The organism is Stenotrophomonas sp. CS3K5 (assembly GCF_059515225.1).
Genome location: NZ_JCAKRX010000003.1, coordinates 172,125 through 284,835, shown reverse-complemented (window position 1 = coordinate 284,835; position 112,711 = coordinate 172,125). Strand labels below are relative to the sequence as shown.

General features: G+C 66.9%; 102 protein-coding genes and 1 other RNA gene (2 of these 103 only partly in view). 65 read left to right on the top strand and 38 right to left on the bottom strand.

Going from position 1 to position 112,711, the window contains the following annotated elements; translation table 11 throughout:
- The 6 genes from AC5YGJ_RS06335 to AC5YGJ_RS06310 all read left to right on the top strand — a co-directional run.
- Positions 1-164, top strand: partial view of a succinate dehydrogenase iron-sulfur subunit gene (locus tag AC5YGJ_RS06335; RefSeq protein WP_005409079.1) — the final stretch only. 622 nt of this gene lie to the left of the window's left edge; only the last 164 of its 786 coding nucleotides appear in the window; its start codon lies off the left edge, out of view; the stop codon is at positions 162-164.
- 97 nt (positions 165-261) lie between these two features.
- Positions 262-510 carry an FAD assembly factor SdhE gene (locus AC5YGJ_RS06330; RefSeq protein ID WP_249844340.1) on the top strand — a complete coding sequence of 83 codons (249 nt, stop codon included), beginning with the start codon at positions 262-264 and terminating at the stop codon, positions 508-510.
- On the top strand, positions 461-910 hold the full coding sequence (locus AC5YGJ_RS06325; protein ID WP_496186089.1) for a hypothetical protein: 450 nt from the start codon (positions 461-463) through the stop codon (positions 908-910). The genes AC5YGJ_RS06330 and AC5YGJ_RS06325 overlap by 50 nt, the downstream gene beginning before the upstream one ends.
- A gap of 23 nt (positions 911-933) precedes the next feature.
- A complete protein-coding gene (locus AC5YGJ_RS06320) occupies positions 934-2,175 on the top strand; it encodes a lipoprotein-releasing ABC transporter permease subunit (protein WP_496186088.1) in 1,242 nt (413 codons plus the stop codon).
- The gene (gene lolD, locus AC5YGJ_RS06315; RefSeq protein WP_249844337.1) at positions 2,168-2,881 is read left to right on the top strand and encodes a lipoprotein-releasing ABC transporter ATP-binding protein LolD; all 714 of its coding nucleotides are present in this window, start codon (positions 2,168-2,170) and stop codon (positions 2,879-2,881) included. Before AC5YGJ_RS06320 ends, lolD begins: the two co-directional genes overlap by 8 nt.
- Before the next feature lie 188 nt (positions 2,882-3,069).
- The gene (locus AC5YGJ_RS06310) at positions 3,070-3,528 is read left to right on the top strand and encodes a DUF6491 family protein (protein ID WP_249844336.1); all 459 of its coding nucleotides are present in this window, start codon (positions 3,070-3,072) and stop codon (positions 3,526-3,528) included.
- 73 nt (positions 3,529-3,601) lie between these two features.
- Here the strand turns inward: AC5YGJ_RS06310 and AC5YGJ_RS06305 are convergent, their stop codons facing one another.
- The 3 genes from AC5YGJ_RS06305 to ftsY form a co-directional block, all read right to left on the bottom strand.
- A complete protein-coding gene (locus AC5YGJ_RS06305) occupies positions 3,602-3,871 on the bottom strand; it encodes an oxidative damage protection protein (RefSeq protein WP_249844335.1) in 270 nt (89 codons plus the stop codon).
- 5 nt (positions 3,872-3,876) lie between these two features.
- Complete coding sequence (gene mutY / locus AC5YGJ_RS06300; RefSeq protein WP_496186087.1) at positions 3,877-5,001, bottom strand: A/G-specific adenine glycosylase; 1,125 nt, start codon at positions 4,999-5,001, stop codon at positions 3,877-3,879.
- Positions 5,002-5,093: 92 nt separating this feature from the next.
- Positions 5,094-6,392 carry a signal recognition particle-docking protein FtsY gene (ftsY, locus tag AC5YGJ_RS06295; protein WP_496186086.1) on the bottom strand — a complete coding sequence of 433 codons (1,299 nt, stop codon included), beginning with the start codon at positions 6,390-6,392 and terminating at the stop codon, positions 5,094-5,096.
- A 129-nt stretch (positions 6,393-6,521) separates the two neighbouring features.
- Here ftsY and AC5YGJ_RS06290 point away from each other — a divergent pair, with 129 nt between their 5' ends.
- Positions 6,522-6,821, top strand: coding sequence for a hypothetical protein (locus AC5YGJ_RS06290; RefSeq protein ID WP_496186085.1), 300 nt, complete (start codon positions 6,522-6,524; stop codon positions 6,819-6,821).
- Positions 6,822-6,932: 111 nt separating this feature from the next.
- On the opposite strand, the gene htpG is transcribed toward AC5YGJ_RS06290, so the two are convergent.
- Positions 6,933-8,822, bottom strand: coding sequence for a molecular chaperone HtpG (gene htpG / locus AC5YGJ_RS06285; protein ID WP_496186084.1), 1,890 nt, complete (start codon positions 8,820-8,822; stop codon positions 6,933-6,935).
- A 638-nt stretch (positions 8,823-9,460) separates the two neighbouring features.
- Here htpG and rsmD point away from each other — a divergent pair.
- The 6 genes from rsmD to AC5YGJ_RS06255 all read left to right on the top strand — a co-directional run bounded on the left by rsmD (position 9,461) and on the right by AC5YGJ_RS06255 (position 14,270).
- Positions 9,461-10,039 carry a 16S rRNA (guanine(966)-N(2))-methyltransferase RsmD gene (gene rsmD / locus AC5YGJ_RS06280; protein ID WP_496186083.1) on the top strand — a complete coding sequence of 193 codons (579 nt, stop codon included), beginning with the start codon at positions 9,461-9,463 and terminating at the stop codon, positions 10,037-10,039.
- Between the two features lie 26 nt (positions 10,040-10,065).
- Entirely contained in the window at positions 10,066-10,575 is a 510-nt protein-coding gene (gene coaD / locus AC5YGJ_RS06275; RefSeq protein WP_107232765.1) for a pantetheine-phosphate adenylyltransferase, read from the top strand.
- A gap of 59 nt (positions 10,576-10,634) precedes the next feature.
- Positions 10,635-11,126, top strand: a complete 492-nt coding sequence (locus AC5YGJ_RS06270) for a hypothetical protein (RefSeq protein ID WP_107232764.1) — start codon at positions 10,635-10,637, stop codon at positions 11,124-11,126.
- Between the two features lie 131 nt (positions 11,127-11,257).
- On the top strand, positions 11,258-11,539 hold the full coding sequence (locus tag AC5YGJ_RS06265) for a YfhL family 4Fe-4S dicluster ferredoxin (protein ID WP_004153175.1): 282 nt from the start codon (positions 11,258-11,260) through the stop codon (positions 11,537-11,539).
- Positions 11,536-13,266: a gamma-glutamyltransferase gene (ggt, locus tag AC5YGJ_RS06260; protein WP_409461222.1), complete on the top strand. Its 1,731-nt coding sequence runs from the start codon at positions 11,536-11,538 to the stop codon at positions 13,264-13,266. Before AC5YGJ_RS06265 ends, ggt begins: the two co-directional genes overlap by 4 nt.
- A gap of 116 nt (positions 13,267-13,382) precedes the next feature.
- Positions 13,383-14,270 (top strand): MBL fold metallo-hydrolase, encoded by an 888-nt coding sequence (locus AC5YGJ_RS06255; RefSeq protein WP_309334056.1) that lies wholly within the window; start codon positions 13,383-13,385, stop codon positions 14,268-14,270.
- A gap of 271 nt (positions 14,271-14,541) precedes the next feature.
- Here AC5YGJ_RS06255 and AC5YGJ_RS06250 read toward each other — a convergent pair whose 3' ends face one another.
- On the bottom strand, positions 14,542-14,835 hold the full coding sequence (locus AC5YGJ_RS06250; RefSeq protein WP_496186082.1) for a PsiF family protein: 294 nt from the start codon (positions 14,833-14,835) through the stop codon (positions 14,542-14,544).
- A 57-nt stretch (positions 14,836-14,892) separates the two neighbouring features.
- On the opposite strand from AC5YGJ_RS06250, the gene AC5YGJ_RS06245 reads away from it, so the two are divergent.
- Together AC5YGJ_RS06245 and AC5YGJ_RS06240 are read left to right on the top strand one after the other, a co-directional pair.
- Positions 14,893-15,318, top strand: a complete 426-nt coding sequence (locus AC5YGJ_RS06245) for an ArsR/SmtB family transcription factor (protein WP_496186081.1) — start codon at positions 14,893-14,895, stop codon at positions 15,316-15,318.
- Complete coding sequence (locus AC5YGJ_RS06240; RefSeq protein ID WP_496186080.1) at positions 15,299-15,778, top strand: SRPBCC family protein; 480 nt, start codon at positions 15,299-15,301, stop codon at positions 15,776-15,778. Before AC5YGJ_RS06245 ends, AC5YGJ_RS06240 begins: the two co-directional genes overlap by 20 nt.
- A gap of 109 nt (positions 15,779-15,887) precedes the next feature.
- On the opposite strand, the gene upp is transcribed toward AC5YGJ_RS06240, so the two are convergent.
- Complete coding sequence (gene upp, locus AC5YGJ_RS06235; protein ID WP_107232758.1) at positions 15,888-16,520, bottom strand: uracil phosphoribosyltransferase; 633 nt, start codon at positions 16,518-16,520, stop codon at positions 15,888-15,890.
- A gap of 217 nt (positions 16,521-16,737) precedes the next feature.
- Here upp and AC5YGJ_RS06230 point away from each other — a divergent pair, with 217 nt between their 5' ends.
- The 6 genes from AC5YGJ_RS06230 (at position 16,738) to AC5YGJ_RS06205 (ending at position 24,694) form a co-directional block, all read left to right on the top strand.
- Entirely contained in the window at positions 16,738-19,251 is a 2,514-nt protein-coding gene (locus AC5YGJ_RS06230) for a TonB-dependent receptor (RefSeq protein WP_496186163.1), read from the top strand.
- Positions 19,251-20,366: a phytase gene (locus AC5YGJ_RS06225; RefSeq protein ID WP_496186079.1), complete on the top strand. Its 1,116-nt coding sequence runs from the start codon at positions 19,251-19,253 to the stop codon at positions 20,364-20,366. Before AC5YGJ_RS06230 ends, AC5YGJ_RS06225 begins: the two co-directional genes overlap by 1 nt.
- Entirely contained in the window at positions 20,363-21,730 is a 1,368-nt protein-coding gene (locus AC5YGJ_RS06220; RefSeq protein WP_496186078.1) for a purple acid phosphatase family protein, read from the top strand. The genes AC5YGJ_RS06225 and AC5YGJ_RS06220 overlap by 4 nt, the downstream gene beginning before the upstream one ends.
- A 10-nt stretch (positions 21,731-21,740) precedes the next feature.
- Positions 21,741-22,355 (top strand): inorganic diphosphatase, encoded by a 615-nt coding sequence (locus tag AC5YGJ_RS06215; protein WP_496186077.1) that lies wholly within the window; start codon positions 21,741-21,743, stop codon positions 22,353-22,355.
- A gap of 88 nt (positions 22,356-22,443) precedes the next feature.
- Positions 22,444-23,859 carry a cryptochrome/photolyase family protein gene (locus tag AC5YGJ_RS06210; protein ID WP_496186162.1) on the top strand — a complete coding sequence of 472 codons (1,416 nt, stop codon included), beginning with the start codon at positions 22,444-22,446 and terminating at the stop codon, positions 23,857-23,859.
- Positions 23,860-23,998: 139 nt separating this feature from the next.
- Entirely contained in the window at positions 23,999-24,694 is a 696-nt protein-coding gene (locus AC5YGJ_RS06205; protein ID WP_010484399.1) for a YiaD family glycine zipper/OmpA-like lipoprotein, read from the top strand.
- Between the two features lie 435 nt (positions 24,695-25,129).
- On the opposite strand, the gene AC5YGJ_RS06200 is transcribed toward AC5YGJ_RS06205, so the two are convergent.
- Positions 25,130-26,161, bottom strand: coding sequence for a LysR family transcriptional regulator (locus AC5YGJ_RS06200; RefSeq protein ID WP_005416157.1), 1,032 nt, complete (start codon positions 26,159-26,161; stop codon positions 25,130-25,132).
- Positions 26,162-26,309: 148 nt separating this feature from the next.
- Between AC5YGJ_RS06200 and AC5YGJ_RS06195 the strand changes: the two genes are divergently transcribed.
- The 7 genes from AC5YGJ_RS06195 to AC5YGJ_RS06165 all read left to right on the top strand — a co-directional run bounded on the left by AC5YGJ_RS06195 (position 26,310) and on the right by AC5YGJ_RS06165 (position 34,549).
- Positions 26,310-26,537, top strand: coding sequence for a hypothetical protein (locus tag AC5YGJ_RS06195; protein ID WP_496186076.1), 228 nt, complete (start codon positions 26,310-26,312; stop codon positions 26,535-26,537).
- Positions 26,534-27,304: an SDR family NAD(P)-dependent oxidoreductase gene (locus AC5YGJ_RS06190; RefSeq protein WP_249844320.1), complete on the top strand. Its 771-nt coding sequence runs from the start codon at positions 26,534-26,536 to the stop codon at positions 27,302-27,304. Before AC5YGJ_RS06195 ends, AC5YGJ_RS06190 begins: the two co-directional genes overlap by 4 nt.
- Positions 27,305-27,395: 91 nt before the next feature.
- Positions 27,396-28,619 (top strand): efflux RND transporter periplasmic adaptor subunit, encoded by a 1,224-nt coding sequence (locus AC5YGJ_RS06185; RefSeq protein WP_109813848.1) that lies wholly within the window; start codon positions 27,396-27,398, stop codon positions 28,617-28,619.
- Between the two features lie 127 nt (positions 28,620-28,746).
- Entirely contained in the window at positions 28,747-31,917 is a 3,171-nt protein-coding gene (locus AC5YGJ_RS06180; RefSeq protein WP_309334027.1) for an efflux RND transporter permease subunit, read from the top strand.
- Positions 31,918-31,981: 64 nt separating this feature from the next.
- Positions 31,982-32,719: an SDR family oxidoreductase gene (locus tag AC5YGJ_RS06175; protein ID WP_106549383.1), complete on the top strand. Its 738-nt coding sequence runs from the start codon at positions 31,982-31,984 to the stop codon at positions 32,717-32,719.
- Complete coding sequence (locus AC5YGJ_RS06170) at positions 32,713-34,134, top strand: efflux transporter outer membrane subunit (RefSeq protein ID WP_496186075.1); 1,422 nt, start codon at positions 32,713-32,715, stop codon at positions 34,132-34,134. The genes AC5YGJ_RS06175 and AC5YGJ_RS06170 overlap by 7 nt, the downstream gene beginning before the upstream one ends.
- Before the next feature lie 151 nt (positions 34,135-34,285).
- Positions 34,286-34,549: a hypothetical protein gene (locus AC5YGJ_RS06165; protein ID WP_107232747.1), complete on the top strand. Its 264-nt coding sequence runs from the start codon at positions 34,286-34,288 to the stop codon at positions 34,547-34,549.
- Positions 34,550-34,566: 17 nt separating this feature from the next.
- Here the strand turns inward: AC5YGJ_RS06165 and AC5YGJ_RS06160 are convergent, their stop codons facing one another.
- Positions 34,567-35,421 (bottom strand): endonuclease/exonuclease/phosphatase family protein, encoded by an 855-nt coding sequence (locus AC5YGJ_RS06160; RefSeq protein WP_496186074.1) that lies wholly within the window; start codon positions 35,419-35,421, stop codon positions 34,567-34,569.
- A gap of 407 nt (positions 35,422-35,828) precedes the next feature.
- Between AC5YGJ_RS06160 and AC5YGJ_RS06155 the strand changes: the two genes are divergently transcribed.
- Positions 35,829-37,052, top strand: a complete 1,224-nt coding sequence (locus AC5YGJ_RS06155) for a cytochrome P450 (RefSeq protein WP_496186073.1) — start codon at positions 35,829-35,831, stop codon at positions 37,050-37,052.
- A 62-nt stretch (positions 37,053-37,114) separates the two neighbouring features.
- Here AC5YGJ_RS06155 and hchA read toward each other — a convergent pair whose 3' ends face one another.
- Positions 37,115-37,987: a glyoxalase III HchA gene (hchA, locus tag AC5YGJ_RS06150; RefSeq protein WP_249844314.1), complete on the bottom strand. Its 873-nt coding sequence runs from the start codon at positions 37,985-37,987 to the stop codon at positions 37,115-37,117.
- Between the two features lie 384 nt (positions 37,988-38,371).
- On the opposite strand from hchA, the gene AC5YGJ_RS06145 reads away from it, so the two are divergent.
- On the top strand, positions 38,372-39,595 hold the full coding sequence (locus AC5YGJ_RS06145) for a cytochrome P450 (protein ID WP_249844313.1): 1,224 nt from the start codon (positions 38,372-38,374) through the stop codon (positions 39,593-39,595).
- 19 nt (positions 39,596-39,614) lie between these two features.
- Here AC5YGJ_RS06145 and AC5YGJ_RS06140 read toward each other — a convergent pair whose 3' ends face one another.
- Positions 39,615-41,621, bottom strand: a complete 2,007-nt coding sequence (locus tag AC5YGJ_RS06140) for an esterase/lipase family protein (protein ID WP_496186072.1) — start codon at positions 41,619-41,621, stop codon at positions 39,615-39,617.
- Between the two features lie 152 nt (positions 41,622-41,773).
- On the opposite strand from AC5YGJ_RS06140, the gene AC5YGJ_RS06135 reads away from it, so the two are divergent.
- The 4 genes from AC5YGJ_RS06135 to AC5YGJ_RS06120 all read left to right on the top strand — a co-directional run bounded on the left by AC5YGJ_RS06135 (position 41,774) and on the right by AC5YGJ_RS06120 (position 44,316).
- Positions 41,774-42,235, top strand: a complete 462-nt coding sequence (locus AC5YGJ_RS06135; protein ID WP_496186071.1) for a methyltransferase family protein — start codon at positions 41,774-41,776, stop codon at positions 42,233-42,235.
- A gap of 212 nt (positions 42,236-42,447) precedes the next feature.
- Positions 42,448-43,359: a hypothetical protein gene (locus AC5YGJ_RS06130; protein WP_496186070.1), complete on the top strand. Its 912-nt coding sequence runs from the start codon at positions 42,448-42,450 to the stop codon at positions 43,357-43,359.
- The gene (locus tag AC5YGJ_RS06125; RefSeq protein ID WP_496186069.1) at positions 43,356-43,742 is read left to right on the top strand and encodes a hypothetical protein; all 387 of its coding nucleotides are present in this window, start codon (positions 43,356-43,358) and stop codon (positions 43,740-43,742) included. The genes AC5YGJ_RS06130 and AC5YGJ_RS06125 overlap by 4 nt, the downstream gene beginning before the upstream one ends.
- Positions 43,743-43,884: 142 nt before the next feature.
- Positions 43,885-44,316, top strand: a complete 432-nt coding sequence (locus tag AC5YGJ_RS06120; RefSeq protein WP_496186068.1) for a hypothetical protein — start codon at positions 43,885-43,887, stop codon at positions 44,314-44,316.
- 93 nt (positions 44,317-44,409) lie between these two features.
- On the opposite strand, the gene ssrA is transcribed toward AC5YGJ_RS06120, so the two are convergent.
- Positions 44,410-44,763: a transfer-messenger RNA gene (gene ssrA / locus AC5YGJ_RS06115) on the bottom strand.
- A 248-nt stretch (positions 44,764-45,011) separates the two neighbouring features.
- Here ssrA and AC5YGJ_RS06110 point away from each other — a divergent pair.
- Together AC5YGJ_RS06110 and AC5YGJ_RS06105 are read left to right on the top strand one after the other, a co-directional pair.
- Positions 45,012-46,100, top strand: coding sequence for a hypothetical protein (locus tag AC5YGJ_RS06110; RefSeq protein ID WP_496186067.1), 1,089 nt, complete (start codon positions 45,012-45,014; stop codon positions 46,098-46,100).
- Positions 46,101-46,258: 158 nt separating this feature from the next.
- On the top strand, positions 46,259-46,831 hold the full coding sequence (locus AC5YGJ_RS06105) for a hypothetical protein (protein ID WP_249844308.1): 573 nt from the start codon (positions 46,259-46,261) through the stop codon (positions 46,829-46,831).
- A 155-nt stretch (positions 46,832-46,986) separates the two neighbouring features.
- On the opposite strand, the gene smpB is transcribed toward AC5YGJ_RS06105, so the two are convergent.
- A complete protein-coding gene (smpB, locus tag AC5YGJ_RS06100; RefSeq protein WP_249844307.1) occupies positions 46,987-47,490 on the bottom strand; it encodes an SsrA-binding protein SmpB in 504 nt (167 codons plus the stop codon).
- 57 nt (positions 47,491-47,547) lie between these two features.
- Between smpB and AC5YGJ_RS06095 the strand changes: the two genes are divergently transcribed.
- Positions 47,548-47,973 (top strand): type II toxin-antitoxin system RatA family toxin, encoded by a 426-nt coding sequence (locus AC5YGJ_RS06095; RefSeq protein ID WP_107232724.1) that lies wholly within the window; start codon positions 47,548-47,550, stop codon positions 47,971-47,973.
- Positions 47,974-47,976: 3 nt separating this feature from the next.
- A complete protein-coding gene (locus AC5YGJ_RS06090; protein ID WP_496186066.1) occupies positions 47,977-48,234 on the top strand; it encodes an RnfH family protein in 258 nt (85 codons plus the stop codon).
- A gap of 35 nt (positions 48,235-48,269) precedes the next feature.
- Here the strand turns inward: AC5YGJ_RS06090 and AC5YGJ_RS06085 are convergent, their stop codons facing one another.
- Positions 48,270-48,662 (bottom strand): outer membrane protein assembly factor BamE, encoded by a 393-nt coding sequence (locus AC5YGJ_RS06085; RefSeq protein ID WP_249844305.1) that lies wholly within the window; start codon positions 48,660-48,662, stop codon positions 48,270-48,272.
- 103 nt (positions 48,663-48,765) lie between these two features.
- Between AC5YGJ_RS06085 and fur the strand changes: the two genes are divergently transcribed.
- Complete coding sequence (fur, locus tag AC5YGJ_RS06080) at positions 48,766-49,173, top strand: ferric iron uptake transcriptional regulator (protein WP_005409235.1); 408 nt, start codon at positions 48,766-48,768, stop codon at positions 49,171-49,173.
- A 75-nt stretch (positions 49,174-49,248) separates the two neighbouring features.
- On the opposite strand, the gene AC5YGJ_RS06075 is transcribed toward fur, so the two are convergent.
- Positions 49,249-50,502: an SGNH/GDSL hydrolase family protein gene (locus AC5YGJ_RS06075; protein WP_496186065.1), complete on the bottom strand. Its 1,254-nt coding sequence runs from the start codon at positions 50,500-50,502 to the stop codon at positions 49,249-49,251.
- 96 nt (positions 50,503-50,598) lie between these two features.
- Between AC5YGJ_RS06075 and AC5YGJ_RS06070 the strand changes: the two genes are divergently transcribed.
- Positions 50,599-51,516 (top strand): LysR family transcriptional regulator, encoded by a 918-nt coding sequence (locus AC5YGJ_RS06070; protein ID WP_496186064.1) that lies wholly within the window; start codon positions 50,599-50,601, stop codon positions 51,514-51,516.
- A gap of 106 nt (positions 51,517-51,622) precedes the next feature.
- Here the strand turns inward: AC5YGJ_RS06070 and recN are convergent, their stop codons facing one another.
- Positions 51,623-53,284 (bottom strand): DNA repair protein RecN, encoded by a 1,662-nt coding sequence (gene recN / locus AC5YGJ_RS06065; RefSeq protein WP_409461246.1) that lies wholly within the window; start codon positions 53,282-53,284, stop codon positions 51,623-51,625.
- A gap of 115 nt (positions 53,285-53,399) precedes the next feature.
- On the opposite strand from recN, the gene hrcA reads away from it, so the two are divergent.
- The 4 genes from hrcA (at position 53,400) to dnaJ (ending at position 58,427) form a co-directional block, all read left to right on the top strand.
- On the top strand, positions 53,400-54,464 hold the full coding sequence (gene hrcA / locus AC5YGJ_RS06060; RefSeq protein ID WP_496186063.1) for a heat-inducible transcriptional repressor HrcA: 1,065 nt from the start codon (positions 53,400-53,402) through the stop codon (positions 54,462-54,464).
- A 63-nt stretch (positions 54,465-54,527) separates the two neighbouring features.
- The gene (grpE, locus tag AC5YGJ_RS06055) at positions 54,528-55,043 is read left to right on the top strand and encodes a nucleotide exchange factor GrpE (protein WP_496186062.1); all 516 of its coding nucleotides are present in this window, start codon (positions 54,528-54,530) and stop codon (positions 55,041-55,043) included.
- Positions 55,044-55,225: 182 nt separating this feature from the next.
- On the top strand, positions 55,226-57,148 hold the full coding sequence (gene dnaK, locus AC5YGJ_RS06050; RefSeq protein WP_107232718.1) for a molecular chaperone DnaK: 1,923 nt from the start codon (positions 55,226-55,228) through the stop codon (positions 57,146-57,148).
- A 154-nt stretch (positions 57,149-57,302) separates the two neighbouring features.
- On the top strand, positions 57,303-58,427 hold the full coding sequence (gene dnaJ, locus AC5YGJ_RS06045; protein WP_249844299.1) for a molecular chaperone DnaJ: 1,125 nt from the start codon (positions 57,303-57,305) through the stop codon (positions 58,425-58,427).
- A 106-nt stretch (positions 58,428-58,533) separates the two neighbouring features.
- Here the strand turns inward: dnaJ and AC5YGJ_RS06040 are convergent, their stop codons facing one another.
- Positions 58,534-59,331: an AraC family transcriptional regulator gene (locus AC5YGJ_RS06040; RefSeq protein WP_249844298.1), complete on the bottom strand. Its 798-nt coding sequence runs from the start codon at positions 59,329-59,331 to the stop codon at positions 58,534-58,536.
- Positions 59,332-59,403: 72 nt separating this feature from the next.
- Here AC5YGJ_RS06040 and AC5YGJ_RS06035 point away from each other — a divergent pair, with 72 nt between their 5' ends.
- The 3 genes from AC5YGJ_RS06035 to AC5YGJ_RS06025 all read left to right on the top strand — a co-directional run bounded on the left by AC5YGJ_RS06035 (position 59,404) and on the right by AC5YGJ_RS06025 (position 63,177).
- Positions 59,404-60,600 (top strand): MFS transporter, encoded by a 1,197-nt coding sequence (locus tag AC5YGJ_RS06035; RefSeq protein WP_279919659.1) that lies wholly within the window; start codon positions 59,404-59,406, stop codon positions 60,598-60,600.
- Between the two features lie 538 nt (positions 60,601-61,138).
- Positions 61,139-62,047: a pyridoxal kinase gene (pdxY, locus tag AC5YGJ_RS06030; protein WP_496186061.1), complete on the top strand. Its 909-nt coding sequence runs from the start codon at positions 61,139-61,141 to the stop codon at positions 62,045-62,047.
- Positions 62,044-63,177 (top strand): prephenate dehydrogenase, encoded by a 1,134-nt coding sequence (locus AC5YGJ_RS06025; RefSeq protein ID WP_309333948.1) that lies wholly within the window; start codon positions 62,044-62,046, stop codon positions 63,175-63,177. Before pdxY ends, AC5YGJ_RS06025 begins: the two co-directional genes overlap by 4 nt.
- 233 nt (positions 63,178-63,410) lie before the next feature.
- On the opposite strand, the gene AC5YGJ_RS06020 is transcribed toward AC5YGJ_RS06025, so the two are convergent.
- The 5 genes from AC5YGJ_RS06020 to AC5YGJ_RS06000 all read right to left on the bottom strand — a co-directional run bounded on the left by AC5YGJ_RS06020 (position 63,411) and on the right by AC5YGJ_RS06000 (position 67,564).
- The gene (locus tag AC5YGJ_RS06020) at positions 63,411-63,605 is read right to left on the bottom strand and encodes a hypothetical protein (protein ID WP_100441541.1); all 195 of its coding nucleotides are present in this window, start codon (positions 63,603-63,605) and stop codon (positions 63,411-63,413) included.
- 70 nt (positions 63,606-63,675) lie between these two features.
- On the bottom strand, positions 63,676-65,448 hold the full coding sequence (locus AC5YGJ_RS06015; protein ID WP_496186060.1) for an ABC transporter transmembrane domain-containing protein: 1,773 nt from the start codon (positions 65,446-65,448) through the stop codon (positions 63,676-63,678).
- A complete protein-coding gene (locus AC5YGJ_RS06010) occupies positions 65,441-66,037 on the bottom strand; it encodes an IMPACT family protein (protein ID WP_496186059.1) in 597 nt (198 codons plus the stop codon). The genes AC5YGJ_RS06015 and AC5YGJ_RS06010 overlap by 8 nt, the downstream gene beginning before the upstream one ends.
- Before the next feature lie 40 nt (positions 66,038-66,077).
- Positions 66,078-67,049, bottom strand: coding sequence for a hypothetical protein (locus tag AC5YGJ_RS06005; RefSeq protein ID WP_496186058.1), 972 nt, complete (start codon positions 67,047-67,049; stop codon positions 66,078-66,080).
- Entirely contained in the window at positions 67,046-67,564 is a 519-nt protein-coding gene (locus tag AC5YGJ_RS06000; RefSeq protein ID WP_249845006.1) for an RNA polymerase sigma factor, read from the bottom strand. The genes AC5YGJ_RS06005 and AC5YGJ_RS06000 overlap by 4 nt, the downstream gene beginning before the upstream one ends.
- Before the next feature lie 247 nt (positions 67,565-67,811).
- Between AC5YGJ_RS06000 and AC5YGJ_RS05995 the strand changes: the two genes are divergently transcribed.
- The gene (locus AC5YGJ_RS05995; RefSeq protein ID WP_496186057.1) at positions 67,812-70,652 is read left to right on the top strand and encodes a bifunctional diguanylate cyclase/phosphodiesterase; all 2,841 of its coding nucleotides are present in this window, start codon (positions 67,812-67,814) and stop codon (positions 70,650-70,652) included.
- Between the two features lie 19 nt (positions 70,653-70,671).
- On the opposite strand, the gene AC5YGJ_RS05990 is transcribed toward AC5YGJ_RS05995, so the two are convergent.
- A complete protein-coding gene (locus tag AC5YGJ_RS05990) occupies positions 70,672-71,265 on the bottom strand; it encodes an LOG family protein (protein WP_057498086.1) in 594 nt (197 codons plus the stop codon).
- Between the two features lie 182 nt (positions 71,266-71,447).
- A complete protein-coding gene (locus AC5YGJ_RS05985; RefSeq protein ID WP_496186056.1) occupies positions 71,448-72,944 on the bottom strand; it encodes an aminotransferase class III-fold pyridoxal phosphate-dependent enzyme in 1,497 nt (498 codons plus the stop codon).
- Positions 72,945-73,155: 211 nt separating this feature from the next.
- On the opposite strand from AC5YGJ_RS05985, the gene queA reads away from it, so the two are divergent.
- Positions 73,156-74,223: a tRNA preQ1(34) S-adenosylmethionine ribosyltransferase-isomerase QueA gene (queA, locus tag AC5YGJ_RS05980; protein ID WP_496186055.1), complete on the top strand. Its 1,068-nt coding sequence runs from the start codon at positions 73,156-73,158 to the stop codon at positions 74,221-74,223.
- A gap of 13 nt (positions 74,224-74,236) precedes the next feature.
- Here the strand turns inward: queA and AC5YGJ_RS05975 are convergent, their stop codons facing one another.
- On the bottom strand, positions 74,237-75,202 hold the full coding sequence (locus AC5YGJ_RS05975; protein ID WP_496186054.1) for a hypothetical protein: 966 nt from the start codon (positions 75,200-75,202) through the stop codon (positions 74,237-74,239).
- 222 nt (positions 75,203-75,424) lie between these two features.
- Here AC5YGJ_RS05975 and AC5YGJ_RS05970 point away from each other — a divergent pair, with 222 nt between their 5' ends.
- The 6 genes from AC5YGJ_RS05970 to fabV all read left to right on the top strand — a co-directional run bounded on the left by AC5YGJ_RS05970 (position 75,425) and on the right by fabV (position 83,019).
- A complete protein-coding gene (locus tag AC5YGJ_RS05970) occupies positions 75,425-76,522 on the top strand; it encodes an alpha/beta hydrolase (protein WP_496186053.1) in 1,098 nt (365 codons plus the stop codon).
- Positions 76,523-76,601: 79 nt separating this feature from the next.
- Positions 76,602-77,732 (top strand): tRNA guanosine(34) transglycosylase Tgt, encoded by a 1,131-nt coding sequence (gene tgt, locus AC5YGJ_RS05965; protein ID WP_496186052.1) that lies wholly within the window; start codon positions 76,602-76,604, stop codon positions 77,730-77,732.
- 134 nt (positions 77,733-77,866) lie between these two features.
- The gene (gene yajC, locus AC5YGJ_RS05960) at positions 77,867-78,211 is read left to right on the top strand and encodes a preprotein translocase subunit YajC (protein WP_006434333.1); all 345 of its coding nucleotides are present in this window, start codon (positions 77,867-77,869) and stop codon (positions 78,209-78,211) included.
- A 61-nt stretch (positions 78,212-78,272) separates the two neighbouring features.
- On the top strand, positions 78,273-80,129 hold the full coding sequence (secD, locus tag AC5YGJ_RS05955) for a protein translocase subunit SecD (RefSeq protein WP_249844288.1): 1,857 nt from the start codon (positions 78,273-78,275) through the stop codon (positions 80,127-80,129).
- A gap of 16 nt (positions 80,130-80,145) precedes the next feature.
- Positions 80,146-81,126, top strand: a complete 981-nt coding sequence (gene secF, locus AC5YGJ_RS05950; RefSeq protein ID WP_496186051.1) for a protein translocase subunit SecF — start codon at positions 80,146-80,148, stop codon at positions 81,124-81,126.
- Positions 81,127-81,759: 633 nt separating this feature from the next.
- On the top strand, positions 81,760-83,019 hold the full coding sequence (fabV, locus tag AC5YGJ_RS05945; RefSeq protein WP_309333919.1) for an enoyl-ACP reductase FabV: 1,260 nt from the start codon (positions 81,760-81,762) through the stop codon (positions 83,017-83,019).
- A 116-nt stretch (positions 83,020-83,135) separates the two neighbouring features.
- Here fabV and AC5YGJ_RS05940 read toward each other — a convergent pair whose 3' ends face one another.
- The 3 genes from AC5YGJ_RS05940 to AC5YGJ_RS05930 form a co-directional block, all read right to left on the bottom strand.
- Positions 83,136-85,205 carry an EAL domain-containing response regulator gene (locus AC5YGJ_RS05940; protein ID WP_496186050.1) on the bottom strand — a complete coding sequence of 690 codons (2,070 nt, stop codon included), beginning with the start codon at positions 85,203-85,205 and terminating at the stop codon, positions 83,136-83,138.
- A 91-nt stretch (positions 85,206-85,296) separates the two neighbouring features.
- Positions 85,297-86,481, bottom strand: coding sequence for a BaiN/RdsA family NAD(P)/FAD-dependent oxidoreductase (locus AC5YGJ_RS05935; protein ID WP_107232700.1), 1,185 nt, complete (start codon positions 86,479-86,481; stop codon positions 85,297-85,299).
- On the bottom strand, positions 86,478-87,026 hold the full coding sequence (locus tag AC5YGJ_RS05930) for a YaeQ family protein (RefSeq protein ID WP_249844283.1): 549 nt from the start codon (positions 87,024-87,026) through the stop codon (positions 86,478-86,480). The genes AC5YGJ_RS05935 and AC5YGJ_RS05930 overlap by 4 nt, the downstream gene beginning before the upstream one ends.
- Positions 87,027-87,150: 124 nt before the next feature.
- Between AC5YGJ_RS05930 and AC5YGJ_RS05925 the strand changes: the two genes are divergently transcribed.
- Positions 87,151-88,029 (top strand): pseudouridine synthase, encoded by an 879-nt coding sequence (locus AC5YGJ_RS05925; protein ID WP_496186049.1) that lies wholly within the window; start codon positions 87,151-87,153, stop codon positions 88,027-88,029.
- 6 nt (positions 88,030-88,035) lie between these two features.
- On the opposite strand, the gene AC5YGJ_RS05920 is transcribed toward AC5YGJ_RS05925, so the two are convergent.
- On the bottom strand, positions 88,036-88,524 hold the full coding sequence (locus AC5YGJ_RS05920; RefSeq protein ID WP_496186048.1) for a YaiI/YqxD family protein: 489 nt from the start codon (positions 88,522-88,524) through the stop codon (positions 88,036-88,038).
- Positions 88,525-88,826: 302 nt separating this feature from the next.
- On the opposite strand from AC5YGJ_RS05920, the gene AC5YGJ_RS05915 reads away from it, so the two are divergent.
- From AC5YGJ_RS05915 to AC5YGJ_RS05900, 4 genes are all read left to right on the top strand, one after another.
- Positions 88,827-89,036 (top strand): cold-shock protein, encoded by a 210-nt coding sequence (locus AC5YGJ_RS05915; protein ID WP_005416210.1) that lies wholly within the window; start codon positions 88,827-88,829, stop codon positions 89,034-89,036.
- Positions 89,037-89,220: 184 nt separating this feature from the next.
- Complete coding sequence (locus AC5YGJ_RS05910; RefSeq protein ID WP_496186047.1) at positions 89,221-89,910, top strand: glutathione S-transferase family protein; 690 nt, start codon at positions 89,221-89,223, stop codon at positions 89,908-89,910.
- A 31-nt stretch (positions 89,911-89,941) separates the two neighbouring features.
- Positions 89,942-91,507 (top strand): protein adenylyltransferase SelO, encoded by a 1,566-nt coding sequence (locus AC5YGJ_RS05905; protein WP_309333882.1) that lies wholly within the window; start codon positions 89,942-89,944, stop codon positions 91,505-91,507.
- 593 nt (positions 91,508-92,100) lie between these two features.
- Positions 92,101-92,637: an adenine phosphoribosyltransferase gene (locus tag AC5YGJ_RS05900; RefSeq protein ID WP_107232694.1), complete on the top strand. Its 537-nt coding sequence runs from the start codon at positions 92,101-92,103 to the stop codon at positions 92,635-92,637.
- 78 nt (positions 92,638-92,715) lie between these two features.
- Here AC5YGJ_RS05900 and dbpA read toward each other — a convergent pair whose 3' ends face one another.
- Positions 92,716-94,092 carry an ATP-dependent RNA helicase DbpA gene (dbpA, locus tag AC5YGJ_RS05895; RefSeq protein ID WP_496186046.1) on the bottom strand — a complete coding sequence of 459 codons (1,377 nt, stop codon included), beginning with the start codon at positions 94,090-94,092 and terminating at the stop codon, positions 92,716-92,718.
- A gap of 135 nt (positions 94,093-94,227) precedes the next feature.
- Positions 94,228-95,307 carry a YeiH family protein gene (locus AC5YGJ_RS05890; RefSeq protein ID WP_496186045.1) on the bottom strand — a complete coding sequence of 360 codons (1,080 nt, stop codon included), beginning with the start codon at positions 95,305-95,307 and terminating at the stop codon, positions 94,228-94,230.
- A 102-nt stretch (positions 95,308-95,409) separates the two neighbouring features.
- Here AC5YGJ_RS05890 and AC5YGJ_RS05885 point away from each other — a divergent pair, with 102 nt between their 5' ends.
- Positions 95,410-96,285, top strand: coding sequence for a LysR family transcriptional regulator (locus tag AC5YGJ_RS05885; protein ID WP_496186044.1), 876 nt, complete (start codon positions 95,410-95,412; stop codon positions 96,283-96,285).
- 301 nt (positions 96,286-96,586) lie between these two features.
- Positions 96,587-98,470 (top strand): ATP-binding cassette domain-containing protein, encoded by a 1,884-nt coding sequence (locus tag AC5YGJ_RS05880; RefSeq protein ID WP_309340163.1) that lies wholly within the window; start codon positions 96,587-96,589, stop codon positions 98,468-98,470.
- Between the two features lie 235 nt (positions 98,471-98,705).
- Here the strand turns inward: AC5YGJ_RS05880 and AC5YGJ_RS05875 are convergent, their stop codons facing one another.
- Positions 98,706-99,167 (bottom strand): c-type cytochrome, encoded by a 462-nt coding sequence (locus AC5YGJ_RS05875; protein WP_019661289.1) that lies wholly within the window; start codon positions 99,165-99,167, stop codon positions 98,706-98,708.
- A 9-nt stretch (positions 99,168-99,176) separates the two neighbouring features.
- A complete protein-coding gene (locus AC5YGJ_RS05870; protein ID WP_496186043.1) occupies positions 99,177-99,578 on the bottom strand; it encodes a c-type cytochrome in 402 nt (133 codons plus the stop codon).
- 205 nt (positions 99,579-99,783) lie between these two features.
- On the opposite strand from AC5YGJ_RS05870, the gene AC5YGJ_RS05865 reads away from it, so the two are divergent.
- Genes AC5YGJ_RS05865 through AC5YGJ_RS05855 form a run of 3 tightly spaced genes read left to right on the top strand, consistent with a single transcriptional unit; the run spans position 99,784 to position 107,539 of the window.
- Positions 99,784-100,941, top strand: a complete 1,158-nt coding sequence (locus tag AC5YGJ_RS05865) for an efflux RND transporter periplasmic adaptor subunit (RefSeq protein WP_309340167.1) — start codon at positions 99,784-99,786, stop codon at positions 100,939-100,941.
- A 56-nt stretch (positions 100,942-100,997) separates the two neighbouring features.
- Positions 100,998-104,456 (top strand): efflux RND transporter permease subunit, encoded by a 3,459-nt coding sequence (locus AC5YGJ_RS05860; protein WP_496186161.1) that lies wholly within the window; start codon positions 100,998-101,000, stop codon positions 104,454-104,456.
- Positions 104,453-107,539 carry an efflux RND transporter permease subunit gene (locus AC5YGJ_RS05855; RefSeq protein WP_496186042.1) on the top strand — a complete coding sequence of 1,029 codons (3,087 nt, stop codon included), beginning with the start codon at positions 104,453-104,455 and terminating at the stop codon, positions 107,537-107,539. Before AC5YGJ_RS05860 ends, AC5YGJ_RS05855 begins: the two co-directional genes overlap by 4 nt.
- 85 nt (positions 107,540-107,624) lie before the next feature.
- Here the strand turns inward: AC5YGJ_RS05855 and AC5YGJ_RS05850 are convergent, their stop codons facing one another.
- From AC5YGJ_RS05850 to AC5YGJ_RS05825, 6 genes are all read right to left on the bottom strand, one after another.
- Complete coding sequence (locus AC5YGJ_RS05850) at positions 107,625-108,470, bottom strand: phytanoyl-CoA dioxygenase family protein (RefSeq protein ID WP_107232684.1); 846 nt, start codon at positions 108,468-108,470, stop codon at positions 107,625-107,627.
- Positions 108,471-108,558: 88 nt separating this feature from the next.
- The gene (locus tag AC5YGJ_RS05845; protein ID WP_496186041.1) at positions 108,559-109,791 is read right to left on the bottom strand and encodes a TraB/GumN family protein; all 1,233 of its coding nucleotides are present in this window, start codon (positions 109,789-109,791) and stop codon (positions 108,559-108,561) included.
- Complete coding sequence (locus AC5YGJ_RS05840; RefSeq protein ID WP_249844269.1) at positions 109,784-110,314, bottom strand: GNAT family N-acetyltransferase; 531 nt, start codon at positions 110,312-110,314, stop codon at positions 109,784-109,786. Before AC5YGJ_RS05840 ends, AC5YGJ_RS05845 begins: the two co-directional genes overlap by 8 nt.
- Before the next feature lie 14 nt (positions 110,315-110,328).
- Positions 110,329-111,216 (bottom strand): carbon-nitrogen hydrolase, encoded by an 888-nt coding sequence (locus AC5YGJ_RS05835; RefSeq protein ID WP_249844268.1) that lies wholly within the window; start codon positions 111,214-111,216, stop codon positions 110,329-110,331.
- 161 nt (positions 111,217-111,377) lie between these two features.
- Positions 111,378-112,415: an agmatine deiminase family protein gene (locus AC5YGJ_RS05830; RefSeq protein ID WP_409461259.1), complete on the bottom strand. Its 1,038-nt coding sequence runs from the start codon at positions 112,413-112,415 to the stop codon at positions 111,378-111,380.
- A gap of 39 nt (positions 112,416-112,454) precedes the next feature.
- Positions 112,455-112,711, bottom strand: partial view of a hypothetical protein gene (locus AC5YGJ_RS05825; protein WP_249844266.1) — the 3' portion only. 73 nt of this gene lie beyond the right edge of the window; 257 of the gene's 330 nt are visible here — the last part of the coding sequence; its start codon lies off the right edge, out of view — the gene reads right to left on this strand; its stop codon occupies positions 112,455-112,457.

Here is a 112,711-nt window from a genome sequence, read left to right as displayed (position 1 = left end):
CGCGCGATGAGGACACCGGTGCGCGCCTGGATGATCTGGAAGATCCGTTCAAGCTGTACCGCTGCCACACCATCATGAACTGCGCCCGGACCTGCCCGAAGGGCCTGAACCCGGCGTTGGCGATCGCCGAGATCAAGAAGCTGATGATGGAACGCCGCGCCTGATAAGGTCCGGCTGTACCTGGTAGAGCCGCGCCATGCGTGGCTGCACCTCCCAGCAGAGCCACGCCATGCGTGGCTTTGCTGTATCTGGAGAAACACGATGGAAGAAGACGTTCTGCTGAAGAAACTGCGCTGGCGCTGCCGCCGCGGCATGCGCGAACTGGACCAGCTGTTCGGGCGCTACCTGGATAAGGAATGGAGCACTGCGCCGACCGAAGAGCGCGAGGTTTTCCTGTTCCTGCTCGATTGCGAGGACGATAAGTTGTGGCGCTGGTTCATGGGCTATGAGGCCTGCCCGCATGCGCACGCCATCCCCCTCATGCAGAAGATCCTCGCCCTCAAGCCTTGAGTGGCGCCCTTCGCGGCTGCAGGCTGTGGCCCAGCTGTCGGTGTTGCTGGCCACACCTTGGCTGCTGCATGAGTCGGATCTACCGCCGCGGCTGCTGATGCCCGCCGTGCTGCTGGCCTGGGCAATCGGCCTGGCCGAACTGGCCTGGCGCCTGCGCCGACCGCGTGCACGGGTTCTTCTGCCGGCGCTGCCCGATCCGCTGCAGGTGGCGGGGCAGGACATCGATGCCCCCCGCCTGGTGGTGCGCGGCCCCTGGTTGCTGTTGCTGTGGCGTGAGGACCGGCGGCGGCGTCGCCTGTTGTTCTGGCCTGATGTGCTCGATTCCGGGCAGCGACGTGAACTGCGACTGGCCGTGGCCGCACGCAGCGTTTCCCGTCGGCCCCGGTCAATGGCACCATAAGCTGAATTGACCGGCGTGCCTGCATGTTCAAACCCATACCCGTGGCCATCGGCCTGCGCTACCTGCGCGCCAAGCGCCGCAACGGCTTCATCTCCTTCATCTCGATGGCATCGATCCTGGGCATCGCGCTCGGCGTCACGGTGCTTATCACCACCCTGGCAGTGATGAGCGGTTTCCAGAAGGAAATCCGCAGCCGTCTGCTGCAGATGACCGCCCACACCACCATCAGCCGTGACGGCGAGCCCATGCCGGACTGGATGCGCGTGGTCGACATTGCCGGCAAGGACCCGCGCGTGGCCGGTGCCGCTCCGTACATCGAGATCCAGTCGATGATCAGCGGCCCGCGCGTGCAGGGTGCGATCATCCAGGGCATCGATCCGGCGCTGGAGCCGAAGGTCTCGGTGATCGACAAGAAGGTCACCAAGGGCAGTTATGACAGCCTCAAGCCGGGCAGCTTCAACCTGCTGCTGGGCAAGGAACTGGCGATCTGGCTCGGCGTGGACGTCGGTGATCAGGTGCTGGTGACCTTCGCCGAAGTGCAGGGCACGCCTGCCGGAGCGGTGCCGCGAATGAAACGCTTCACCGTCAGCGGCATCTTCGAGGCCGGCTACAACGAGGTCGATCGTGGCGTCGGCTTTGCCAACATGCAGGACCTGGAGCGCGTGCTGCGCAGCGACGGTGCCACCGGCGTGCGCCTGAAGCTGCACGACATGGACCGCTCGCTGGAAGTGGGCGTGGACCTGGCGCAGAGCCTCGGCGGTGCTTACCGGGTCAGTGACTGGACCCAGCAGAACGCCAACCTCTACCACTCGCTGCGCATGGAAAAGGTGGTGATGGGCATCCTGCTGTCGCTGATCATCGCCATGGGCGCCTTCAACCTGGTGTCCTCGCAGGTGATGCTGGTGACTGACAAGCAGGCCGACATCGCCATCCTGCGCACCCTCGGCCTGACCCCGGGCGGGGTGATGCAGGTGTTCATGGTGCAGGGCTCGCTGATCGGCATCTTCGGCACGCTGGCCGGCCTGATCGGTGGCATCACCCTGACCCTCAACCTGGAGCGCATTCTCGGGGCCATCGAGGCCGTGTTCAACGTCAAGCTGATGCCGGAGGACGTGTACTACATCACCGGCCTGCCGACCGACATGCAGACCGGCGACGTGGTGGCGATCACCGTGGTCGCGCTGCTGATGAGCTTCCTGGCCACCCTGTATCCCGCCTGGCGGGCAGCACGCACCCAGCCGGCGGAGGCCCTGCGTTATGAATAAGGTCTTCAATCGCGGCGATGAAGTGATCCGCGCCGAAGCACTGGGCAAGACCTATGCCGAAGGGCGCATGCAGACCCCGGTGTTCGATGGCCTGGACCTGACCGTGACCGCGGGCGAAACCGTGGCGATCATTGGTGCCTCTGGTGCCGGCAAGAGCACGCTGCTGCACCTGCTGGGCGGGTTGGATATTCCGACCGCTGGCGAGGTCTACGTGACCGGCCAGCGCATGTCGGCGCTGTCGGACACCGCGCGCGGCCTGCTGCGCAACCAGGCCCTCGGCTTCGTCTACCAGTTCCATCACCTGCTGCCGGAGTTCACCGCGCTGGAAAACGTGATGATGCCGGTGCTGCTGGCCGGAACCGCCGTGGCCGAAGCGAGCAGCCGGGCCACGGCGCTGCTGGAAGCGGTCGGACTCGGCCATCGCCTGGATCACAAGCCGGGCGAGCTGTCCGGTGGCGAGCGCCAGCGTGCCGCCGTGGCGCGCGCGCTGGTCAACCATCCGGCCTGTGTGCTCGGCGACGAGCCGACCGGCAACCTGGATGACCGCACCGCCGGCACCGTGTTCGACCTGATGCTGGAACTCAATCGCGCCCGCCACACCAGCCTGGTGCTGGTGACCCACGACCGCAGCCTGGCACGTCGCCTGGACCGGGTGCTGGAACTGCGCGAAGGGCGCCTGCACGCGCTGGCCCACGCCGACGTCTAAGGGCAGGGCCCGCTCTGGTGGAGGCTGACCTTGGTCGGCTGATCTTGCAGGACAAGCGCCAACCAAGGTTGGCGTCTACCGTGGTCCGGCCAAGAGCCGCCGACCAGCGGCTGAATGGGGCCGCCGGCCGTCGCGCCGGCGTTGCCCGGTCGGGCGCATGATGGCGACAGTTCCCCGAGGAGATCGCCATGAAGACCCCGCTTCTGCTGGCAGGCCTCTGCCTGGCCCTGGCCGCCTGCGCGACCACCGGCCGCCTCAGCAGCGCCGAAAAGCTCGACCTGTACCGCGCCCATGCTGGCGCACCGCAGAACGACATGCAGTTCTTCGGCAGCCTCAATGGCTGGACCGAGCTGGGTGACAGTGCGCTGGCAGTGTGGACCCGCCCCAGCGAGGCCTACCTTCTGGAATTGAGTGGCCCGTGCCCGGACCTGTCCTACGCCACCGCCATCGGCCTGACCAGCAGCATGGGGCGGGTCTCGTCACGCTTCGACAAGGTGCTGGTGCGCGACCCGACCGGCGGCCCGCGCATGCCGTGCTTCATCAACAGCATCCGCAAGCTGGACGTGAAGGCACTGCGCACCTCCGAACAGGAGCTGCGCCAGGCGCAGGTGCAGGAGCGCGAGGCGGAGACCACCCCAGCCAATTGATCAAAAAGGGGACGGAGGGGATTAAGTCGTTTGTGCCACTAACGACTTAATCCCCTCCGTCCCCTTTTTGCCGTCAGGCTTCCGGAGTGAAGCCGGCGGGCTTTTCGGCGTCCTTTTCGAACAGGAACTTGACCAGTTCGCCTTCAAGGAACGCGCGGTGCTGGGGCGTGCGCGGCGACAGCCGGTTCTCGTTGATCAGCATGGTCTGATGCGCCAGCCATGCCGCCCAGGCCTGCTTGCCGATGTTGTTGAAGATGCGCTGGCCCAGCTCGCCCGGATAGGGCACGAAATCCAGGCCCTCGACATCGCGTTGTTCGTACTGGCAGAAGACGGTTCGGGACATGGCGTTCACTCGTGGTTGCGGGATTTCTTGGACGTTCTTTTCGGCGCCTTGACGCTGGCGCCATCGAGCAGCTTTCGGATCGGCGCCGGCAGGCCCAGCGCCGGCAGCTCGTCGGCGGCGACCCAGCGCAGCGTGGGTTCTTCCACGCGCAGGCCGTGCACCTGCCGCGACAATACCTGCAGGTGCAGCTTGTAGTGGCTGAAGGTGTGCTGCAGCACCGGCAGCTCTTCGGCGTCTTCCAGCGATCCGTCGACATGCGTGTCGAACCAGTCCTGCAGATCGCTGCCGGCCTCGGCCTGCGGCAGCGTCCACAGCTGCGCCCAGATGCCGGTGTCCGGACGCTTCTGCAGCAGCACGCGCTGCCGGGTGTCGCGCAGCAGCAGGGCCACCGCTTCGCGTTCGGGCAGGGTCTTGCCCGGCTTGGGCGTGGGCAGATCGGCGGTGCGGCCTTCGCGGCGTGCCACGCAGTCGTCCTGCAGCGGGCAGATCACGCAGGCCGGCCTGGCGCGGCTGCACACCGTCGCGCCCAGGTCCATCTGCGCCTGGGTGTAATCGGCCATGCGCCCGGCCGGTACGTGCGTCGCGTGCGCCTCGGCGAGAGCCCACAGCTGCTTCTCGATGGTCGGCAGGCCGGGGAAGCCGTCAATGCCGTGGTAGCGGCTGAGCACGCGCTTGACGTTGCCGTCGAGGATCGCGAACGGGTCGTTCCAGGCCTGGCTGAGGATCGCCCCGGCAGTGCTGCGGCCGATGCCGGGCAGGGCATGCAGCGCGTCGAAATCACGCGGCAGATCGCCGCCATGCAGCTCCACGCAGCGCTGGGCCGCCGCGTGCAGATTGCGCGCTCGGGCGTAGTAGCCAAGCCCGGCCCACTGCGCCATCACCGCATCATTGCTGGCGGCGGCGAGGTCGGGCAGGGTCGGGAAGTGCTGCAGGAACCGCTGGAAATACGGGATGACCGTGGCCACCTGGGTCTGCTGCAGCATGATCTCCGACAGCCAGACCCGGTAGGGGCTGCGCGGGTGCTGCCAGGGCAGGTCGTGGCGGCCGTGGCCGTCGAACCAGTGCAGCAGGTGGGCGACGAAGCCGTCGGTCTGCGGGGTTCCGGCGCTGGCGTGCGGCTGGCGGGGCATCTCGTGTTCCAGAGAGGCAGCCACCGGTGGGTTCACCCTGGTAGAGCCACTCCATGGGTGGCTGCACCAGAGTGCGGTGGCTGCACGGTGTATCAGCCGCCCAGTGCTTCAGGCAGCAGGGCGTCGACGAAGGCTTCCGGATCGAACACGCGCAGGTCTTCCGGACGCTCGCCGATACCGGCGAAACGGATCGGAATGCCGAACTCGCGGGCCAGTGCGAACACCACGCCGCCCTTGGCGGTGCCGTCCAGCTTGGTCACCACCAGGCCGGTCACGTTCACCGCGGCATTGAACTGGCGCAGCTGCGACAGCGCGTTCTGGCCGGTGGTGCCGTCGATCACCATCAGCACCTCGTGCGGCGCGGTGGGGTCGATCTTGCCGAGTACACGGCGGATCTTGCCCAGCTCGTTCATCAGGCCGGACTGGGTGTGCAGGCGGCCGGCGGTGTCGGCAATCAGCACCGAGGTGCCACGGGCCTTGCCGGCCTGCAGCGCGTCGAATGCCACCGAGGCGGCATCGGCGTTCTGGCCCTGGGCGACCACGGCCACGCCGTTGCGCTCGCCCCAGGCCTGCAGCTGGGCTACGGCAGCGGCACGGAAGGTATCGCCGGCGGCCAGCATCAGGCTGTGGCCGTCATCCTTGAAGCGCTTGGCCAGCTTGCCGATGGTGGTGGTCTTGCCGACGCCGTTGACGCCGACGGTGAGCACCACGAACGGCTTGGCATTGCGGTCGATCAGCAGCGGCTTGGCCACCGGCTGCAGGATCGCGATCAATTCGGCGCGCAGTGCGGCCAGCAGCGCGTTGGCATCGGCGAACTCGCGCGACTTCATGCGCTTGCGCAGCCCTTCCACCAGATCGGTGGTGGCGCCAACGCCGACGTCGGCGGTGATCAATGCGGTTTCCAGCTCGTCCAGCAGATCGTCGTCGAGCTTGGGATTGCGCGAAAACAGGCCGCCGAAGCTGCGGGCGATGACGCTGTTGCGCAGGCGTTCGCGCCAGCCGGGCTTGCCGGCGGCGGCGGGCGGGGCGTCCACCAGGGTCGGCAGGTCGGTGGCAGGGGCGACCGGCTCCTCGGCCGGAACGACCGGGGCCAGCGGAGCCAGCACAGCGGCCGCGGCGAGCGCTTCGGCCTGCACGTCTTCGGCCGCGATGACCGGCGGCGCAGCCGGCACGGCGGGCGCTTCGGCGACGGGCGCCTGTACGGGGGCCGGTGCAGGCGCAGGTGCAGGTGCAGGTGCTACGGCTTCGGCCACCGATGCGGCGGGCGCGTCCTTGGCGGGCACGGCCGACGGGAACGCCGCCGCCAGCTCTTCAGCCGAGTAGTGCTGGGTCTTGGCTGCCTCCGTGGCGGGGGCATCCTGGGGCTTCTTGCGGCGGAAAAAACTGAGCATTGGCAAAAGGCGCTGAAATCAGGGGGATATGCTACCACTCGGGGCTGTCTGGCCGATGTGGACTCAAGGTCGCGGCCCTTTGGCCGTTAACCGGTCCGGAGGGCTGCGTCGTGCAGCCCGGAGGCCGCCATGAACAACGTGATGGGAACTGCACTGAGCGGGATGCGCGCGGCCCAGCAGGGCGTGCAGGTGGCTGCACACAACGTTGCCAACCTGGCGACCCCCGAAGCCGAGCGCTTGCAGCTGCAGCGCAGTGCGGTGGCTCAGGGCGGGGTGGAGACGGCGGTGGGCACCACCGGCCCCGATCCGGGCGCGCCACTGGGTGATCTGCTGGCGGCCAAGGCCGAAGTCGTGACCTTCGCCGCCAATGCCACGGTGATCCGCCGCCAGGACCAGCTGCTGGGGTCGCTGCTGGATCGGGAAGCCTGAACTGACGGGTTCTGGTAGGTGTCAACCTTGGTTGACACGCCTCTATTGCGCCAACCAAGGTTGGCATCTACCAAGGTGGCGCCGGGCCATGCCCGGCGACCACCGTCTCGTTCAGGCCGACAGCTCCAGCAACAGCTTGTTCAGGCGCGCCACATAGGCACCCGGGTCCTTCAGGCTGTCACCGGCGGCCAGCGCGGCCTGGTCGAACAGCACCCGGCCCAGGTCATCAAAGCGCGCGCCATCGGCCTCGGCATCCAGTTTGGCGATCAGCGGATGGCCCGGGTTGATCTCCAGTACCGGCTTGCTGTCGGGCACCTTCTGCCCGCTGGCTTCCAGGATCTGGCGCATCTGCAGGCCCAGGTCCTGCTCGCCGATGGCCAGCACCGCCGGTGAATCGGTCAGGCGGTGCGACACGCGCACTTCGGCCACGTCGTCGCCCAGCACCGTCTTCAGGCGCTCGACCAGGCCCTGCTTGTCCTTCGCCGCCGCTTCCTGCTCCTGCTTGTCGGCCTCGCTTTCCAGCGCACCCAGGTCGAGGTCGCCACGGGCGATGTCGACGAAGCCCTTGCCGTCGAAATCGGTCAGGTAGCCCATCAGCCACTCGTCGATGCGATCGGTCAGCAGCAGCACTTCCACGCCCTTCTTGCGGAACACTTCCAGGTGCGGGCTGTTGCGCACCTGGCTGTAGCTTTCGCCGGTCAGGTAATAGATCTTGTCCTGGCCTTCGGCCATGCGCGCGAGGTAATCGGCCAGCGACACGCTCTGCGCATCGCCGTCGCCGCGGGTGGAGGCGAAGCGCAGCAGGCCGGCCACCTTCTCGCGGTTGTTGTAGTCCTCGGCCGGGCCTTCCTTCAGTACCTGGCCGAATTCCTTCCAGAACGTGGCGTACTGCTCGGGCTTGTCGGCGGCCAGCTTGTCCAGCATGTCCAGCGAGCGCTTGGTCAGCGCCGCCTTCATCGAATCGATGACCGGGCCGGACTGCAGGATTTCGCGGGACACGTTCAGCGACAGGTCGTTGGAATCGACCACGCCCTTGATGAAACGCAGGTACAGCGGGAGGAACTGCTCGGCCTGGTCCATCACGAACACGCGCTGCACGTACAGCTTCAGGCCTTTGGGCGCGTCGCGGTGGTACAGGTCGAACGGCGCGCGGCCCGGCACATACAGCAGCGAGGTGTATTCCAGCTTGCCTTCGACCTTGTTGTGGCTCCACGCCAGCGGATCGCTGTGATCGTGGGCCACGTGCTTGTAGAACTCGGTGTACTCGGCGTCGCTGATCTCGGTGCGCGGGCGGGTCCACAGCGCGCTGGCGCGATTGACGGTCTCCCACTCGACGGCAGCGCCTTCTTTGCCTTCCTTCGGCATCTGGATCGGCAGGCCGATGTGGTCGGAGTACTTCTTGAGGATGCTGCGCAGGCGCCAGCCATCGGCGAAGTCATGCTCGCCGTCCTTCAGGTGCAGCACGATGCGGGTGCCGCGCTCGGCCTTGTCGACGGTGGCCACTTCGAAGTCACCTTCGCCGCGCGAGGTCCAGCGCACGCCTTCGCCCGCAGCCAGGCCGGCGCGGCGCGAGGTCACTTCCACTTGGTCGGCAACGATGAAGGCGCTGTAGAAGCCGACGCCGAACTGGCCGATCAGCTGCGAATCCTTCTTCTGGTCGCCGGACAACTGGCGCAGGAAATCGCCGGTGCCGGACTTGGCAATCGTGCCGAGGTGGGCGATGGCTTCGGCGCGGCTCATGCCGATGCCGTTGTCTTCGATGGTGATGGTGTGGGCGGCGGGGTCGAAGCTGACGCGCACGCGCAGCTCGCTGTCGCATTCCAGCAGGGCCGGCTGGGTCAGGGCCTCGAAGCGCAGCTTGTCAGCGGCGTCGGCGGCATTGGAGACCAGCTCGCGCAGGAAGATCTCCTTGTTGGAGTACAGCGAGTGGATCATCAGCTGCAGCAGCTGCTTGACTTCGGTCTGGAAGCCAAGGGTTTCGGTCTTGGTGGTCTCGGTCATCGATAAGGCTCCATGTGCAATGCCGCGCCAGCGCGTGCGGCCTCGCCAAGGGGTAGGGGTGATTGTCCCGAAATCAAGGGGTCGGTTGGCAGGGCTTGCAGCCCTGCACCCGCCGAATCAACGTCAAGGTCAAAAGCGAGCTTTCCGTGGGAGGGAGGGGCGGTGTCGGACTGCGGGGACGCCGCAAGTACGTCCCTGTAGGCTTGGCCGCGGCATCCATGCCGCGGACACCCCGCACCCCGACACCGCCCCACCTCTGACAGTTGGTCGGCGGCCAGTAGATCCACGCCATGTGTGGATGAAATCTCTCAGATCTCGAAATCCAAATCAGGGTCAGATCCGTTTTCCTACGGAAAACGGATCTGACTCCAAGAGCCGTTCCGACAGATCGCAGGAAACTGTCGAAGGCGGGGTGGGTCCGGTTGCGGGGGCGTGAGCGCCATGGATGGCGCGACCGAGCCTCCATGGACGGATTCACGGCGTCCCCCGCAACCGGACCCACCCCGCCAACCCACAGGGATCAAGCTTTTGAAGTTGCTTCGGCTGTTGCTTCGGCTTCTGCGGGTTCCGGGCGCCGCCCGGACGACTACAATCCCCTCCATGCTGAAATTCTCGAATACCTCCCGCCGGAGGCGCCGATGAGTGGCCGTGGCGGCAATGAGGGCCAGGTCCGCATCATCGGCGGGCGCTGGCGCAACACCCGCCTGCCGGTGCCGACCCTGCCAGGCCTGCGGCCCAGCAGCGACCGCGTGCGCGAGACCCTGTTCAACTGGCTGATGCCCAAGCTGGGTGGGGCGCGCGTGCTGGATCTGTTCGCCGGCAGCGGCGCGCTGGGCCTGGAAGCGGTCTCGCGCGGCGCCAGCCATGCCACCCTGGTCGAGCGCGATGCACAGCTGGGCCGCAATGTGTCTGCTGCCGTGGCCAAGCTGCAGGCGGCCGACCAGGTGGCCGTGGTCCAGGCCGATGCCCTGCGCTGGCTGCAGAGCGCGCCGGCGCAGCAGGCCGATCTGGTGTTCATCGACCCCCCGTTCGCCGATGGCCTGTGGCAGAACGTGCTGGCCCAGCTGCCACGGCACCTGGCCGCCGATGCCTGGCTGTACCTGGAATCGCCGGCCGGCCACGTGCCGGTACTGCCGCCGGACTGGCTGCTGCACCGCGAGGGCGGCACCCGCGAGGTGCGCTTTGCCCTGTACCGCCGCGCCACTGCTACACTTTGACCTCATCTGAACATCTGCAACCGCCCATGACCGTGGCCAACCGCCGCATCGCCGTCTACCCCGGCACGTTCGATCCGATCACCAATGGTCATATCGACCTGGTCAGCCGGGCCGCACCGCTGTTTGAAAAGGTCGTGGTCGGCGTGGCGCAGAGCCCGTCCAAGGGGCCGGCCCTGCCGCTGGAGCAGCGCGTGCAGCTGGCTCGCGGTGCGCTGGGGCACCACAGCAACGTCGAGGTCATCGGCTTCGATACGCTGCTGGCTCATTTCGTACGTTCGGTCCAGGGCGGGGTGTTGCTGCGCGGCCTGCGCGCGGTGTCCGACTTCGAGTACGAGTTCCAGATGGCGAGCATGAACCGCCACCTGATCCCCGAGGTCGAGACCCTGTTCCTGACCCCGGCCGAACAGCACAGCTTCATTTCGTCCTCGCTGGTCCGCGAGATCGCGCGCCTGGGCGGCGACGTGTCCGGCTTCGTGCCGGCCGCGGTGCTCGAAGCCCTGCGCAAGGTCCGCGAAGCGAAGGCGGCACAGCAGTAAGTCCGCAGTACCTGCACCCCATTACGTACAACACCACGCACCATTCCGGGAGGAAACCCATGAACACCACCATGCGCGCGATGCTGATCGCTTCGTTGGCCCTGGCCTTCACCGCCTGCAAGAAGGAAGAGGCCGCTCCGGTCGACGAAGCCAAGCAGGCCCTGGTCGCTCCGTCCAAGGACGACGATGCAGGCTGGAAGAAGTACCTGCAGGAAGTGGCGATCCAGAACATGGGCAACATCACCAACAGCCCGTTCCTGTACTACCTCTCGCCGGAATCGGACCCGGACTTCCAGGCCAAGTATGAGCGCCAGACCGAGAGCGCGACCCAGGCCGTGGCCCGTGGCGTGCAGCCGGGCAACATGCTGGCCTTCGGTTCGTCGGCCTCGGGCAAGATGGCTGACATGATCCAGGCCGTGTTCAAGGACGTGTCGCCGGATTCGATGAAGGGCGTGCGCGTCGTCTTCATCGGCCAGTCGGCCGACAACGCCCGCGTGCAGGCTGCCGTGCAGCCGACCGGTGCCGAGTACATTTTCGTCGAAGCCAAGTAAGACCGAGCCATGGCGGCCATGCTCCGGCATGGCCCGGGCGGCGCTCCGCAAGGGCGCCGCTGATGACCTGACCGGCCCGCGCGCCCGCGCTGGCCGGTCCTTGTCCCAAGGCGCGGGCGAGGAGTATCGCCATGTCGCTGAAAATCAACGAGCTCTGCGTCAACTGCGACGTATGCGAGCCGGCCTGCCCGAACCAGGCCATTGCGATGGGTGAAACCATCTACGTGATCGACCCTGCGCGCTGCACCGAATGCGTGGGCCATTTCGACGAACCGCAGTGCGTGGTCGTCTGCCCGGTCGAGTGCATCGATCCGGACCCGGAGATCGTGGAAACCGAAGACCAGCTGCTGGCCAAGCTGCGCCAGCTGCAGCACGATCACCCCGAACTCTACGCGGAGCCCCCATCCGAATGAAGACGCTGATCGTCCGTCCCCTGTTGCTGCTCGGCCTGCTGTTGAGCCCGATGGCCTGGGCCGACAGCCCGGCCCGTGCCGAGCGCCCCGATGGCGCGGCCATTGCCAGCGGCCACGCGCTGGCCACCCAGGCCGGCATCGACATCCTGGCGCAGGGCGGCAACGCCTTCGATGCTGCGGTGGCGGTGTCGTCCACGCTGGCGGTGGTCGAGCCGATCAGCTCCGGCCTGGGCGGCGGCGGCTTCTTCCTGCTGCACGACGCGGCCACCGGCAAGGACGTGATGCTGGATGCGCGCGAGACCGCACCGGCGGCGGCCACGCCGCAGGCCTTCCTCGACAAGCAGGGCAACCTGGACCGCGACCGCTCGGTCAACGGTGCCTGGTCGGCCGGCATTCCGGGCCTGCCCGCAGCGCTGGTCGAACTGTCGGCCAAGCACGGCAAGTTGCCGCTGTCGGCGTCGCTGCAACCGGCGATCCGCATCGCCCGCGAAGGCTTCCCGGTCTACGACCGCATGGCCAAGGGCTATGCCTCGCGCCGCGAAGTGATGGAGCGTTATCCCGGCACGCGTGAGGTCTACCTGCGCAACGGCAAGCCGATCGCTACCGGTGACCTGTTCAAGCAGCCGGAACTGGCACAGACGCTGGAGCGCCTGGCGGCCGGTGGCTTCGATGGTTTCTACAAGGGCCAGACCGGCAAGCTGCTGCTGGCCGGCGTGAAGCAGGCCGGTGGCAAATGGACGGCCGAGGAACTGGCCGGCTACCGGGTGAAGCAGCGCGAGCCGATCGTCTTCAACTACAACGGCTGGAAGATCACCACCGCGCCGCCGCCGTCGTCCGGTGGCATCGCGCTGGCAAGCATGCTGCAGATCCTGGAAGGCTGGGACATCAGGCAGATGGATCCGGCGCACCGTACCCATCTGGTGGTGGAGTCGATGCGTCGCGCCTACCGTGACCGCACCTTCTTCCTCGGCGATCCGGATTTCGTGCAGATCCCGCAGAAGGTACTGACCAGCAAGGACTACGCACAGGGCCTGCGCGCCACCATCCACCCGGAGAAGGCCACGCCCAGCGACCTGCTGTCGGGCAACCCGACGCCGCTGGAAGACGACGAGACCACGCACTTCTCGATCATCGACCGCGACGGCAACCGCGTCGGCGCCACCCAGACCGTCAATCTGCTGTACGGCTCGGGTCTGATTCCCAGGGGCACCGGCGTGCTGCTGAACAACGAAATGGACGACTTCGCATTGAAGCCGGGCACGCCCAATGCGTTCGGCGTGATGGGCTACGCGGCCAATGCACCGAAGCCGGGCAAGCGCATGCTCAGCTCGATGACGCCGACCTTCATGGAGAACGACGACAAGGTGATCGTGCTGGGCACCCCGGGTGGCAGTCGCATCATCACCATGGTGCTGCTGGGCATCCTCGGCTACGACGCCGGCCTGGATGCGCAGCAGGTGGCTGCGTTGCCGCGTTACCACCACCAGTGGTTGCCGGACCTGATCGAAGCCGAGGACGATGCGTTCGACGCGGCCACGGTGAAGCAGCTGCAGGCGATGGGCCACAGGATCGACCTGCCGGGCGACACTGCTGCCGGTGGCCGCGGTTCCAGCCACGTCTGGGGTAACCTGCAGACCGTGGAATGGGACCGCAAGGTGAACCGACTGTTCGGTGGCAGCGACCCGCGCAACCCGGTGGGCAGTGCCCAGGTCGTGCCGGCCCGCTGATGCGGCGGTAGCGCCGGGCCATGCCCGGCGGACGCAAACCTGAGAACCCCGCCACGGCGGGGTTTTCTGTTTCCTTTCTAGCGATTATTTAACGGGGTGCCGCCGATAATTGCCCTATGAAACTATGGTCGATTCGTGGAAACTCGCAGCGCCTGGACGGCGGTGCGATGTTCGGCAACGCACCGCGTGCGCTGTGGGAAAAATGGGCGGCACCGGACGAGCTCAATCGTATCGAGCTGGCCTGTCGTGCGTTGCTTGCCAGTCCGCTGGAAGGCAAGACGGTGCTGTTCGAAACCGGCATCGGTGCATTCTTCGATCCGCGCATGCGCGAGCGCTACGGCGTGCAGGAAAGCCAGCATGTGCTGATCGATTCGCTGCGCGAGGCGGGTTTCGAACATGAGGATATCGATGTGGTGGTGCTCAGCCACCTGCACTTCGACCACGCCGGCGGCCTGCTGGCGGCATGGAGCGAAGGGCGTGAACCGGAACTGCTGTTCCCCAACGCGACTTTCGTGGTCGGCGCGCAGCACTGGCAGCGTGCGCTGCAACCGCACCCGCGCGACCGCGCCAGTTTCATCCCCGAGCTGCCCGGCCTGTTGCAGGCCAGTGGTCGCCTGGAAGTGGTGGAAGGCGAGTATTCAAAGGCACTCGGCCGCAGCGTGCGCTTCAGTTACAGCGACGGCCACACGCCGGGCCTGATGCTGGCTGAGATCGTCGGCCATGCGCATGCGGGCGAGGGCGCGCATGGCGGCGTGGTGTTCTGCGCCGACCTGATCCCGGGCCGCTCATGGGTGCATGTACCGATCACCATGGGCTACGACCGCAACGCCGAACTGCTGATCGACGAGAAGCGGCAGTTCCTTGAGGACAAGCTGGCACGCAACGTGCATCTGTTCTTCACCCACGACCCGCAGGTGGCGCTTGCGCAGCTGGGGCGCGATGACAAGGGTCGATTCGTGACCCTGCATGAGCAGGGTGAACTGAAGGCGCGCGCGCTGGGGTGAGGGGTGTTGTCGGCAGGGCTTGCAGCCCTGCAACCTGCTCGACGGCAACGTCAACGTCAAAAGCGGGCTATCCGTGGGGTGGCGGGGCGGTGTCGGATTGCGGGGACGCCGCAGGTACGTCCCTGTAGGCTTGGCAGCCGCATCCATGCGGCTGACACCCCGCAATCCGACACCGCCCCGCCTCTGACAGATGGCTGCGATCTGTCGGGGTCGGATCCCGTTGCTGCGCAACGGGCTCTGCCCCCATTCGATTGAATTGGGCGAGCGATCGCTACGACGCCTTCAGGCAGCTGCTCATGAAGGTCTTGCGCGCATCACCTGCCAGCTTCCTGGCGCCGGCGTCGGCATTGCACTTGCGCATGCGTTCCTGCGGGGTGGTCGCTGCCTTGCTTTCGGCGGCATGGCCACTGAGGCACGCGCTCTGCGCGGTCTTGTAGGCGTCACCCTTCAAGCCCTTGTTCTTGGCCGAGCAGTCGGCCATGCGCTGCTGCTGCGGGGTGGTGGCATTGGCGGCCAGCGGCAGGCCGACCAGCAGGACGGCGGCCAGCAGGAAAGAGGCTTTCATCGGGAGCTCCAGGGGTGGCGGGTGCGCGGAGCATTCGCTTCCGGCCTGCAAGGCCATGTGAAGAATGCGCCCCGGGCCAAGAGCGCTTGCACCGGTGTTCAGATCGGCGTATTACTTAGCCAAATGGGTAAGTATGATCCTGACATCCAGGCGGTCTTCCAGGCGCTGGCCGACCCGACGCGCTGCGCGATCGTCGCCACGCTGGGGCAGGGGCCGCGCACCGTGTCGATGCTGGCCGAGCCGTTCGAGATGGCCTTGCCCTCGCTGATGAAGCATCTGGCCGTGCTGGAACGCAGTGGCGTGGTGCGCAGCCACAAGCATGGGCGCATACGCACCTGCGAACTGGTGCCGGAACGGTTGGGCCAGGCCGAGCAATGGCTGGCCGCGCAGCGCGCCATGTGGGAAGCACGCGCCGAGCGCATGGTCGAATTTGTCGAAACCCTTCACCGACAGGAGCAGGTCCATGGCCGCAGACGCAGGTAACAACCCCGAGACCGATCTGGTCATCAGCCGCGTACTGAACGCACCGCGTGCCGCGCTGTGGCGGGCGTGGACCGACCCGGAGCTGCTGCGCCAGTGGTGGTGCCCGCAGCCGTGGACCACCGAAGTACGCGCGTTCGACCTGCGCCCGGGCGGGGCCTTCCACACCTTCATGCAGGGCCCCGACGGCGGCAGCAGTGACAACCCGGGCAGCTTCCTGGAGATCGTTCCCAAGCAGCGGCTGGTGTTCACCTCGATGCTGGGCGCGGGCTGGCGGCCGCAGTCACCGTGGCTGGGCTTCACCGCCATCATCACGATGGAGGACGAGGACGCGGGCTGTCGATACACGGCGCGGGTAATGCACCCGGACAAGGCGCTGCGTGACCAGCATGAGCAGTTGGGGTTCTTCGACGGTTGGAACACCGCCATCGACCAGCTCGAAGCATTCGCGGCCGGTCTGTAGTACGGCGCCTGGGGTCAGAGCCCTCTCCTGTGGAGACGGATCCGACCCCGCATCTAGTGGGGTCAGATCCCTTTCGGCACGAAAGGGCTCTGCCCCCTGATTCACCGGCTCAACCAACGCGGGTACCGAAGATTCGGTCGCCGGCATCGCCCAGACCCGGCAGGATGTAGCCCTTCTCGTTGAGCTGGGCGTCGATGGCCGCGGTGTAGATCTCCACGTCCGGGTGCACGGCCTTGACCGCCTCGATGCCCTCCGGCGCGGCCACCAGGAAGATGCCCTTGATGCGGCGGGCGCCGGCGCGCTTGAGCATGTCGATGGTGGCGATCAGGGTGCCGCCGGTGGCCAGCATCGGATCCAGGATCAGCGCGTCGCGCTCTTCCAGGCGGCCGGTCAGGCGCTCGAAGTAGGGCACCGGCTGCAGGGTTTCCTCATCGCGCTGCAGGCCGACCACACTGACGCGCGCGGCCGGGATCAGCGACAGCACGCCGCTGAGCATGCCCAGGCCAGCACGCAGGATCGGCACCACGGTGATCTTGGCACCGGCGATGCGCTGCACGGTGACCGGGCCGGCCCAGCCGGGCAGGGTGTGCGGCTCGGTGTCCAGGTCGGCGGTGGCCTCGTAGGCCAGCAGGGTGCCCAGCTCGTTGGCCAGTTCGCGGAAATCCTTGGTGCTGAGCGCAGCGTTGCGCATCAGGCCGATCTTGTGCTGCACCAGCGGGTGGCGCACTTCGACGATCTTCATGGTCGGGAAGGGGAATCAGGAGAGAGGCCACCATTTTGCCGGATTGCCGGGCCCAACCCCAAACCGGGCGCGCCAGCGTCGTACATGAAATGTGCAGACGCATGTCATGGCCATGCAACCTTGCGGACATACCGTGCAGACCCATTCTTAACAGGAATGGGGATTCCCAGTGCATATCAAGACTCCGTTGGCCGTTGCCATCACCCTGACACTGGCGATGGGGGCCGCGGCACCGCTGCAGGCTGCCGGGCAGCAGGCGGTCGCCGCCACCGGTGCGGTGGCCGCTGATGCGGTCGATCTGGACCGCATCGAAGTGCGCGCCCAGCTCGAATCGCAGATCCGCGCGGTCGACCTCAAGCGCAGCAGTGACGCGATCGAAGACGCGGTGTCCTCCGATGCGCTGGGCCAGTACCCGGACAAGAACGTCGCCGAGTCGCTGCAGCGGCTGCCCGGCATCAGCGTGACCCGCGACCAGGGCGAAGGCCGCTTCGTGGTCATCCGTGGCCTGGATGCCAATCTCAACAGCGTCAGCGTGGACGGCATCGCGGTGGGTACGCCGGAGGACTCCAGCCGCGCCGCACCGCTGGACGTCATCCCGTCCGATTCCACCGAACGCCTGCGCGTGGTGAAGTCGCCGACCCCGGACATGCCCGGCGACGCCATCGGCGGCGCGGTGCTGGTCGAGTCGGCCTCGGCGTTCGACCGCGACGGCCGCAGCCTGCGTGGCAAGATCGAAGGCAGCCACCAGCAGCTGTCCGGAGAGACCAGCCCGAAGGCGGCCTTCAACTACAGCGAAGTGTTCAACGACACCTTCGGCGTGGCGCTGGGCGTGAACTACCAGAAGCGGAAGTTCGAGTCGGACAACACTGAAGTGGAGTACGACGGCGAGGATGACGCCGCACCCGGTGACGTCACCGCGATCAACCTGCAGCACCGCAAGTACGAGATCGAGCGCAAGCGCATCGGCGCCAACCTCAACCTCGACTGGCGCCCGGACGAAGACAGCAGGTACTACCTGCGCACGCTGTACAGCCAGTTCGACGATGCCGAAACCCGCCAGCGCGTGATCTTCAACTTCGACGACGCCAAGATGGTCAACACCGGCACCGACCAGTACCGCCTGGACGGCATGCCGAAGGATTCGATCGACAAGCGCATGCGCTACCGCACCAAGAAGGAGAACACCTTCGCGGCCAGCCTGGGCGGCGAGAACAAGCTGAGCAACGCCGTGGTCGATTACCGGGTCGGCTACACCCGTACCGAAGAGCGCGTCAACGACGAGATGGAGGCGCGCTTCAAGCTCAACGGCAAGGCCTTCAATGGCACGCTGGACCAGCGCAGCCGCCTGCCCAGCTACAGTTTCGACAACCCGCAGTGGCTGGACAACGGCAACTACGCCTTCGACCGTTTCGTGCTTTCGCCCAAGCAGGTCAATGACAAGGAGCACAGCGCGCAGGTCAACGTGCGCTTCGACGGTGACAGCGGCAGCATCAAGATGGGCCTGCTGGGCCGCTGGCGCGACCGCGACGTCAATGTCGACGAGAGCGAGCTGCGCGTCGGCCCGAAGGTTGCGCTGTCGAGCTGGAGCACCTCGTCGCCGGAGTACCGCCACGGCACCCTGGGTGACGGCATGGATTCGGCGGCGATGCGCGCGTTCTGGGCGGCCAATGGCAGCCAGTACAGTGCGCGGCCGCAGGACGTTGGTGGCAATGCGATGACCTCGCTGGAAGAAGACTACACGGCCAGCGAGGACATCTTCGCCAGCTATGTGATGGGCACCTGGGACATCGGCGCGCTGCGCATCATCGGCGGCGTGCGCGTGGAGAACACCCAGTTCAAGGCGACGGGCAACCAGGTCGACGTGGCGGCCAACGGCCGCAGCTTCACCGTCACCCCGCGCGTGGCCAACAGCAGCTACACCAACGTGCTGCCGGGCCTGCACCTGCGCTATGACGCCGCCGACGACTGGGTGCTGCGTGCCTCGGCCAACAAGACCGTGGCGCGCCCCTCGTTCGGCGATATCTCGCCGCGCGTGGGCTACAGCCGCGGTGACGAGGAAGTGCGCCTGGGCAATCCGGAGCTGGATCCGTACGAATCGAAGAACATCGACCTGTCGGTGGAGAAGTACATCGGCAGCAGCGGCATCGTCTCGCTGGGCCTGTTCCACAAGTCGATCGACGGCTACATCGTGGAAACCGTGCGTACCAACGACCCGGCCTACGGTGGTTACGACGTGACCCAGCCGATCAACGGCCGCAAGGCCACCGTGCGCGGTGCGGAATTCAACTGGCAGCAGCAGCTGGCGTTCCTGCCGGCCGGCCTGGACGGGCTGCTGGTCGGTGCCAGTGGCACCTGGCTGGACACCGAGTTCGACGCGGGGATCGAGGATCGTGCCGGTGAGGACTTTACCCTGCCGCGCGCGTCCAAGCACGTCTACAGTGCGCACATCGGCTACGAGAAGTATGGTCTGAGCACGCGGTTGGCGGCGGTGTACCGCAGTGAGTACCTCGATAGTATCGGCAAGGGCCGCGCCTTCGACATCTATGTCGCACCCAATACCCAGCTCGACTTCTCGCTGGACTACAAGTTCACCCCGCGCGTGAGCATGTACTTCGAAGCGCAGAACCTGCTGGACAAGCCGCTTGAGCTGTACCAGGGCACGCGCTCGCGCACCCTGCAGATGGAAGAGTATGGCCGTACCTACGCGCTGGGCCTGAAGGTGGCACTGTGATGGCGCGTCGCATCACCCTGCTGGCTTCCGCACTGGCCGCGACCCTGGTGGCGGGCTGCACGCCGGCCATCGGCAACGATCCGTCCGCGGCCACGCCTGAGGCAAAGGCTGCAGCCGAGCGTGCGGTGACCACCATCGCCGAGGCATTCCTTTCGCCGATGACGCCGGCCGACAACATTGATTCCCCAGCCGCCTGGCGCGCACCCGACGGAAAACTGTGGCTGATCGCCACTGCCAAGGCCACCGACAAGCTGGTGGTCTACGACGGCAGCACTGGCCAGCACCTGCGCGACGTCGGCAGCAGCGGCACCGCGCCTGGGCAGTTCGACCGCCCAAACGGCATTGCGGTGACCGACGACCTGCTGTGGATCGTGGAGCGCGACAATCACCGCGTACAGGTGCTGGGCCTGCCGGACTTCACCCCGCTGGCGACGTTCGCTGCGGACGACCTGCGCAAGCCATACGGGCTGTGGGTCGACCGCCGTGCCGATGGCTACAGCGTCTACGTCACCGATTCCTGGGACAACGGCGAGGATGCACAGGGGCGTGACATCCTGCCGCCGCTGGCCGAGCTGGACAAGCGCGTGCGCCAGTACCATGTGAGCCGCGACGGCGCGAAGGTCGAGGCAACGCTCGTCGCCAGCATCGGTGACACCCGCGAAGCCGGTGCGCTGCGCGTGGTCGAATCGATCTGGGGCGACCCGGACAACGACCGCCTGTTGATCGCGGAAGAGGACGAGCGCTACGCCAGCGAGTTCAAGGTCTACACCTTGGCCGGGCGTTTCACCGGCACCACCTTCGGCCGCGATGTGTTCAAGGCGCAGGCCGAGGGCGTGACCCTGCGCACCTGCGGCAAGGATGGTTGGTGGATCACCACCGAACAGGGCAAGCAGCGCAGCGTGTTCCACCTGTTTGATCGCCACACGTTGAAGCCGGTGGGCGCCTTCCAGGGCAATACTGTGGCCAACACCGATGGCATCTGGATGATGCAGCAGCCGAGCGCGCGCTTCCCGCATGGTGCGCTGTACGCGGTGCATGATGACCAGGGCGTGGTGGCGTTCGATTGGGAGAGCATTGCCAAGCAGCTGGCGCTGCCGCTGGAGTGTGGCGCATGAGCGGGCGTCGCCTGATCGGCACCTTCGCCCTGGGCCTGCTGCTGGCACTGCCGTCGCAGGTGTTCGCTGCCGCCGAGCCAAATACCCAGGTGCCGGTGGGCAGTCGCCACTACGCAGCGACAGCGGTGCCGGACCGTATCGTAGCCTCGCCCGCAGCCGATCCCGGTCACGGTTTCGCCGTGGCCTGGCGCACCGATGGCAGTGTGCAGGCGCCGTTGCTGGAAATCGCCCTGGCCGCTGATTCACCGGCCATCGAGGGCATCCGCCAGATCCGCGCGACGACCCGTGCGTTGCAGACCGAGAACGACTCGTCACACCATCATCGTGCCGACGTCAATGGGCTGCAGCCGGATACCCTGTACGTCTACCGCGTGCAGGGCAACGGCAGCTGGAGTGCCTGGAACCAGCTGCGCACGCTGGCCAGCGCCGAGCAGCCGCTGACCCTGCTGTACTTCGGCGACACCCAGAACAAGAACCTCAGCCATGTCAGCCGCGTGGTGCGCGCCGCGCAGAAGGCGGCGCCGGACGCGCGCGTGAGCTTGTTCGCAGGCGATCTGGTCAGTGGCGGCGACAACATGGACGACAGCGAGTGGGGCGAGTGGTTCGCCGCCACCGGCTGGTTGGCGCAGGAAACGCTGGTGGCGCCGGCGATCGGCAACCACGAATACTTCGAGGAGTTCGAGGACACCCCGCAGGAGCGTCGGGTGCTGGGCCGGCACTGGCCGGTGACGTTCGCGCTGCCGGGCAATGGTGCCGCCGCCGCCCAGCAGACCAGCTACTGGTTCGACGCGCAGGCGGCGCGCGTGGTGGTGCTTGACGGTACTTCGGCACTGGATCTGGGCACGGCCAAGGCGCAGGCGCAGTGGCTGGACAAGGTGCTGACGGCAAACCCGCAGCCGTGGACTCTTGTGCTGCTGCACCAGCCGTTCTATTCGCCCCGCGAGGGGCGCGAGAATGCCGCGCTGCGTGATGTGCTGCTGCCGGTGGTGCGTCGCCACAAGGTGGATCTGGTGCTGCAGGGCCACGATCACACCTACGGACGCCGTGGCGAAGGGCAGGCCGCGACGCCGCAGTACGTGGTGACCGTGGCCGGGCCGAAGCAGTACCGCCTTTCCGATGAAGCGCGCAGCACGATGGATCCGGTGGCCGAGGATACCCAGCTGTTCCAGGTGCTGCGCATCGACCCACAGCGCCTGCGCTACGAAGCGCGTACGGTGACGGGACGCCTGTACGACAGCTTTGAACTGCGCCGCGATGCCCAGGGCAGCAAGCAGCGTACCGAGCTGACCGAAGGACGCATCGCACCACGCGACTGCCCGCGTGCGCAGACCGCCAAGGGTCGCGCTGACCGTTGCTGGGAATGAGGAGATCCGGATGAACGCTGCACGCCGTCTTGTCCCCATGGGTGCCATCGGCGGCGCCCTGCTGCTGCTCGCGACAGCGGTGACCGCCGCGGATGCTGTGCTGCACCCGTTGCTGGTGGCGCAGCCGAAGCAGGCGCCGCAGGAGGTGAATCTGGCCGTGGAGATTCCTGCGGGCAGCTTCACCAAGTACGAGATCAAGGAAGACGGCCTGGTGCATGTGGACCGCTTCCAGTCGATGCCGGTGGCCTATCCGGCCAACTACGGCTCGATGCCGCGGACGTTGGCAGGCGACAACGATCCGCTGGACGCGCTGGTGCTGACCCGCGAGCCGCTGCATCCGGGCGTGATCGTGCGCTTCCGCCCGATCGGCTACCTGAAGATGATCGACGGCGGCGAGCACGATGAGAAGATCATCGGCGTGCCCACCGACAAGGTGGATCCGAGCTACGCCGGCATTCGCGATCTGGACGATCTGCCGGAGATCGAGCGGCAACGCATCGAGGCGTTCTTCCGGGTCTACAAGGACCTGCCGGCCGGGCGCAATCCGGTGCAGCTCAACGGCTGGGGCAACGCCGCCGAGGCGCGCGCGCTGATCAGCGAGGCGATGCAGCGCTTCAAGCAGTAGATCCACGCGATGCGTCGATGTTGCGCCCACGCATCGCCTTCACCGCCGCCGGCTATCATGTGCGCCTTCCACAACGAAGGCGGTGTCTGTGTCGGTAGCGTTGCTATGGTTCCGCCGTGATCTGCGGCTGCAGGACAATCCGGCCCTGCAGGCCGCGTTGGATGCCGGTCACGACGTGGTACCGGTCTACCTGCACGCACCGCATGAGGAAGGCGAGTGGGCACCGGGTGCGGCCTCCGATGCGTGGCGCCACCGTTCGCTGGCGGCGCTGGATGCCGACCTGCGCACGCGTGGCTCTTCGCTGGTGCTGCGCAGCGGTGACAGCCTGCCAACGCTGCAGGCGCTGATCGGGCAGACCGGCGCTGAAGCGGTGTACTGGAACCGCAAGTACGAACCGGCCACGCAGCCACGCGATGCCACCATCAAGCGCACGCTGCAAGAGCAGGGTGTCGATGCGCAGAGCTGCAATGGCAGCCTGCTGTTCGAGCCCTGGGACATTGCCACCCAGCAGGGCCAGCCGTACAAGGTGTTCACCCCGTACTGGCGCAATGTACTCAGCCATTGGCGCCTGCCCGCGCTGCAGGACGCGCCGAATGCACTGGCACCGCACACGGTCGACAGCCTCGCGCTGGACGAGTTGCAGCTTGCGCCGACGCTGGACTGGGACACCGGTTTCTGGGAGCACTGGCAGCCGGGCGAGACCGGGGCGCTGGAAGCGCTGTCCGTGTTCGAGGACGGCGCCCTGCGCGGCTACCGGGAGCAGCGTGACCTGCCGGACCGGGTCGGGACCTCGCGGATGTCGCCGCACCTGCATTTCGGTGAGATTGCGCCGTGGCGCATCGCCCACGCGCTGGAGGGGCTGCGCAGCGCCGGTACCGACGCCGACATTGATGGCTACCTGCGCCAGCTGGGTTGGCGTGACTTCGCCTACCACCTGCTGCACCACTTCCCGAAGACGCCCACCGACAACCTCAACCCGCGCTTCGATCGCTTCCCCTGGGCGGACCCCAGCGCCGCGCAGCTGCGGGACTGGCAGCGCGGCCACACCGGCGTGCCGATCGTCGATGCCGGTCTGCGCGAGCTGTGGCACACCGGTTACATGCACAACCGGGTGCGGATGATCGTCGCCAGCTACCTGTGCAAGCACCTTCGCGCGCACTGGCTGCATGGCGCGCGCTGGTTCTGGGATACCCTGGTCGATGCCGACCTGGCCAACAACACGATGGGCTGGCAGTGGGTGGCGGGAACCGGTGCCGATGCCGCGCCGTACTTCCGTGTGTTCAACCCCGTGACCCAGGCCGAGAAGTTCGATCCGCAGGCGCGCTACATCAGCCGCTGGGTGCCCGAACTGGCCACGCTGCCGGTGAAGGCGCGGTTTGCGCCCTGGCAGCATCCATTGCTGCTGGCAGCGCGTGCGCCGGACTATCCGCGTACGCCACTGGTGGACCTGGCCGCAGGCCGCGATGCCGCGTTGGCGGCCTACCGCCAGTCGGGGGCAGGGTAAAGTGCTGGCTGAGCGAGTCAGTCAGTTAGCTGAACGCGCCCCTGTCGAGGGCGTGGATCATCATTCCGGCATCGCATCGGGCTGTTTATTCTCTTTGCGCCCGCAGGCCGCCGGCCGACCGGAAACCAAGGAGAACCTCATGATCCGTAACACCACCCGCAACGTCGCACTGGCCCTGATGAGTGCGGCCGTCCTGTCGGCCTGCGCCACCGGCGGCTCCTACGTACAGAGTGACCAGTACGGCAACCCGACCGAGCAGCAGAACCGCACCGGCCGCAACGCCCTGATCGGTACCGCCATTGGTGTGGCCGCTGGCCTGCTGACCGGCGACAGCGCCACCGAGCGTCGCCAGCATGCGCTGATCGGTGCCGGTATCGGCGCGCTCAGCGGCGCCGCCGTTGGCCAGTACCAGGATCGCCAGGAACGCGCGCTGCGTGAGCGCACTGCCAACACCGGCATCGATGTGCAGCGCCAGGGCGACAACATCATGCTGAACCTGCCGGACGGCATCACCTTCGACTTCGGCAAGTCGACCCTGAAGCCGCAGTTCTATGGTTCGCTCAACGGCGTGGCGGGCACCCTGCGTGATTACAACCAGACCATGATCGAAGTGGTCGGGCATACCGACAGCATCGGCAGCGACGCGGTCAACAACCGCCTGTCGAAGGAACGTGCCGACTCGGTGGCGCAGTACCTGATCGGCCAGGGCGTGCAGAGCGTGCGCATTGAAACGTTGGGTGCTGGCAAATCCTACCCGATTGCCGACAACAGCACCGATGCCGGCCGCGCCAAGAACCGCCGCGTCGAGATCCGCGTGATTCCGCTCAAGCAGTAACGCGCAGCGTTACAGTTCCGGCGTAGCCGGAACGAAAATGCCGCCCTTGCAGGCGGCATTTTTGTAGGTGCCGAGCTTGCTCGGCACGCCGATAGCGCTCCCGTTCGCGGCTTCTCCCAACGGCGCCGACCAAGGTCGGCATCTACCGGAAGCTGGGCGCACGCGGAACGAAAATGCCGCCCTTGCAGGCGGCATTTTTGTAGGTGCCGAGCTTGCTCGGCACGCCGATAGCGCGCCCGTTCGCGGCTTCTCCCAACAGCGCCGACCAAGGTCGGCATCTACCGGAAGCCGGGCGCACGCGGAACGAAAATGCCGCCCTTGCAGGCGGCATTTTTGTAGGTGCCGAGCGTTGCTCGGAACACCGATAGCGCCCGTAGAGTCGAGCTCGACCCTACGGAATGCCGGCAGATCCACGCCATGCGTGGATGCTTCCGGTCATGCCGCCGAAGCGGCCACCTTCTCCAGGATGCGCTTGCCGCTGCTTTCCAGCGCGGCATCTTCCTGCGCCTTCTGCTGCTGTGCCAGCTTCGCGCCGGGGCACTGCGCCAGCATGTAGTTGGCATCGAAGTTGAGCTTCTCGACCAGGAAGTCGACAAACGCACGCACCTTCGGCGAGACCAGGCGGCCACCGGCGAACACCGCGTTGAAATCCACTTCCGGCCCGGTCCAGCCGGCCAGCACGCGGCGCACCATGCCCGACTCGACGAACGGCTTGGCCATCACGTCACCGGTCAACAGCAGGCCTTCGCCACACACCAGCGCACCGTTCAGCGCAGACATGTCGTTGGCGGTCATCAGCGGGGTGACCGGGAAGTCGCGCAGCTCGCCGCCGTTCTCGCCCAGCTGCCAGGTGAAGCGCGGCGAGTTGCCGGTGTGGTAGGGCTTGCGCATCGCCAGGATGCGGTGGAACTGCAGCTCTTCCGGATGCAGCGGCTCGCCGTAGCGTTCGATGTAGGCCGGGCTGGCGAACACCTGCGTGCGCAGGCTGCCCAGCTTGCGCGCCACCAGGTTGGAATCGGGCAGGGCACCCACACGCAGCGCAAGGTCGGCTTCACCTGCAATCAGATCCAGCTTCTCGTTGCCCATATGCATGTCCAGCCGGATCTCCGGGTACTGCGCGTGGAACTGGCCCAGCAGCGGGGCGATCCAGGTGATGCCGATCGAATAGGGCACGGTGAAGCGCAGCCAGCCACGCGGGCCGGACTGCAGCTGGCTGACCGCGCTCTCGGCTTCTTCCAGCTCGCGGGCGATGCGCTGGCAATGTTCGTGGTAGATCGAACCGGCTTCGGTCAGGCCGAGGCGGCGCGTGGTCCGGTGCAGCAGGCGCGCGCCCAGGCGCGTTTCCAGTTCCTGCACTTTGCGGCTGACCGTAGTCTTGGGCAGGCCGAGCGATTTGGCAGCGGCAATGAAGCTGCCTTGCTCAACCACTTTGACGAAGATCAGCGTCTCGTTGAGATCGTGGGACATGGTCGGGGGATCCTGGACGTCGGGGATGGGACAATCGTGACAGAACGATTGGACCGGGAGCGGGATGATTATTCCCCTTAATCAGGACTAATCAAGTAAAGGTTTGAGGTCTATCGTGGCGCCATTCGTTAATTGGAGCCCGTCCGCCATGAGCCTGCGCAACATTCTTGCCCGACTCCGGAACGTCGGCCAGAACACCCTGGACCTGGCGATGACCGTCGAAGCCCGTCCGAGTTCCTTGGTACACAAGGACTTTCGTGAGTTTACCGCGCCTATGCGTCAGCAGCGTGGCGGTGTCATCCGGCTGATCCCCCATGGGAGTGACCGGCTGCGTCGAATTGGGACTATCCCGGATTTGGGAGGAAATGTCCCGTGAATGGGATGCTGACGCCCGAAGTCCTGGTCCTCGGCGGTACCGGCGCCGTCGGCCAGGGCGTGGTCGGTGCGCTGCTGGAAGCGGGCAGCCCAGTGCTGGTGGTGGGCCGCGATCCGGGCCGGCTGGCCGCGCTGCACGAGCAGTTCGCCGATGAGCCGGGGCTGGAGACGGTGCTGGGTTCGCTCAGCGACGACGGCTCGGCGCGCGCGCTGGCCGAGCGCATCGCGCAGCGCCCGCGCCCGCTGGCAGCGGTGATCGCGGCCATGGGCGGCCCGTATCGCCGCGGCCGCGTGATTGATCGCAATGGCGATGAACTGCTCGGCGCGATGCAGGCCGATCTGATGCCGCACGTGCATGCGGTGCGTCACCTGCTGCCGCTGCTGCAGGACAACGTGCACGCGCGCCGCTACGTGATGATCGGCAGCCCGGCGGCGGTCAAGCCGTGGGCGGGCTACGGCGAAAGCTCGATCACCGCGGCGGCGATGCGCATGTACGCGCAGGTGGTGCACCAGGAGGCACAGGCACTGGGCGTACGCGCGCAGATGCTGGAAGTCTGCAGCCCGGTCTGTACCCCGGCCAATGCCGCCAATGCCTGCATCGAGTGGCCCAGCTCGCTGCTGGTCGGCCGTCGCGTGGTTTCGCTGCTGGATGGTTGCCGTGACAACCGCGCGATCGTGCGCTGTGACAGCAGCGACGCCGAACTGCCACGCGGCCTGCTGCACCTGGAGATTCCTCCCTTGTGGCGCGATACCGCCGGCGTCGCTTGACCTCGACCAAGGTTGAGGTCGCAGTATTCGCCGCCGCTTTTTGCAACACGTTTTCCCATAGCTGTACCACCCCTCCGTACGGATGCATGCCATGACTTCCCCCAATACCACCCCACATCGTTTCGGCCATCGCATCGCGATGGTTGGCGTGTCGATCCTCGCCGCAGCCGTGCTGGCAGCGTGCAGCGGCGGCCATGCCGAAGAAGCCGGTGCGCCGCCGCCGCCGCAGGTCAGCGCCGCGCCGGTGCTGGTCAAGCAGGTCAGCCAGTGGGACGAGTTCAGCGGCCGCGTCGAAGCGGTACAGAGCGTTGAACTGCGTCCGCGCGTGTCCGGCTACATCGACAAGGTCAACTATGTCGAAGGCCAGGAAGTGAAGAAGGGCGAAGTGCTCTTCACCATCGACGCGCGCAGCTACCAGGCCGAGTACGATCGCGCCGCCGCCGAACTGGCCCGCGCCCGCACCCAGGCCACGCTGGCCCGCAGCGAATCCGAGCGTGCCAAGCGGCTGTCCGAGCAGCAGGCGATCTCCACCGAGACCGCCGAGCAGCGTCGCGCCGCCGCCGACCAGTCCGGTGCCGCCGTGCAGGCGGCGCAGGCCGCGCTGGATGCGGCCCGCCTCAACCTGGAGTTCACCAAGGTGCGTGCACCGATCGACGGCCGTGCCGGCCGCGCGATGGTCACCGCCGGCAACCTGGTCACCGCCGGCGACAGCGCCAGCGTGCTGACCACGCTGGTCTCGCTGGATACGGTGTTCGTCTACTTCGATGCCGACGAAAGCACCTTCCTGCGCTATGCCCAGATGGCACGCAAGGGCGAGCGCCCGAGCGAGCGTGACAGCGAACTGCCGGTGAAGGTCGGCCTGTCCGGTGAAGAAGGCTACCCGCATGCGGGCAAGGTCGACTTCCTCGACAACCAGGTCGCCCGCAGCACCGGCACCATCCGCGTCCGCGCGCTGCTGGACAACGCCGACCGCCAGTTCACGCCGGGCCTGTTCGCCCGCGTGCAGCTGCTCGGCAGCGGCCAGTTCCAGGCCCTGCTGATCGACGACAAGGCAGTGCTGACCGACCAGGACCGCAAGTACGTCTACGTGGTCGACAAGGATGGCAAGGCGCAGCGCCGTGACATCCAGCTCGGCCGCACCGCCGACGGACTGCGCATTGTCGAGCACGGCCTGGCCGCCGGTGACAAGGTGATCATCGATGGCGTGCAGAAGGTCTTCATGCCGGGCATGCCGGTGCAGGCCAAGGCGGTGGCGATGCAGCCACAGCCGGCGCCGGCACCGGGCCGCGATGCCACCGCCGCCCTGAAGTACTGATCCGCCGTTTCCTGATCCGAGTTTCCGTTTAGCTGCCGGCGCCAGCGGCAGCCTTCCCTGCCTTCGTCATCTCGGCGAGGGGCAGGGTGGCTGTTGCCCGCCGAACGCCTTTCCCAGGAATTCCTCCATGGACTTTTCCCGTTTCTTCATCGACAGGCCGATCTTCGCGGCGGTGCTGTCGATCGTGATCTTCGCCGCAGGCCTGATCACGATTCCGATCCTGCCGATCAGCGAGTACCCGGAAGTGGTGCCGCCGTCGGTGGTCGTGCGCACGGTGTATCCGGGCGCCAACCCCAAGGTCATCGCCGAGACCGTTGCCACGCCACTTGAAGAGGCCATCAACGGCGTCGAAGGTATGATGTACCTGAAGTCGGTGGCCGGTTCCGATGGCGTGCTGCAGATGACCGTGACCTTCCGCCCGGGCACCGACCCGGACGCGGCGGCGGTGAAGGTGCAGAACCGCGTGGCGCAGGCGCAGGCGCGCCTGCCCGAGGATGTGCGCCGGCAGGGCGTGACCACGCAGAAGCAGTCGCCGACCTTCCTGATGGTGGTGCACCTGACCTCGCCGCAAGGCAAGTACGACACCCTGTACCTGCGCAACTACGCGCGACTGCACGTCAAGGATGCGCTGGCGCGTATCCCCGGCGTCGGTGACGCGCAGATCTTCGGTGGTGGCGACTACGCCATGCGCGCCTGGCTGGACCCGGACAAGGTGGCCTCGCGTGGCTTGACCGCCAGCGACGTGGTGCGCGCCATGCGCGAGCAGAACGTGCAGGTGTCGGCCGGCCAGCTCGGCGCCGAACCGTTGCCGAATAGCCAGTTCCTGACCCTGATCAATGCCCAGGGCCGCCTGAAGACCGAAAAGGAATTCGGCGACATCGTGCTCAAGAGCGGCACCGATGGCGAGATCGTGCGCCTGGCCGACGTGGCCCGCCTGGAACTGGGTGCCGGCGACTACACCCTGCGCTCGCAGCTGGACGGCAAGAACGCGGTGGGTATCGGTGTCTTCCAGTCGCCCGGCGCCAACGCGCTGGAAATCCGCGACCAGGTCATCTCGACGATGGACGAGATGCAGAAGACCATGCCGGCCGATGTGAAGTACGAAGCGGTGTATGACACCACCATCTTCGTGCGCGATTCGATCAAGGCCGTGGTCTCCACGCTGCTGGAAGCCATCGCGCTGGTGGTGCTGGTGGTGATCCTGTTCCTGCAGACCTGGCGTGCTTCGATCATCCCGCTCATCGCGGTGCCGGTGTCGGTGGTGGGTACCTTCGCTGCACTGTACCTGCTGGGCTTCTCGATCAACACGCTGAGCCTGTTCGGACTGGTGCTGGCGATCGGCATCGTGGTCGATGACGCGATCGTGGTGGTGGAGAACGTCGAGCGCAACATCGAAGAAGGCCTGTCGCCCACCGCGGCGGCACACCAGGCCATGCGTGAAGTGTCCGGCCCGATCGTGGCGATCGCGCTGGTGCTGTGTGCCGTGTTCGTGCCGATGGCCTTCCTGTCCGGTGTCACCGGCCAGTTCTACAAGCAGTTCGCGGTCACCATTGCCATTTCCACGGTGATCTCGGCGATCAACTCGCTGACTCTGTCGCCGGCCCTGGCCGCGCGCCTGCTGAAGGCCCATGGCGCCCCGAAGGACGGCCCGAGCCGCCTGATCGACCGCCTGTTCGGCTGGGTGTTCCGTCCGTTCAACCGCTTCTTCAAGTCCAGTTCGGAGAAGTACGAGCGTGGCGTGGCTCGCATCCTTGGCCGTCGCGGCGCGGTGTTCGTGGTCTACGCGATCCTGCTGGTCGGTACCGGTGTGATCTTCAAGCTGGTGCCGCCGGGCTTCATCCCGACCCAGGACAAGCTGTACCTGATTGCCGGTGTGAAGCTGCCGGAAGGCTCGTCGATCGCGCGCACCGATGAGATGCTGCGCAAGGTCGCCAAGATCGCCCAGGAAACCGACGGCGTGGCCCACACCATTTCGTTCCCGGGCCTGAACGCGCTGCAGTTCACCAACACGCCCAATACCGGTGTGGCGTTCATTCCGCTCAAGCCGTTCGCCGAGCGTCATGGCCGTACCGCTGCGCAGATCAATGCCGAGATCAACCAGAAGATCGCCGGGCTGCAGGAAGGCTTCGCGTTCGCGATGATGCCGCCTCCGATCCTCGGCCTGGGCAACGGCAACGGCTACCAGATGTTCATCGAGGACCGCGGCAACCTGGGCTACGGCGCGCTCCAGAACGCCGTGCAGGCAATGCAGGGCACCGTCGCGCAGACCCCGGGCATGGCCTTCCCGATTTCCAGCTACCAGGCCAACGTGCCGCAGCTGGATGCCGAGGTGGACCGCGTGAAGGCGAAGGCACAGGGCGTGCAGCTCACCGAGCTGTTCGACACGCTGCAGACCTACCTGGGTTCGGCCTACGTCAACGACTTCAACCAGTTCGGCCGTACCTGGCAGGTGATCGCGCAGGCCGACGGTCCGTTCCGCGAGACGGTCGAGGACATCGGCAAGCTGCGTACCCGCAACGACCGCGGCGAAATGGTGCCGATCGGTTCGATGGTCACCATCAAGCAGACCTTCGGCCCGGACCCGGTGCTGCGCTTCAACGGCTACCCGGCTGCGGATCTGGCCGGTGAAGCCGACCCGCGCCTGCTGTCCTCGGCCGAAGCGATGAACAAGCTGACCGAGATCGCCGGCAAGGTGCTGCCGGTGGGCATGACCACCGAATGGACCGACCTGAGCTACCAGCAGGCCACCCAGGGCAAGGCCGCCTTCATCGTGTTCCCGGTGGCGATCATGCTGGCCTTCCTGGTGCTGGCTGCGCTGTACGAGAGCTGGTCGCTGCCGCTGGCGGTGATCCTGATCGTGCCGATGACCCTGCTGTCCGCGCTGTTCGGTGTGTGGCTGACCGGTGGCGACAACAACGTGTTCGTGCAGGTCGGTCTGGTGGTGCTGATGGGCCTGGCGTGCAAGAACGCGATCCTGATCGTCGAGTTCGCCAGAGAGCTGGAGATGGGCGGCAAGGGCATCGTCGAAGCCGCGCTGGAAGCCTGCCGCCTGCGTCTGCGCCCGATCGTGATGACCTCCATCGCGTTCATCGCCGGCACCGTGCCGCTGGTGCTGTCGCACGGTGCAGGCGCCGAAGTGCGCTCGGTGACCGGTATCACCGTGTTCGCCGGCATGCTGGGCGTGACCCTGTTCGGCTTGTTCCTCACCCCGGTGTTCTACGTGGCCCTGCGCAAGTTCGTCACCCGCAACGGCGGTGGCCAGCTGGTGCAGCACGGCGAGCCGACCATCCACCACTGACATGGAACCCCGTCGCCGCCGGTCACTGGCCGGCGGCGGCCTCCCCCTCACAAGGCATGAATCCATGAATACCCATCAGAACAAGATCGCGCTGGTCACCGGCGCCACCCGCGGTATCGGTGCCGAGACCGTGCGCCAGCTGGCCCAGGCCGGCGTGCACACGCTGCTGGCCGGCCGCAAGCGCGAGACCGCCGTGGAGCAGGCGCTGAAGCTGCAGGCTGAAGGCCTGCCGGTGGAAGCCATCCAGCTGGACGTGACCGATGCGGCCAGCATCGCCGAAGCGGTCGAGCAGGTGCGCCAGCGCCATGGCCGCCTCGACATCCTGGTCAACAACGCCGGCATCATGATCGAGAACCCGGCGCAGGCGCCGTCGGAACAGTCGCTCGATACCTGGAAGCGCACCTTCGACACCAACGTGTATGCGCTGGTGGCAGTCACCCAGGCCTTCCTGCCGCTGGTCAAGCAGGCCAAGTCCGGCCGCATCGTCAACGTCTCGAGCATGCTCGGCTCGCAGACCCTGCATGCCGACCCGGCCTCGGGCATCTACGATTTCAAGGTCCCGGCCTACAACGCCTCCAAGGCGGCGGTGAACAGCTGGACCCTGAGCCTGGCCTACGAACTGCGCAACACCCCGATCAAGGTCAACACCGTGCATCCCGGTTACGTGAAGACCGACATGAACGGTGGCAACGGCGAGATCGAGATCAGCGAAGGCGCACGTTCCAGCGTGGAAATGGCGCTGATCGGTGAATCCGGCGCCAGCGGCAGCTTCACCTACCTGGGCGAGGTGCTGCCATGGTGATCCGCACGTTGGCGATGGCCGTCTCCAGCCTGGTGCTGGCAGGCTGTGTCAGCGTCGGCCCGAACTACAAGGCGCCGGTGCAGGAACCGGTGGTGCTGCAGGGTGCCCAGCAGCCGGTGTTCAGCACCGCTTCGCCGGTGGCCAGCTGGTGGGCGCAGTTCGATGATCCGGTGCTGGAGCAGCTGGTGCACGGTGCGCTGTCGGACAACCTCGACCTGCGCGTGGCCGTGGCCCGCGTCAGCCAGGCCCGTGCGGTGTTCGTCGAAAGCCGTTTCGACCAGGCCCCGCACGTCACCGCAGGCGGCAGCTACGACCGCCGCAAGCAACCCGATCCGCAGCTGGGTGGGCAGCGGGTGTTCAGTGAAAGCTACCAGCTCGGCTTCGACGCCGGCTGGGAGCTGGATCTGTTCGGCCGCAAGCGCCGTGCTGCCGAAGCCGCGCGCGCCGACCTCGACGCCGAGCAAGCCAATCTGGCCGACGCGCAGGTGCTGGTCGCCGCCGAAGTGGCACGCAACTACTTCGAGCTGCGCGGTACGCAGAAGCGCATCGCCGTGGCCCAGCACACCCTGGTCAACCTGCGCGATACGCAGAAGCTGACCGAGGCACGCTGGCAACTGGGTGCCGGCAGCGAACTGGATGTGCAGAGCAGCCGTGCCCGCTTGAAGGCGATCGAGGCCGACATCCCGCTGCTGGAAGTGGCCGAGACGCAGTCGCGCAACCGCCTGGCCGTGCTGCTGGGCCAGCGCCCGGAAGTGCTGGCCGACATGCTGGCACCGCATGAGGTGCCCGCTTTCGCCAAGGCACTGCCGTTGGGTGATACGCGCGAACTGCTGCGCCAGCGTGCCGACGTGCGTGTGGCCGAGCGTCGCCTGGCCGCTGCCACGGCACGCGTAGGTGTGGCCACCGCCGATCTGTTCCCGCGGCTGTCGCTTTCCGGTTTTGTCGGCTTCCTCGGCGGTGATGCCAGCGGCCTGGTCAACGGCAACAACAAGGCGTGGTCGCTGACGCCGTCGCTGAGCTGGGCGGCATTCGATTTCGGCACCGTGCGCGCACGCCTGCGGGCCAGCAAGGCCGAGGCCGAAGGCGTTGCCGCCCAGTACGAGCAGGCGGTGCTGCTGGCCCTGGAAGACACCGAGAATGCACTGACCCGCTATTCCAAGCAGCAGGCGCGGTTGGGCATTGTGGTCGAACAGGCGCAGGCGGCGCGGCGGGCCGAGTCGCTGGCGCAGATCCGCTACCGCGAGGGTTCGGAAGATTTCCTGACCCTGCTGGATGCGCAGCGCACGCAGTTGGCCGCTGACGATGCGTTGGCGGCGGCCGAAGCCGAAGTCAACGTCAGCGTGGTGGGCGTGTACAAGGCGCTGGGCGGCTGGGGGCAGTCGCCGCAGCCGCCCCGCGTGGCGCAGGCGCAGTAAGCCGGAAGGGGCGATGGCCCAGGCCGTCGCCCCTTCCGTGCCCGACCCGATGCCTCAGGTCGTGGTGCAGTTCACAGTCATGTCGCTTCTGACTCTGCCGTAACGCCGCCGCCCCGTGTAACTAGTGGGGTGGCCCTTGGGAGGAACGGCAATGACAGACGAAAAGCGAGACACCCAGCGCATGTTGTTCGGCGATCCCGGGCTACCCGGCGCCGGGCTGTCGGTGGCGGTCGTGGCGTTGATGGTGCTGGCGACGTTGGCCGCAGCAGTCGGTTTCCTGCGGCTGGTCGATTCGATGCTGGGCCTGGGGCTGATCGGGATCGCGGTGTTCCTGGCCATCGGCGCCCGGATCTGCCAGGCACGCGACCAGCACCAGGCACTGTACCGGCTGTTGTCGCGGCGGGCATCGCTGTAGCCGCCGCGACAGCTGGTTCAACGCTTCGGCCAGTCCAGTTCCACCACCAGCGGGAAGTGGTCCGAAGGCAGCACGCCCTTGATGCGGCGATCATCGGTGAGGAAGCTGCGTGCGTGGAATCCGCGCACCAGTACCCAGTCAAGCTGCACGGTGGGTGTGCCGGTGAAATCATGGAAGGTCAGGCGCGGACCCTGTGGCGCTGCCACCTGGGTTCGCGTGTCCTGCAGCACGCGGGTAAACGCCTTGTAGGTCTCACCTCCCGGTTCGCTGTTGAAGTCGCCGGTCAGTACCACCGGCAGATCGGGCGGCAGCGTCGCCAGACGCGTGGCGATCAGCTCGGCCCCCTTCACCCGGCGGGGCTCGTCCTCGTCGCGGTAGGGCAGGTGGGTATTCATGAAGTAGAAGCGGCGACCGTCGTCAAGGCGACGGAACACCGCCCAGGTGACCATGCGCGGATACAGGTTGCCCCAGGTGATGCTGCCGGCAACCTCGGGTGTATCGGACAGCCAGAAATTGCCTGACGATTCCACGCTCAGGCGCGTGCTGTCGTAGAACACGCCCATGTGTTCATCGCCATTGCCGCCGCGGCGACCTTCGCCGAACCAGCGATAGCCCGGCAGATGCTGGACAAGGTAGTCGGCCTGTTCCTGCACCAGTTCCTGGGTACCGATCACTGCAGGATGGGCATCGAGAATGACCTTGACCATCGCATCGCGGCGGTCCGGCCAGCGCTTGCCCGGCTCGGTATCGGCCGGCGTGCGGACGTTGAACGACATCACCTTCAGCGGCGCCGCGGCTGCGGCCCAGCTGACGGCAGGTAGAGCAATGGCCAGCAACGCGACCAGTGCCGGGCAACGGAAACGCGACAACATCGTGGAATCCCTCCATTCCATGAAAACGGTTTCATGCAGCATCGCACGAATCGAGCGGGGCCGGATGTGCCTGCGCTGGCGGTAACGGCAGCGATGCCTCCTGCGTATTCAGGCCGTTCTTCATCGTGCCTTGACCCGGGCGCGCGCGGCTGCGTGCTAGAACGGCGGTGCCCAGGCCTTCGCCCGGGCAGTTGCAACCGTCAACCCATGATGGAACCACAAGGAGCTGTGCCATGACACGACTGATTCGTGCGTTGCAGGTGTCACTGAACCTGCGTTCGGACAATTCGACGCAGTGCATCCGTTCCAGGTATCGCTATTGGAATCTGTTCTGAGCAGCAGGACGCGACGTATTCGATGACATCGCCAGGGAGGGCCGATGCCCTCCCTGGCGTCAGGAGCTGGGCATGGATGAGCGTGCAGCGGATGCGGAGGTGATGTCCATCGACGACCTGCTTGAGCGGGTACGTCGTGAAGGGCCGGTGCTGCGGTTCCAGAATGATGTGGTGGGTATTTTCGATCCGGCGCTGGCGGTCAGGATCGACAAGGCCAACACCGACCGGCATACGGTGCCCGACTCGTTGATCGATTTTCTGGGCCTGCGTGGCAAGCAGGACCCGGTGGCGTGGCGCGAGGTACGCATACTGTTGAGCGAGCAGGCTGGGCGCCTGGCCGCGCCCGCGCAGATGCGCGCGCTGTATGAACGCATGCATGCGTTTCTTCTGCAGCGTGCGGCGCGTCCGCAGGATCTGGGTGGGTTGAGCTGGTGGGCGATATCGCAGTCGTTGTTGCCGCTGTTGATCGACGGGCTGAGTCGTGCCGATGTGGCAGCGCTCATCGGCGAGCAGAAGACCCGCTACAACGCCATCGTGCTGCAGAACTTCTCGTGGTGGCGCCGGATCATCGATTTCCATCTCTCCCGCCGTGCCGCACGCACCGTCTCGCGGCACATCCGGCGCCGGGCGCGCGAGCCGCAGCCGCGCGAGGATTTCCTGCACTCCCTGCTGCCCCTGGTGCCACGGGTGGGGGTGGATCGGGTCGCCTACCTGGTATCGATGGTGCTGGCCGGCATGTCGGGCCTGCCGGGCATCACTGCGGCCAGTCTGCTGTACGCCATGCATCGTTTCCCGCAGTGGCACGCCCGCATCCGCGAGGAAACCTCGGCGCTCAGCCTGGATGAACTGTACGCGCTGCCGATCAGATCGCTGCCGTGCACCTCGCGCTTCGTCAAGGAAACGCTCAGGCTCTGGCCGGGTCTGTTCGCCCTGCATCGTCCGGCGTCGCATGACATCGATATCGAGGGCGTCTGCATCCGCAAGGGCGGTGCGTACGAGTTGTCGTCCTACTTCCAGCATCACTCCCCCGACTTCTGGGAGGCGCCGGACAGCTTCGACCCGGACCGCTGGTTGCCGGAGCGTCGCCAGTCCAACAAGGGCGCCTATGTCCCGTTCGGATTCTCCTCCCGCGCCTGCATCGGAAGCGCGGTCGGGCACGCCCAGCTGCTGCTGTTCTGCGCGCTGGTCACGCGTGATTTCGAGTTGCAGGTGCAGGCACAGCCCACGCCGTGGATGCAGCTGGAAGGCTTTGCGTATCCGGTCGATTTCGTCGGCCGGTTGATCCCGCGCGGCTGAGCCGCGCCCACCGCGTGCAGCACGTCGGTGGGCGCCGGCGTGCGCAGCGTGGGCGGCCGTGCTCAGCGTCCGGCCAATGTGTCCAGCAGCGTACGTGCGGCCAGTTTGCCCAGTGCATTGCCGGCCAGCGGGCTGTCGCCGGTCAGCAGCAGACGGTCCTGCAACACACTGCCATCGATGCCAGCGTTGACGATCTGCACCCCCTGCTGCGCCAGGCGCTCGCCGAAGAACCAGCGCAGCTGGCCCGGCATGTAGCCGATCTCCGGTGTCTGCCGGTCCATGGCGTCGGGGAAGGCACAGATGCGATAGCCACGGAACAGTGAACCGCCGTCGGCCTCGTCGACGCCTGCCGCCAGCAGCGCGGCGGGGCCATGACACAGCGTGATGATGTGCCGCTGCTGGGCCATCGCCCAGTGCAGGGTGGCTTTCACTGCGCGGCTGTCGGGCAGACCGAGCAGCGCGCCATGGCCGCCGGGAATGAACACCGCGGCATAGTCCGAGTCCGCGCCGAGGGCCGCCACCACGTCATCCAGGCGCAGCGGTTGGCGGAACCGTGTCTGGTAGCGTTCGTACAGCCCGCCGATCTCGCGGTCCTCGCGCGGAAACGCCCACCACTCGAACTTGACGGGGTTGCCGGACAGCGTCGCCACATCGATGTCCAGCCCGGCCTTGTCCAGGTGGTACATGGGCAGCAGGGTTTCCACCGGATGATTGCCGGTGGAGAACAGGTGACCATCGGCCGTGGGCAGGTAGCGCTCATCGGCGCCGATCATCAGCACTTTCCAGCGGCCATCGCGGCGCGCGTCGGGATAATCGGCGCCGGACAGATCGCTCAGTGCCGAGGTGAACTGCGACAGCGAATAGGGCGAGGGGAAAAAGGCATCGCGCTCGGCCGGATCGGGACGAGGCTGGCGGCTGGAATCGTGCGTATTCATGGCAATCTCCGTGGGGGAATGTGCGGCCAGCATAGAGGCGTGCCTGCGCACGCAGGATGAGGGTTTACCCGCGACATTCACGCCACGGCATGCTGCACTGCGCCACCCGCATGGATTGGACAGCGCGATTATGTCGTGTTATCTAACCGGGGCCGGATAATCCCGGCATAACCACACAGCAAGCACAATCAAAGGAGTGATCATGAAAAGATTCGCCCGAGCATTGCGCGTCAGCCTCAACATCCATCCGACCGAAAAGAGCAGTGTGTGGACGGTCTGGCAGATCTGGGTAGAGTTCTGATTCCCCGGGTTTCGGCCCGGATCTGATCTGCAGCAGGACGAAGGGACTCGTCTTCGAGTCCCTTCTTGCCGGAGGCGTACTTCATGCAAGGGACGTCGAACGAAGGCAGCACCGTCGCTGCCGAGCGCCTGGCCGCACGCGTGGAGCGCGAGGGACCGGTGCTGAAGCTGGACACGGGCGGGGTCGGGGTGTTCTGCCCGGAGTTGGCCGGAAAGATCGACAAGGAAAATTCCGAGCATCTGTTCGTGATCGAATCGCTGGCGGACCTGTTCCGGCGGCATGAGCGCGTGCGCTGGACCGAAGTGCGCAGCCTGATCGCCACGCGCAGTGCCGAACTCACCGGCGCGGAGACATTGAAGGTGCTGCAGTCGCGCATGCGGCGGGCGCTGGACGCGCTCTGTGATGTCGAACAGGACGCAACGCCGGCCATCTGGAAGGTGATGGCTCATCCGTTGATTCCACTGGTCATCGATGGATTGGACGCGCGGGGCGTGGCCGCCATCGAACGCGCGCTGCATCTTCGCTACAGCATCCAGGTTGAGCAGGTCATCCATCGTCGCGACCTGTTGCGCAATTTCCTCATCAACCGCGCCGAGTCGCGCGTGATCCACGCCGAACTGAAACGGCGCGTGCGTGCGGGTCATTCCCATCTGGATTACGCACAGTCGCTGCTGTCGCTGCACGAACGCATCGGCCTGGACAAGGTCACCTATCTGGTCACCGTGCAGCTGATCGCCATCTCCGGCGTGCCGGGCATGATGGCCGCCTGCCTGTTGCTGGCGTTGCAGATGCATCCGCAATGGCAGCAGCGCATCGAAGAGGAGTTCGCGGCGCTGTCCGATGCTGAGATCCACGCATTGCCGATGGGGCGCATTCCGGCCACCATGCGCTTCCTGAAAGAGGTGATGCGGCTGTACTCCACGCCATTCAACAACCGCCGGGTGGCCGCCTGTGATCTTGAAGTGGAAGGGCAGGCGATCGCCGAAGGCACCGTGTTCGAACTGAGCTCGTTCATCCAGCACCGTTCGGCCAAGTACTGGGATGATCCGCTACGGTTCGACCCGGACCGCTGGCTCCCCGAACGGCGCAAGCGCACCGCCGGCATCTACGTGCCCTACGGGTTTCCCACCCGTTCGTGTGTGGGTTCGGCGGTGGGCAATGCGCAGCTGGTGCTGCTGTGCGCGTTGTTGGCGCGCGAGTACCGCTTCACGCCAGGCAGTGGCTACCGGCCGGAGGTGCGCATGGAGGGCTTTGCGATTCCCGCTGCATTGCACGGCACGTTCTCGCGACGCGCACCGGCCGCCTGAGCGCAGGGGCAGGGGGCGGCTAGTTGCTGCCCCGCCCATGCGCCTGCATGTCCTCATGCAGGATGCGGCGCAGCTCGACGATGGCCGGCGTGGCTTCCTGCACGCTGTGGCCGGACACGATCACCTTTTCCGAATCCGCACGCGGCAGGTGCGAGCTCCAGTACGGCACCAGCCCATCATCGGTTTTCTCCAGCGGGCCCTCGGCCTTGGCGCGGGCGATGATGGAGTGGTAGCGCACCTTCGGTGACATCGGCAGATCGGCCACCGCGCGCACGAACGGGTCATCCTTGTCCAGGTTCTGGATGCTGTTCATCTGGTAGCCGTGCTTGCCATCGTTGCGATCGATCTGGCCATCGTTGGCCAGCGTGGTGACGTCCTCCAGCACGGTCAACGGCAGCCGGACCAGACGCCCGATCCAGCGCCCGAGGCGGGTGCCGGCCACGTCGGTGCCACGATGCGGAGTGGCGATGAACACCACCCGCGATACTTCCGGCTCCGGCACGAACGTCAGCACCGGAGCGCCCTTGGTGCGCAGCAGTTCGCGCTGGGCCGGCGTCATCTGTGCAGTGGCAAGCAGGGTATCGACCAGATGGTCGCCGGAGGAAGAGACCATCAGCCGCGCGATCACCCCGCCCATGCTGTGGCCGACCAGCACCATGTCGTGGGACGCCTGCGCCTTGGCACCCGGGTCGAAGTGCTGGAACACTTCGGCCAACGTGTGGCGCATCGCATCGTGGCTCATCGCGATGGGCATGTTGGTCGGGTAGTAGAACTGCCAGACCTGGAAGTCGCGGCGGATCTCATCATCGCGCATCAGTTCGTTGGCAACGTTCACCCAGGCTTCCGGGCTGCTGGCCAGGCCATGGATCATCAACAGCACGCGGCGGTTCGGGTCGTACGGCTGCATCATGTACAGATGCGGCGTGTCGATGCCGCCCTTGCCGCCGAACAGCGAGCGCAGCGACTGGTGGCTGAAGTTCGAGCGCGCCAGCCACAGTGCGTAGCCTGCGGTGAAGTTGGCTGCCAGCGGCACCTGCTGGCCGTGCAGGGTGACTTCGGAGACCTGGTAAGGATCGTGGATCTCCAGTTCCGGCGAATCATCATGCAGCACTTCCCAGAGATTCTTCCCCGAGAAGCGCAGCAGGACGCTCATCGATGGCGAGGGCATCTCGCTCCAGCTGCGCTGTGCCGGCGCCGTTGAAGCCCCGGCGGCGGCAGGCGCGATGCTGGCATCGGAATCGTCCATCACCGCCACCAGCTCGGCACCGAAGCCGTCGCGGCGGTGCACGCTGCGCAGGGTGCCGGTGAAAGACAGCGACGCGGCCGGTACCAGCTCGGTCGGGGTGCGGGTATCCAGCGGTGAGGCTTCATCGGCCGGCGCCAGTACGAAGGTCCAGCGGCCCAGCTGGAAATGGCTGGCATCGTTGCGCACGCGTCCGGTGGCGTAGGCGTTGTACAACTGCACCGAGGCTTCCTGCACGGCCAGATTGTAGTAGTCGCGTACCTGGGTCTGGCGGTCTTCGAAGCCGCGCTGGTTGGCGGTGCGCTCGGTGAAGAACAGGTACGCGTAGGCCTGCCGCGCAACCTGCATCCAGGCATCCAGGCGCGGCTGGAATTCAGCATCCAGTTCAGTGACGGCAGTCTTGGCGCGGCCTGAGGCCGAGTATTCGCGCTTCGGCGCCGGCAGGGTCATGGCGTACTGCAGCCACAGCTCGGCCAGGCTGGAGCGCTTGTCTTCCTCGCGCACCACGATGCTGCCTTCCATCGCCTCGATGCAGGGCAGGCCAGGCTTGGCACAGACACCTTCGTCGAGCCCGGCCACGCGCAGCGTTTCCATCGTTGCCGAGCTGAGCTTGCCGGTGGTGAGGATGTCGCCGCGCTTGAGCGCGATGTACTGGCCCGGCGTGACCGAGGCGACCTGCACCGATGGCCCGAACTGGCGCAGCGTCGCGCAGCCGCCCAGGCCGAGCAGCACGGTAATGATGAGGGTCGTGCGGCCGATGAAGCCCAAGCCCGTGGTAGCCATACGATCCTCCTGCGCGGTGGCGCCACTTTAGCGGCCGGCCTGTCAAAGCGGAATATCCGGGCGGACGCCTCGAACAACGGGGCAGTGGCTGCCGGGCGATTGGCGCACCGGTGTGTGACACTGAAGTGAATGGACGCCGACAGGCAATGCCGATGAGATGGCTGGAAACCCGGATTCCCCCACCGCTGGTGATGCTGGCATGCGCGATGGCAGGTCTTGCCGCCAGTAGATGGGGAAGCCCGTGGACCGGGTCCGCAGCGGGTCCGGCACTGGTTCCGCCGGCAGTGATGGCTACCGGCGTGGCGTTGAATCTGCTGCCGAAGCTGGCGTTCCGGCGCGCCGGTACCACGGTCAATCCTCTGCGGCCGCAGGCGGCCAGCGCGCTGGTCACGCACGGCGTGTACCGGCATACGCGCAATCCCATGTACCTGGGGCAGGCGCTGGTCCTGATCGGCGCCATGCTTTACCTGCAGGATCCGCGCGCGCTGTTGGCGCTACCCCTGTTTGTCGTGTACATCACGCGCTTTCAGATCCTGCCCGAGGAACGCGTGTTGTCGGCGCGCTTCCCCGGTGCCTATGCAGCCTTCTGCAGGCGCGTACCGCGCTGGCTCTAGGTCAGGTCAGACGGTGCATCCGCTCGGGTGCGGTGTTGCCCCTGGGATTGAGTGCGTTGCATCGCAGCGCCACATGCTCACGCGACACCGGTCGATGAAGCCTGTGCGCGTTCGCATGCGGAAACTACGGCGCACGGTCTGCCGTGCATGCGCTTGTGCGCGTGGTGCAGCCTCTCTAGAGTGCGTCGTTCCTTCACATCAGGATGATGATCTTGCGACGACTACGTGGGAAGCGGGCACGGGTTCGCTGCAGCAGGACGCTGCTGGCACTGACGCTGGGATTGGCGGCGTCGGCATGCACGAACGACAAGCGCCCCTCTGAAGCCACGGATGCAGCCGCTGCCCCCCAGGCAACGGCCATCTCAGCCACACAAATCGCAGGCACCAACACCGAGGGCGGGCGCTCTGTCCCCACCAGTTATGCAAAGTACTACAGCGCACCACAGGTTCAGCCGCTGATAGCCGACCTTGAGTTCCTGTCCAAGGGCGGCGATGCGGATGCCAGCTTCATGCTGAGCCGGATCTACGATGACTGTGCAGTGATTCCTGATGCCGGATCGCTGGCGCAGCTCGATATCCCGCAGGCCAGGAAGCGTGCCATCGAGCGTAGCGGTGCGTGGTTCAAGCGCCGTTGCGAGGGCATGTCCACCGACGTGGTGGCCGCCATCCGCAACGTCAAGCACTACCAGGCGCTGGCGGTGAAGCAGGGCAATCTTGCTGCGCAGATCGAAGCGGCCGCGCCCGGCCTTCATCGTGCCGACCAGAATCTTTCAATCGACGATCACAAGACGTTCGTCGAAGCGGTGCTGACCCAGGAGGACGGCGAGGCCTACATGGCGCTGGCGGCGATGATGGGAGAAGGCGCCTCCCTGCGCATCGAGCAGATGAAGCCGTACAAGGTGGGAACGGCTGTAGAAGAAGCCGCATGGATGCTGGCAGGTTGCCGCAAGGGCGTGCCCTGTGATGCGCAGTCGCCGATGTTGAATCGCCTGTGCCGTTCGGGCATGTGCGGTTACGACTCGGTCGAGGCGCTGTACAGCAACGAAGTGCTGGCGCCGGAGCAGATGCAGCGGGCCCGCGAGCGGGCCGACGAGATCATTGCGCAATCAAGAACGATGAAATGAAGGGAAGGACCCTGCGGAAGGTGTTGCTGGTGGAGGTACTGGTTCCAGGCGTCGCCCTGGCATTGAAGGGCACCAAGATCATCAACGGCGGTGATGCGCTTTACCGCAATCTCAACAACGTCAAGAACGTCAATGTGTCGGAGATGGTCGAGATCCGGCAGGCGGGCATGTTCGAGATGATCGGCCAGCACCGTCTCGCGCACGGCCTGGGCTCGATCAAGGCCGGCGATACCGTCACCTTCATGTGGCCCGATGGGTCCATTGAAAAGGCGGTCATCAATGATCCGCGCTCAACCGTGGGTGCGGTCATCATTGCCGGCAGCCAGATGACCAAGAAGCAGGTCACGCTGCGCTGCGGTTCGTGCCATACGCAGTACCGGTAGGCCGTTCAAGCGGGCAAGAGAAAAGCCCGGAAACCCATGCTGCGCGTGGGTTTCTGGATGTCCGCACGGCAGGTTGCATTTTCACGGGTACGTTCAGAAGGCCGTCACGCTAGAATCTCCGCACCACAAGGGGAGGTAGAGAATGCGTAACCCAATGCTGGCGCTCTGCGCGGTAGTTCTCGTCGCTGCAACCGTTTCAGCCTGCTCAACCGTTCCGGTCACCGATACCACGGCGAAGGCGGTCCCCGCCGACCGGATCTATGACAATGCCTATCTGTCGCCCTCACCGGAGCGCACGGCGACCATCTACGTGGCCCGCGACAAGGGATTTCTGGGATCAGGCTGCACCCACGACATCTCGCTGAACAACGTGAAGATCATCGCCCTGCGGCAGTCCGAAGCTGCGACCCTTTACGTTGCTCCAGGCTCGTACTTCCTGAAGCTGTCGACCGGTGGTGGGCTCTGCGCGAACATTTCCACTTCGCAGAACCTTACGCTTGCTGCCGGTGATCGACAGTCCTACCGTTCGACGACCCCGTCAGACGGGAACCTCCGGCTCACGCGGGAGCAATAAGTGGGCAGGCGGAGCGCTGTAAAGTAAAAAAGCCCGGAAACCCAAACTGCAAATGGGTTTCCGGGCTTCTCCGGTCCTTGTCGGACCGTTCGTTGGTGGAGGTGGGCGGAATTGAACCGCCGTCCGAAGGCACTCCATCCCCAGCACTACATGCTTAGCTCGCCGTTGGATCTCGTCCCCGAACAGCACGGCGCGCAAAGCGCATCCGGGAACCAGCCTGTTGTGTTCTAGTGCCGGACTGACAGGCAGCCGTCCAGCGCGATTCCATGATAGTGACTCTACACCGCGAGCATGGACACAAGCGGTTTCGAGGCTTAGGCCTTAAGCGGCCAGAGCGTAGTTGTCGTCGTTGGCAACTAGAGTTTTGCAGCTGGATTTACGAGGAAAGCTACCCCCTCGGCATGCGCCAGGCGACTTCACAACCCCCGTCGAAACCAATGCACCCCCGGTTTCTACAGTGCTGCAAGGTACAGGGCCGATTCCGTGTCGCCACGGGCAGGGCCTGCCCAACGCTGCGAATGTTACGGCAATCCTGCTGAACAGTCACGTGCGGGCGTCGGGCCTGGGCCTGGCAGGGCCGGCTTGCGGAAATGGGGGCCAGCGCCTCGCGCCTCCGCCCCTGCCGCTTGGCACGTTGTGGAAGCACCGGTGGCGTGATCGAATCGGCCAACGCCCTTTGCCGCTGAACCCTTCCCGTGCGCTTCAGCTTCCGCACTCTGCGATTCCGTGGCGCGCTCACCGTGCTCGCCTGCCTGCTGGCGATGCCGTGGTGCGCGCTCCAGGCTGCCGAACGCCCTTACTCGGTGGAGGTCGGTTACAGCCCGGCGCTGGATCTGTTCAATCTGCTGGACAACCTGCCGGACTGGCTGCCCGGATACACCTCGTCGGTGTACCAGAAGGAGTGGCAGCGCCGCTTCGGGCTGGATGATCAGGATCGGGCGCTGCTGGCCGGCTATGCAGCCTTCCGGCAGCGTACGTCGCCGCTCGCGCGCGATGAGGTGGAGTCGGCTGCACCTGCTGACCGCCTGTTCGCGGGGGCCGACACCCGCACCGGCGATCCCTATTCGCGCCATTTCCTTGCCGCTCGGACCTTCGATGCAGGCGTAGTCGCGGCCCTTGCCGGGCTGGACGGGAAAGATCAGCGGCTGCTGCGGCAGTACTACGCGCACTTCGCACCGCGTGCGGCACAGCTGCTGGCGGCGCAGGCACCCTTCGCGGCGCAGCAGGCCGCGCTGGTCCGGCAACTGGCCGCGCCTGCGGTGGTGGACCTGGCCGAACAGATGAAGGCGTTCTTCCACGTGGATGACTCGCCTGCCTTCCAGGTCCGCTTCGTCTGGTGGCCGGAGGCGGGGCGGACCCAGGCCAAGCTGCGCGGCGGCTACATCCTGCTGTTTTCGACCTTCGAGACCGAAGACGACTGGGCACCCATCGTGATGCACGAGTACAGCCACTACCTTTCGGCGGGACAGCCGCTGACGCAGCGGCGGGCGCTGGCCGACGCATTCGTTGGGGCATGTCCGGCTGCGCTGGCGTTGCCCAATCCGCTCAATGCACTGGAGGAGCCGTTGGCCATCTACTGGGGCCAGTACCGGTTCGAGCAGCGGGTGCGGGGACAGGCGCTGCCAGTGGCGTCGGCCTGGTACGTGCAGCCGCACGCCGATCGCGCAGCCAAGGCGCTGGCTGCCGCCTTTCCTGCCACCGAATCGGCGCCGCCGCTGCAGGCCGGGCGCCTGTTGCAGGCGGCGGCGTCTGCCTGCAGCGCCAGCAAGGACGGGGCGCCTTGAGTGTCAGCTCTGGCATGGGTATCCGCAGGCCGGGTGGCTTCTGGCAATCCGCAACTCGTTGTAGAGCCACGGTCATAGCGGATTGCTAACCTCCCTGGCACGAATTTGCGACACACTGGCCATCACGATTCAGGCCAGGACGGACACGGAGAGTGTGGGTGATCGAGGCAAGCCAACAACGCAGCCTGCGACAGCTGGTCGGCCCGGTCGGCGCTGACTACCAGCGGCGGGCGCTGCCCCCCGGCTGGGTGTGGGCCGTGCTGGGCGTGCTGCTGGCGGCCACCGCGTTGACCGAATTGCCGGCAACGGCAGCGGCAGCCCTGGTGGCCAGCGCGGTGGTGGTGCATTGGCCGCAGCGCGGCCGCACGCACTGGCTGGGCTGGCGTCTGCCGGCACTGGCGGTGATGGCCGCACTGTTGTGGGGGCCGGAGGTGCTGGCGCAGTGGTTCGAACACGGGCTGGCCGTGGTCCTGATGTCGTTGGCCAGCCTCAGCATCGGCGTGCACGTGCTGCAATCGCGCCAGTTGGCGCGACAGCTGCAGGGCGCTGCCGATGCGCTGGATGACGCCCAGTTGCTGGCGCTGTTGCCGGCCGACGCAGCGCACCTGGCACAGCAGTGGCGGTCCGGCGATGACCGCCATGCGCCGGAGCTGGCGGTGGTCATGCACCTGGCGGTGATGCACGCCGCGCTGGCGCCGCGCCTGCGCGGGCAGGGCATGCTGGCGGGATGACCGGCCCGTAAAGTCGAGCTTGCTCGACTGCTACTTCGCCGAAGCCGAGCATGGCTCGGCTCCATAGAAAGCCAGGGCAGCCGAGCATGGCTCGGCTCTTCAGAAGGCCAGGGCAGTCGAGCGAGCTCGACTCTACCGGGGTGATGCGAAGCTGCTTACGCGTCGCGGTTGCCGCGACGCATCACGCGCTGCTTCTCGATCGCCCAGTCGCGGTCCTTGGCGGCATCGCGCTTGTCGTGGTTCTGCTTGCCCTTGGCCAGCGCGATCTCGAGCTTGATCTTGTTCTTGCTCCAGTACATCGCGGTGGGCACGATCGTGTAGCCATCGCGCTCGACCTTGCCGATCAGCTTGTCGATCTCGTTCCGGTGCAGCAGCAGCTTGCGCTCGCGGCGGTCTTCGGCCACCACGTGGGTGGAGGCCTGGATCAACGGGGTGATCTGGGCGCCGATCAGGTAGATCTCGCCGCGCTTCACGTAGGCGTAGGCGTCGATGATGTTGCCGCGGCCGGCACGGATCGATTTCACCTCCCAGCCCTGCAGGGCCAGGCCGGCCTCGAAGCGCTCTTCGATGTGGTACTCGTGGCGGGCACGCTTGTTCAACGCGATGGTCTTGGTGGCCGTCGCGCTCTTTGCTTTATCCTTGCCGCTGTTCTTGCTCATTTCCGTATTGTCTCCGATTCGGGCCCGCCCAGTCGATTGCCGAAACGTCCTGTATTCATGCCTACTATCCGCCGCAGCGCCCTGGTCGAACATTCGGCCGCGCGCATGTTCGACCTGGTCAACGACGTCCAGGCCTATCCGCACCGCTTCCGCTGGTGCTCGGCTGCCCAGATCCTGGAGCAGGGCGAGGACCGGCTGGTGGCGCGCCTGGACCTGGGCCTGGGCTCGTTCAGTACCTGGTTCCAGACCGAAAACACCCTGCAGCGCCCGCACAGCATCGATATGCAGCTGCGCGATGGCCCGTTCAAGCAGCTGCACGGCCGCTGGGAATTCCACGCTCTGGCCGAAGATGCCTGCAAGGTCACCCTGACTCTGGAGTTCGAACCCAGCTCACGACTGCTGGGGCCGGCACTGGCGATCGGTTTCCAGGGGCTGGCCGATCGCATGGTCAACGATTTCGTCCGCGTGGCCGACGAAGGCTGAGCGATGATCGAGGTCGAGGTGGTGCTGGCGTGGCCAACCCGGGTGCTGTCGCGCCGTCTGCAGCTGGGTGAGGGCGCGACCGTGGCCGATGCCGTTGCGGCGGCTGGGCTGGAAGGCAGTGCCGATTGCCCGGCGGTGGCTGTACATGGCGTGCTGGCACGTCCGCAGCAGCCGCTGCTGGATGGCGATCGCATCGAGCTGCTGCGCCCGTTGCTGGCCGATCCCAAGGACAACCGCCGGCGTCGCGCGCTCGGCGGTTGATTGGCGCACCCCGTCCTTGCCGACGGACAGGGGCCTCAGCGGCCCTTCTTCTTCTTGTCTTTCGGCAGGTTGCGGCCGAACTGGCGCACGGTCTGCCCGGCCAGGGCCTTGTCGTTGCCCGGGAAGTAGTCGCCTTCCCAGCGGGTGACGCTGTCGTTCTCGAAGAACACCACGAAGTTCTTCACTTCGGTACGGCCCAGACGGTTCACGCGCTGGCTGGCGGTGTAGTCCCAGCGCTGGGCGTGGAACGGATCGGGAATGGACGGGGTACCCAGCAGCGCGGTGACCTGCTGCTTGCTCTGCCCGACCTGCAGCTTGGCCACGGCATCTTCCCGGATCAGGTTGCCCTGATAGATGGGTTGCTTGTAGATGATGCCGCACCCGGTGGTGGACAGGGCGACGGCGGCGACCAGCAGAAGATTGCGCATCGGGAATGGCGGTTGGGGAAATCGAACCGATGATACACTCCCGGCGTGCCACCGCGACCCAATCCGAGGCAGCTGGCGCTAAATCGCCAATGAACGGAGACCTATGGAAACCCACGACCTGCGCAAAGTCGGCCTGAAGGTGACCCATCCGCGGATGCGGATCCTGGCGCTGCTCGAGCAGCGCAATGCCCAGCACCACATGACCGCCGAAGACATCTACCGCCAGCTGCTGGAGCACGGCGACGAGATCGGGCTGGCGACGGTCTACCGCGTGCTGACCCAGTTCGAGGCCGCCGGCCTCGTGCTCAAGCACAACTTCGAAGGCGGTCAGGCCGTCTACGAGCTGGACCGCGGCGGCCACCACGACCACATGGTCGACGTCGACAGCGGCAAGATCATCGAGTTCGAAAGCCACGAGATCGAGGAGCTGCAGCGCAAGATCGCCGCAGATCACGGCTACGAGCTGGAAGAACACTCGCTGGTGCTGTACGTGCGCAAGAAGCGCAAGTAGGCCGTTCCGGCCAGCCAGATGCGACGAAACCCCGGGCTTGCCCGGGGTTTTTGTTGGTGGGGTCAGAGCTCTTTGCTAGGCGCAAAGGGATCTGACCCCGGCCGACCCCTGACTTCCAAGCAGGGCGTCCAGATCCACCGCCTCGGCCATCGCCCGGTTGCCGGCGTCGCCTGGGTGCAGGTGGTCGCCGGCGTCATGGGCGGCGGCCATCCGCGACGGATCGGCCGGGTCGTGCAGGGCAGCGTCGAGGTCGATCACCGCATCGAACGGGCTGCTCGCGCGCAGCCAGGCATTGAGCTGCCGGCGCAGCGCGTCCTTGTCCGGGTGGTAGTAGTCGTCCAGCGGCGTGCCGGGCAGGGCGCCGGCGAACGGTGGCAGGGTCGCCCCCAGAATGCGCAGGCCCCGTCGATGTGCCCGCGCGGCCAGGTCACGGTAGCCGGCCTGCAGCTGCGCCAGCGTGGGCCGGGCCTGCCGCCGGGCGAAGGCCGTGCCGGGCCAGCTGATGTCGTTGATGCCGATCAGCACGATCACGCTGGCCACCCCGGGCTGATCCAGCACATCGCGCTGGAAGCGGGCCCGTGCGGATTCCCCCATGCCGTCGCTCAGCAGGCGGCCGCCGGAGATTCCGGCATTGATCACCGCCACGCCACGCGGCGCCAGCCGTACGGCCAGGTGGTCGGTCCAGCGCTGGTCCTGGTCCAGGCTGGCGGTCGCGCCGTCGGTGATCGAATCGCCGATGATCACGACGCTGCGTGCGCTGGCCGGCGCTTCGACATCGATGCCGGTCAGGAACAGCCGGGCTGTGGTGGCGGTGGCATCGCTGAGGTCGCGTGCCCGGCTCTGGTCGCCGGGGGCGATCCAGCTGGTCTGGCGGCCGTCCCAGTGGAAGGTGCGAACCGCTGTCGGCCCAGGCACAAAGACGCTCACCTGCAATGCCTGGCGGTTGTCCGTGACCAGTGCCAGCGGGTCGCTCAACCGTTCCTGGCCGGGGCCGATCAACGCGCCGGGCTGGCCGTCGAAACTGAGCGGCTGCGGTGTTGCACCTGGCTGCGACGCCACGCTGGCGCCACCGATTCGCAGCGGCTGCGTGCCATAGGCATTGCTCAGCCGGATGCGTAGGCGCGTGCCGCCCAGGCTGATGCGCGCGGTCTGGCGGAAGGTCTGGTCCTGCAGTGTCTCCGGCACCAGGGTCGGGAACAGGAAATCGGCGTCCCACACCGGTTGCGGGCTGGCCTGCCAGCTGGCGACCCAGTGTGGGGCGGGGGCGGCGCTGGTGGCGCCGGACAGCGCGAGCAGGGTGGTGGCAGTGAACTGGGGGAGGCGGTTCATCGGGCGATCCCGTGTGGAATGGCGGCATGGTGATTCCAGACTCATCTGTGAACTAGACTGCGTAGGGATAATCATCTGTGAATTGATTTCATCGCCATGGCACGCTCCGACATCAACCGATCCGGCGAACTGGAAGTGTTCGTGCGGGTGATCGAGACCGGTGGCTTCTCCGCCGCCGCCCGAACGCTGGACATGACACCGTCGGCGGTCAGCAAGCTGGTGGCGCGGCTGGAGCAGCGGCTGGGTACGCGCCTGCTGCAGCGGTCCACCCGGCAACTGCAGCTGACCCCGGAAGGCTGCGCGTTCTACGAGCGCGGCCTGCGCGTGCTGGCCGACCTGGACGAGGCCGAGCGCTGCGCCAGCGCCCATGCCGAGCCGCGTGGGCGGCTGCGGGTCAATTCCAACGTGCCGTTTGGCCAGCATTTTCTGCTGCCGCTGCTACCGCGCTTCCTTGACGGCAACCCGCGGGTGGGCGTGGACCTGACCCTCAATGACGAGGTGATCGATCTGCTGGAGCAGCGTACCGACGTGGCGGTGCGGGCCGGGCCGCTGAAGAGCTCCAGCCTGGTGGCGCGGCGGCTTGGGGCGACGCGGATGATGATTGTGGCCGCACCGGCCTATGCGCAGCGCCACGGCCTGCCGGCCGACGTCGAGGCGCTGCAGTCGCACAACCGGCTGGATATCGGCCATGCGCGCGCGATGCAGGGCTGGCCGCTGCTGCAGGACGGTCGCGAGAGGATGCTGCTGCCCAGTGGCAACGCCCGCGCCAGCAATGGCGATGCGCTGCGCCAGCTGGTGCTGGGCGGTCTGGGGCTGGCACGGCTGGCAGCGTTCCAGGTGCAGGCCGACATCGCTGCCGGGCGCCTGCTGCCGGTGTTGGAAGCGGCCAACCCCGGCGACCTGGAAGAGGTGCACGCGGTGTTCCTGGGGCAGGGCGGCTATCTGCCGCTGCGGGTGCGCGCGTTCCTGGATTTCCTGGTGGAGCACGTCGACCTGGCGCGGCCGTTGGGGTGATATGCGCCGCGCCGGTGCGCGTAGCCGAGCGTGGGCTCGGCTCTACATGTCGGTTTCGTTTGGGGGGGCGGTTGTAGAGCCGAGCCTATGCTCGGCTCGGCCGGCGTTACACCTGCAGCAGCTTGCGGGCGGCGGCGCGTGCTTCCTTGCTCACTTCCACCCCACCGAGCATGCGCGCCAGTTCTTCCTCGCGGGCCTTGTTGTCCAGCTTCTCCACCGCGCTCTGGGTCATGCCTTCCACCGGCGCCTTGCTGACCCGGTAATGTGCATGGCCCTTGGAGGCGACCTGCGGCAGGTGGGTCACGCACAGTACCTGGCGCTTCTCGCCCAGTGCGCGCAGCTTCTGGCCGACGATGTCGGCCACCGCGCCACCGATGCCCGAATCCACTTCGTCAAACACCATGGTCGGTACCGCATCCAGATCCAGCGCGGCCACTTCGATGGCCAGCGAAATGCGTGACAGCTCACCGCCCGAGGCCACCTTGCGCAGGGCGCGCGGCGGCTGGCCGGCGTTGGCAGCGACCAGAAACTCCACGCGCTCCGCACCCTGTGGATCGGGCTTGCCAGAATCCTGCGGCTCCAGTTCGATCAGGAACTGGCCGCCGCCCATGCCCAGCTCGGCAATGATGCCAGTGGTGGTGGCAGACAGCTCGGCGGCGGCCTTGCGCCGGCTGGTGGTCAGCAGCTCGGCCTGCACCCGCCAGGCCGCCACGGCCTTGTCGATCTCGCCGGCCAGCCGCTGCAGGCGCTCATCGGCGCCGCGCAGCTGTTCCACTTCGGCGTGCATGCGTTCGCGCTGCGCGCCCAGCTCGTCCATCGGCACGCGGTGCTTGCGCGCCAGGTCGTGCAGGCGGCCGAGGCGGCGCTCGTTCTCCTCGAACTGCTCGGGGTCGGCGTCGAGGTCATCGTGCACCCGGTCCAGCAGCGACAGGGCTTCGTGCAGCTGGATCGAGGCGTTGTCGATCAGGCCGTCCACCTCGCCCAGGCGTGGGTCGTGTTCGATCAGCCGCGACAGTTCGTGGCGCACCTGCTGCAGCAGGTCCAGCGCGGAGTTGCCGTCGTCGCCGTTGAGCTGGTTGCTGGCCGCCTGGCAGGCGCTCAGCAGCGCGCTGGCATGCGCCTGGCGGCGATGGCTGGCGCCCAGCGCGGCAATCGACTCCGGTTCCAGGTCCTCGCGGTCCAGCTCGCGCAGCTGGTGCTCCAGGAAGCCGATCCGGTCACTGACGTCGCCCTGTTGCGACAGCGCCAGCGATTCGTCGACCAGCGCCTGCCAGGCCGCGGCGGCACGGCGCACCTGGCGGCGCTCGGCCTCGTTGCCGGCATAGGCGTCGAGCAGGGCCAGCTGCGACGGTCGAGTCAGCAGCGCCTGCTGCTCATGCTGGCCGTGGATTTCGACCAGCAACCCGGCCAGGTCGGCCAGCTGTGCGAGGGTGACCGGACGGCCGTTGATCCAGGACCGCGAGCCGCCGTCGGCGCGGATCACCCGGCGCAGCTGGCATTGCTCCTCATCGTCCAGCTCGTTGTCGGCCAACCACTGGCGCGCGGCCTGCAGCTGATCCAGCGCGAACTCGGCCGAGAGCTCGGCACGGGCCGCGCCGTGGCGGACCACGCCGCTGTCGGCGCGCAGCCCGGACAGGAAGCCCAGTGCGTCGACCATCAGCGACTTGCCGGCGCCGGTCTCGCCTGAAACGACGGTCATGCCGGGCCCGAACTCCAGTTCGGTGGCGCGGACGACGGCGAAATCCTTGATCGAAAGATGTCTGAGCATGGGTAAGGGGGTATCAGCAGCCGCGCAACGCTAGCACGCGGGCGAGGGAGGTCCAATGACTTGCCAAGGTGAGGCGCCGCCATTATCTAGTGTCCGTGTCTCACAGGTTGATTCCATGCACGGTTCTCCCGACCAGCTTGCCCCGCGTGCGCGCCATCTGCTGCGTACGCTGATCGCGCGTTACATCCAGGACGGTGAGCCGGTCGGCTCGCAGACGCTGGCGCGTGTGGCCGGCCTGGAGGTCAGCCCGGCCACCATCCGCAACATCCTCGGCGACCTGGAGGACCTGGGCCTGCTGGCGTCGCCGCACACCTCGGCCGGGCGCATCCCGACTGCACATGGCTACCGGGTGTTCGTCGACAGCCTGCTGCAGATGCAGCCGCCGGGCGAGGGCGAGCTGGCCCGGTTGCGCCAGGAGCTGGCCGGCGGCGGCAGCACCCAGGCCCTGCTCGGCAGCGCCTCGGAACTGCTGTCGGCGATGAGCCACTTCGTCGGCGTGGTCAGCGCGCCGCGACGCGAGCAGTTCGCCTTCCGCCAGATCGATTTCGTGGCGCTGGACGGGCGCCGGGTGCTGGCGATCCTGGTGTTCGCCGACAACGAGGTGCAGAACCGGGTCATCGAGACCCGCCAGGAGTTCGCGCCGGGCCAGCTGGAGCAGGTGGCCAACTACCTCAATGCCCATTTCGCTGGCCTGCCGATGGCCGAGATCCGCACCCGCCTGCTGCTGGAGCTGCGCGATGCCCGTTCCGAGCTGGAACAGCTGCTGGCGCACAGCATCGAGCTGGCCGAGCAGGCCCTGCAGCCGGCGGCCAACGACATGCTGGTGGCCGGCCAGACCCGGCTGATGGGGGTGCAGGACCTGTCCGACCTGGAGCGCCTGCGCGAGCTGTTCGAGCTGTTCTCCAGCAAGCGCGAGATCCTGCAGCTGCTGGAGCGGACCATCCAGGCGCCGGGTGTGCGCATCTTCATCGGCGAGGAGACCGGGATGATGCCGCTTCAGGGCGTCTCGCTGGTCACCGCGCCGTACACCGCCAACGGACAGGTGCTGGGCGTGCTGGGGGTGATCGGCCCGAAGCGTATGGCCTACGACCGCATGATCCCGCTGGTCCAGGCCACCGCCGACGTGCTGGGGGCGGCCTTTTCGCCGGCCGGCCGCACGCCGGGAACATCCGACGCTTGAAACGCAGCATCCCGCCCACACTAGGGTGGATGGAGGCGGGCTGTGACCGCCAGGGACCCAGACATGAACCACGAAAACCCCGATATCGAATCCCAGCAGAGCGCGGCCGATGCAGCGGCTGCGGCCGGTGTGAGTGACGAAACCGAGCGCCTGCGCGCCGAGATCGAGCAGATCAAGGCCGACGCCCTGCGTGAACGCGCCGACCTGGAAAACCAGCGCAAGCGCGTGGCCCGCGACATCGAGCAGGCCCGCAAGTTCGCCAACGAAAAGCTGCTGGGCGAGCTGCTGCCGGTGTTCGACAGCCTGGATGCCGGCCTGAAGGCCGCCGGTGATGACCCGCACCCGCTGCGCGAGGGCCTGGAGCTGACCTACAAGCAGCTGCTGAAGGTCGCCGCCGACAACGGGCTGGTCCTGCTCGACCCGACCGGCCAGCCGTTCAACCCGGAACACCACCAGGCGATCAGCCAGGTGCCGACCCCGGGCGCGGCTCCGGGCACCGTGGTGACCGTGTTCCAGAAGGGCTACCTGCTCAACGAGCGCCTGCTGCGGCCGGCGCTGGTGGTGGTGGCCGCCGACTGATTGACCGGACCGGGCGGTGCCCGGCCCCGGTCGTGCCAGGCCATGCCTGGCAAGGTTTTCCAGGCGCTGAACACAGCGTTCGGGAGATGGCTTGAATGTTCCACGAGCCTCCCCCACATCGTATTCATCCACCGGCCGAACGGCCGGACTGACCCCAACAAGCATCCTCAGGAGTCTCCCCCATGGGCAAGATCATTGGTATCGACCTCGGCACCACCAACTCGTGCGTGGCGATCATGGACGGCGGCAAGGCCCGCGTCATCGAGAATTCGGAAGGCGATCGCACCACCCCGTCGATCGTCGCCTACACCAAGGACGGCGAAGTCCTGGTCGGCGCCTCGGCCAAGCGCCAGGCCGTGACCAACCCGAAGAACACCTTCTACGCGGTGAAGCGCCTGATCGGCCGCAAGTTCACCGACGCCGAAGTGCAAAAGGACATCGCCCACGTCCCGTACAGCATCCTGGCCCATGACAATGGCGACGCCTGGGTGGCCACCAGCGACGGCAAGAAGATGGCCCCGCAGGAAATCTCGGCCAAGGTGCTGGAGAAGATGAAGAAGACCGCCGAGGACTTCCTCGGTGAGAAGGTCACCGAAGCGGTCATCACCGTGCCGGCCTACTTCAACGACAGCCAGCGCCAGGCCACCAAGGACGCCGGCCGCATCGCCGGTCTGGACGTCAAGCGCATCATCAACGAGCCGACCGCGGCCGCGCTGGCCTACGGCCTGGACAAGGGTGACAACAAGGATCGCAAGATCGTGGTGTACGACCTGGGCGGCGGCACCTTCGACGTCTCGGTGATCGAGATCGCCAACGTCGATGGTGAAAAGCAGTTCGAAGTGCTGGCCACCAACGGCGACACCTTCCTGGGCGGCGAAGACTTCGACAACCGCGTCATCGAGTACCTGGTTGAAGAGTTCAACAAGGACCAGGGCATCGACCTGCGCAAGGATCCGCTGGCCCTGCAGCGCCTGAAGGACGCCGCCGAGCGCGCCAAGATCGAGCTGTCCAGCGCCCAGCAGACCGAAGTGAACCTGCCGTACGTCACCGCCGACGCCTCGGGCCCGAAGCACCTGAACATCAAGCTGACCCGCGCCAAGCTGGAAGCGCTGGTGGAAGACCTGATCAAGAAGTCGATCGAGCCGTGCCGCGTGGCCCTGAACGATGCCGGCCTGCGTTCGAGCGACATCAGCGAAGTGATCCTGGTCGGTGGCCAGACCCGCATGCCGAAGGTGCAGCAGGCGGTGACCGAGTTCTTCGGCAAGGAACCGCGCAAGGACGTCAACCCGGACGAAGCCGTGGCACTGGGTGCGGCGATCCAGGGCGGCGTACTCGGCGGCGACGTCAAGGACGTGCTGCTGCTGGACGTGACCCCGCTGTCGCTGGGTATCGAAACCATGGGCGGCGTGTTCACCAAGATCATCGAAAAGAACACCACCATTCCGACCAAGGCCTCGCAGGTGTTCTCCACCGCCGAGGACAACCAGTCGGCCGTGACCGTGCACGTGCTGCAGGGTGAGCGCGAGCAGGCCCGCTTCAACAAGTCGCTGGCCAAGTTTGACCTGTCCGGCATCGAGCCGGCCCCGCGCGGCCTGCCGCAGGTGGAAGTGTCCTTCGACATCGACGCCAACGGCATCCTGCACGTGTCGGCCAAGGACAAGAAGACCAACAAGGAACAGAAGGTCGAGATCAAGGCCGGTTCGGGCCTGTCCGAGGAAGAGATCGCACGCATGGTCGCCGACGCGGAAGCCAACCGCGAAGAAGACAAGAAGTTCCAGGAACTGGTGCAGGCCCGTAACCAGGCTGATGCCCTGATCCACGGCACCCGCAGCGCCATCACCGAGCACGGCAGCAAGGTCGGCGGCGATGTCATCGGCAAGGTCGAAGCGGCGCTGGCCGATCTGGAAACCGCGATGAAGGGTGACGACAAGGCACAGATCGAAGCCAAGTCGAAGGTGCTGGAAGAAGCCGGCCAGTCGCTGTTCGCTGCCGCCTCGGCCGACCAGGGCGGTGCCCCGGGCGCCGACGCCGGCAACGCTGGCAAGGGCAACGACGACGTGGTGGATGCCGAGTTCACCGAAGTCAAGGACGACAAGAAGTCCTGATCCGGACCGACACGGGACGCTGCCTGGCAGCGTCCCGTTGTCGCATCAGGGTCCTGACCGCCACCCGGCGTGTCGGGGCGCCCGACGCAAGAGCGGACCTGGTTCCGCTCTTCCGCTTTGACGAATCCCGACTTTCCGGAATGCGATCCACGATATGAGCAAGCGCGATTACTACGAAGTGCTGGGCGTTGCCCGCACCGCCAACGATGAAGAACTGAAGAAGGCCTACCGTCGCTGCGCGATGAAGTTCCACCCGGACCGCAACCCGGGCGATACGGCTGCCGAAGCCTCCTTCAAGGAGTGCAAGGAAGCCTACGAAGTACTGTCCGACGGCAACAAGCGCCGCATGTACGACAGCCATGGCCACGCCGCGTTCGAGCACGGCATGGGCGGTGGCGGTCCGGGCGGCCCGGACATGAACGATATCTTCGGCGATATCTTCGGCAACATCTTTGGCGGTGCCGGCGGCGGTCCGCGCCAGGCGCGCCGTGGTGCCGACATCGGCTACGTGATGGAGCTGGACCTGGAAGAAGCGGTGCGTGGCGTCGAGCGCCGCATCGAAATTCCGACCCTGGCCGAGTGCGGTGACTGCGATGGCAGTGGCTCGGAAGACGGCAAGGTCGAAACCTGCAACGTGTGCCATGGCCGTGGCCAGGTGCGCATCCAGCGTGGCATCTTCGCCATGCAGCAGGCCTGCCACAACTGCGGCGGCCGTGGCCAGATCATCGCCAAGCCCTGCAAGACCTGCCACGGCAATGGTCGTGTCGAGGAAGACAAGGTGCTGTCGGTGAAGGTGCCGGCCGGCGTCGATACCGGCGACCGCATCCGACTGCAGGGCGAGGGCGAGGCCGGTCCGGCCGGTACCCCGCCGGGTGACCTGTACGTGGAAGTGCGCGTGCGCGAGCATGCCATCTTCCAGCGCGATGGCGACGACCTGCACTGCGAAGTGCCGATCCGCATCTCGCAGGCCGCGCTGGGCGACACCGTGCGCGTGGCGACCCTCGGCGGCGAAGCGGAGATCCGCATCCCGGCCGAGACCCAGACCGGCAAGCTGTTCCGCCTGCGCGGCAAGGGTGTGCGCTCGGTGCGCAGCCGCAGCGAAGGCGACCTGTACTGCCGCGTCGTGGTGGAGACCCCGGTCAACCTCACCAACGAGCAGCGCAAGCTGCTGGAACAGTTCGAAGCCACCTTCGTCGGCGAGGAAGCGCGCAAGCATTCGCCGAAGTCGGCCACCTTCATGGATGGCGTGAAGGGCTTCTGGGACCGGATGACGTCCTGAGTTTTCAACGCAAGCGTTGAACGGTAGCGCCGGGCCATGCCCGGCGTTTTCGTATGCGGGCGCGGCTGCATTCCGCCGGGCATGGCCCGGCGCTACCGGGGAATGCTCACCGGAAAAACGCCGCCGGCGTCTGCCCCAGCTGCCGCTTGAACATGCTGGTGAACGCGCTGGGGCTGTCATAACCCATCGCCAACGCGACATCGATGACCTTGTCGCCGACCGCCAGCCGTTCCAGCGCGGCCAGCAACCGTGCCTGCTGCCGCCACTGCCCGAAGGTCATGCCCAGTTCGCTGCCGAAATGCCGCTGGATGGTCTTCACGTCCACCTCCAGTGCCTGCGCCCAGTCCTGCAGCGTGGCGTCATCGCCAGGGTGCTTCTGGATGTGCTGGCAGATCCGCTGCAGGCGCGGGTCGGTCGCGGCAGGCAGATGCAACGGCAGCACATCCATGCGATGCAGCTCGTCCAGCAGCAGCCGCACCACGCGGCCATCGCGGCTGTCTTCGATGTGCTCGCCCTTGATCAGCGTGGCCGCCTGCAGCAGCTCGCGCAGCAAGGGGGCCACCTGCACCGCGAACGGCTCGGCCGGCAACTGCGGCGCGAACAACGGATCGATGTACAGGCTGCGCATGTGCACGGCGGCGATGCAGTCCACCGCGTGCACCATGCCGGCCGGCATCCAGATTGCACGGGTCGAGGGCACCACCCAGCGCCCGACTTCCGAGCGCACCACCATCAGCCCCGAGATGGCATAGACCAGTTGGTGGCGCTGATGCTTGTGGCCTGCGATGTGGGTGCCGGCCGGGTATTGGGTAACCCGGTAGGTGACCGGGCGGTGCAGCGGCACCTCCCGCCACGGTGCGGCCGGGTCGACATCGCTGGCAATGTCCTTTTTGCGATAGGCCATGACCCGAACGCGGCAGAAGGGAGGGGAGGGCAACCGTAGCATGCGGGGCTCGCCCCCAACCTCACTGCGTCCATGTCCGCCCTGGCTTCTCCCGCAACGACCTCGCGCCCGGTGGCTCCCGGCGTGCTGGCTGCCATTTCCACCTCGCACGTGGTCAACGACATGATGCAGTCGTTGATCCTGGCCATCTATCCGGTGATCAAGGGTGGCTTCAATCTCAGCTTCACCCAGATCGGCCTGATCACGCTGACCTACCAGCTCACCGCCTCGATCTTCCAGCCGTTGGTCGGCATGGCCACCGATCGGCGCCCGGCGCCGTATTCGCTGCCGATCGGCATGGCTTCGACCCTGTGCGGCATGCTGCTGCTCGGCTTCGCGTCGAGTTATGCCGTGGTGCTTCTGGCCGCAGCGATGGTCGGCATTGGTTCGGCGATCTTCCACCCGGAGGCCTCGCGCATCGCGCGGCTGGCCTCGGGTGGCCGTCATGGCTTCGCGCAGTCGGTGTTCCAGGTCGGCGGCAACTTCGGTACCGCGCTCGGCCCGCTGATTGCTGCGGCGGTGATCGTGCCGTATGGCCAGCATGCCGCGTCATGGTTCGCCGGTGCCGCCCTGATCGGCATCGCGTTGCTGACCTATGTCGGTCGCTGGTATGCGCTGCACCTGGGTGCGCCGCGTCCGGCCGGCACCGCGTCGATGGCGCCGCGCCATCCGCCGCGCACCGTCGCCAAGGTACTGGCGATCCTGCTGGTGCTGATCTTCAGCAAGTACTTCTACATGGCCAGCATCGGCAGCTACTTCACCTTCTACCTGATCCACCACTTTGGCATTCCGGTGGCGCAGGCGCAGCTGCACCTGTTCGCGTTCCTGGTGGCGTCCGCTGCCGGCGGCTTCCTGGGTGGCCCGTTGGGCGATCGCATCGGCCGCAAGCCGATCATCTGGACTTCGATCCTGGGTGTGGCGCCATTCGCGCTGATGCTGCCGCATGCCGATCTGCTGTGGACCACGGTGCTGGCGGTGCTGATCGGCTTCGTGTTGTCCTCGGCGTTCTCGGCCATCGTGGTGTATGCGCAGGAAATGATGCCGCACCGCATCGGCATGGTCTCCGGTCTGTTCTTCGGCTTTGCCTTCGGCATGGGCGGGTTGGGTGCAGCCGTGCTCGGCCTGCTGGCGGACAAGACCAGCATCGAATACGTCTACCAGCTGACCGCGTTCCTGCCGTTGCTGGGCATCGTGGCGGCCTGGCTGCCGCCGTCGCGGCCTGCGCACTGAGGGTGTGGGTTTGCAGGGCTTGCAGCCCTGCACCTGCTGCAAGCCAGAGCCGAAGCAACAGCGGAAGCTGGCTATCCGTGAGTGGGCGAGGTGGGTCCGGTTGCGGGGGACGCCGTGAATACGTCCCTGTAGGCTCGGTCGCGCCCTCCATGGCGCTCACGCCCCCGCAACCGGACCCACCTCGCCTTCGACAGTTTTCGCGATCTGTTGGAACAACTCGTGGGATCAGAGCGGTTTTCCGAAGGAGAACGGATCTGACCCCTTTTGTGTATCGATATCTGACAGATGTGTCGACCAAGGTCGACACCTACCAACAGCTGAGTGAACCTGTCGAAGGTGGGGCGGTGTCGGAGTGCGGGGTGTCAGCGGCATGGATGCCGCTGCCAAGCCTACAGGGACGTACTTGCGGCGTCCCCGCACTCCGACACCGCCCTGCCATCCCACGGGATGCCGCTCTGGCTTTGGCTTTTGCCGTTGCATTGAGCAGGTGCAGGGCTGCAAGCCCTGCCGAAAACCCCCTTGGGCGTAGAATGCGGCCATGAGTGAATCCCTTGATAACCACCTGGTCCACGGCCGCCGCCAGCGCCCCGATGGCCCATCGCCGATCGATGTCATTTCGGTCCAGTCGCAACTGGTCTACGGCCACGCCGGCAACAGCGCCGCCGTGCCGCCGATGCGCGCGCTCGGCGTGCGCGTGGCGGAAATTCCGACCGTCCTGCTCAGCAACGCGCCGTTCTACGACACCACGCGCGGCCGCGTGCTGCCCGCCGACTGGTTCGCCGACCTGCTGCTCGGCACCCGCGAACGTGGCCTGCCGCAGCGGGCGAAGATGCTGGTGTCCGGCTATTTCGGCAGTACCGCCAACGGTGCCGCCTTCGCCGACTGGCTGGACGGGATCCTGCCGGCCTGCCCGCAGCTGCGTTATTGCCTGGACCCGGTGATCGGCGATACCCATACCGGCCCCTACGTGGAGCCGGGCCTGGAAGCGATCTTTGCGCAGCGCCTGCTGCCGCATGCGTGGCTGGTCACGCCGAACGCCTTCGAACTCAATCGCCTCACCGGCATGCCGGCGTTGGCTGAAGCCGATGCCATTGCCGCCGCACGCACGCTGCTCGATCGTGGCCCGCACTGGGTGATCGCGCACAGCGTCGGCGGCAATCCGGGCGAACTGGTGACGCTGGCGGTCGGTCGCGAGGAAACCTGGCGCTGGACCTCGCCGCTGCTGCCGGTGGACGTGGCCGGTACCGGCGATGTGCTGATGTCGCTGGTGGTGTCGTTCCTGCTGCGCGGCGAATCGATGCAGCAAGCGATCTCGCGCGCCATTGCCGGCACCCATGCGGCCCTGGAGGCGACCCTGGAAAGCGGCTTCGAGGAATTTGATGTGATCGCCGCCGCGCCCGCTGCGCTGGCCCAGGGGACGCGCTTCCGCGCCGAACGCGTGGCATGACCGGCCTGAACGCACGCACGCCGCGCACGCCGCGCACGGTCGGCATCGTCGGTAGTGCCGGCGCCTATGGGCGTTGGCTGACCCGCTTCTTCCAGCAGCACATGCAGCTGCAGGTGATCGGTCACGATCCGGCGGATCCGGAATCGCATACGCCGGAACAGCTGCTGGCGCAGGCCGACGTGCTGGTGTTCTCGGCACCGATCCGGCACACGCCGGCGCTGATTGCCGGGTACGTACGGCAGTCGGCTGGCCGTGAACGCGACCGGCTGTGGCTGGACGTGACCTCGGTGAAGGAGGCGCCGGTGCACGCCATGCTGGACTCGCAGGCCGAGGTGGTCGGCCTGCACCCGATGACCGCACCGCCGAAGGCACCCACGCTGAAGGGCCGGGTGATGGTGGTCTGCGAAGCGCGACTGCAGCACTGGCAGCCGTGGGTCGATACGCTGTGCACGGCGTTACAGGCCGAATGCGTGCGGGCCACGCCGCAGCACCACGACCAGATGATGGCGCTGGTGCAGGCGATGGTGCACGCCACCCATCTGGCCCAGGCCGGCGTGCTGCGCCAGTACCAGCCACACCTGGGGGATCTGGCCGCGATGATGCCGTACCGCTCGGCGTCGTTCGAGCTGGACACCGCGATCATCTCGCGCATCCTGTCGCTGAACCCGGCGATCTACGAGGACATCCAGTTCGGCAACCCGTATGTGGCACCGATGCTGGAGCGTCTGGTCGGCCAGCTGCAGGCGTTGCAGGCCCAGGTCGGGCAGGGCGACGACAGCGCACGCGACGCATTCCGTGAGCAGCTGCTGTCGGCCAACCGCAGAGCCTTCGGCGAACAGGCACTGGCCGAAGGCAACTACACCTTCGAGCGGGTGGGGTACCTGCTGGCCGACTTGACCGAGCGCAACGCGTTGTCGGTGCATCTGCCGGAAGACCGGCCGGGTTCGCTACGCGAGCTGCTGAACGTGTTCGAGCAGCATCGCATCAGCTTGGCCTCGATCCATTCTTCGCGCACGCCGGGCGGCGAAGTACATTTCCGTATCGGTTTCGTCGCCGGCAGCGACCGGGCGGCGATTGCGCTGGCGGCGGCCGAGGTCGATGCCAGCGGCATCGGGCGTGTGCTTGGCTGAGAACATTCATCCACAGGTGGTGTGGATGGCTTCTGCGCAAACATGTGGATAACCGCGCACAGGCCTTGGCAGCCAAGGCTGTCAAGATGGTTGGTCAAAAATTGGCCACACCTTTTTTGTAGAGCCGAGCCATGCTCGGCTGCTTTCGGCCAAAGCGTGTGTCGACCAAGGTCGACACCTGACAGAGCGGGGCGATAAGCAATCCGGTAGCGCCGGGCCATGCCCGGCAAGCCTCAGATCGTCAGCCTCAGTTCGCCTCCGCTGGTGGTGAACTCGCGGCCATTGCGCACCAGCAGGCGCCCATCGTCCAGCTCGTAGCGTGGGGTGGCTTCGGAATGATGCCCGCTGCCATTCGCCTCGGGCTTGAATTCGATGATGATGTGGCTTTCGCCCTGACTGTCGACGGCGGGGAACTGACGGAACGACATCGTGCACCTCCTCCAATGGATGCTGTTGATGCGCCGTCAGCTTCGCCCCGCCGATGTTAGGTGGCCGTCATCAATCGATGAACTGCAGTCGTGCCAGTTCAGCGTACAGACCGCCTTCGGCCAGCAGCTGGCCATGCGTGCCTTCGGCGACGATGCGGCCCTGGTCCATCACCACGATACGGTCGGCCTTGAGCACGGTGGCCAAGCGGTGGGCGATGACCAGCGTGGTGCGGCCGGCCATCAGTCGCTCCAGCGCCTGCTGCACGCCGTATTCGCTCTGCGCATCCAGGGCGCTGGTGGCTTCGTCCAGCAGCAGGATCGGGGCGTCCTTCAGCAGGGCACGGGCAATCGCCACGCGCTGCTGCTGGCCGCCGGACAGGCGCGCGCCGCGCTCGCCCAGTTCGCTGTCATAGCCGTGCGGCAACGCGCGCAGGAAGCCATCGGCCTCGGCCGCGCGCGCAGCGTCCTCGACCTCGGCGTCGCTGGCCTGCAGGCGGCCGTAGCGAATGTTGTCGCGTGCACTGGCCGCGAACAGCGTCGGCTGCTGTGGCACCAGCGCCAGCTGCGCGCGCAGTTCGGCCGGATCGACCTGGCGCACGTCGATACCATCCACGCAGATGCGGCCGGCGGCCGGGTCATGGAAGCGCAGCAGCATCGACAGCACCGTGCTCTTGCCAGCGCCCGACGGTCCGACCAGGGCCACGGTCTCGCCCGGGCGCACGTGCAGGTTGAAGTGGTCCAGTGCGGCCTGGTCCGGCCGTTGTGGATAGTGGAACACCACATCCTCGAACTGGATCTGCCCACGCAGCGGCTGCGGCAGCACGTGTGGCTGCGCCGGAGCGCGGATCTCGATGTCTTCCTGCAGCAATTCGCCGATACGGCCCATGCCGCCGGCCGCGCGCTGCAGTTCGTTCCAGACCTCGGCCAGTGCACCGACCGAGCCGCCGCCGATGAGCGCGTACAGCACGAACTGGCCCAGGGTGCCGGCGCTGAGGCGGCCATCGATGACATCGTGCGCGCCCAGCCACAGCACGCCGACGATGGCGCCGAACACCAGCAGGATGGCGCTGGCGGTGACCAGCGACTGCGCGCCGATGCGGCGGCGGGCGGCCTTGATCGCATCGCCCAGCGCGTGGTCGAAGCGGCCACGCTCGTAGGGCTCGCGTGCGTGGGCCTGCACCGTGCGCACCGCGCCCAGGGTCTCGCTGGCCAGGCTGTTGGCGTCGGCGATGCGGTCCTGGCTGCTGCGCGCAACGGTGCGCAGCTTGCGTGCGCCGATGATGATCGGCAGCACCGCAAGCGGAATGCCCAGCAGTGACCACGCGGCCAGGCGCGGACTGGTGACGAACAGCATCGCCAGGCTGCCGACCACGGTGACGCTGCTGCGCAGCGCAACCGACATGGTGGAGCCGACCACGCTGCGCAGCAGCTCGCTGTCGGCGGTCAGGCGCGAGACCAGCTCGCCGCTGCGGCTGCGGTCATGGAAGCCGGCACCCAGCTGGATCAGGTGCGCATACAGGCGGCTGCGCAGGTCGGCCACGACCTTCTCGCCCAGCAGCGACACGAAGTAGAAGCGCGCGGCGGTGGCCAGCGCCAGCACCACGGCGACCAGCATCAACAGAGCAAAGGCACGGTTGATCTGGCCGCCGCTGCTGAAGCCGTGATCGATCATCTGCTTCACCGCCGGCGGCAGGCTCAGCGTGGCTGCCGAAGACACCGCCAGGGCCAGCAGCCAGGCACTGAACAGGCCGCTGTGGCGGCGCACGAACGGCCACAACGTGCGCAGGCTGCCGAGGCGGCGCAATGGCGGGGTCGAGGCGGGGGCGCCGTCCTTGTCAGTCATCCTGGTCGTCGTCTTGTATGCGGATACGGTCACGGGTGGCGTCGCGCAGACGGATTTTCAATGCGTCGGCCTGATCGACGGGCAATTCGACCCGCAGGCACACGCCGTTGGCATCGAACTGTTCATCGCGTTTTTCGGCGCCGAAGGCGGACAGGGCGGCATGCAGGGTGCCCAGATCCTCGAAACCGGCCAGCAGCTGCAATCGGGTCATGGCCACCAGCGGCAGCCGCGGCGCGGTACGCAGGCACTCGGCGGCGGCGCCCCCATAGGCGCGCACCAGGCCGCCGGCACCGAGCTTGATGCCGCCGTACCAGCGCGTCACCACCACCATGACCCGGTCGAAGCCCTGGCCGTCGATCGCGGCCAGGATCGGCCGCCCGGCGGTGCCCGCAGGCTCGCCGTCATCGCTGGAGCGATAGTCCTGGCCGTGCCGGTAGGCCCAGCAGTTGTGCGTGGCATCGGCCACTGCCACCTGCTGCAGGAACGCCAGTGCCGCCGTGGCACCGTCGATTGCCGTGGCGTGGGCGATGAAGCGGCTGTGCTTGACGTCCAGTGTGTGGCTGGCCGGCTGGGCGAGAGTATCGGGCATCCCGCTCATTCTACGGGGTTGCCGGCCGTGGCCGCTGCTTTCACTCGTCCAGCAGCGGGCGCAGGTCACGCGGCAGGCGTGCTTCCGGATACTGCTGCACGTAGCGCTCCAGGCTGGCGCGGGCAAGATCGCGCTGGCCCTGGTCGCGGCGTTCGCGGATCTTCTGCAGCCATTGCCGGCGCGGCAGGCGGGCGTCGGCGTTCACTTCAGCCTGTACTGCGTCCGCGCTGAGGCTCGCATTGCCGCTGCGGCGCATGACGCCGGGCGCCGAACGGGGGGGGGGCACGTGCTTGCTCGCAGTGACCTCGACGCGATCCAGTGCCGGCGCCTGTTCGGCGCTCGCCGCGCTGGCCGTGGGTGCCGCATCGTTGTCTGCCTTCATGGCCGCGGCCGCAGCCGGTGCGGAGGCCGGCACCGGCGCCGAATAGGCAACAGGTGCAGGAGGCGCGGGCGACGCCGGCGGCGGCAGCGCTGCAAAAGACGTGTCGGCGGCCGGTTCCGCGATGCGTGCGCGGGCGGCCTCTGCCTTCGCCGGTGCCAGTGGTGGCGCTGGCCTGGCTTCTGCGGGCGCGGGCCTGGCTGTGCGGGCGATGGCAGGGGCCGGAGCCGCCATGGGCGCCGCCTGCGGGGCTGCCGGTGCTGCAGCGGCCGGTTCGGGGGGCGTCATCGCGGCGTCCGCTGCACGGTTTTCAGTGGCCTGATCGGGGGTAGCCGGTGCCGCCGCCACTGCGGCTTCGCTGGCCGGGATCGGCGGTGGCTCGGGACGCAGCTGCCAGGCGATGCCGATGGCAAAGACCATCGAGGCGGCAATGCCGAACACCGCTGGCCAGCGTGGCCGCCTGCGCGGCGCGCGTGGCGCCGCAGCGGTATCGACGACCGGCGCGTCCACCGCTGCACGGGCAGCGGCCAGGATGGCGGCATCCAGCGCGGCCGGCGGTGCCTGCTCAGCACGACGGCCGAGCAGGCGTGCCAGTTCGCGTTCTTCCGGCGTCAGCGGTTCGTCTCGGTTCATGCGTTCAATCCCGCACGCAGCTTGTCCATCGCATAGCGCAGCCGCGATTTCACGGTTTCCCGGCCCACGCCGGTGATCTGGCCGATCTCCTCCAGGCTCAGTTCCTGATCCAGCCGCAGCTGCAGCACTTCGCGCTGCTCGGGCGGCAGTTCTTCCATCGCCCGTTGGATGCGGCGACGCTGTTCGAATTCGGACAGTTCAGCTTCCGGGGTCTGCCCGTCTTCGAGCGCGGCCAGGCGCAGGTCGGCGTCGGCCGGTGCTGCCGGGCGATGGCGGGCCGCGCGCCAGTGGTCGTTCAGGCGGTTGTGCGCGATACGGAACAGCCAGGTGCTGAACGCGGCCTCAGGTTGCCAGCCGGCGCGGGCACTGATGACCCGTTGCCACACATCCTGGAAGATCTCCTCGGCCAGCGCGTTGTCGCGCAGGTGCCGCAGCAGGAAGCCGAACAGGCGTTTGCGGTGGCGCGCATACAGGCTCTCGAACGCACGCAGATCGCCACCGGCCCAGGCCAGCATCAAGGCTTCATCGGTTGGCAGTGCGCTGGCTTCCACGGCATACAGGGTAAGGCCTGGAGGCGATGGCGCATAGCCGTTGGGGAGGGCGGCAAGAGCGAGGGTCATGGCGGCGAAGGGGAGATGGGCAACAGGAAAAACGTACGGGCGCACGATTCGGGGTTCGCGGGCTTCCATTGCCCCCCCGGTGGCGCGCTATGCTCGTCGGCTCAGGGGAGGTGCCGCTCAGACGGTGCCAAGAGATTGTCATTTGTCCACGCATGTTGAACCGGCGGAAGAGCCACCACACGAGGCCGTGCTGAGCACGGCGCTGGTGCGCGCATTGCATGGGCTGCTGCCCGATCCGGCCGTGGTCCGCGTGGGCTGGGACGATCCGCAGCTGGGCAGCGGCCAAGCCGGCTGGCCGCCCGTTGCCGTAACCGCAGGCGCCGCGATCCAGGGCGGCGATGACGGCAGCCACGGCTGGGTGCACGATGGCGCCCGCCTGCGTTTGTCGGTGGAGGGCGCGGTACCCTCCGCGGCATGGTGGGGGCTGGCCCGGCAGGCCATGGAGCTGGCCCTGCAGCGCGGCCGCCAAGCCGGCCAGATCAAGGCGCTGGAAGAGGCCGAACGCCTGCAGCAGGCACTGTTCCAGATCGCCGACCTGGCCGGCGCCGACCTGGAAATGGCCGAGATGCTGCGCCACGTGCACGGCGTGCTGGGCACGCTGATGTACGCGGAGAACTGCTACATCGTCGAGTACGACGACGTGCGCGACCAGATCCGCTTCCTGTACTTCGCCGACCAGGTGGACGATTTCGTTGCCGATCCGTCGCAGAGCCATGATGCCGCCGAGATGCCGCGCAGCCTGACCGTGGCGCTGCTGCGCCACGGCAAGCCGCTCAGTGGCCCCTCGCGTGAGCTGCTGGCTCGGGTGGTCGAGCAGGAGCACGACCCCCAGCGCGGCCCGGAAAGCCTGGATTGGCTGGGCGTCCCGATGCTGCGCGATGGCCGGGTCTGCGGCGCCATCGTGGTCCAGAGCTATGAGCACGCCGCCCGTTATGGCGAGGCCGAGCGGGCCCTGCTGGGCTTCGTGGCCCAGCACGTGCAGACCGCGATGGACCGGCGCCAGGCCCAGGTGCGGCTGGAGCAGCAGGTGGAGCGGCGCACGCAGGAGCTGCAGCGCGCCAACCGCAGCCTGCAGGACGAAGTGGCCGAGCGGCGCCGCGCCGAGCAGCTGCAGACCGCGCTGTACAACATTGCCGAAATGGCGATGTCGGCCGACAGCCTGGCCCAGTTCTACGGCCAGGTGCATGGCGTGGTCGGGCGCCTGCTCGACGCCCGCAACTTCTACATCGCACTGGTCAATGGCGCCGGCAATGGGCTGGACTTCGTCTACTCGGTGGATGAGCACAACGCCAGCCGCGCACCCCGGCCGTTCAGTTTCGGGCTGACCGAGTACGTGGTGCGCAACCGGCGGCCGTTGCTGGCCTCGCGTGCGCAGATCGATGCGCTGCTGGCCGCCGGCGAGGTGCGTGAACACGGCGCCCGCTCGCACTGCTGGCTGGGCGTGCCGCTGCTGCGCGACGACGAGGTGGTCGGTGCGATCGTGGTGCAGAGCTACAGCCAGAACAGCACGTTCAGCGTGCATGACCAGCGCCTGCTGACGTTCGTCGCGCAGAACATCGGTACCGGTCTGGCCCGCCAGCGCGACCAGCAGCGGCTGCGTTCTGCGCACGCTGAACTTGAAAAGCGCGTGGAAGAGCGCACCCGCGAGCTGGCCGAGGTCAACGAGAAGCTGCTCGGCCAGATTGGCGAGCGCCTGCGCGCCGAACAGCGCTTGACCCACCAGGCGATGCACGACGCGTTGACCGGCCTGCCCAATCGCCTGCATCTGCTCGATCGGCTGCAGGACGCGCTGGCGCTGGCCCGGCGCGAGGGCGGCCCGGTGTTCGCCGTGCTGTTCCTCGACCTGGATCGGTTCAAGCTGGTCAACGACAGCATCGGCCACGCTGCGGGCGACCGCATGCTGGTGGAGGTGGCCAAGCGCATCGTATCGATGGCCGGCTTGGATGATGTGGTGGCGCGGCTGGGCGGCGACGAGTTCGCGGTGCTGCTGCAATGCCCGCAGGGGCTGGCACAGGCACTGGACTTCGGCCAGCGGTTGCTGCTGGCCCTGCAGGAATCGATGTGGATCGCCGGGCGCGAGCTGTTCCCGTCCGGAAGCCTGGGCATTGCCTTGTGGAACCCGCGCTATCGCACCGGCGAAGAGCTGCTGCGCGATGCGGACGCGGCCATGTACCGGGCCAAGGCGCAGGGCCATGATCGTTGCGCGATCTTCGATGAGGACATGCGCGAGCAGGCCATGCGCAGCCTCGATCTGGAGGCCGATCTGCGCCGTGCCATCAACAACCGCGACTTCGTGCCGTTCTACCAGCCGATCGTGCGCCTGTGCAATGGCGAGGTGGTCGGCCACGAAGCGCTGCTGCGCTGGCAGCATGAGCGCCGCGGCCTGCTGCTGCCCGGCGCATTCCTCGAGCTGGGCGAGGAGAGTGGCCTGATCGAGCAGGTTGACTGGCTGATCTACGAACAGGTCATCGCTGGCCTGGCCGAGGGCGGGCAGGGCTACGTCTCGGTGAACGTATCGCCGCGCCATTTCCGCTCGGCCGGCTTCAGCACCCGCCTGTTCGGCCTGCTCGATGCCTGCGGCGCCGACCCGCGCCGGCTGCGGCTGGAGATCACCGAGGTGGCGCTGCTGGACGATGGCCCGCACACGCTGCGCATCCTGCAAGGCCTGCGCGAGCGTGGCATCCAGGTGCAGCTGGACGATTTCGGTACCGGCTTCTCGGCGCTGTCCTACCTGCACCGTTTCCCGATCAGCACGTTGAAGATCGACCAGAGCTTCATTGCCGGGCTGCACGGTCCGGAAGTGCACAGCACGCGCGCGCTGGTGGAAGGTGTGCTGTCACTGGCGCGCACGCTGGGCATTGAAACCATCGGTGAAGGCATCGAAACCGAGGCGCAGCGGCAGACCCTGCGCGAACTCGGCTGTGACTACGGGCAGGGCTACCTGTTGGGCCGGCCCGCACCGTGGGCGCACGCGGCAGCCTGAGCGGCCGCGTGTTGCCGTCTCAACGCAGGGCGGCGCGGCGCTTCTCGTCGATCCACTTCGACGCCTGGGCCGGCTGGTAATTGCGCATCCAGGCCAGCATCGCGTCGATGTCCGAGCCGTACCACAGATCCTGGCGCTGGTCCGGGTGCAGGAAACGCTCTTCCACCATGCGATCGATCATGCCGATCAGCGGCGCGTAGAAGCCGTCCACATCGAGGAAGGCGCATGGCTTGTTGCCGATGCCCAGCTGGCGCCAGGTCAGCATCTCGAAGATCTCTTCCAGGGTGCCGAAGCCGCCGGGCAGGGCGACGAAGCCATCGGCCAGATCGAACATGCGCGACTTGCGCTCATGCATCGAGCCGACGATCTCCAGTTCGGTCAGGCCGCGATGGGCCACTTCCCAGTCGGCCAGCTGGCGCGGAATCACGCCGGTCACTTCGCCGCCGGCAGCCAGCACGGCATTGGCCACGGTGCCCATCAGGCCGACGTTGCCGCCGCCGTACACCAGGCGCAGGCCATCGCGGGCGATGCGGTCACCCAGCGCGATGGCGCGTTCGGTATAGGCCGGCTTGCTGCCAGCGTTGGAGCCGCAGTACACACAGATCGATTTCATGGATATTCCTGTTTCTTGGCCGGAAACGAAAACGCCCCGTCGCCGACCGAAAGTCGGTCAGCGACGGGGTGTGCGTAGAGTATGAGGCTTTCCGTAGCGTCGAGCTTGCTCGACTGCTTTTCATTCAGATCCCGGCAACGGCCCAGTCGAGCAAGCTCGACTCTACAAACACCAAGCCAGGCTTACGCTGCTGCGGCCTGCTCCCGGCGCGGGCCTTCACGCAGGGCGCGGCCGACCATGCCCACCAGCAGGTCCAGCTCCTCGCTGTCCATGCCGAAGTGCGGGGTGAAGCGCAGCGAGTTCTCGCCACCGTGGATCACGTTGATGCCGTGCTGGCGCAGCCATTCCTCGGTGGAGTGGCTGCCGTAGCACTTGAACTGCGGGGCCAGCTCACAGGAGAACAGCAGGCCGGTGCCCTGCACCTTGGTGATCAGCCCGCCCAGCTCGCTCTTGAGCTGCTCCAGCTTGCGCACCGCTTCGGCGCCGCGCTCGGCGATGTTGGCGCGCACCTGAGGGGTCAGCTGCGCCAGCGTGGCGCAGGCCACGTCCAGCGCGCGCGGGTTGCTGGTCATGGTGTTGCCGTAGATGCCCTTGCGGTACAGCTGCGCGGCATGGTCGGTCACCGCCAGCACCGACAGCGGGAACTGCGCGGCGTTGAGTGCCTTGGAGTAGGTCTCCATGTCCGGCGGGTCCAGGCCTTCAAAGCCGGGATAGTCGACCACCGACAGCACGCCATGCGCACGCAGGCCGGCCTGGATCGAGTCGAGCAGCAGCAGGCTGCCGTGCGCACGGGTCAGCTCACGGGCAACGGCATAGAACGACGGCGGCACCGAACGGCCCGGGTCGCCTTCGCCCATCACCGGCTCCAGGAACACCGCTTCGATGAACCACTGGTTGTGCGCGGCATCCTCGAACACCTTGCGCAGGCCGGCCTCGTCGTACGGCGCCACGGTGATCACCGAGTCCTCGCCACGGTAGCTGGCCAGGTGCTGCAGGTAGCTCTTGCGGCTGGAATCGGAGTACAGCGCCGGCCGATCGGTGCGGCCATGGAAGCTGCCCTTGACCACCACGCGTTTGATCGCGGCGCCGGCGTGGCGTGCGCCCGGGTCGGTCTGCAGCTTGGCGTTGACGTCGGCGATGCGCGCGGCCAGCCCGACCGCCTCGGAGCCGGAGTTCAGGCACATGAAGCGGGTGAACGGGCAGCCGCCACGGCGGTGGCCGATCTCCGCGCGCAGGGCACTGATGAAGCGCTGCTGCGACAGGCTGGGGGTCATGATGTTGGCCATCACCTGCGGACGCGCCATCGCCTCCAGCACCACGTCCGGGGTGTGCCCGAAGCCGAGCATGCCGTAGCCACCGGCGTCGTACAGCACCGCGCCCTTCAAGGTGACCACCCACGGGCCGCGCGCGGCCAGCGCCACGTACGGGGTCACAGCGTCATCGGCATAGAAGTTGACGAAACCCTCCTGCATGGCATCGATCTGCGCCTGTTCGTCCTGCGCCAGCAGCGGCCCCAGGTCGGCCTGCACGCGCGCGAATTCCTCGGCGGCGGCGTCCACGGCGGCGATCAGCTGCGGGTGGTTGGCGGACAGGGCGGTCAGGGTCGCGTCGTCCAGGCCGGTGGTGAGACGAGTGCCGGGCTGGCTGCGCAGGGGGGCGAGGCGTTCGATGAAGCTCATTGCAGATCTCCTGAAACGTTGGGTCGCACGGGCCTTCAAAAGCAAAACGCGCGTCATCACGCGCGCTTCGGGGCAGGCTCGTGCAGCGGACTTCCAACTCGATGCTAGCACTTGTTTTTTTGCGCGATAACCCCGCAGAAACCTGCTGCATAGCAGCATTTTGCGCGACGTTCGCCGCGAAGCGCGCCGGCTCGCAGACGCTGGCCGTACAATGCGCGCCATTGTCGACCTGTTGCCGCCCACTGCCTTGAAGAAGTCCGATTTCCATTACGACCTGCCGGCTGAACTGATCGCGCAGGCGCCCCTGGCCGAACGCTCGGCCAGCCGTCTGATGCTGGTGCCCGCAGCGCCGGCCGCCTTTACCGACCTGCAGGTGCGCGACCTGCCGTCGCTGCTGCAGCCGGGCGACCTGCTGGTGTTCAACGATACCCGGGTGATCCCGGCGCGCCTGTTCGGGCAGAAGGCCAGTGGTGGCCGCGTGGAGATCCTGATCGAGCGCCTGCTCGGCGGCCAGCAGGCGCGTGCGCAGGTCGGGGCCAGCAAGTCGCCGAAGGCCGGCAGCCGCATCGCGCTGGACGCGGGCGGCGAGGCCGAGGTGCTGGGCCGCGACGGCGAGTTCTACGTGCTGCAGTTCCACGTGCCCGAAGCGCTGGAGCAGTGGCTGCTGCATGCCGGGCGCCTGCCGCTGCCGCCCTACATCCAGCGCGAGCCGGGCGTGGACGACCGCGAGCGCTACCAGACCGTGTTCGCGCGCGAAGTGGGCGCGGTGGCCGCGCCAACGGCCGGCCTGCACTTCGACGAACCGCTGCTGGCCGCGCTGAAGGACAAGGGCGTGGAGTTCGGCCATGTCACCCTGCATGTGGGTGCGGGTACCTTCCAGCCGGTGCGCGCAGATGACCTGAAGGACCACGTGATGCACCGCGAGTGGCTGAACGTCGGCGCTGAACTGGTCCAGCAGGTGCGGCGCACGCGCGCGGCCGGCGGCCGGGTGATCGGCGTGGGCACCACCGTGGTGCGCGCGCTGGAAAGTGCGATGCGTGACGGTGAGCTGCTGCCGTTCGCCGGCGAGACCCAGATCTTCATCACCCCGGGTTACCGCATCCGCAGCGTCGACGCGATGGTGACCAACTTCCACCTGCCGGAAAGCACGCTGCTGATGATGATCTCCGCGTTTGCCGGCAAGGAGCGCGTGTTCGAGGCCTACGAGCACGCGATCAAGCAGCGCTACCGCTTCTTCAGCTACGGCGACGCGATGCTGCTGTTCCCGCAGGCGGGTTGAGGCGCTGCGCCTACTACTTGCAGTTCTTGCTGGTGAACGCCCCGGTGCCGGCCGGCTGCACGTCCGCTGCGAGGCGGAAGGCGCTGCCACGCAGCAGGCCTTCGGCCTCCGTCCACGGCGCAGTGCGTTCGCGGAGTGCGATCAGCTCGCGACCCATCTCGATTGCCGCGCGCAGGTTGGCCGCCAGCGGCTTCTTTTCCTCCGGGCCCTTGCGATCGGCCTTGGCGTGGCAGTGGCTGGACTGCCCGCGATAGGTCAACAGGCGTTCGATGGGTAAGCCATCTGCAGCGTAGTCGCGCTGGACATGACTCTCCGAGTAGGAATCCTGCAGCAGATGCAGCAGGGAGCCGAATGCCATGTCGCGTATCAATGGTTCGTCGTATTCGTGGCCGAACATGAAAAGGTCGGCACCCGTCCAGTGGCGCTTCTCGGCCTGGAACCAGGGCGCCAGGCCGGCGAACTGACGTACCGGTGCCTCCACGTCCAACTGCTCCAGGCCTCCGCGCAGGGAAAGGCGGTAGCTGTACTCGGCCCAGGCCATCATGTGTTCCAGCGTGGTCGACGCCGTTTCGCTGGGCTCGCTCGCCATGGCGTGCAGGAACTGCATGTCGCCGTAGTGCGAGCGCTGCGCCATCAGTGACGCTTCGCCGTAACCGGCATCGGGATTGCGCTTGGCCTTCAGCATATGAGCCAGCCAGCAGTTTCCGTTCCGGTGCGGCATCATCACTACCTTCCCCTGGCAGGCGCCAAGGGAGGGCACATCCGGGGGATTGTCGTTCCATTGCAGCCCCATGCTGACATGGCCGCGCTCGGAATGGGCCGCGCAGGACGGTTGGCCGGGGCAGCCGTACGACATCAGCATGATGCGCTCGTGCACGGGCTCGTAGCCGCTATCCAGGATCATCTGCAACGAGACGCCGCGAACGCCAAGCTGGTCCAGCCTGGTGCGCAGATCCTTGGCTTGGGCGCGGGTCACCATCTGCAGCTCGAAGGCCGCGCAGGGCGCGCAGGCCAGGGCAGTCGCCAGAATCAGGCAGCCGGCCCGCAGTGCTGGGTGCAGCATCGTTCCCCCCCGGTTCGATACATCGCAGCGGCAGTCTGGACCTTCCGACAGGCGGTCGTCCAGTGCCCGTGACCGCAGGCTAGGATCGCAGCGCGCAGACCCCGGGGAGGGGCCTGTGCCCCATCAAGGAGAGCGCTCATGCGGCGGATTGCCGGGCTGTGCCTGATCGTGTGCGGTCTTTCGTCCTGTACCAGCGTGCCCGATGTCGCTTACTGGCCCGAGCACGAGGCCGTGCGACTCGTCGCACCGGCGCGCAGCGAGCGCATGGTGATCGAGATCGATGATGCAGGGCGGTTCCATTGGCCGGGCCAGTTCGACCGCCTGCAGCACTGGCTGGCGGAGGAGCCGGCCGAGCTGCCCGTGGTGGTATTCATCAACGGCTGGCACCACAACGCATCGCCCAACGACAGCAATTTCACCGATTTTGACCAGTTCCTTGCCAGCGTCGAGGCCAAGGCTGGAACGCCGGTGAGAGGGCTCTACGTGGGCTGGCGGGGCGATTCGATCGACACCCCGCTGGCCTGGGAGCCAAGCGACTTCCTGACCGTATGGGACCGGAAGTGCGCATCGGTAACCGTTGGTGAGGGCGGGTTGGCGCAGGTGGTGACGATGCTGCGCGAGCAGCATCCCGAGCGTACGGTCTACATGATCGGCCACAGCTTTGGCGGCTCGGCGCTGTTCCATGCGATCAAGGGCGGGCTGGCGCAGGAGCAGTTGCACGGCTTCGAGTACTTCATGCTCAACCCGGCGGTGGCCGAAGGCGAGTTCGACGCGGTCGAACAGGCGCTGGTCGCAGCGTGGGCGGCATCGCCTGCGTTCGCCGGAGCGATCTCGATCACGGCAGCAGACGCTCTGCGCCAGCATCGCAAGGTCACGGTGCTGCAGGCGCAGGGGGACAAGGCGGTGGGCTGGGGCTACCGGATCGCCTTCCGCGATACCCCGATCGGCTTTGACCGCCAGCGGCAGACCCACCGTGCCAAGGTCTGCAATACAGGGGATGCCTGTCGACCCTCGCCAGCGGATGCCTGTACCGCGACCCTGGCCGATGGTCGCTTCGTGCTGCGCGCGGTCAGTGTACCCGGCCAGGGCTGTGTGCCGATGCAGCAGCGGCCGGTATGGGTGATTGCCGGCGAGGACAGCGTCTCGGCCAACCATAACGACATCCTGAATTCGATCCAGGCCGAGGCCTTGGCCGATCTGCTGGCGCAGCGTTGGCGCCAGCGGACAGGGCGCTGAACGGCGCAGACAGGTCACGGGTTCGTCCGCGCCCGGTTTTGGGAGACAATAGGCGACTATTTGCCTGAACGACCGCTCCATGTCCCGACTGCAGTTCCAGCTCAAGACCCGCGATGGCCGTGCCCGTCGTGGCCGCCTGACCTTCCCGCGTGGCACGGTGGAAACGCCGGCTTTCATGCCGGTGGGAACGTATGGCTCGGTCAAGGGCATCCTGCCGGACCAGGTGCGTGCGCTGGGCGCCGAGATCATCCTCGGCAACACCTTCCACCTGTACCTGCGCCCGGGCCTGGACATCATCGCCGACCACGGTGGCCTGCATGGCTTCTGCCGCTGGGACGGCCCGATCCTGACCGACTCCGGCGGTTTCCAGGTGTTCTCGCTGGCCCACCGCCGCAAGATCACCGAGCAGGGCGTGACCTTTGCCTCGCCCACCGACGGTGCCCGCGTGTTCCTGGGCCCGGAGGAGAGCATGAAGATCCAGAAGGTGCTCGATTCGGACGTGGTGATGATCTTCGACGAGTGCACCCCGTACCCGGCCACCGAGGATGTTGCCCGCCGTTCGATGGAGCTGAGCCTGCGCTGGGCCCAGCGCAGCCGCAACGAGCATGACGAGCTGGGCAACGACGCAGCCCTGTTCGGCATCGTGCAGGGCGGGGTGCATACCGACCTGCGCAGCCGCTCGGCCGAGGCCCTGCAGGCGATCGGCTTCGATGGCTATGCCATCGGCGGCCTGGCCGTGGGCGAGCCGGAGCACGAGCGCAACGCCATGCTCGACCACCTGGACCCGGAGCTGCCCGGTGACCGCCCGCGCTACCTGATGGGCGTGGGCCGGCCGGAAGACCTGGTGGAAGGCGTGGCCCGCGGCGTGGATATGTTCGATTGCGTGATGCCGACCCGCAATGCGCGCAACGGCCACTATTTCACCTCGTTCGGCACCGTTCGCATCCGCAATTCCCAGTACGCGCGCGACATGGATCCGATCGAACCGGGCTGCGGCTGCGTGGCCTGCACCGGCGGCTATACCCGCTCCTACCTGCGTCACCTGGACCGCTGCAACGAGATGCTGGCGCCGATGCTGGGCACCCTGCACAACCTGTTCTATTACGAAAAACTGATGGCCGACATCCGGGCCGCGATCGAGGCGGGAACCTTCCTGGCCTTCCGCGAGTCCTTCTACGCGGCACGTGGGGCGGTGGCCCCGCCCCTGTAACTCCGGATGCCCCCTGCCGAACGGCCCAAGGACGAACGCCTGGGGCCGTGGCATACTTCAAGGCTGACCCAGATCCGCGGTCGACACCCCCGCCCCTGAAGGGACGGGAGCGCCGCCCAACCAAAGGACCAACGATGAACCTGCTTGCCTTCCTGATTCCCGCCGCCCACGCCCAGGCCGCCGGCGGCCAACCGCAGGGCATGGGCCTGACCACGCTGCTGTTCCCGATCATCCTGATCGCCATCATGTACTTCCTGATGATCCGCCCGCAGATGAAGCGGCAGAAGGAGCACAAGGCCATGCTGGAGAAGATCAAGCGTGGCGACGAAGTGCTGACCAACGGTGGCATCGCCGGCATCGTCACCGACATCGGCGACAACTTCATCACCATCGAAGTGGCCGACAACGTGCGCATCCGCGTGCAGAAGGGCGCCGTCGGCAACGTGCTGCCGGCCGGCACCCTGAAGTCGGCCCAGTAAGCCACTCCCTTTCCGATGCACAACCGCGGCGCCGGGGATGGCGCCGCGCGGGACCCAAGCAATGCTCGAATTTCCACGCTGGAAGTACGTCGTCATCCTGATCGTACTGGCGCTCAGCGCGCTGTACGCGCTGCCCAACATCTACCAGAAGGACCCGGCCATCCAGATCACCGCCAACCGTGGCGGGCAGATCGACGATGCGCTGCGCGACCGTGTGCTGGCCGACCTGAAGACGGCCGGTGTCACCACCCTCGGTGCCGAGAAGGAAGGGGAAAGCCTGATCGTCCGCCTGCCGGACCTGAAGGCGCAGTCCGCGGCCAGCGATGCGCTGCGTGACACCGTCGGTGAAAAGTACACCGTGGCCCTGAACCTGGCCTCGACCGTGCCGGACTGGCTGTCCAAGCTCGGCGGCCGCCCGATGGTGCTGGGCCTGGACCTGCAGGGTGGCGTGCACTTCGTGCTGCAGGTCGACCAGAAGGCTGCGCTGGACAAGCGCCTGGATGCCTATACCGAAGACGTGCGCAGCACCCTGCGTGACGCCCGCATCGCCTACCAGTCGGTGGAGCGCCGTGCGGACAACAGCATCGTGGCCAACCTGAGCCCGTCCGCCGGCGATGACGCCGCGCAGCGTGCCCGCGCCGCCCTGGTCAAGGCGCAGCCGACCCTCGGCTATGACGTCAGTGGCAGCCGCATCACGGTGACCGTGCCGGAAGCCGAGATCGCACAGATCGCCAACGGTGCCATCGAGCAGAACATCAATACCCTGCGCAACCGCGTCAACCAGCTCGGCGTGGCCGAGCCGATCATCCAGCGCCAGGGTGCCGACCGCGTGGTCGTGCAGCTGCCGGGCGTGCAGGACACCGCCGAAGCCAAGCGCATGATCGGCGCCACCGCCACCCTGGAATATCGCGCGGTGGTGGAAGGCAACGCACAGGACGCGATCAGCTCCGGCCGCATCCCGCCGGAAGCCAAGGTCTACCAGCGCCGTGACGGCGGCGGTCCGATCCTGCTGAACAAGCGCGTGATCGTCACCGGCGACCAGATGGTCGGCGCGCAGGCGGTGACCGACTCCAACAGCGGCTCGCCGGCGGTCAGCGTGACGCTGAACAATGTCGGCGGCCAGCGCATGTTCGACTTCACCAGCGCCAACGTGAACAAGCCGATGGCGGTGGTCTACACCGAACGCGTGCCGACCGTGACCGTCGTTGACGGCCAGGAAGTGCGTGGCTTCAAGGTCAACGAGGAAGTGATCTCGGTGGCCAACATCAACGGCGTGTTCGGCAAGAACTTCCAGACCACCGGCCTGCAGAAGAAGGAAGCCGAAGACCTGGCCAAGCTGCTGAAGTCCGGTTCGCTGGCCGCGCCGATGGACTTCGTCGAAGAGCGTGTGGTCGGCCCGAGCCTCGGTGCCGAGAATGTCAAGAACGGCATGCGCGCGGTGGTGTTCGCATTCCTGTTCACTCTGGTGTTTTTCAGCGTGTACTACCGCATGTTCGGCGTGATCACCTCGGCGGCGATGCTGTTCAACCTGCTGATCGTGGTGGCGGTGATGTCGCTGTTCGGCGCGACCATGACCCTGCCGGGCTTCGCCGGCCTGGCGTTGTCGGTTGGCCTGTCGGTGGACGCCAACGTGCTGATCAACGAGCGTATCCGTGAAGAGCTGCGTGCCGGCGTGCCGGGCAAGACCGCGATCGTGACCGGTTACGAGCGAGCCTCGGGCACCATCCTCGACGCCAACCTGACCGGCCTGATCGTCGGTGTGGCGTTGTTCGCATTCGGTACCGGTCCGCTGAAGGGCTTCGCGCTGACCATGATCATCGGTATTTTCGCCTCCATGTTCACCGCGATCACCGTGTCGCGTGCGCTGGCGACGCTGATCTACGGCCGCCGCAAGAAGCTCCAGAACGTGGCCATCTGACGGGACGACACGCACAATGAAACTGTTTCCGCTGCACATCCTCCCGAACGACACCAAGATCGACTTCATGCGTTGGCGCCATGTCGCCATGGCAGTCACCATCGTGGTGTTCCTGGCGTCGATCAGCATCATCGCGTTCAAGGGTTTCAACTACGCGCTGGACTTCACCGGCGGCACCCTGATCGAAGCCCGCTTCGACAAGCCGGTGGACGTCGAGCAGGTCCGTACCAGGCTCGAGCAGAATGGCTTTGATGGCGCCCAGGTGCAGAGTGTCGGTGGCAACACCGACCTGCTGATCCGCCTGGCTCCGCACGGGGAGCACGCCCCGGGTACCGGCGCTGCCGCCACCGAAGACAAGGCGACCGCTGCGGCTGTGGTGAAGGCGCTGTCGTCGGCCGACAACCAGGCCACGGTGTTGCGTAACGAGTTCGTGGGTCCGCAGATCGGCAAGGACCTGGCGATGAATGGCCTGTATGCCACCATCTTCATGCTGGCCGGCTTCCTGATCTACATCGCGGTGCGCTTCGAATGGAAGTTCGCGGTCACCGCCAGCATCGTGGCGATGTTCGACCTGATCGTGACGGTGGCTTACGTGTCCCTGCTGGGCCGTGAGTTCGACCTGACCGTGCTGGCCGGCCTGCTGTCGGTGATGGGCTTTGCGATCAACGACATCATCGTGGTCTTCGACCGCGTCCGCGAGAACTTCCGCAGCCTGCGCGTGGACTCGATGGAAGTGCTGAACCGTTCGATCAACCAGACGCTGTCGCGTACGGTGATCACCGCGGTGATGTTCTTCCTGTCGGCGCTGGCCCTGTACCTGTACGGCGGCAGCTCGATGGAAGGCCTGGCCGAGACGCACATGATTGGTGCGGTGATCGTGGTGCTGTCCTCGATCCTGGTGGCGGTGCCGATGCTGACGATCGGTTTCCTGCGCGTCAGCAAGCAGGACCTGCTGCCCAAGGCAAAGGACGTCGAGGCTCTGGCCCGTCGCCCGTAATCACCTGCGGCATGCAACACACAGAGAACCCCGCGCAAGCGGGGTTTTTTGTGTTGCAGGGCTGGTACGCGTCATCGCATGCGCGCTGTCGCTCCCACGCTTCGCTGCGCGAACCGTGGGCCCCACTTACCAGCTCCCAGACCCCCGCCGCTTCGCGGCCGCCCCCTGACTCAGGGGGCTCTGCCCCAGATTATTTCCTGCGGCTGTTGGTAGGTGTCGACCTTGGTCGACACATCTGTCAGATATCGAATGAATTCATCCGTGTCGACCAAGGTCGACACCTACCAGAGGCGGACGCCGTTCCGACAGGTCGCAGGAAACTGTCGAAGGCGGGGTGGGTCCGGTTGCGGGGGTGTCCGCGGCATGGATGCCGCGGCCAAGCCCCCAAGGATGGGTTTACGGCGTCCCCCGCAACCGGACCCGCCCCGCCATCCCACAGGAAACCCGCTTTTGCTCTGGCTCTGGCTTCCAGCGGGTGCAGGGTGCAACCCTGCAGAACAAACCCCACCCTACGCCAGCGTCGGTTGTGCAATCGGCCCCCGCGCACTACGATCCTGCGGTTCGCGCGCGCAGGCGCGCGCCCGTACTCCTGCTGAGCGCCACGCGCGCCGCATCTGCCAACCCGAGGTATCCATGGTCATCAAACCGCGCGTCCGCGGCTTCATCTGCGTCACCACCCACCCGACCGGCTGCGAGGCCGCGGTCAAGCAGCAGATCGATTACATCCGCGCGCGTCCGCCGATCCAGAATGGCCCCAAGCGCGTGCTGGTGATCGGCGCCTCCACCGGCTACGGCCTGGCCGCGCGCATCACCGCTGCCTTCGGCAGTGGCGCGGCGACCCTGGGCATCTTCTTCGAGCGCCCGGGCAGCGAGACCAAGCCGGGCACGGCGGGCTGGTACAACTCGGCGGCGTTCCACAAGTACGCCGACGAAGCCGGCCTGTACGCCAAGAGCATCAATGGCGATGCCTTCTCCGATGAAGTGAAGGCCAGGACCATCGAGATGATCAAGGCCGATCTCGGCCAGGTCGACCAGGTCGTCTACAGCCTGGCCGCGCCGCGCCGCAAGCATCCCAAGACCGGCGAGGTCATCAGCTCCACGCTGAAGCCGATCGGCGAGCCGATCACGCTGCGTGGCCTGGATACCGACAAGGAAGTGCTGACCGAGACCCACCTGCAGCCGGCCACCCCGGAAGAAATCGCCGGTACCGTTGCGGTGATGGGCGGTGAAGACTGGCAGATGTGGATCGACGCGCTGGCCGATGCCGGCGTGCTGGCCAACGGCTGCACCACCACCGCCTTCACCTACGTGGGCGAGGAGATCACCCAGGCCATCTACTGGAACGGTTCGATCGGCGCCGCCAAGAAGGACCTGGACAACAAGGTGCTGGGCCTGCGCGAGAAGCTGGCGAAAATCGGCGGCGACGCGCGTGTGTCGGTGCTCAAGGCCGTGGTCACCCAGGCCAGCTCGGCCATTCCGACCATGCCGCTGTACCTGTCGCTGCTGTTCAAGGTGATGAAGGAAAAGGGCACCCACGAAGGCTGCATCGAGCAGCTGGACGTGCTCTACGACATCCTCTACGGCGGCAAGGCCGACGGCGTGGCGATCGATCGCCTGCGCCACGACCTGGTCGATGGCGACGGCCATAGCGTCGCGTTGATCGATGAGGAAGGCCGCCTGCGCGCCGACTACAAGGAGATGGCCGCCGACGTGCAGGGCAAGGTCGTCGCGCTGTGGCCGCAGGTGACCAACGAGAATCTGTACGAGATCAGCGATCTGGCCGGCTACAAGGCCGACTTCCTGCGCCTGTTCGGCTTTGGCGTGGAGGGTGTGGACTACGAGGCCGACGTCAATCCGGACGTGAAGATCGACAACCTGGTCGACATGACCTGATCAACGAAAAGGCCGGCGAACGCCGGCCTTTTTTTGTTTCTGTAGAGCCGAGCCATGCTCGGCTAAGTTTTGCCTGGGCCTGGCAGCCGAGCATGGCTCGGCTCTACAGGCAGGGATCACCCGAATTCGAAGCCCATCTCCGGCAGCGCCGGGCCGACAAAATCGCCCTGCACGTAATCCACGCCGGCACTGAACAGCAGCGTCATCGAATTGGCATCGCTGACGAACTCGGCGATGGTGCGGATGCCGGCTTCCTGCGCGCGCGCGGTGATCTGGCTGATGCGGTCGATGTTCTCGCGGGTAGCCGCCAGATCACTGGTGAAGCCGCGGTCCAGCTTCAGGAACTGCGGCTGGAAGTGCGCCAGCAGCTGGAACGAATCCAGTCCCGAACCGAACTGCTCCAGGCCGATGCGGCAGCCCAGCGGCGCTACGTCGGCCAGGAACTGCTGGGCGCTGCGCAGGTGGGTGAATACCTTGGCTTCCGGCGCATGCAGCCACAGCCGTTCGCCGGGCACGCTGCGTGCCTGCAGTTCACGGCGCAGGGTGGCCACCATCTGCGGGTCGTCAAACGACTCCGGCGTCACCTTCACCAGGACCTGGGTGGCATGGCCCTCGGCTGCGCGCTGGCCCAGTACCGAAATGGCCTGGGAGACCACCCAGCGGTTGATGTCGGCCAGCAGCCCATGCTCCTCGGCAATGCCAAGGAAAGCGGTCGGACTCAACAGCTCGCCGTTGTGTTCCAGGCGCAGATAGGCCTCGTACAGTTCCAGCGGCTCGCCCTGCAGGTTCAGCACCGGCTGGTAGTGCAGCTGGAAGCCGTCGCCGGCCAGCGCCTCGCGGATGCGCGCAACCCAGCGCAGCACGCGCTCCTGCTCGACACGGTCGACCGCGGCCGGATCGAAGATGCGGCAGGTGTTGCCCAGTTCGGCCGCGGCCTGTGTGCACTCGCTGGCACGTGCCAGCACCTGGCCGATGCTGGCGATCTTCTCGCCCACCTGCACGCCGCCGATGCTGACGGTAACTGTGGCCGAGCGCGCGCCGATGCTGAACACATGCGCGGCATAGGCCTCGCGGATACGCTCGGCCAGTGCGACGGTCTGCGCGTATGGGCCGGCCTGCAGCACGGCGAAGCTGTGCTCGCCAAAGCGCGCCAGCTGTGCCTGTTCGCCCACCACCTCGGTGAGCAGGGCGGCCAGGGCGCCAATCAGCGTGTCGGCCGAGGCCAGGCCGATGTCCGGCAGCAGGCGTGCGTAATGGTCCGGCTCGATCAGCAGCAGGCCGAACTGGCCTTCGCTGCGGCCGGCCTGGGCCACCGCGCTTTCCAGCTGCAGCATGAAGGTGGGACGGTTGAGCAGGCCGGTGACCTGGTCGCGCTGGCGCAGGTCCTCGACCTCGCGCGCCAGCTCCGGATCGAACTCCATGCGGCGGCGGAGCACGACCTGGAGGCAGGATTCACCTTCGTAGGTGGCGGCGGTGAACTCCATCGTCGCCGGGAACGCGCTGCCGTCCTCGTGGCGCGCGTCGAGCTGGTACTGCGGCGGCGGCGCCTCGCCACGGCTCAGGCCCTTCAGCAGCTGCTTGAAGCCCTCCACATGCTGGGCCGCGACCATGTCCAGCAGCGAGATGCCTTCGATGTCGTCGAACTGCTCATAGCCGAACATCTCCAGGTAGGCGTCGTTGGCGCGGATGTGCATGCCTTCGTGCACATAGGCGATGGGGTCGCGCGAGGAGGCGATCAGTGCATCGCAGCGGCGCTCGGTCTCGCGCATCTGTGCCTCGATCCGGCGCAGGCCGCGGCGGGCCTGCAGATCGACCCACTGGTCGCGGACCACGGCCAGCAGGTGCTCGGCACGTTGGCGCAGGGCGAGGGCGCGGATGCCCTGGCTGCTGGCCTGCACCAGTTCGTCCTCGTCGATGCGTTCGGCCAGCAGCACCAGCGGGATGTCCTTGCCGCTGGCGGCAATGTGCTGGGCGACCAAGGGCAGCGGAATACCCTGCGACGGCGAGGCCAGGACCAGATCGATGGCCTGGCTGGCCAGCACCTGGGCCAGCTCGGCGGCATCCTGCGGGCGCCAGGGGCGCACCGCGATGCCGCTGTTGCGCAGGGTGCTGACGATGGCTTCGGCATTCTCGCCGCTGTCATCGATGATCAGCAGGCGGATGGTGATGTCGTTCGCGTTCTGCATGCACTGCTCCCCAATCTGCGAACCTAGATACACGATGCGCGGCGAACCGTCCATGCGCGGCCCCCTTGCGCGCGCCGAACGGCGAAGTGGTTCACACCACGCCGCCGGCCGCGTGGCCGCTGGCCCAGGCCCACTGGAAGTTGTATCCGCCCAGCCAGCCGGTCACATCCAGCACCTCGCCGACAAAATGCAGGCCGGGCACGCGCTTGGATTCCATCGTCGAGGACGACACTTCTGCAGTATCGACGCCCCCCAGGGTAACCTCGGCGGTGCGATAGCCTTCGGTTCCGCTGGCCACCAGCGGGAACGCGCCCAGCAGCTGCGCGGCCTGGCGCAGCACCGGCTCATCCAGCTGGCGCACCGGGCGGTCGGGCAACCAGTGTTCGCACAGGCGCTGTGCAAAGCGCTTGGGCAGCACCTCGCCCAGTACCGTGCGCAGCTCGGCAGCGGGGCGCTCGCGCTTCATCTGTCGCAGCCACTCGCCAGCATCCTGACCGGGCAGCAGGTCCAGCTCCAGCGCGTCGCCGGGTTGCCAGAACGAAGAGATCTGCAGGATCGCCGGGCCACTCACGCCACGGTGGGTCAGCAGCATGAAGTTCTGGAAACGCTTGCCGTTGCAACGTGCCTCGATCGGCAGCGCCACGCCGCTGAGGTCGGCCAACCGCTCCTGATGCGTGCCGCTGAGCGTGAGCGGCACCAGGCCGGCACGGGTCGGCAGCACCTGGTGGCCGAACTGGCGCGCGATCTCGTAGCCGAAGCCGGTGGCGCCCATGCTCGGAATCGACAGGCCGCCGGTGGCCACCACCAGCGAAGCACAATGGAACAGCCCCTGAGTGGTGTGTACGCGGAAGCCGTCACTGCCGTGCTCGATGCGCTGCACGCTGCACCCGGTGCGGATCTGCGCGCCGGCGGCCTGGCACTCATCCACCAGCATTTTCACGATCAGCTTGGACGACTCATCGCAGAACAGCTGGCCCAGCTCTTTTTCGTGATACGCGATGCCGTGCTTGTGCACCAGCTCGATGAAGTGCCAGGGCGTGTAGCGCGCCAGCGCCGATTTGCAGAAGTGCGGGTTGGCCGACAGGAAGTTGGCCGGGGTGGTGCCGGTGTTGGTGAAGTTGCAGCGGCCGCCGCCGGACATCAGGATCTTCTTGCCGACCTTGTTGGCATGGTCGATCACCTGCACCTGGCGGCCGCGCTGGCCGGCGGTGATTGCGGTCATCAGCCCGGCCGCGCCGGCGCCGATGACCACCACGTCGCAACGGATGGTGCTCATGCCTTGGCGCGCTTGCGCCAGTTCGGGATCACGTCGAGCTGCATCTGATCGTTGAGCAGCTGCACCTCGCCGTCCTGGATCAGCACACTCCAGCGCATGGCGCGCTGGATCTGCTGGCCCCACTGTTCAACGAAGGCACCGTCCAGATCGATCACCGACAGGTTGTCGAAGCGCGCCAGGCCCTTGCCCTGCTTGCTCCACCAGATCTCCGAGGCATTGCCACCGTAGTTGATCACCTGCACCTGGCGGCTGCGGTTGCTGGCCTTGCGGATGCGCGATTCGTCCGGATGGCCCAGGTCGATCCACTGCAGGATGTCGCCGGTGTAATCGTGTTCCCACAGGTCCGGCTCGTCATCGGTGCTCAGGCCGCGGCCGAACTCGAGGCGGTCGCCGGCATTGAGGGCGAAGGCCAGCAGGCGCACCATCAGGCGCTCGTCGGTTTCGGACGGGTGCTGGGCCAGCGTCAGGTTGTGGGTCGCGTAGTAGCCGCGATCCATGTCGCTGATCTGCAGTTCGGCCTTGCGTATGGTGGCGGTGAGGGCCATGGAGGATCCGTCGACTAAAGACGACAATGATAGAGGTTTGCTTGAGGGGTGTCCGTGGCCGTGCTGTGTGCGTGCCGTCGACGATGGTCCCCTTGTGCTCATTTCCAGCAGCGGAGCCGATGCGATGACGATGCCCAGCCGACTGCAGCTGCCGCCGGGGCGCTGGCCCAGCCTGCTTGACGGCCTGTGCGCGCGCTTTCCGCGCATCGACCGCGCGCAGTGGCTGGACCGCTTCGCCCGTGGCCGCGTGCAGGATGCGCAGGGCAGGGCGCTGGCGCCGGACCAGCCGTGGCAGGTCGGGCTGGAAATCCGCTACTTCCGCGAAGTGGCCGACGAAGCGGTGATTCCGCATGCCGAGCACATCCTGCATCTGGATGACGATCTGCTGGTGGCCGACAAGCCGCACTTCCTGCCGGTGACCCCGGCCGGCGGGCATGTGCGGCAGACCCTGCTGGCGCGGCTGGTGGCGCGCACCGGCAATAGGGAACTGGTGCCGCTGCACCGGCTGGATCGGCTCACCGCCGGGCTGGTGCTGTTTTCGACCCGGCCGGCCACCCGCGATGCCTATCAGCGGCTGTTTCGCGAGCGTCGTATCGAAAAGACCTATGAGGCGCTGGCACCAGCACTGCCGGGCGTGGCCTTCCCCCTGCAGCGACACAGCCGCCTGGTGCCGGGCGAGCCGTTCTTCCGCATGGCTGAAGTGCCCGGTGAGCCCAATGCGCGCAGCCGCATCGAACTGATTGAAGCCGGCGGGCCGGTCTGGCGCTATCGGCTGCTGCCGGACACCGGGCGCAAGCACCAGTTGCGCGTACATATGGCAATGCTGGGGGCGCCGATCATCGGCGATGACCTGTACCCGCACTTGCAGGCGCGGAGACAGGGGGCGGTTGAGCCCTCGCTGCAGCTGCTGGCGCAGGGGTTGGCCTTCGACGATCCGTTGAGCGGGGAGCCGCGGCGGTTCAGCAGCCAGCGCGGCCTGTGCCTGCCCGGCCAGGGCGGATAAGGCCGTTCAGCGAACCGGGCGCCGCGCCAGCCAGCGGTCCAGCTCGGCGGCGAACAGTTGCCGGTCGCGCGGCCCAAGCGGCGGCGGGCCACCGGTCTGGACCCCGGCACCGCGCAGCTCTTCCATGAAATTGCGCATCGACAGCCGCTCGGCCATGTTGTTGGGGGTGTACAGCTGGCCGCGCGGGTTCAGCGCCACCGCCTTCTTTTCCAGTACCAGGGCCGCCAGCGGGATGTCCTGGGTCACCACCAGGTCGCCGGTTGCGACCCGCTCGACGATCGCACTGTCGGCCACGTCCAGCCCCTGGGGTACCTGGATCGAGCGCAGCCAGCGCGAGGGCGGGGTGCGGATCCACTGGTTGGCGACCAGGGTCAGCTCGATCCCGACCCGTTCGGCGGCGCGGAACAGGATGTCGCGGATGACGGTAGGGCAGGCGTCCGCATCCACCCAGATACGGGGGAGGGCCGGTTCAGCGTGGGTTTCAGCTTCAGTCATTTACCCAGTGTAGGGTAGGAAAAACCTGAATGGGGACTCGGAGTTAGCCCCGGCAAGCTGCCAGCCCTTGTCACGCCTAGGGGCGGGCCTGTTGTCATGAACGTGCGGGCTATCGCTTTTTGCAGAAAACACGCGTATCGTGCGACCCACTGTGTTTGCTAGGGTCACCGTGAATCGTGGCCTGGTGCAGTTGATCTCACGATCCGCTCATCGATCCGCTTTACCAACGCCTGCAACTCAGTCTCGGCCCCGATACCCGGCGGCTGCGATTTTTTTCAACATGTGTTTCAGGAGTTAGTAAAATGTCGGAACGTCAGACCGGTACCGTCAAGTGGTTCAACGATGCCAAGGGCTTCGGCTTCATCACCCCGGAAAGCGGCCCGGACCTGTTCGTGCACTTCCGTGCCATCCAGGGCACCGGCTTCAAGACCCTGCAGGAAGGCCAGAAGGTTACCTTCATCGCCGTCCAGGGTCAGAAGGGCATGCAGGCTGATCAGGTGCAGGCGGTCTAATCCGTCTGCTACCGCTTGGTAGCCAGAACGCCGGAAGCGAAAGCTTCCGGCGTTTTTTATTGCCCGCTGTTCTGTGGAGTCGAGCCACGCTCGACTGCTCTCAAAGGCAGTCGAGCATGGCTCGACTCTACAAAGGGCATGCAGCGGGCACGGTAGGATGTGGGCCTCCCCGAGGATCATCCCCATGCGCATCGTCCACCACCTGGAAAACTCCCGCTCACTGCGTGTGCTGTGGATGCTGGAGGAGCTGGGCCTGGACTACGAGCTTCGCCGCTACCCGCGCGATCCGAAGACGTTGCTGGCGCCTCCGGCGCTGCGCACGGTGCATCCGCTGGGCAAGTCGCCGGTGTTGCAGGACGGTGAACAGGTGCTGGCAGAATCCGGTGCGATTCTTGATTACCTGGCCGACCGCTACGACACCCAGCGCCAGTTGTCGCCGCCGCCGATGCCGGCCGACGGGGCCGAACGCGTGGCCTACCGTTACTGGCTGCACTACGCCGAAGGCTCGGCGATGCCGCTGTTGCTGCTGACCCTGGTGATGGGGCGCATCCGCAGTGCGCCGATGCCATTCTTCGCACGCCCGATCGCACGCAGCATCGCCGACAAGGCCGAGCGCGGCTTCATCGGCCCGCAGCGCCGCCTGCACCTGGACTGGATGGAGCGGCGCCTGGCTGAAAGCCCGTGGTTTGCCGGCGAGCGCTTCAGCGCCGCCGATATCCAGATGAGCTTCCCGATCCAGGCTGCGGCCGCACGTGGCGGTGGCTTGGACGACAAGCCTGCATTGCGTGGTTTCCTCAAGCGCATCGGCGAGCGCCCGGCGTACCAGCGCGCCGAGGCCCACGGTGGCCACCTGCAGGCGCTCAGCGGCAATTGAGGCGGGCGGCAGTCGCCCCCATTTCAAGCCCATGGATACCGACAGCCCCCGTTTCGACAACCGCCTGCTGAGCGTACTGCCGGGCGACCCTGAATCCGGACCGCGCCGCCGTGAGGTCCGCGGTGCCGCGTGGTCGCCGGTCATGCCGACCCCGGTGGCCACGCCCACACTGCTGGCCTGGTCGCCGGAGCTGGCCGCGATGCTCGGCTTCGATGCCGATGAGGTGGCAAGCGAAGGCTTCGCCGATGTGTTCGGCGGCAATGCGCTGTACGCCGGCATGCAGCCGTGGGCGGCCAACTACGGGGGGCATCAGTTCGGCCATTGGGCCGGGCAGTTGGGCGATGGCCGCGCGATCTCGCTGGGTGAACTGCTGGCGCCGGATGGCCGTCACTGGGAACTGCAGCTGAAGGGCGCCGGCCCGACCCCGTACTCGCGTGGCGCCGATGGGCGCGCAGTGCTGCGTTCGTCGATCCGTGAGTTCCTGTGCAGCGAGGCGATGCATCACCTGGGTGTGCCGACCACGCGTGCGCTGTCGCTGGTCGGGACCGGCGAAGAGGTGGTGCGCGACATGTTCTATGACGGCCATCCGCGCGCCGAGCCTGGCGCCATCGTGTGCCGGGTGTCGCCCTCGTTCCTGCGTTTCGGCTCGTTCGAGCTGCCGGCATCGCGGGGTGAAACCGCCCTGCTGCAGCAACTGGTGGACGCCTGTATCGCTCGTGATTTTCCCCAACTCGAAGGGCAGGGCGAGGCGCTGTATGGCGACTGGTTCGCGCAGATCGCGGTGCGCACCGCCGAGATGATCGCGCACTGGATGCGCGTCGGCTTCGTGCACGGGGTGATGAACACCGACAACCTGTCCGTGCTTGGCCTCACGCTGGATTACGGCCCCTACGGCTGGGTCGAGGACTTCGATCCAGACTGGACACCGAACACCACCGACGCGCAGGGGCGGCGCTACCGCTTCGGTACCCAGCCGCAGGTGGCGTACTGGAACCTGGGGCGGCTGGCACAGGCGCTGTCACCGCTGTTCGCCGATGTGGCACCGTTGCAGGCGGGGTTGGCGGCATACCAGTCCACCTTCGTGGCCTGCACACGTCGCGATGCCGCCGCCAAGCTGGGCCTGGCCGCCGCCGACGATGGCGACCTGCAGCTCTACCAGCGTTGGCAGCAGCTGATGCAGGAGGGCGCGATGGACATGACCCTGGCCTGGCGCGCGTTGATGCGCATCGATCCGGCCGCGCCGGATCTGGCCGTGCTGGACGCGGTGTACTACGACGACGCACGCAGGCAGGCGGTGCAGGCGCCGCTGCAGCAGTGGCTGCAGGACTACGCTACGCGGCTGCGCGCCGACCCGCTGTCGGCCAGCGAACGCACCGCGAAGATGGCGGCGGCCAATCCGCTGTACGTGCTGCGCAACTGGCTGGCGCAGGAGGCCATCGACCGCGCCGAGCAGGGCGACCTTGGGGGTGTGCGGGTATTGCAGGAGGTGTTGCGCGACCCGTATACCGAACGCGCTGGGCTGGAGCATTACGCCGGTAAGCGCCCGGCCTGGGCCGACAACCGCGCCGGCTGCTCGATGCTGTCCTGCAGTTCCTGAGGGTGGGGTTCGGCAGGGCTGCGCCCTGCACCCGCAGAGGCCAGGTCAACAGCCAGAGCAAAAGCTGGATTTCGTGGTTTGGCGGGGCGGTGTCGGAACGCGGGGACGCCGCAAGTACGTCCGTGTAGGCTTGGCAGCCGCATCCATGCGGCTGACACCCCGCACTCCGACACCGCCCCACCTCCGACAGACTCCCGCTGCTGTGGGTAGGTGTCGACCTTGGTCGACACGGTAGATCCACGCCATGCGTGGATGCTCTTCGTTCAATTCTCGAAATATTCGATTTCGATGGAGATTCATCCACGCATGGCGTGGATCTACGACAGATCGCAGGAAACTGTCGAAGGCGGGGTGGGTCCGGTGGCGGGAGTGTCCGCGGCATGGATGCCGCGGCCAAGTCCCCATGGACGGGTTTACGGCGTCTCCCGCCATCGGACCCACCCCGCCATCCCACAGGAAACCAGCTTCTGCCGTTGCCGTTGCCGTTGCTTGAAGCCTCAGCAGGTGCCGGGCGCAGCCCGGCCGAACACCCCCAACAGGCAGGCGGCGCCCGGAACGGGTACCCTATGCCGCCATCAGATAGCCAACCTGACATGACCGACGCCATCGTCGCTCCGCAGTGGGCCTCGCGCCTGCGCGACATCGCCGACTTCCCCAAGCCCGGCATCCTGTTCAAGGACATCATGCCGCTGCTCGCTCACGGCGAGGACTTCCGCGGCGCGATCAGCGCGATGGCCGACCGTTGGCGCGACCAGAAGCTGGACGCGGTGGTGGGCATCGAATCGCGCGGTTTCATCCTCGGTGCCGCAATGGCACTGGAACTGGGCGTGGGCTTCGTGCCGGTGCGCAAGCCGGGCAAACTGCCGGGCCAGGTGCTGCGCGAGGAATACACGCTGGAATACCGCAGCGACTGCATCGAAGTGCACGCCGATGCGCTGCCGGCCGGTGCGCGCGTGGCGATCATCGACGACGTGCTGGCCACCGGCGGCACGCTGGGCGCCGCGCTGTCGCTGGTGCGCCGCCTGGGCGTTGAGGTGGTCGGCGCCGGTGTACTGGTCGAGCTGGATGGCCTGGGTGGCCGTGCGCGCTGGGAAGCGGGCCTGCCGCTGCACACCGAACTGGTGTTCTGAGTCTGTCGCCGGGCGTGGCCCGGCGCTACACACCGCATGCAGGTAGCGCCGGGCCATGCCCGGCGACCACCTTGCCGATCACATCATCCTCACGCGGAAGCGACGGCCCTTGATCTTGCCGGCTTCCAGCTTGGCCACGGCCTTGTTGGCCTGCTCGCGGGCGATTGCCACGTAGGATCGAGTCGGGAAGATCGCGATCTTGCCGATGAACTTGCTCGACAGGCCGGCGTCGCCGGTCAGTGCGCCGAGGATGTCACCCGGGCGCAGCTTGTCGGTCTTGCCACCGTCGATGCGCAGCGTACGCATCACCGCCTGCGGCAGCTCGGCCGGGCGCGAGGTCGCCAGTGGCGTCTTCTGCCAGTCCAGCGGCTGCCCCATCTGCGCTTCGATCGCTTCGGCACGGGTCTTTTCGCGGCCGGCCACCAGGCTGATCGCCAGGCCGCTGGCGCCGGCACGGCCGGTGCGGCCCACGCGGTGCTGGTAGCTCTCCACGTCGGTCGGCAGCTCGTAGTTGATCACCGCCGCCAGTTCTTCCACGTCAAGGCCGCGCGCGGCCACGTCGCTGGCCACCAGCACGTTGCAGCTGCGGTTGGCCAGCAGCAGCAACACTTCCTCGCGGTCGCGCTGCTCCATGTCGCCATGCAGGGCCAGCGCCGAGAAGCCAAACTGCTGCAGCGAATTGGCAACCTCGTCCACGTCCTTGCGGGTATTGCAGAACACCACCGCCGATTCCGGCGTGTACTTCAGCAGCAGGCCGGCCAGCGCCTTCTGCCGGTGTGCCGGTTCCACTTCGCAGAACATATGGCGGATCGCCGGTGCCTGGTCGGCGCCTTCCACGGTCACTTCCACCGCCTCGCGCAGCAGGTCACGCGCCATGGCGCGGATGCTGTCGGGAAAGGTGGCCGAGAACAGCAGGCTCTGGCGGTCCTTGTGGGTGCGGCCGGCAATCTCGCGGATCGGCTCCTCGAAGCCCATGTCGAGCATGCGGTCGGCTTCGTCCAGCACCAGTGTGCGCACCGCGCCCAGGTTCAGCGCGCGCTTGCGTGCCAGCTCCTGCACGCGGCCGGGCGTGCCCACCACCACATGCGGGTCGTGGCCTTCCAGCGAGGCCAGCTGCGGACCCAGCGGCACGCCACCGACCAGCAGCAACAGCTTCAGGTTCGGAATGCCGGTAGCCAGCTTGCGGATCTGCTTGCCGACCTGGTCGGCCAACTCACGGGTCGGGCACAGCACCAGCGCCTGCACGCGGATCAGGCTGGGGTCGATGGACTGCAGCAGGCCCAGGCCGAAGGCGGCGGTCTTGCCGCTGCCGGTGGGGGCTTGTGCGATCACATCGCGGCCATCGAGGATGGCCGGCAGGCTCTGCGCCTGCACAGGGGTGAGGGTGGTGTAGCCGAGGGCATCCAGGCCGGGCTGCAGGGCCGGGCTCAGCGGCAGGGTCGAGAAGTCAGTCATGCCGCATTGTACCTGCCCGCGCGGCCGGTCCCGTCCAATGGGACGGGGTCGGATCCCTTTCCGCAGGAAAGGGCTCTTACCCCCAACTGGAGCCGCCATCCACTGGTGGGTGCCGACCGTTGGTCGGCACTGCCCTCAGCCCAGCACCGCCAGCACGCCCTGATGAATCGCCAGGCCACCGAACAACAGCCAGGCAAACAGGATCGACGCCAGCAGCAGCGGCTTCAGGCCGGCCTGGCGCAGCGCCGAGACGTGGGTGGTCAGGCCCAGCGCGGCCATCGCCATCGCCAGCAGCACCGTGTCCAGCTGCACCAGCCCGGCCTGCAGGCCAGCCGGCAGCAGATGCAGCGAGTTGAAACCGGCCACCGCCACGAAACCGAACGCGAACCACGGCACCACGATGCGTGCCTTGCCGCCGTCGGTGCTGGGCTTGCCGCCCCGCGCCAGCCACAGCGACAGCGCGACCAGGAACGGTGCCAGCAGCATCACCCGCACCATCTTGGTGATCACTGCGGTATCAGCCGCCGCTTCGTTGACCGCACGGCCGGCCGCCACCACCTGCGCCACTTCATGCACCGTCGCACCGGTGAACAGGCCGTACTGCCGTGCGTCCATCGCCAGCCAGCCGTGCGATTGCACCAGCGCATACAGCGCCGGGTACAGGAACATCGCCAGCGTGCCGAACACCACCACCGTCGACACGGCCACCGTGACCTGTGCCGCGCGGCCGCGCACCACTGGTTCAGCGGCCATCACCGCCGCCGCGCCGCAGATCGCGCTGCCGGCACCGATCAGCATCGCGGCCTCGCGTTCCATCCGGAACACGCGTACGCCCAGCCAGCAGGCCAGGCCGAAGGTGCTGGCGACCACCAGTACGTCCATCAACACACCGGCCACGCCGACATGGCCGATGTCCTGGAAGGTCAGGCGCAGGCCGTACAGCACGATGCCGGCGCGCAGCAGCCAATGCTTGGAGAACCCGATGCCGGCCGCACTGCTTGGCGCCAACCGCGGATAGACGGTATTGCCAACCACGATGCCGGCCACGATCGCCACGGTCAGCGCGCTCAGGCCATGTGCCTGCAACCAGGGCAGCTCGGCCAGGTACAGCGACGCGGCCGCCACCAGGCCGACCAGCAGCAGGCCGGGCAGGCGCAGCTGCCAGCGTTGGCGCAGGGCGGGCAGGGACCAGGGTGACAGGGCAGGGGCGTTCATGGCGAGGGCAGGGCTGAAATGACGGTGCAAGCGTGCGCCTGCACCGTTGACCTGTAAAACGAATAATATGGGTGAAACCTACCTATCAAGCGGGTAATTACCATGCGCCTGACCTTGCGCCAGCTGCAGGTGTTCGTCGCCATCGCTGACCACGGCAGCACCACCGCTGCGGGCCAGGCCATCGCGCTCTCGCAGTCGGCCAGCAGCGCTGCCCTGCAGGAACTGGAGGCACACTTCGGCACGCCGCTGTTCGACCGCATCGGCCGTCGCCTGGCCCTGAACGGGCACGGCCGCGCGCTGCTGGAGCCGGCGCGTACGCTGCTGGTCAACGCTGCCGACCTCGAACGGCAGCTGGCTGCGGGCGGCGACCCGGCCCAGGGCGCCCCCCTGCGGCTGGTACTGGCCGCCAGTACCACCATCGGCAACTACCTGTTGCCGCCGCGCATCGCCGAGCTGCTGCGCCAGGCACCGCAGGCCGAGGTCGATCTGCGCATCGACAACAGCGCCGGCGTGGTCGCCGCCGTGCAGCGCCTGGATGTGGACGCCGGGCTGATCGAAGGCCCCTGCCACGAGCGCGGCCTGCAGGTGACCGCCTGGCAGCAGGACCCGCTGGTGATCGTGGCTGCCGCCGATGCCCCGGCGCGCTGGTCGCTGGAGCAGCTGCGCGGCGCACGTTGGCTGCTGCGTGAGCCCGGCTCGGGCACCCGCGAGGCGGTGGAGCAGGCGTTGCTGCCGCATCTGCGTGGCTTCGCCCAGACGCTGCAGCTGGGCAATACCGAAGCGATCAAGCAGGCCGCCATCGCCGGCCTCGGCCTGGCCTGCCTCTCGCGCCATGCGCTGGAAGAGCCGCTGGCCCTGGGCCGCCTGCGCGTGCTCGAGACCCCGCTACCGCCCCTGCAGCGCACGCTCTGGCTGGTACGCCACCCGGGCAAGCAATGGTTGCCGGGCCTGCAGGCGTTGTTGGGGGACGTGGGGTAATTCATCAGATTCCCATGTGTCGACCGAGGTCGACACCCACCAGAGCAGAATGCCGTTCCGACAGATCGCGGGAAACTGTCAGGGGCGGGGCGGTGTGGGTCTGCAGGACCGTTGGCGCCATGGATGGCGCCATCGAGCCCCCATGGATGGGTTTACGGCGTGTCCTGCAGACCCACACCGCCTCGCCATCCCACACGGAACCTGCGTTTGATGTTGCCGTTGAGGTGGCCGGCCAGCGGCCGGCACTACCGCGGGTGCCGGGTGCAACCCGGCCGAGGCCCCCAACCCGTACAATATCCGGATGCCTCTGATTACCCTACAGAACGTCGACTTCAGCGTTGGCGGCCCGTTGTTGCTGGAAAAGGCCGAACTGTCGATCGAGCCGGGCGAACGCATCGCCCTGATCGGCCGCAACGGCGCCGGCAAATCCACCCTGCTCAAGCTGCTGTCCGGCGACCACAAGCCCGATGACGGCGAAGTGCGCGTGCAGCAGGGCGTGCGCGTCACCCGCCTGGAGCAGGAGGTGCCGCACGGCGCCGCCGGTTCGGTGTTCGACGTCGTCGCCGACGGCCTGGGCGAACTGGGCCAGTGGCTGGCCGAATTCCATCACCTCAGCCACGCCGAGGAATTCGACGGCGAAGCGCTGGGCAACGTGCAGGCCAAGATCGACGCCGCCAACGGCTGGGGCCTGGACCAGCGCGTCAGCGAAACCCTGACCAAGCTCGACCTGGACGGCGAGGCCGAGTTCGGCCGCCTGTCCGGCGGCATGAAGCGCCGCGTGCTGCTGGCCCGCGCGCTGGTATCCAGCCCGGACGTGTTGCTGCTGGACGAACCGACCAACCACCTCGACATCGAAGCCATCGACTGGCTCGAAGCGTTCCTGAAGGGCTGGAGCGGCAGCGTGGTGTTCGTCACCCATGACCGCCGCTTCCTGCGTGCGCTGGCCACCCGCATCGTTGAGATCGATCGCGGCCAGGTCACCAGCTGGCCGGGCGACTGGGCCAACTACGAGCGCCGCCGCGAGGAACGCCTGAACGCGCAGGCGCAGGAAAACGCCCGCTTCGACAAGCTGCTTGCGCAGGAAGAAGTCTGGATCCGGCAGGGCATCAAGGCGCGCCGCACCCGCGACGAGGGCCGCGTGCGCCGACTGAAGGCGATGCGCGTGGAGCGGTCGCAGCGCCGCGACCTCAGCGGCAACGTCAAGATGGAAGCCGCGCAGGGCGTCAGCTCCGGCAAGAAAGTGATCGACGTCAAGGACATTTCGTTCGCCTTCGGCGAGCGCACCATGGTCCGCGACTTCACCACCACCATCCTGCGTGGCGACCGCATCGGCCTGATCGGCCCCAATGGCAGTGGCAAGACCACGCTGCTGAAGCTGCTGCTGGGCGAACTGCAGCCGGCCAAGGGCGAAGTCAACGCCGGCACCAATCTGCAGATCGCCTATTTCGATCAGTATCGTGCGGTGCTGCGCGAGGACTGGAGCGCGATCGAGAATGTGGCCGAAGGCCGCGATTTCCTCGAGTTCAACGGCAAGCGCAAGCACGTGCATGCCTACCTGCAGGACTTCATGTTCACCCCGGAACGCGCGCGCGCGCCGATCACCCGCCTGTCCGGTGGTGAGCGCAACCGACTGCTGCTGGCCAAGCTGTTCGCACAGCCGTCCAACCTGCTGGTGATGGACGAACCGACCAACGATCTGGACGTGGAAACCCTGGAGCTGCTGGAAGAGCTGCTGGGCGAATACACCGGCACGCTGCTGCTGGTCAGCCATGACCGTGACTTCATCGACAACGTGGTGACCTCCACGCTGGTGATGGAAGGCGACGGCGTGATCGGCGAGTACGTGGGCGGTTACAGCGACTGGCAGCGCTATGCGGCCAGTGTGGTGCCGGCGCCGACGGTAGTGGCTGCGGCCAAGCCGGCGGCGGCCGCACCGGTTGCTGCAGGGGCCGCGCCTGCCGCGCCCAAGCGCAAGCTGGCCTACAAGGAAGCGCGCGAGCTGGAGCAGCTGCCGAAGACCATCGAGAAGCTGGAAGGTGATGTCGAAGGATTGACCTCGGCGATGAACGACCCATCGTTCTACACCCGCAGCAGCGCCGAAGTGACCGCGCACACCCAGCAGCTGGCCAAGGTGCAGGCCGAGCTGGATGCCGCCTACGCGCGCTGGGAAGAGCTGGAAGGCTGAGCGCTGGTCGGCGCCAGCGGCGAGCCTATTGATGTAGAGCCGAGCCCATGCTCGGCTCATCGCGACCTGGCCGGAGAGCAGCCAAGCGTAGGCTCGGCTCTACCGAGGTTGCCAGCAGGCGCTGTAGAGCCGAGCCCATGCTCGGCTGGTAGTTCCAGGCCATGCGTGGATATCCGGATCCGTGCGGACCAACGGTCCGCACCCACCCATCATCGGTCCGCACCCACCGGGGGCGTCATTTGACCCCGTGCAGATCCCGCAGCTGGCTCGGGCGGCTGCCGAAATACGCGGCCAGATCGGCGATGTCCTGATCACTCAGGTCCTTCGCCTGTGGCGTCATCAGCATGTGCTGGCGGTCACCGGCGCGGTAGGCCTGCAGGGCGTGCGCCAGGTAGTCACCGTACTGCCCACCCAGCTTTGGGTAGGTCGGGTCGATCGGCGCGTTGCCGTCGGCGCCGTGGCAATCGATGCAGCTCTGGTTGGTGGCCTTGCCCTTCACCTTGGCACGGGCTTCGCCGGCGGCCTCGCGGCCGGCAGGCAGGCCGGCCGATGAAGAAGAGCCATGTTCGCCGCTGGCATGGCCCGGGTCGGCGGCGGATTTCTCGCTGTTTTCCACCTGCGACTGCGAACAGGCGGCCAGCAGCAGGGCAACGGACAGGGCGATGGCATGACGCATCGGATGCGCGGCTTTCGACATGGGCGGGCCTTACTTGACGGTGGACAGGTAAACAGAGAGATCGGCGATCTCCTGTTCGCTGAAACTCATCGACTGCGCCTGCATCGTCGGATGCCGGCGCTTGCCCTGGCGGTACTCGGTCAGGGCCTGGGCCAGGTACTGCTGGGTCTGGCCGCCGATCTTCGGCACCCGGTAACTGGGGTAGGCGTTCTTGTAGCCGGTGATGCCGTGGCACCCCTGGCAGGTGTAAGCCAGCACGCGGCCATTGTCGAAATTGCCGGTGGGGGCGGTGGCCGGTGGCGCAGCGGCGGGAGCCGCGGCCGGAGCGGGTGTGGCAGGAGCAGGAGCAGGAGCAGGAGCGGGCTGTGCGGCGGCCCCAAGGGGCAGGAGGACGGCCAGAGCGAGACAAGCGGCGAGCGGCTGCGGGCGCATGGTGTCGTTTCCGGGGATTCGGGTCTGGTCGTTCCGGCGTGGGGTACGGAACGACCCGAGTATAGCCTCAGGTTTCATCTAGCTGAAATGGGGTCGCGCCGACCAGCGGCGTGAAGACACCATGACCTTTGGGATATGGTGTTGCCGTGAAGTGGTGCATTACTTTGCTACCACACCTGCCCACGCATCCTCCAGGGATCTGACGATGTCGCACCCAACCTTCCTGTCCGGCCGCCGCAGCGGAATCTGCGCTGCCGCACTGCTGATCTCCACCTCCCTGCTGCTGGGCGGTTGCGCCGCAGGGCCCAATTCCGAAGCCAAGGCCGCCGAAAGCAAAGACGAGAAGAAGGTCGATGCGGTGCCGGTGGAAGTGGCCGTGGCCAGCCATCGCGCGGTTGCGGCCAGCTACACCGGTACCGCCGCACTGGAGCCGCGCGCCGAATCGCAGGTGGTCGCCAAGACCTCCGGCGTGGCGCTGGCGGTGCTGGTGGAGGAGGGCCAGCGGGTCAGCGCCGGCCAGCCGCTGGTGCGCCTGGACCCGGACCGCGCACGCCTGGCCGTGGCGCAGAGCGAGGCGCAGATGCGCAAGCTGGAAAACGACTATCAGCGTGCACAGAAACTGGTTGTGCAGCAGCTGGTCAGTGCGGCCAGCGTCGACCAGCTGCGCTATGACCTGGAAAACGTCCGCGCGCAGTACCGCCTGGCCACGCTGGAACTGTCCTACACCACGGTGGTGGCGCCGATTTCCGGCGTGATCGCGTCGCGTTCGATCAAGACCGGCAACTTCGTGCAGATCAACACGCCGATCTTCCGCATCGTCGACAACTCGCGGCTGGAAGCCACGCTCAACGTGCCCGAGCGCGAACTGGCCACCCTGCGCGCCGGCCAGCCGGTGACGCTGGCGGCCGACGCACTGCCCGGGCAGAGCTTCACCGGCACCGTCGATCGCATCGCACCGGTGGTCGATTCGGGCAGCGGCACGTTTCGCGTGGTCAGCGCCTTCGACGGCGCTGCGCATGCGTTGCAGCCGGGCATGTTCGGGCGCATCCGCATCGATTACGACCAGCGCGCAGATGCCCTGGTGGTGCCACGCCTGGCACTGCTCGACGACGGCGAACCTGCCGTGTTCCGGGTGCGCGCAGGCAAGGTCGCACGCGTTGCGGTCAAGCTGGGTTACGCCGAAGGGCCGTGGGTGGAGATCCGTGAGGGCCTGGCGGCCGGTGATCAGGTGGTCACCGCCGGCAAGGTCGCGCTGCGCGATGGCACCACGGTGCAGGTGATCGCTGATCCGAAGGCGAAGACGGTGGCAGCGGCAGGTACGCCGGCGGCCAAGCAGGCAGACAAGGCCGGGAGCACGCAATGACCACCCCGGGCCACGACCACGGTGCCTCGCCGGCGAGCGAGCGCGCCGCCTCCGGCATGCGCGGCGGCCTGGTGGAGTTCGCCACCCGCCGACGCGTCACCATCGCCATGTGCACCGTCACGCTGCTGCTGTTCGGCTTGATTGCGCTGGGCAACCTCAAGGTCAATCTGCTGCCGGACCTGAGCTATCCGACGCTGACCGTGCGTACCGAATACACCGGTGCCGCACCAACCGAAATCGAAACCCTGATCAGCCAGCCGGTGGAAGAAGCGGTGGGCGTGGTCAAGAACCTGCGGAAGCTGAAGTCGGTCTCGCGTACCGGCCAGAGCGACGTGGTGCTGGAGTTTGCCTGGGGCACCAACATGGACCAGGCCAGCCTGGAGGTGCGCGACAAGATGGAGGCGCTGAACCTGCCGCTGGAGGCCAAGGCGCCGGTGCTGCTGCGCTTCAATCCGTCCACCGAGCCGATCATGCGCCTGGTGCTGTCGAACAAGACCGCGGCGGCCACCGACGCCGATGCGATCCGCGAGCTGACCGGCCTGCGCCGCTACGCCGATGAAGACCTGAAGAAGAAGCTCGAGCCGGTCACCGGCGTGGCTGCGGTGAAGGTCGGCGGCGGCCTGGAAGACGAAATCCAGGTCGACATCGACCAGCAGAAGCTGGCGCAGCTGAACCTGCCGATCGATACCATCATCAAGCGCCTGAAGGACGAGAACATCAACATCTCCGGCGGCCGCCTGGAGGAAGGTTCGCAGCGCTTCCTGGTACGCACCGTCAACCAGTTTGCCGACCTGGAGGAGATCCGCAACCTGCTGGTCACCACCCAGTCGTCCAACGGCAGTGCAGCCGATTCGGCCCTGCAGCAGATGTTCACCATTGCCGCGTCCACCGGTTCGGCCGCTGCGGTTGCCGCTGCGTCGGCGGCGCAGAGCGCGTCGTCCGGCAACTCCAGCGTGGTCGCCAACGGTGTGCCGGTGCGCCTGAAGGACGTGGCCAGCGTGCGCCAGGGCTACAAGGAACGCGAAGCGATCATCCGCCTGGGCGGCAAGGAATCGGTCGAGCTGGCCATCTACAAGGAAGGCGACGCCAACACCGTTGCCACCGCCGAGGCATTGCGCAAGCGGCTGGAGCAGATCAAGACCACCTTCCCCTCCGATGTCGAGTTGACCACCATCGAGGACCAGTCACGCTTCATCGAGCACGCAATCGCCGATGTCAAGAAGGATGCGGTGATCGGCGGCCTGCTGGCGATCCTGATCATCTTCCTGTTCCTGCGGGATGGCTGGAGCACGTTCGTGATCAGCCTGTCGCTGCCGGTCTCGATCATCGCCACGTTCTTCTTCATGGGCCAGCTCGGCCTGAGCTTGAACGTGATGTCGCTGGGCGGCCTGGCGCTGGCCACCGGCCTGGTGGTGGACGACTCGATCGTGGTGCTGGAAAGCATTGCCAAGGCCCGCGAGCGAGGGCTGGGGATTCTGCAGGCAGCCATTGCCGGCACCCGCGAGGTCAGCATGGCGGTGGTTGCCTCCACGTTGACCACCATCGCGGTGTTCCTGCCGCTGGTGTTCGTCGACGGCATCGCCGGCCAGCTGTTCCGCGACCAGGCACTGACCGTGGCGATCGCCATCGCGATCTCGCTGCTGGTGTCGATGACGCTGATCCCGATGCTGAGCTCGCTGAAAGGACAGCCGCCGCTGGCGTTCCCCGAGGAAGCGCCGAATGCAGCGTGGCAGCCGCAGAACCGCTGGCAGAAGCCGGTCGCGCTGGGCCGTCGTGGCGTGGTCGCGACCGCGCGCTGGGGGTTCTACGCGCTGGCCTGGCTGGTGGTGCGGCTGTGGCGCGGCGTGGTGGCGGTGATCGGCCCGGTAATGCGCAAGGCCAGCGACCTGGCGATGAAGCCCTATGCCGGCGCCGAGCGCGGTTACCTGCGCCTGCTGCCGAGCGCGCTGGCGCATCCGGGCAAGGTGCTGGGCGTGGCCACCGTGATCTTCGTGGCGACCATGGCGCTGGTGCCGATGCTCGGTGCCGACCTGATTCCGCAGCTGGCGCAGGATCGCTTCGAGATGACCGTGAAGCTGCCGGCCGGCACCCCGCTGAAGCAGACCGACGCGCTGGTGCGTGAGCTGCAGCTGGCGCATGGCAAGGGCGAAGGCGTGGCCTCGCTGTACGGTGTCAGCGGCAGTGGCACCCGCCTGGATGCCAGTCCGACCGAAAGCGGCGAGAACATCGGCAAGCTGACCGTGGTGATGGAAGGTGGCGGCAACCCGCGTACCGAGGCGGCGATCACCGAGCGCCTGCGCGACACCATGGCCCAGCATCCCGGTGCTCAGGTCGACTTCGCCCGGCCGGCACTGTTCAGCTTCTCTACGCCGCTGGAAATCGAACTGCGCGGGCAGGACATGGCCACCCTGGAAGTGGCCGGCCAGCGCCTGGCGGCGATGCTGCGTGGCAACGCGCACTACGCCGACGTCAAGTCGACGGTGGAAGAAGGCTTCCCGGAAATCCAGATCCGTTTCGATCAGGAGCGCGCCGGCGCGCTGGGCCTGACCACGCGCCAGATCGCCGATGTGGTGGTGAAGAAGGTGCGTGGCGATGTGGCCACCCGCTACAGCTTCCGTGACCGCAAGATCGACGTGCTGGTGCGGGCGCAGGAAGGCGACCGCGCCAGCGTGGAGAGCATCCGCCGGCTGATCGTCAATCCGGGCAGCAGCCGCCCGGTCACCCTGGACGCGGTGGCCGATGTGGTCGCCACCACCGGCCCCAGCGAGATCCATCGTGCCGACCAGACCCGCGTGGCGGTGGTGTCGGCCAACCTGCGCGACATCGATCTGGGCGCGGCCATGCGCGAAGTCCAGCAGATGGTGGCCGAGCAGCCGCTGGGCGCGGGCGTCGGCCTGCACATCGGCGGCCAGGGCGAGGAACTGGCGCAGGCGGCCAAGTCACTGATCTTCGCCTTCGGCCTGGCGATCTTCCTGGTCTACCTGGTGATGGCTTCGCAGTTCGAATCGCTGCTGCACCCGTTCGTGATCCTGTTCACCATCCCGCTGGCGCTGGTCGGTGCGATCCTGGCGCTGATGCTGACCGGCAAACCCATTTCGGTGGTGGTGTTCATCGGCCTGATCCTGCTGGTCGGCCTGGTCACCAAGAACGCGATCATCCTGATCGACAAGGTCAACCAGCTGCGCGAAGCCGGCGTGGCCAAGCATGAGGCGCTGGTGGAAGGTGCGCGCTCGCGCCTGCGGCCGATCATCATGACCACCCTGTGCACGCTGTTCGGCTTCCTGCCGCTGGCGGTGGCGATGGGCGAGGGCGCCGAAGTGCGCGCGCCGATGGCGATCACGGTGATCGGCGGCCTGCTGGTGTCGACCCTGCTGACCCTGCTGGTGATCCCGGTGGTGTACGACCTGATGGACCGCCGCGGCGATGCCTACTACCGCGAGCGCGGCCGCAAGCACGCCGGAGAGATCGAGCCAAGTGCGGCGGGCAGTGCGGCGGGCGCGGAGGAACCGGCATGAGTGTTGCCGAGTTCTCCATCCGTCGTCCGGTCACCACCATCATGTGTTTCGTGTCACTGGTGGTGATCGGCCTGATCGCCTCGTTCCGGCTGCCGCTGGAGGCGCTGCCGGACATTTCCGCGCCGTTCCTGTTCGTGCAGATTCCCTATACCGGTTCGACCCCGGAAGAAGTGGAGCGCACCATCATCCGACCGGTCGAGGAATCGCTGGCGACGATGACCGGCATCAAGCGCATGCGCTCGTCGGCCACCTCCGAGGCGGCGCTGATCTATATCGAGTTCAGCGACTGGGATCGCGATATCGCCATCGCCGCCTCCGATGCGCGCGAGCGCATAGACGCAATCCGCAGCGACCTGCCTGACGACCTGCAGCGCTACAACGTGTTCAAGTGGTCCAGCAGCGACCAGCCGGTGCTGAAGGTGCGCCTGGCCAGCACCACCGACCTGACCACCGCCTATGACATGCTCGACCGCGAATTCAAGCGCCGGATCGAGCGCATTCCCGGCGTGGCACGGGTCGACATCACTGGCGCGCCGCCGAACGAGGTGGAGATCGCCATCGATCCCAACCGCCTCAACGCGCACGGGCTGAGCATCAACGAGCTCAGCGAACGCCTGCGCACGCTGAACTTCTCGATCTCGGCCGGGCAGATCGACGACAACGGCCAGCGCGTGCGCGTGCAGCCGGTGGGCGAGATCACCGACCTGCAGGAGATGCGCGACCTGGTGATCAACGCCAAAGGGCTGCGCCTGGGCGACATCGCCGACGTGCGCCTGAAGCCGGCACGCATGAACTATGGGCGCCGCCTGGACGGCAACCCGGCCGTCGGCCTGGACATCTTCAAGGAGCGCAGCGCCAACCTGGTGGACGTCTCGCGCGCGGCGCTGGCCGAAGTCGAAGCGATCCGTGCGCAGCCGTCGATGCGCGACGTGCAGATCAAGGTCATCGACAACCAGGGCAAGGCGGTGACCTCCTCGCTGCTGGAACTGGCCGAGGCCGGCGCGGTCGGCCTGATCCTGTCGGTGACAGTGCTGTTCTTCTTCCTGCGTCACTGGCCATCGACGCTGATGGTGACCCTGGCCATTCCGATCTGCTTCACCATCACCCTGGGCTTCATGTACTTCGTCGGGGTGACGCTGAACATCCTGACCATGATGGGCCTGCTGCTGGCGGTGGGCATGCTGGTGGACAACGCCGTGGTGGTGGTGGAGAGCATCTACCAGGAACGCGAACGCATGCCGGATCAGCCGCGCCTGGCCTCGATCATCGGCACCCGCAATGTGGCCATCGCCCTCAGTGCGGGCACCCTGTGCCACTGCATCGTGTTCGTGCCGAACCTGTTCGGCGAGACCAACAACATCAGCATCTTCATGGCGCAGATCGCCATCACCATCTCGGTCTCGCTGCTGGCATCCTGGCTGGTGGCGGTCAGCCTGATTCCGATGCTGTCCGCACGCATGGCCACGCCCAAGCTGGTGCACTCGCAGACCGGCGTGATCGCACGGTTGCAGCGCCGCTATGCCCACCTGCTGGACTGGTCGCTGCGCCATCGTGGCTGGAGCCTTCTGGGCATCGTGCTGGTGGTGCTGGTCAGCCTGGTGCCGATGAAGCTGACCAAGGTCGATATGTTCGGCGGTGAGGGCGGCAAGGACATCTTCATCGGCTACATGTGGAAGGGCGCCTACACCTACCGGCAGATGTCCGAGGAAGTGGCGCGGGTGGAGAACTGGATCGATGCCAACCGCGAGCGACTGCACGTCAAGCAGGTGTACTCCTGGTACAGCGAGCAGGAAGGCAGCTCGACCGTGGTCACCCTGGACGAGAAGTACGCCAAGGACATCAAGACGCTGCAGGAGGAACTGCGCAAGGGCCTGCCGAAGTCGGCGCGTACCGACTACTTCGTCGGCAACCAGGGCGGTGACGGCGGCGGTGGCGGCAACCAGGGTGTGCAGGTGCAGCTGGTCGGCGACTCCAGCAGCATGCTGCAGGAGATCGGCCAGGAGGTGGTGCCGCTACTGGCGCAGCGCACCGAGCTGCGCGATGTGCGCATCGACAACGGTGAAAAGGGCGGCGAGCTGAAGGTTCGCGTCGACCGCGAGCGTGCTGCGGCGTTCGGCTTCAACGCCGAACAGGTCGCCAGCTTCGTCGGCCTGGCCCTGCGCGGTGCACCAATGCGCGAGTTCCGCCGTGGTGACAACGAGGTGCCGGTGTGGGTGCGCTTCGCCGGTGCCGAGCAGAGCAGTCCGGAAGACCTGGCCGGCTTCAGCGTGCGCACCGGCGATGGCCGCAGCGTGCCGCTGCTGAGCCTGGTCACCGTGGACGTCGGCTCGTCGGCCACCCAGATCGGCCGCACCAACCGCCAGACCACGCTGACCATCAAGGCCAACCTGGCCGAGAAGATCACCGCGCCCGATGGCCGCAAGGCGATCGAGGCGGTGCTCAAGCCGATGAACTTCCCGGCCGGCTATGGCTACACCTTTGATGGCGGCGATTACGGCAACGACGACGAGGCCATGCAGCAGATGGTGTTCAACCTGCTGATCGCGCTGGTGATGATCTACGTGGTGATGGCCGCGGTGTTCGAGTCGCTGCTGTTCCCGGCAGCGATCATGAGCGGCGTGCTGTTCTCGATCTTCGGCGTGTTCTGGCTGTTCTGGATCACCGGCACCTCGTTCGGGATCATGTCCTTCATCGGCATCCTGGTGCTGATGGGCGTGGTGGTGAACAACGGCATCGTGATGATCGAGCACATCAACAACCTGCGGCGCAGCGGCATGGGCCGCACCCAGGCACTGGTGGAAGGCTCACGCGAACGCCTGCGCCCGATCATGATGACCATGGGCACGGCGATCCTGGCGATGGTGCCGATCTCGCTGACCAACACGCAGATGTTCGGCGATGGCCCGGAGTACGCACCGATGGCCCGCGCCATTGCCGGTGGCCTGGCGTTCTCCACCGTGGTCAGCCTGCTGTTCCTGCCGACCATCTATGCGGTGCTAGATGACCTGCGCAATGCCGTGACGCGGCTGATCCGCCGTGCGCGCGGCCTGGAGATGGTAGAGCCGGGCGCTGCCCGGCTGTAAGGACCGAGCCTGCTCCACTGACGGGAACGACAACGTGTTGTGGTGTGGGGGAGGCCGGTCGTAGTGGGGCGGCCTCCCCCTTTTTTCAGGCGCGCCGCAGGAACCAGGTACGCCGTGTGTATTCATGACCAAAATCGACCTGGCCGAAGCGGGCGATCTCGCGCTCACCGCGCCGGTAGTAGCGCCAGGGAGCCTTGCTCTGTGCGGGCTTGGCGCCGTAGAACACGTCCATGTGCCCGACCGGCATCGATTTCGGAGTGACGTGCATGACCACGCTGCGACGGGTGCCGGCAGAAGGATGCGGCGCACCGCCATGGAACAGCTGCGGGTGCCACACGATCACGTCGCCTGGCTGCACATGTACCGGCTGCGCCTGCAGCCCGGCCTCCTCGCATTGGCGCGCGACCGCATCCTGGTAAGCGGCCCAGCCTTCGCCGGACATCGGGCTGACCGGCCCATCACCGAACACCTGCTGGCGCAGCGCCTGGACGTCGATGGCGGGCAGCAGATGGCTGCCCGGCACCACACGCAACGGGCCGTTGCTGTCGTCCACCGCATCCAGCGCGGTCCAGACGCCCAGGTAGCGTTCGCCGGGCGAGGTGCAGAACACCGGGGTGTCACGGTGCAGCGGCTGTTCCGAGCCGCGTTCGTAGTAGAGGCTGGTGTAGAGCGTGGTGGGCTCGCCGAGGAAACGGTCGCAGACATCGATGGCTGCGTTGTCGGTCAGCAGGCCGCTGATCGCATCGACCACCAGATGCAGATTGACCACCCGGTACAAGCGCTGGTGCGCATCGAGATTGCGGCTGACCGCCTTCGGATTGCGCTGCTTGAAGCGATCGATGCGCTGGTTGATGTCCTGCACCAGGGCCGGTGCAATGGCCTGGCGGACCACCACGAAACCGTCGCGCATCAGCGCGTCATATGCATCCATTGCAGGCATCCATCAGGGGAAGGACCGCAGTATAGCGAGGGCGCCGCCGGGCTGAACCGGGCGGCGCCGTGGGTCGGCTGCAGCCGGCTCAGCCGGCGACCTTGCCCCACACGCGGCCGGCGGTCAGCCACAGGCCCAGCATGCTGCCCAGGTTGGTCAGCATGAAGGTCAGCACCACGCGCGTGACCCGGTTGCGGTACCAGCCCTTCAGGCTCTGCGCATCGTCACGCAGCTTGAGGAAGTCTTCGTAGGCCGGCTTGCGCAGGCGAGCTTCGACCAGCGCCGAGAACGCACCGGTGGGAATGCTCAGGCGGAACGGCTTGAACGGTGCCACCGCAATCGCGGTGAGGATGCTCAGCGGATGGCTGCCGGCCAGCAGGCAACCGAGGCCGGCCAGGCCGCCGGTGTACATCGCCCAGGTCGCCAGCAGTTCGGTGCCCACGCCCAGCCCGCCGCGGTAGAAGCCGACCGCGATGCCGGTGATCACGATGGCCAGGATGCCCAGCGTGAACCAGGGGACGTTGCGCTTCTTCGGCACCGCTTCCAGCTCGGCGCGCAGCGGCGCCGGGGCGTCGGTGTCGGTTTCCAGGTAGCGCGCCAGCCCGGCCAGGTGGCCGGCACCGACCACGGCCAGCACTTCGCGCTGGTCCGGATCCTGCGCTTCGCGCAGTCGCGTGGCCATGTAGCGGTCGCGTTCGCCGATGATGGTTTCGTACAGCGCCGGGCTTTCACTGGCGAACTCACCAAAGCTCGACTCCAGCATGTCGCCCTGCTTGAGCTTCTCGATCTCGTTCTCGCCCACTTCTTCGGAGGAGAACAGGCCGGCGCCGAGCCCGGCCACCAGCTTCAGCTTGCCGAAGAAGCCCAGCCGCTGAGAGGCGCGGCGGAAGGTCAGGCCCACCTCGCGGTCGATCAGGTGCACCGGCAGGTTGCGCTCGCGGGCCAGTTCCACCGCGCGCTTGAGCTCGGCACCCGGCTCGATGCCCAGCTGCTCGGCCAGGCGGCGCTGGTAGGCCGACAATGCCAGGTTGGCGGCGAACAGGGCGACGCGGCCCTTGCGGATCACCTCGACCAGATCGAGTTTGGCCAACGTGTCCGGATCGCTCAGTGCCTGCAGGCGCTGCGGGTCCAGTTCCACCGCCACCGCATCGAAGCGGCCGCTGTCGATGGCCTTTTCCACGGCTTCCACGCTGGCGTGTGAGACGTGGGCGGTGCCCAGCAGGGTGTAGCGCACACCGTCGCGTTCAACGACGCGCACCGGCTGCCCGGCGAACAGGTCGTCGTTGGTTTCGGAAAGGTTTTCGGTCATGGGTTCATTCATTGGAAGGTGCGGTGTCGGCGCCATCGCCGAGCGCGCGCTGCATCTGCACGGTATCCAGCCAGCGGCCATGCTTGCGGCCCAAGCCCTGGAACACGCCCACCAGGTGGAAGCCGAAGCGTTCGTGCAGCTTGATGGAGGCGGTATTGGTGGGCTCGCCGATCACCGCCACCATCTGCCGGTAGCCGCGTGCGGTGCAGGCGTCGATCAATGCCTGCAGCAGGGCCGTACCCACGCCCTTGCCCTGGAACGTGGCATCGACATAGACCGAGTTCTCCACGGTCCACTGGTAGGCAATGCGGGTGCGGTAGGTGTTGGCGTAGGCATAGCCGGCCACCTGCCCATCGATCTCGGCGACCAGGTAGGGGAAGCCACGGTCGATGATGTCGCGCATGCGGCGCAGCATCTCGGTCGCGTCCGGGATGTCGTACTCGTAGGTGTTGACGAAGTCGGTCACTTCCACCGCATAGATCGCGGTGATCGCGTCGATGTCGGCCGGGCCGGCATCACGGATGAGGACGGCCATGCGCGGGCTCCGGCTCAGTCGATGTAGCGCTTGAGCAGGTCGCCGTAGGCATCGATGCGGCGATCACGCAGGAACGGCCAGATCCGGCGCACGTGCTCGCTGCGCTGCAGGTCCACGTCGCACAGCAGCACGGTGGCATCGGTACCGGCTTCGGCCAGGAATTCGCCCTGCGGGCCGAGCACGTGGCTGTTGCCCCAGAACTGGATGCCCGACGCGCCCAGCGGCGAGGCTTCGTGGCCGACGCGGTTGCAGCTCAGCACCGGCAGACCGTTGGCCACCGCATGGCCACGGTGGCTCAGTACCCACGCGTCGCGCTGGCGGGTCTTCTCGTCCTGCACGTCGTCCGGGTCCCAGCCGATCGCGGTCGGGTAGAGCAGCAGTTCGGCACCGGCCAGCGCCATCAGGCGCGCCGCTTCCGGATACCACTGGTCCCAGCACACCAGCACGCCCAGACGGCCCACCGAAGTATCGATCGGCGTGAAGCCGATGTCGCCCGGGGTAAAGTAGAACTTCTCGTAGAAGCCCGGGTCATCGGGGATGTGCATCTTGCGGTACTTGCCGAGCAGGGTGCCGTCCTTTTCGAACACCACCGCGGTGTTGTGGTACAGGCCGGCGGCGCGGCGTTCGAACAGCGAGCCGACCAGCACCACGCCATGCTTCCTGGCCAGTGCGCCCAGGCGCTCGGTGCTCGGGCCCGGAATCGGCTCGGCCAGGTCGAACTCGTCCACCGATTCGTGCTGGCAGAAGTACGGACCGTTGTGCAGTTCCTGCAACAGCACCAGCTTGGCACCCTGGGCAGCCGCCTCGGCCACGCGTGCTTCGATCACCGCCAGGTTGGCGGCGGCATCACCGTGGTTGCGCTCCTGGATCAGGGCGACGGTAAGGGGGCTGCGCGAGTTCATGCGGGGCGTTCCTGCGGGGGAAAACCAGCATGTTAGCGCGGATGACGGGCGCCAGCGTGTCGCGCGCTGAATGGGTGCAGCGGGTAGTGCCGGCCGCTGGCCGGCAATCCCGTTGATCCATCAGGCATTGCAGGGTTGCCGGCCAGCGGCCGGCACTACCGTCATGCCTTCAACAGCCCTGCCGGCAGCTGCATGGTGATGCAGTGCAGGCTGCCGTTCTGCCAGATCAGCGAGCGGCAGGGCACCTGCACGATCTCGCGGCCCGGGTGGGCCTTCGCCAGCACGTCGCGGGCCAAGTCATCGGCCGGGTCGCCATAGGCCGGCATCAGCACCGCGCCGTTGACGATCAGGTAATTGGCGTACGACGCGGCCAGGCGGCGGCCTTCGTCGATCACCGGCTGCGCCCACGGCAGCGGGAACAGGCGGTACGGCTTGCCGTCCCTGGTGCGCAGCGCGGCCAGCTCGTTGCCCATCGCCTGCAGTTCGGCGTAGTGCGAATCGCTCTGGTCGTCGCAGGCCTGGTAGACGATGCTGTCGGGCGAGGCGAAGCGGGCCAGGGTGTCGATGTGGGCGTCGGTGTCGTCGCCTTCCAGGTAACCGTGGTCCAGCCACAGCACGCGGTCCTGCTGCAGCCAGTCGGCCAGGTCGGCGCTCAGGCTGGCGCGGTCGCGGTCCGGGTGGCGCTCGTGCAGGCACTTCCAGGTGGTCAGCAGGGTGCCTTCGCCGTCGGTCTCGATGCCGCCGCCTTCCAGTGCGAACGGGATGCTGCGCACCGGCGCGTCGTTGAACACGCCGGCCTGGTCGAGCACGCCCACCAGCTGGTCATCCAGAGTGGCGTCGAACTTGCCGCCCCAGCCGGTGAAGCGGAAGTCCAGCAGCTGGAAACCGCCGTCGGCGCGGCGCAGGGTGATCGGGCCCGAATCGCGCAGCCAGGTATCGTCGTAGGCGGCCGTGGTGAAGTGCACCTTGTCCATGTCGATGCGGTTGGAGCGCAGCCGCATTTCGGCATAGGTCTCCACATCGTCGTCGGCCACGCAGATCAGCACCGGCTGGAAGCGGGTGATGGCCGCAACCAGGGCGATGTAGGTCTCTTCCACCTGGCCCAGGCGGTCGGCCCAGTCGGTGTCGGCGGTGGGCCAGGCAATCAGGACGCCGCTCTGGGCTTCCCATTCGGCAGGAAAACGAAGGGTCTGGTTCATGGTCTCGCTACACAGGCCCGCCCAGGGCGGGTAAGGGGATCAACGGATCGGCGGCTTCGGGCCGATTTCGTTCGGGTCCGCCTGGTTGGCCACCACGTCGATCACCTTCTGCTTCTCGAAGTAGACGGTGAACTGCGGGTACACCCAGCGGTTGATGGTCGGCCATTGCCGCTTCTGCCCGCCGCGCGGCTGCAGCTGTTCGCTCGGCGCGCCGAACTGTGCCTGCACCTGCTGCATGCTCTGGCCGCGCACGGGCAGGGCACCGGCCGGCTTTTCGCGGGCGCGGTCGACAAGCA

Coding starts and splice junctions, on each gene's coding strand:
- AC5YGJ_RS06330 (WP_249844340.1), top strand. CDS start 262: ATGGAAGAAGACGTTCTGCTGAAGAAACTGCGCTGGCGCTGCCGCCGC.
- AC5YGJ_RS06325 (WP_496186089.1), top strand. CDS start 461: ATGCGCACGCCATCCCCCTCATGCAGAAGATCCTCGCCCTCAAGCCTT.
- AC5YGJ_RS06320 (WP_496186088.1), top strand. CDS start 934: ATGTTCAAACCCATACCCGTGGCCATCGGCCTGCGCTACCTGCGCGCC.
- lolD (WP_249844337.1), top strand. CDS start 2,168: ATGAATAAGGTCTTCAATCGCGGCGATGAAGTGATCCGCGCCGAAGCA.
- AC5YGJ_RS06310 (WP_249844336.1), top strand. CDS start 3,070: ATGAAGACCCCGCTTCTGCTGGCAGGCCTCTGCCTGGCCCTGGCCGCC.
- AC5YGJ_RS06305 (WP_249844335.1), bottom strand. CDS start 3,871: ATGTCCCGAACCGTCTTCTGCCAGTACGAACAACGCGATGTCGAGGGC.
- mutY (WP_496186087.1), bottom strand. CDS start 5,001: ATGCCCCGCCAGCCGCACGCCAGCGCCGGAACCCCGCAGACCGACGGC.
- ftsY (WP_496186086.1), bottom strand. CDS start 6,392: ATGCTCAGTTTTTTCCGCCGCAAGAAGCCCCAGGATGCCCCCGCCACG.
- AC5YGJ_RS06290 (WP_496186085.1), top strand. CDS start 6,522: ATGAACAACGTGATGGGAACTGCACTGAGCGGGATGCGCGCGGCCCAG.
- htpG (WP_496186084.1), bottom strand. CDS start 8,822: ATGACCGAGACCACCAAGACCGAAACCCTTGGCTTCCAGACCGAAGTC.
- rsmD (WP_496186083.1), top strand. CDS start 9,461: ATGAGTGGCCGTGGCGGCAATGAGGGCCAGGTCCGCATCATCGGCGGG.
- coaD (WP_107232765.1), top strand. CDS start 10,066: ATGACCGTGGCCAACCGCCGCATCGCCGTCTACCCCGGCACGTTCGAT.
- AC5YGJ_RS06270 (WP_107232764.1), top strand. CDS start 10,635: ATGAACACCACCATGCGCGCGATGCTGATCGCTTCGTTGGCCCTGGCC.
- AC5YGJ_RS06265 (WP_004153175.1), top strand. CDS start 11,258: ATGTCGCTGAAAATCAACGAGCTCTGCGTCAACTGCGACGTATGCGAG.
- ggt (WP_409461222.1), top strand. CDS start 11,536: ATGAAGACGCTGATCGTCCGTCCCCTGTTGCTGCTCGGCCTGCTGTTG.
- AC5YGJ_RS06255 (WP_309334056.1), top strand. CDS start 13,383: ATGAAACTATGGTCGATTCGTGGAAACTCGCAGCGCCTGGACGGCGGT.
- AC5YGJ_RS06250 (WP_496186082.1), bottom strand. CDS start 14,835: ATGAAAGCCTCTTTCCTGCTGGCCGCCGTCCTGCTGGTCGGCCTGCCG.
- AC5YGJ_RS06240 (WP_496186080.1), top strand. CDS start 15,299: ATGGCCGCAGACGCAGGTAACAACCCCGAGACCGATCTGGTCATCAGC.
- upp (WP_107232758.1), bottom strand. CDS start 16,520: ATGAAGATCGTCGAAGTGCGCCACCCGCTGGTGCAGCACAAGATCGGC.
- AC5YGJ_RS06230 (WP_496186163.1), top strand. CDS start 16,738: ATGGGGGCCGCGGCACCGCTGCAGGCTGCCGGGCAGCAGGCGGTCGCC.
- AC5YGJ_RS06225 (WP_496186079.1), top strand. CDS start 19,251: ATGGCGCGTCGCATCACCCTGCTGGCTTCCGCACTGGCCGCGACCCTG.
- AC5YGJ_RS06220 (WP_496186078.1), top strand. CDS start 20,363: ATGAGCGGGCGTCGCCTGATCGGCACCTTCGCCCTGGGCCTGCTGCTG.
- AC5YGJ_RS06215 (WP_496186077.1), top strand. CDS start 21,741: ATGAACGCTGCACGCCGTCTTGTCCCCATGGGTGCCATCGGCGGCGCC.
- AC5YGJ_RS06205 (WP_010484399.1), top strand. CDS start 23,999: ATGATCCGTAACACCACCCGCAACGTCGCACTGGCCCTGATGAGTGCG.
- AC5YGJ_RS06200 (WP_005416157.1), bottom strand. CDS start 26,161: ATGTCCCACGATCTCAACGAGACGCTGATCTTCGTCAAAGTGGTTGAG.
- AC5YGJ_RS06195 (WP_496186076.1), top strand. CDS start 26,310: ATGAGCCTGCGCAACATTCTTGCCCGACTCCGGAACGTCGGCCAGAAC.
- AC5YGJ_RS06185 (WP_109813848.1), top strand. CDS start 27,396: ATGACTTCCCCCAATACCACCCCACATCGTTTCGGCCATCGCATCGCG.
- AC5YGJ_RS06180 (WP_309334027.1), top strand. CDS start 28,747: ATGGACTTTTCCCGTTTCTTCATCGACAGGCCGATCTTCGCGGCGGTG.
- AC5YGJ_RS06175 (WP_106549383.1), top strand. CDS start 31,982: ATGAATACCCATCAGAACAAGATCGCGCTGGTCACCGGCGCCACCCGC.
- AC5YGJ_RS06170 (WP_496186075.1), top strand. CDS start 32,713: ATGGTGATCCGCACGTTGGCGATGGCCGTCTCCAGCCTGGTGCTGGCA.
- AC5YGJ_RS06165 (WP_107232747.1), top strand. CDS start 34,286: ATGACAGACGAAAAGCGAGACACCCAGCGCATGTTGTTCGGCGATCCC.
- AC5YGJ_RS06160 (WP_496186074.1), bottom strand. CDS start 35,421: ATGTTGTCGCGTTTCCGTTGCCCGGCACTGGTCGCGTTGCTGGCCATT.
- AC5YGJ_RS06155 (WP_496186073.1), top strand. CDS start 35,829: ATGGATGAGCGTGCAGCGGATGCGGAGGTGATGTCCATCGACGACCTG.
- hchA (WP_249844314.1), bottom strand. CDS start 37,987: ATGAATACGCACGATTCCAGCCGCCAGCCTCGTCCCGATCCGGCCGAG.
- AC5YGJ_RS06145 (WP_249844313.1), top strand. CDS start 38,372: ATGCAAGGGACGTCGAACGAAGGCAGCACCGTCGCTGCCGAGCGCCTG.
- AC5YGJ_RS06140 (WP_496186072.1), bottom strand. CDS start 41,621: ATGGCTACCACGGGCTTGGGCTTCATCGGCCGCACGACCCTCATCATT.
- AC5YGJ_RS06135 (WP_496186071.1), top strand. CDS start 41,774: ATGAGATGGCTGGAAACCCGGATTCCCCCACCGCTGGTGATGCTGGCA.
- AC5YGJ_RS06125 (WP_496186069.1), top strand. CDS start 43,356: ATGAAGGGAAGGACCCTGCGGAAGGTGTTGCTGGTGGAGGTACTGGTT.
- AC5YGJ_RS06120 (WP_496186068.1), top strand. CDS start 43,885: ATGCGTAACCCAATGCTGGCGCTCTGCGCGGTAGTTCTCGTCGCTGCA.
- smpB (WP_249844307.1), bottom strand. CDS start 47,490: ATGAGCAAGAACAGCGGCAAGGATAAAGCAAAGAGCGCGACGGCCACC.
- AC5YGJ_RS06095 (WP_107232724.1), top strand. CDS start 47,548: ATGCCTACTATCCGCCGCAGCGCCCTGGTCGAACATTCGGCCGCGCGC.
- AC5YGJ_RS06090 (WP_496186066.1), top strand. CDS start 47,977: ATGATCGAGGTCGAGGTGGTGCTGGCGTGGCCAACCCGGGTGCTGTCG.
- AC5YGJ_RS06085 (WP_249844305.1), bottom strand. CDS start 48,662: ATGCGCAATCTTCTGCTGGTCGCCGCCGTCGCCCTGTCCACCACCGGG.
- fur (WP_005409235.1), top strand. CDS start 48,766: ATGGAAACCCACGACCTGCGCAAAGTCGGCCTGAAGGTGACCCATCCG.
- AC5YGJ_RS06075 (WP_496186065.1), bottom strand. CDS start 50,502: ATGAACCGCCTCCCCCAGTTCACTGCCACCACCCTGCTCGCGCTGTCC.
- AC5YGJ_RS06070 (WP_496186064.1), top strand. CDS start 50,599: ATGGCACGCTCCGACATCAACCGATCCGGCGAACTGGAAGTGTTCGTG.
- recN (WP_409461246.1), bottom strand. CDS start 53,284: ATGCTCAGACATCTTTCGATCAAGGATTTCGCCGTCGTCCGCGCCACC.
- hrcA (WP_496186063.1), top strand. CDS start 53,400: ATGCACGGTTCTCCCGACCAGCTTGCCCCGCGTGCGCGCCATCTGCTG.
- grpE (WP_496186062.1), top strand. CDS start 54,528: ATGAACCACGAAAACCCCGATATCGAATCCCAGCAGAGCGCGGCCGAT.
- dnaK (WP_107232718.1), top strand. CDS start 55,226: ATGGGCAAGATCATTGGTATCGACCTCGGCACCACCAACTCGTGCGTG.
- dnaJ (WP_249844299.1), top strand. CDS start 57,303: ATGAGCAAGCGCGATTACTACGAAGTGCTGGGCGTTGCCCGCACCGCC.
- AC5YGJ_RS06040 (WP_249844298.1), bottom strand. CDS start 59,331: ATGGCCTATCGCAAAAAGGACATTGCCAGCGATGTCGACCCGGCCGCA.
- AC5YGJ_RS06035 (WP_279919659.1), top strand. CDS start 59,404: ATGTCCGCCCTGGCTTCTCCCGCAACGACCTCGCGCCCGGTGGCTCCC.
- pdxY (WP_496186061.1), top strand. CDS start 61,139: ATGAGTGAATCCCTTGATAACCACCTGGTCCACGGCCGCCGCCAGCGC.
- AC5YGJ_RS06025 (WP_309333948.1), top strand. CDS start 62,044: ATGACCGGCCTGAACGCACGCACGCCGCGCACGCCGCGCACGGTCGGC.
- AC5YGJ_RS06020 (WP_100441541.1), bottom strand. CDS start 63,605: ATGTCGTTCCGTCAGTTCCCCGCCGTCGACAGTCAGGGCGAAAGCCAC.
- AC5YGJ_RS06015 (WP_496186060.1), bottom strand. CDS start 65,448: ATGACTGACAAGGACGGCGCCCCCGCCTCGACCCCGCCATTGCGCCGC.
- AC5YGJ_RS06010 (WP_496186059.1), bottom strand. CDS start 66,037: ATGCCCGATACTCTCGCCCAGCCGGCCAGCCACACACTGGACGTCAAG.
- AC5YGJ_RS06005 (WP_496186058.1), bottom strand. CDS start 67,049: ATGAACCGAGACGAACCGCTGACGCCGGAAGAACGCGAACTGGCACGC.
- AC5YGJ_RS06000 (WP_249845006.1), bottom strand. CDS start 67,564: ATGCTGGCCTGGGCCGGTGGCGATCTGCGTGCGTTCGAGAGCCTGTAT.
- AC5YGJ_RS05990 (WP_057498086.1), bottom strand. CDS start 71,265: ATGAAATCGATCTGTGTGTACTGCGGCTCCAACGCTGGCAGCAAGCCG.
- AC5YGJ_RS05985 (WP_496186056.1), bottom strand. CDS start 72,944: ATGAGCTTCATCGAACGCCTCGCCCCCCTGCGCAGCCAGCCCGGCACT.
- queA (WP_496186055.1), top strand. CDS start 73,156: ATGCGCGCCATTGTCGACCTGTTGCCGCCCACTGCCTTGAAGAAGTCC.
- AC5YGJ_RS05975 (WP_496186054.1), bottom strand. CDS start 75,202: ATGGTGACCCGCGCCCAAGCCAAGGATCTGCGCACCAGGCTGGACCAG.
- AC5YGJ_RS05970 (WP_496186053.1), top strand. CDS start 75,425: ATGCGGCGGATTGCCGGGCTGTGCCTGATCGTGTGCGGTCTTTCGTCC.
- tgt (WP_496186052.1), top strand. CDS start 76,602: ATGTCCCGACTGCAGTTCCAGCTCAAGACCCGCGATGGCCGTGCCCGT.
- yajC (WP_006434333.1), top strand. CDS start 77,867: ATGAACCTGCTTGCCTTCCTGATTCCCGCCGCCCACGCCCAGGCCGCC.
- secD (WP_249844288.1), top strand. CDS start 78,273: ATGCTCGAATTTCCACGCTGGAAGTACGTCGTCATCCTGATCGTACTG.
- secF (WP_496186051.1), top strand. CDS start 80,146: ATGAAACTGTTTCCGCTGCACATCCTCCCGAACGACACCAAGATCGAC.
- fabV (WP_309333919.1), top strand. CDS start 81,760: ATGGTCATCAAACCGCGCGTCCGCGGCTTCATCTGCGTCACCACCCAC.
- AC5YGJ_RS05940 (WP_496186050.1), bottom strand. CDS start 85,205: ATGCAGAACGCGAACGACATCACCATCCGCCTGCTGATCATCGATGAC.
- AC5YGJ_RS05935 (WP_107232700.1), bottom strand. CDS start 86,481: ATGAGCACCATCCGTTGCGACGTGGTGGTCATCGGCGCCGGCGCGGCC.
- AC5YGJ_RS05930 (WP_249844283.1), bottom strand. CDS start 87,026: ATGGCCCTCACCGCCACCATACGCAAGGCCGAACTGCAGATCAGCGAC.
- AC5YGJ_RS05925 (WP_496186049.1), top strand. CDS start 87,151: ATGACGATGCCCAGCCGACTGCAGCTGCCGCCGGGGCGCTGGCCCAGC.
- AC5YGJ_RS05920 (WP_496186048.1), bottom strand. CDS start 88,524: ATGACTGAAGCTGAAACCCACGCTGAACCGGCCCTCCCCCGTATCTGG.
- AC5YGJ_RS05915 (WP_005416210.1), top strand. CDS start 88,827: ATGTCGGAACGTCAGACCGGTACCGTCAAGTGGTTCAACGATGCCAAG.
- AC5YGJ_RS05910 (WP_496186047.1), top strand. CDS start 89,221: ATGCGCATCGTCCACCACCTGGAAAACTCCCGCTCACTGCGTGTGCTG.
- AC5YGJ_RS05905 (WP_309333882.1), top strand. CDS start 89,942: ATGGATACCGACAGCCCCCGTTTCGACAACCGCCTGCTGAGCGTACTG.
- AC5YGJ_RS05900 (WP_107232694.1), top strand. CDS start 92,101: ATGACCGACGCCATCGTCGCTCCGCAGTGGGCCTCGCGCCTGCGCGAC.
- dbpA (WP_496186046.1), bottom strand. CDS start 94,092: ATGACTGACTTCTCGACCCTGCCGCTGAGCCCGGCCCTGCAGCCCGGC.
- AC5YGJ_RS05890 (WP_496186045.1), bottom strand. CDS start 95,307: ATGAACGCCCCTGCCCTGTCACCCTGGTCCCTGCCCGCCCTGCGCCAA.
- AC5YGJ_RS05885 (WP_496186044.1), top strand. CDS start 95,410: ATGCGCCTGACCTTGCGCCAGCTGCAGGTGTTCGTCGCCATCGCTGAC.
- AC5YGJ_RS05880 (WP_309340163.1), top strand. CDS start 96,587: ATGCCTCTGATTACCCTACAGAACGTCGACTTCAGCGTTGGCGGCCCG.
- AC5YGJ_RS05875 (WP_019661289.1), bottom strand. CDS start 99,167: ATGTCGAAAGCCGCGCATCCGATGCGTCATGCCATCGCCCTGTCCGTT.
- AC5YGJ_RS05870 (WP_496186043.1), bottom strand. CDS start 99,578: ATGCGCCCGCAGCCGCTCGCCGCTTGTCTCGCTCTGGCCGTCCTCCTG.
- AC5YGJ_RS05865 (WP_309340167.1), top strand. CDS start 99,784: ATGTCGCACCCAACCTTCCTGTCCGGCCGCCGCAGCGGAATCTGCGCT.
- AC5YGJ_RS05860 (WP_496186161.1), top strand. CDS start 100,998: ATGCGCGGCGGCCTGGTGGAGTTCGCCACCCGCCGACGCGTCACCATC.
- AC5YGJ_RS05855 (WP_496186042.1), top strand. CDS start 104,453: ATGAGTGTTGCCGAGTTCTCCATCCGTCGTCCGGTCACCACCATCATG.
- AC5YGJ_RS05850 (WP_107232684.1), bottom strand. CDS start 108,470: ATGGATGCATATGACGCGCTGATGCGCGACGGTTTCGTGGTGGTCCGC.
- AC5YGJ_RS05845 (WP_496186041.1), bottom strand. CDS start 109,791: ATGAATGAACCCATGACCGAAAACCTTTCCGAAACCAACGACGACCTG.
- AC5YGJ_RS05840 (WP_249844269.1), bottom strand. CDS start 110,314: ATGGCCGTCCTCATCCGTGATGCCGGCCCGGCCGACATCGACGCGATC.
- AC5YGJ_RS05835 (WP_249844268.1), bottom strand. CDS start 111,216: ATGAACTCGCGCAGCCCCCTTACCGTCGCCCTGATCCAGGAGCGCAAC.
- AC5YGJ_RS05830 (WP_409461259.1), bottom strand. CDS start 112,415: ATGAACCAGACCCTTCGTTTTCCTGCCGAATGGGAAGCCCAGAGCGGC.